Annotated in this window: 86 protein-coding genes and 2 tRNA genes; 49 read left to right on the forward strand and 39 right to left on the reverse strand. The window is 71.5% G+C overall.

Annotation, left to right across the window (positions count from 1 at the left end; all coding sequences use genetic code 11):
* Positions 1-186 precede the first annotated feature (186 nt).
* Positions 187-1,152 carry an alpha/beta fold hydrolase gene (locus tag LL648_RS35125; RefSeq protein WP_308190436.1) on the forward strand — a complete coding sequence of 322 codons (966 nt, stop codon included), beginning with the start codon at positions 187-189 and terminating at the stop codon, positions 1,150-1,152.
* Positions 1,153-1,400: 248 nt separating this feature from the next.
* Here the strand turns inward: LL648_RS35125 and LL648_RS35130 are convergent, their stop codons facing one another.
* Positions 1,401-1,841 carry a nitroreductase family deazaflavin-dependent oxidoreductase gene (locus tag LL648_RS35130; RefSeq protein WP_232667142.1) on the reverse strand — a complete coding sequence of 147 codons (441 nt, stop codon included), beginning with the start codon at positions 1,839-1,841 and terminating at the stop codon, positions 1,401-1,403.
* Between the two features lie 363 nt (positions 1,842-2,204).
* On the opposite strand from LL648_RS35130, the gene LL648_RS45540 reads away from it, so the two are divergent.
* The 8 genes from LL648_RS45540 to LL648_RS35170 all read left to right on the forward strand — a co-directional run bounded on the left by LL648_RS45540 (position 2,205) and on the right by LL648_RS35170 (position 10,028).
* Complete coding sequence (locus LL648_RS45540) at positions 2,205-3,356, forward strand: carboxylate--amine ligase (RefSeq protein ID WP_232667143.1); 1,152 nt, start codon at positions 2,205-2,207, stop codon at positions 3,354-3,356.
* A 140-nt stretch (positions 3,357-3,496) separates the two neighbouring features.
* Positions 3,497-4,036, forward strand: coding sequence for an EF-hand domain-containing protein (locus LL648_RS35140; RefSeq protein WP_232667144.1), 540 nt, complete (start codon positions 3,497-3,499; stop codon positions 4,034-4,036).
* 21 nt (positions 4,037-4,057) lie between these two features.
* Entirely contained in the window at positions 4,058-4,909 is an 852-nt protein-coding gene (locus LL648_RS35145) for a serine protease (protein WP_232667145.1), read from the forward strand.
* 100 nt (positions 4,910-5,009) lie between these two features.
* Positions 5,010-6,359 (forward strand): MFS transporter, encoded by a 1,350-nt coding sequence (locus LL648_RS35150; RefSeq protein WP_232667146.1) that lies wholly within the window; start codon positions 5,010-5,012, stop codon positions 6,357-6,359.
* A 300-nt stretch (positions 6,360-6,659) separates the two neighbouring features.
* Positions 6,660-7,808: an MFS transporter gene (locus LL648_RS35155; protein ID WP_232667147.1), complete on the forward strand. Its 1,149-nt coding sequence runs from the start codon at positions 6,660-6,662 to the stop codon at positions 7,806-7,808.
* Positions 7,805-8,578, forward strand: a complete 774-nt coding sequence (locus LL648_RS35160) for a phosphotransferase family protein (protein ID WP_232667148.1) — start codon at positions 7,805-7,807, stop codon at positions 8,576-8,578. The genes LL648_RS35155 and LL648_RS35160 overlap by 4 nt, the downstream gene beginning before the upstream one ends.
* A 7-nt stretch (positions 8,579-8,585) precedes the next feature.
* Entirely contained in the window at positions 8,586-9,038 is a 453-nt protein-coding gene (locus tag LL648_RS35165) for an anthrone oxygenase family protein (RefSeq protein WP_232667149.1), read from the forward strand.
* A 21-nt stretch (positions 9,039-9,059) separates the two neighbouring features.
* The gene (locus tag LL648_RS35170) at positions 9,060-10,028 is read left to right on the forward strand and encodes a ketopantoate reductase family protein (protein ID WP_232667150.1); all 969 of its coding nucleotides are present in this window, start codon (positions 9,060-9,062) and stop codon (positions 10,026-10,028) included.
* Between the two features lie 488 nt (positions 10,029-10,516).
* On the opposite strand, the gene LL648_RS35175 is transcribed toward LL648_RS35170, so the two are convergent.
* Positions 10,517-10,795, reverse strand: a complete 279-nt coding sequence (locus LL648_RS35175; protein ID WP_232667151.1) for a hypothetical protein — start codon at positions 10,793-10,795, stop codon at positions 10,517-10,519.
* A 279-nt stretch (positions 10,796-11,074) separates the two neighbouring features.
* Here LL648_RS35175 and LL648_RS35180 point away from each other — a divergent pair, with 279 nt between their 5' ends.
* Positions 11,075-11,923 carry a GntR family transcriptional regulator gene (locus LL648_RS35180; protein WP_232667152.1) on the forward strand — a complete coding sequence of 283 codons (849 nt, stop codon included), beginning with the start codon at positions 11,075-11,077 and terminating at the stop codon, positions 11,921-11,923.
* 46 nt (positions 11,924-11,969) lie between these two features.
* Here the strand turns inward: LL648_RS35180 and LL648_RS35185 are convergent, their stop codons facing one another.
* The 3 genes from LL648_RS35185 to LL648_RS35195 all read right to left on the reverse strand — a co-directional run bounded on the left by LL648_RS35185 (position 11,970) and on the right by LL648_RS35195 (position 14,843).
* Positions 11,970-12,299, reverse strand: coding sequence for a YciI family protein (locus LL648_RS35185; protein WP_232667153.1), 330 nt, complete (start codon positions 12,297-12,299; stop codon positions 11,970-11,972).
* 31 nt (positions 12,300-12,330) lie between these two features.
* Positions 12,331-13,863, reverse strand: a complete 1,533-nt coding sequence (locus LL648_RS35190; protein WP_232667154.1) for an MFS transporter — start codon at positions 13,861-13,863, stop codon at positions 12,331-12,333.
* Positions 13,864-13,955: 92 nt separating this feature from the next.
* Positions 13,956-14,843, reverse strand: coding sequence for an aminoglycoside phosphotransferase family protein (locus LL648_RS35195; protein ID WP_374112156.1), 888 nt, complete (start codon positions 14,841-14,843; stop codon positions 13,956-13,958).
* 147 nt (positions 14,844-14,990) lie between these two features.
* Here LL648_RS35195 and LL648_RS35200 point away from each other — a divergent pair, with 147 nt between their 5' ends.
* The 3 genes from LL648_RS35200 (at position 14,991) to LL648_RS35210 (ending at position 16,987) form a co-directional block, all read left to right on the forward strand.
* Positions 14,991-15,389: a pyridoxamine 5'-phosphate oxidase family protein gene (locus LL648_RS35200; protein WP_232667156.1), complete on the forward strand. Its 399-nt coding sequence runs from the start codon at positions 14,991-14,993 to the stop codon at positions 15,387-15,389.
* A gap of 285 nt (positions 15,390-15,674) precedes the next feature.
* A complete protein-coding gene (bla, locus tag LL648_RS35205) occupies positions 15,675-16,574 on the forward strand; it encodes a class A beta-lactamase (RefSeq protein ID WP_232667223.1) in 900 nt (299 codons plus the stop codon).
* Positions 16,574-16,987 carry a DUF4259 domain-containing protein gene (locus tag LL648_RS35210; RefSeq protein WP_232667157.1) on the forward strand — a complete coding sequence of 138 codons (414 nt, stop codon included), beginning with the start codon at positions 16,574-16,576 and terminating at the stop codon, positions 16,985-16,987. Before bla ends, LL648_RS35210 begins: the two co-directional genes overlap by 1 nt.
* Before the next feature lie 6 nt (positions 16,988-16,993).
* Here the strand turns inward: LL648_RS35210 and LL648_RS35215 are convergent, their stop codons facing one another.
* Positions 16,994-17,578, reverse strand: a complete 585-nt coding sequence (locus tag LL648_RS35215) for a DUF6058 family natural product biosynthesis protein (RefSeq protein WP_232667158.1) — start codon at positions 17,576-17,578, stop codon at positions 16,994-16,996.
* Positions 17,579-17,646: 68 nt separating this feature from the next.
* Positions 17,647-18,600 (reverse strand): squalene cyclase, encoded by a 954-nt coding sequence (locus LL648_RS35220; RefSeq protein ID WP_308190438.1) that lies wholly within the window; start codon positions 18,598-18,600, stop codon positions 17,647-17,649.
* A gap of 158 nt (positions 18,601-18,758) precedes the next feature.
* On the opposite strand from LL648_RS35220, the gene LL648_RS35225 reads away from it, so the two are divergent.
* The 5 genes from LL648_RS35225 (at position 18,759) to LL648_RS35245 (ending at position 22,346) form a co-directional block, all read left to right on the forward strand.
* Positions 18,759-18,914, forward strand: coding sequence for a lasso RiPP family leader peptide-containing protein (locus LL648_RS35225; protein ID WP_232667159.1), 156 nt, complete (start codon positions 18,759-18,761; stop codon positions 18,912-18,914).
* Between the two features lie 114 nt (positions 18,915-19,028).
* On the forward strand, positions 19,029-20,825 hold the full coding sequence (locus tag LL648_RS35230) for an asparagine synthase-related protein (RefSeq protein ID WP_232667160.1): 1,797 nt from the start codon (positions 19,029-19,031) through the stop codon (positions 20,823-20,825).
* Positions 20,809-21,051 (forward strand): lasso peptide biosynthesis PqqD family chaperone, encoded by a 243-nt coding sequence (locus LL648_RS35235; protein WP_232667161.1) that lies wholly within the window; start codon positions 20,809-20,811, stop codon positions 21,049-21,051. Before LL648_RS35230 ends, LL648_RS35235 begins: the two co-directional genes overlap by 17 nt.
* A 91-nt stretch (positions 21,052-21,142) precedes the next feature.
* Positions 21,143-21,556 (forward strand): lasso peptide biosynthesis B2 protein, encoded by a 414-nt coding sequence (locus tag LL648_RS35240; RefSeq protein ID WP_232667162.1) that lies wholly within the window; start codon positions 21,143-21,145, stop codon positions 21,554-21,556.
* 235 nt (positions 21,557-21,791) lie between these two features.
* A complete protein-coding gene (locus LL648_RS35245) occupies positions 21,792-22,346 on the forward strand; it encodes a CbrC family protein (protein WP_232667163.1) in 555 nt (184 codons plus the stop codon).
* 15 nt (positions 22,347-22,361) lie between these two features.
* Here the strand turns inward: LL648_RS35245 and LL648_RS35250 are convergent, their stop codons facing one another.
* Together LL648_RS35250 and LL648_RS35255 are read right to left on the reverse strand one after the other, a co-directional pair.
* Complete coding sequence (locus LL648_RS35250; protein ID WP_232667164.1) at positions 22,362-23,192, reverse strand: mycofactocin-coupled SDR family oxidoreductase; 831 nt, start codon at positions 23,190-23,192, stop codon at positions 22,362-22,364.
* Positions 23,193-23,214: 22 nt separating this feature from the next.
* Complete coding sequence (locus LL648_RS35255) at positions 23,215-24,198, reverse strand: MFS transporter (protein ID WP_232667165.1); 984 nt, start codon at positions 24,196-24,198, stop codon at positions 23,215-23,217.
* Between the two features lie 17 nt (positions 24,199-24,215).
* Here LL648_RS35255 and LL648_RS35260 point away from each other — a divergent pair, with 17 nt between their 5' ends.
* A complete protein-coding gene (locus LL648_RS35260) occupies positions 24,216-24,446 on the forward strand; it encodes a hypothetical protein (protein WP_232667166.1) in 231 nt (76 codons plus the stop codon).
* Positions 24,447-25,035: 589 nt separating this feature from the next.
* Here LL648_RS35260 and LL648_RS35265 read toward each other — a convergent pair.
* Complete coding sequence (locus LL648_RS35265; RefSeq protein WP_232667167.1) at positions 25,036-25,491, reverse strand: nuclear transport factor 2 family protein; 456 nt, start codon at positions 25,489-25,491, stop codon at positions 25,036-25,038.
* Between the two features lie 102 nt (positions 25,492-25,593).
* Between LL648_RS35265 and LL648_RS35270 the strand changes: the two genes are divergently transcribed.
* The 11 genes from LL648_RS35270 (at position 25,594) to LL648_RS35320 (ending at position 35,968) form a co-directional block, all read left to right on the forward strand.
* Complete coding sequence (locus LL648_RS35270) at positions 25,594-26,211, forward strand: TetR/AcrR family transcriptional regulator (RefSeq protein WP_232667168.1); 618 nt, start codon at positions 25,594-25,596, stop codon at positions 26,209-26,211.
* Positions 26,212-26,251: 40 nt separating this feature from the next.
* Positions 26,252-26,917 carry a phosphatase PAP2 family protein gene (locus tag LL648_RS35275; protein WP_232667169.1) on the forward strand — a complete coding sequence of 222 codons (666 nt, stop codon included), beginning with the start codon at positions 26,252-26,254 and terminating at the stop codon, positions 26,915-26,917.
* Between the two features lie 352 nt (positions 26,918-27,269).
* Positions 27,270-28,907 carry a nucleoside-diphosphate sugar epimerase/dehydratase gene (locus tag LL648_RS35280; RefSeq protein ID WP_232667170.1) on the forward strand — a complete coding sequence of 546 codons (1,638 nt, stop codon included), beginning with the start codon at positions 27,270-27,272 and terminating at the stop codon, positions 28,905-28,907.
* Positions 28,904-30,136 (forward strand): DegT/DnrJ/EryC1/StrS family aminotransferase, encoded by a 1,233-nt coding sequence (locus LL648_RS35285; RefSeq protein WP_232667171.1) that lies wholly within the window; start codon positions 28,904-28,906, stop codon positions 30,134-30,136. Before LL648_RS35280 ends, LL648_RS35285 begins: the two co-directional genes overlap by 4 nt.
* Entirely contained in the window at positions 30,133-30,795 is a 663-nt protein-coding gene (locus LL648_RS35290; protein WP_232667172.1) for a sugar transferase, read from the forward strand. Before LL648_RS35285 ends, LL648_RS35290 begins: the two co-directional genes overlap by 4 nt.
* A 43-nt stretch (positions 30,796-30,838) precedes the next feature.
* Positions 30,839-31,081 carry an acyl carrier protein gene (locus tag LL648_RS35295; RefSeq protein WP_232667173.1) on the forward strand — a complete coding sequence of 81 codons (243 nt, stop codon included), beginning with the start codon at positions 30,839-30,841 and terminating at the stop codon, positions 31,079-31,081.
* Complete coding sequence (locus tag LL648_RS35300; protein WP_232667174.1) at positions 31,074-31,835, forward strand: SDR family NAD(P)-dependent oxidoreductase; 762 nt, start codon at positions 31,074-31,076, stop codon at positions 31,833-31,835. Before LL648_RS35295 ends, LL648_RS35300 begins: the two co-directional genes overlap by 8 nt.
* A 9-nt stretch (positions 31,836-31,844) precedes the next feature.
* Positions 31,845-33,254 (forward strand): AMP-binding protein, encoded by a 1,410-nt coding sequence (locus tag LL648_RS35305; RefSeq protein ID WP_232667175.1) that lies wholly within the window; start codon positions 31,845-31,847, stop codon positions 33,252-33,254.
* The gene (locus LL648_RS35310; RefSeq protein WP_232667176.1) at positions 33,247-34,323 is read left to right on the forward strand and encodes a LuxE/PaaK family acyltransferase; all 1,077 of its coding nucleotides are present in this window, start codon (positions 33,247-33,249) and stop codon (positions 34,321-34,323) included. Before LL648_RS35305 ends, LL648_RS35310 begins: the two co-directional genes overlap by 8 nt.
* Positions 34,320-35,576 carry an acyl-CoA reductase gene (locus LL648_RS35315; protein ID WP_232667177.1) on the forward strand — a complete coding sequence of 419 codons (1,257 nt, stop codon included), beginning with the start codon at positions 34,320-34,322 and terminating at the stop codon, positions 35,574-35,576. The genes LL648_RS35310 and LL648_RS35315 overlap by 4 nt, the downstream gene beginning before the upstream one ends.
* Positions 35,573-35,968: a holo-ACP synthase gene (locus tag LL648_RS35320; RefSeq protein WP_232667178.1), complete on the forward strand. Its 396-nt coding sequence runs from the start codon at positions 35,573-35,575 to the stop codon at positions 35,966-35,968. The genes LL648_RS35315 and LL648_RS35320 overlap by 4 nt, the downstream gene beginning before the upstream one ends.
* Before the next feature lie 158 nt (positions 35,969-36,126).
* On the opposite strand, the gene LL648_RS35325 is transcribed toward LL648_RS35320, so the two are convergent.
* The 4 genes from LL648_RS35325 to LL648_RS35340 are packed head-to-tail and all read right to left on the reverse strand — an operon-like array spanning position 36,127 to position 40,042.
* Positions 36,127-37,113, reverse strand: coding sequence for a hypothetical protein (locus LL648_RS35325; RefSeq protein ID WP_232667179.1), 987 nt, complete (start codon positions 37,111-37,113; stop codon positions 36,127-36,129).
* 5 nt (positions 37,114-37,118) lie between these two features.
* Entirely contained in the window at positions 37,119-38,039 is a 921-nt protein-coding gene (locus LL648_RS35330) for a GNAT family N-acetyltransferase (RefSeq protein ID WP_232667180.1), read from the reverse strand.
* Position 38,040: 1 nt separating this feature from the next.
* A complete protein-coding gene (locus LL648_RS35335) occupies positions 38,041-39,063 on the reverse strand; it encodes an NAD-dependent epimerase/dehydratase family protein (protein WP_232667181.1) in 1,023 nt (340 codons plus the stop codon).
* A gap of 22 nt (positions 39,064-39,085) precedes the next feature.
* Entirely contained in the window at positions 39,086-40,042 is a 957-nt protein-coding gene (locus LL648_RS35340) for a hypothetical protein (RefSeq protein WP_232667182.1), read from the reverse strand.
* Between the two features lie 176 nt (positions 40,043-40,218).
* On the opposite strand from LL648_RS35340, the gene LL648_RS35345 reads away from it, so the two are divergent.
* Positions 40,219-41,127: a GNAT family N-acetyltransferase gene (locus tag LL648_RS35345; RefSeq protein ID WP_232667183.1), complete on the forward strand. Its 909-nt coding sequence runs from the start codon at positions 40,219-40,221 to the stop codon at positions 41,125-41,127.
* Here the strand turns inward: LL648_RS35345 and LL648_RS35350 are convergent.
* The 7 genes from LL648_RS35350 to LL648_RS35380 all read right to left on the reverse strand — a co-directional run bounded on the left by LL648_RS35350 (position 41,088) and on the right by LL648_RS35380 (position 50,364).
* The gene (locus LL648_RS35350) at positions 41,088-43,130 is read right to left on the reverse strand and encodes a hypothetical protein (RefSeq protein ID WP_232667184.1); all 2,043 of its coding nucleotides are present in this window, start codon (positions 43,128-43,130) and stop codon (positions 41,088-41,090) included. The genes LL648_RS35345 and LL648_RS35350 overlap by 40 nt on opposite strands.
* A gap of 115 nt (positions 43,131-43,245) precedes the next feature.
* Positions 43,246-44,145, reverse strand: coding sequence for a glycosyltransferase family 2 protein (locus LL648_RS35355; protein ID WP_232667185.1), 900 nt, complete (start codon positions 44,143-44,145; stop codon positions 43,246-43,248).
* The gene (locus LL648_RS35360; RefSeq protein ID WP_232667186.1) at positions 44,142-45,164 is read right to left on the reverse strand and encodes a glycosyltransferase family 4 protein; all 1,023 of its coding nucleotides are present in this window, start codon (positions 45,162-45,164) and stop codon (positions 44,142-44,144) included. Before LL648_RS35360 ends, LL648_RS35355 begins: the two co-directional genes overlap by 4 nt.
* A complete protein-coding gene (locus tag LL648_RS35365; RefSeq protein ID WP_232667187.1) occupies positions 45,161-46,642 on the reverse strand; it encodes a hypothetical protein in 1,482 nt (493 codons plus the stop codon). Before LL648_RS35365 ends, LL648_RS35360 begins: the two co-directional genes overlap by 4 nt.
* Positions 46,639-47,961 carry an oligosaccharide flippase family protein gene (locus tag LL648_RS35370; protein WP_232667188.1) on the reverse strand — a complete coding sequence of 441 codons (1,323 nt, stop codon included), beginning with the start codon at positions 47,959-47,961 and terminating at the stop codon, positions 46,639-46,641. The genes LL648_RS35365 and LL648_RS35370 overlap by 4 nt, the downstream gene beginning before the upstream one ends.
* Before the next feature lie 23 nt (positions 47,962-47,984).
* Positions 47,985-49,127: a glycosyltransferase family 4 protein gene (locus LL648_RS35375; RefSeq protein WP_232667189.1), complete on the reverse strand. Its 1,143-nt coding sequence runs from the start codon at positions 49,125-49,127 to the stop codon at positions 47,985-47,987.
* Between the two features lie 70 nt (positions 49,128-49,197).
* Positions 49,198-50,364, reverse strand: a complete 1,167-nt coding sequence (locus LL648_RS35380) for a glycosyltransferase family 4 protein (RefSeq protein WP_232667190.1) — start codon at positions 50,362-50,364, stop codon at positions 49,198-49,200.
* A 246-nt stretch (positions 50,365-50,610) separates the two neighbouring features.
* Here LL648_RS35380 and LL648_RS35385 point away from each other — a divergent pair, with 246 nt between their 5' ends.
* The 3 genes from LL648_RS35385 (at position 50,611) to LL648_RS35395 (ending at position 53,359) form a co-directional block, all read left to right on the forward strand.
* A complete protein-coding gene (locus tag LL648_RS35385; RefSeq protein ID WP_232667191.1) occupies positions 50,611-52,191 on the forward strand; it encodes a polysaccharide biosynthesis tyrosine autokinase in 1,581 nt (526 codons plus the stop codon).
* Between the two features lie 170 nt (positions 52,192-52,361).
* Positions 52,362-52,754 carry a pyridoxamine 5'-phosphate oxidase family protein gene (locus LL648_RS35390; RefSeq protein WP_232667192.1) on the forward strand — a complete coding sequence of 131 codons (393 nt, stop codon included), beginning with the start codon at positions 52,362-52,364 and terminating at the stop codon, positions 52,752-52,754.
* A gap of 8 nt (positions 52,755-52,762) precedes the next feature.
* Positions 52,763-53,359: a dihydrofolate reductase gene (locus tag LL648_RS35395; protein WP_232667193.1), complete on the forward strand. Its 597-nt coding sequence runs from the start codon at positions 52,763-52,765 to the stop codon at positions 53,357-53,359.
* Here the strand turns inward: LL648_RS35395 and LL648_RS35400 are convergent.
* Positions 53,343-54,290 (reverse strand): NAD(P)/FAD-dependent oxidoreductase, encoded by a 948-nt coding sequence (locus LL648_RS35400; RefSeq protein WP_232667194.1) that lies wholly within the window; start codon positions 54,288-54,290, stop codon positions 53,343-53,345. The two genes, LL648_RS35395 and LL648_RS35400, sit on opposite strands and share 17 nt — an antisense overlap.
* 79 nt (positions 54,291-54,369) lie before the next feature.
* On the opposite strand from LL648_RS35400, the gene LL648_RS35405 reads away from it, so the two are divergent.
* Positions 54,370-54,954, forward strand: coding sequence for a helix-turn-helix domain-containing protein (locus tag LL648_RS35405; protein WP_232667195.1), 585 nt, complete (start codon positions 54,370-54,372; stop codon positions 54,952-54,954).
* An 11-nt stretch (positions 54,955-54,965) separates the two neighbouring features.
* On the opposite strand, the gene LL648_RS35410 is transcribed toward LL648_RS35405, so the two are convergent.
* Together LL648_RS35410 and LL648_RS35415 are read right to left on the reverse strand one after the other, a co-directional pair.
* Entirely contained in the window at positions 54,966-55,133 is a 168-nt protein-coding gene (locus tag LL648_RS35410; protein WP_232667196.1) for a PASTA domain-containing protein, read from the reverse strand.
* A 182-nt stretch (positions 55,134-55,315) separates the two neighbouring features.
* Positions 55,316-56,506, reverse strand: coding sequence for a glycosyltransferase (locus LL648_RS35415; RefSeq protein ID WP_232667197.1), 1,191 nt, complete (start codon positions 56,504-56,506; stop codon positions 55,316-55,318).
* A gap of 128 nt (positions 56,507-56,634) precedes the next feature.
* On the opposite strand from LL648_RS35415, the gene LL648_RS35420 reads away from it, so the two are divergent.
* Together LL648_RS35420 and LL648_RS35425 are read left to right on the forward strand one after the other, a co-directional pair.
* Positions 56,635-56,856, forward strand: a complete 222-nt coding sequence (locus tag LL648_RS35420; RefSeq protein WP_232667198.1) for a hypothetical protein — start codon at positions 56,635-56,637, stop codon at positions 56,854-56,856.
* A 265-nt stretch (positions 56,857-57,121) separates the two neighbouring features.
* Positions 57,122-57,808, forward strand: a complete 687-nt coding sequence (locus tag LL648_RS35425; protein WP_232667199.1) for a hypothetical protein — start codon at positions 57,122-57,124, stop codon at positions 57,806-57,808.
* Positions 57,809-57,864: 56 nt separating this feature from the next.
* Here the strand turns inward: LL648_RS35425 and LL648_RS35430 are convergent, their stop codons facing one another.
* Positions 57,865-58,338, reverse strand: coding sequence for a nuclear transport factor 2 family protein (locus LL648_RS35430; protein WP_232667200.1), 474 nt, complete (start codon positions 58,336-58,338; stop codon positions 57,865-57,867).
* A gap of 34 nt (positions 58,339-58,372) precedes the next feature.
* On the reverse strand, positions 58,373-59,323 hold the full coding sequence (locus LL648_RS35435) for a VOC family protein (protein WP_232667201.1): 951 nt from the start codon (positions 59,321-59,323) through the stop codon (positions 58,373-58,375).
* A gap of 192 nt (positions 59,324-59,515) precedes the next feature.
* Between LL648_RS35435 and LL648_RS35440 the strand changes: the two genes are divergently transcribed.
* Positions 59,516-60,475: a helix-turn-helix domain-containing protein gene (locus tag LL648_RS35440; protein ID WP_232667202.1), complete on the forward strand. Its 960-nt coding sequence runs from the start codon at positions 59,516-59,518 to the stop codon at positions 60,473-60,475.
* Here LL648_RS35440 and LL648_RS35445 read toward each other — a convergent pair.
* Together LL648_RS35445 and LL648_RS35450 are read right to left on the reverse strand one after the other, a co-directional pair.
* Positions 60,459-61,082 (reverse strand): alpha/beta hydrolase, encoded by a 624-nt coding sequence (locus LL648_RS35445; protein WP_232667225.1) that lies wholly within the window; start codon positions 61,080-61,082, stop codon positions 60,459-60,461. The genes LL648_RS35440 and LL648_RS35445 overlap by 17 nt on opposite strands.
* A 99-nt stretch (positions 61,083-61,181) precedes the next feature.
* A tRNA-Gly gene (locus LL648_RS35450) sits at positions 61,182-61,255 on the reverse strand.
* 134 nt (positions 61,256-61,389) lie between these two features.
* Here LL648_RS35450 and LL648_RS35455 point away from each other — a divergent pair.
* On the forward strand, positions 61,390-62,076 hold the full coding sequence (locus LL648_RS35455) for a hypothetical protein (protein ID WP_232667203.1): 687 nt from the start codon (positions 61,390-61,392) through the stop codon (positions 62,074-62,076).
* Between the two features lie 44 nt (positions 62,077-62,120).
* Positions 62,121-62,197 (forward strand) — tRNA-Pro (locus LL648_RS35460).
* Here LL648_RS35460 and LL648_RS35465 read toward each other — a convergent pair.
* Entirely contained in the window at positions 62,176-62,895 is a 720-nt protein-coding gene (locus LL648_RS35465; protein ID WP_255687195.1) for a class I SAM-dependent methyltransferase, read from the reverse strand. The genes LL648_RS35460 and LL648_RS35465 overlap by 22 nt on opposite strands.
* Before the next feature lie 191 nt (positions 62,896-63,086).
* Between LL648_RS35465 and LL648_RS35470 the strand changes: the two genes are divergently transcribed.
* From LL648_RS35470 to LL648_RS35480, 3 genes are read left to right on the forward strand one after another with little or no spacing between them, the layout of a single operon-like run.
* Entirely contained in the window at positions 63,087-64,004 is a 918-nt protein-coding gene (locus tag LL648_RS35470; RefSeq protein ID WP_232667205.1) for a COX15/CtaA family protein, read from the forward strand.
* A gap of 1 nt (position 64,005) precedes the next feature.
* The gene (locus tag LL648_RS35475) at positions 64,006-64,659 is read left to right on the forward strand and encodes an RraA family protein (protein ID WP_232667206.1); all 654 of its coding nucleotides are present in this window, start codon (positions 64,006-64,008) and stop codon (positions 64,657-64,659) included.
* On the forward strand, positions 64,656-65,555 hold the full coding sequence (locus LL648_RS35480; RefSeq protein WP_232667207.1) for an alpha/beta fold hydrolase: 900 nt from the start codon (positions 64,656-64,658) through the stop codon (positions 65,553-65,555). The genes LL648_RS35475 and LL648_RS35480 overlap by 4 nt, the downstream gene beginning before the upstream one ends.
* Here the strand turns inward: LL648_RS35480 and LL648_RS35485 are convergent.
* The gene (locus LL648_RS35485; protein WP_232667208.1) at positions 65,552-66,337 is read right to left on the reverse strand and encodes a sulfite exporter TauE/SafE family protein; all 786 of its coding nucleotides are present in this window, start codon (positions 66,335-66,337) and stop codon (positions 65,552-65,554) included. The two genes, LL648_RS35480 and LL648_RS35485, sit on opposite strands and share 4 nt — an antisense overlap.
* Before the next feature lie 549 nt (positions 66,338-66,886).
* On the opposite strand from LL648_RS35485, the gene LL648_RS35490 reads away from it, so the two are divergent.
* Entirely contained in the window at positions 66,887-67,366 is a 480-nt protein-coding gene (locus LL648_RS35490) for a GNAT family N-acetyltransferase (RefSeq protein ID WP_232667209.1), read from the forward strand.
* A 4-nt stretch (positions 67,367-67,370) separates the two neighbouring features.
* Here LL648_RS35490 and LL648_RS35495 read toward each other — a convergent pair whose 3' ends face one another.
* On the reverse strand, positions 67,371-67,523 hold the full coding sequence (locus LL648_RS35495) for a hypothetical protein (RefSeq protein WP_232667210.1): 153 nt from the start codon (positions 67,521-67,523) through the stop codon (positions 67,371-67,373).
* Positions 67,524-67,571: 48 nt separating this feature from the next.
* Between LL648_RS35495 and LL648_RS35500 the strand changes: the two genes are divergently transcribed.
* Positions 67,572-68,348 (forward strand): neutral zinc metallopeptidase, encoded by a 777-nt coding sequence (locus LL648_RS35500; protein ID WP_232667211.1) that lies wholly within the window; start codon positions 67,572-67,574, stop codon positions 68,346-68,348.
* 86 nt (positions 68,349-68,434) lie between these two features.
* Here LL648_RS35500 and LL648_RS35505 read toward each other — a convergent pair whose 3' ends face one another.
* Complete coding sequence (locus LL648_RS35505) at positions 68,435-69,175, reverse strand: HAD-IIA family hydrolase (protein ID WP_232667226.1); 741 nt, start codon at positions 69,173-69,175, stop codon at positions 68,435-68,437.
* A 104-nt stretch (positions 69,176-69,279) separates the two neighbouring features.
* Here LL648_RS35505 and LL648_RS35510 point away from each other — a divergent pair, with 104 nt between their 5' ends.
* A complete protein-coding gene (locus tag LL648_RS35510) occupies positions 69,280-70,083 on the forward strand; it encodes a hypothetical protein (protein ID WP_232667212.1) in 804 nt (267 codons plus the stop codon).
* A gap of 146 nt (positions 70,084-70,229) precedes the next feature.
* Here the strand turns inward: LL648_RS35510 and LL648_RS35515 are convergent, their stop codons facing one another.
* Both LL648_RS35515 and LL648_RS35520 read right to left on the reverse strand, forming a co-directional pair.
* The gene (locus tag LL648_RS35515; protein ID WP_232667213.1) at positions 70,230-71,300 is read right to left on the reverse strand and encodes a winged helix DNA-binding domain-containing protein; all 1,071 of its coding nucleotides are present in this window, start codon (positions 71,298-71,300) and stop codon (positions 70,230-70,232) included.
* On the reverse strand, positions 71,297-72,466 hold the full coding sequence (locus tag LL648_RS35520; protein ID WP_232667214.1) for an epoxide hydrolase family protein: 1,170 nt from the start codon (positions 72,464-72,466) through the stop codon (positions 71,297-71,299). Before LL648_RS35520 ends, LL648_RS35515 begins: the two co-directional genes overlap by 4 nt.
* Positions 72,467-72,529: 63 nt before the next feature.
* Here LL648_RS35520 and LL648_RS35525 point away from each other — a divergent pair, with 63 nt between their 5' ends.
* A complete protein-coding gene (locus tag LL648_RS35525) occupies positions 72,530-73,486 on the forward strand; it encodes a helix-turn-helix transcriptional regulator (RefSeq protein ID WP_232667215.1) in 957 nt (318 codons plus the stop codon).
* A 75-nt stretch (positions 73,487-73,561) separates the two neighbouring features.
* On the opposite strand, the gene LL648_RS35530 is transcribed toward LL648_RS35525, so the two are convergent.
* On the reverse strand, positions 73,562-74,419 hold the full coding sequence (locus LL648_RS35530; RefSeq protein ID WP_232667216.1) for a thermonuclease family protein: 858 nt from the start codon (positions 74,417-74,419) through the stop codon (positions 73,562-73,564).
* A 139-nt stretch (positions 74,420-74,558) separates the two neighbouring features.
* On the opposite strand from LL648_RS35530, the gene LL648_RS35535 reads away from it, so the two are divergent.
* Positions 74,559-75,761, forward strand: coding sequence for a cytochrome P450 family protein (locus LL648_RS35535; protein ID WP_232667217.1), 1,203 nt, complete (start codon positions 74,559-74,561; stop codon positions 75,759-75,761).
* Here the strand turns inward: LL648_RS35535 and LL648_RS35540 are convergent.
* From LL648_RS35540 to LL648_RS35555, 4 genes are all read right to left on the reverse strand, one after another.
* The gene (locus LL648_RS35540; RefSeq protein WP_232667218.1) at positions 75,748-76,569 is read right to left on the reverse strand and encodes an Fpg/Nei family DNA glycosylase; all 822 of its coding nucleotides are present in this window, start codon (positions 76,567-76,569) and stop codon (positions 75,748-75,750) included. The two genes, LL648_RS35535 and LL648_RS35540, sit on opposite strands and share 14 nt — an antisense overlap.
* Before the next feature lie 13 nt (positions 76,570-76,582).
* A complete protein-coding gene (locus tag LL648_RS35545) occupies positions 76,583-77,074 on the reverse strand; it encodes a ribose-5-phosphate isomerase (protein ID WP_232667219.1) in 492 nt (163 codons plus the stop codon).
* Between the two features lie 35 nt (positions 77,075-77,109).
* Positions 77,110-77,688, reverse strand: a complete 579-nt coding sequence (locus tag LL648_RS35550) for a DUF937 domain-containing protein (protein WP_232667220.1) — start codon at positions 77,686-77,688, stop codon at positions 77,110-77,112.
* 268 nt (positions 77,689-77,956) lie between these two features.
* Positions 77,957-79,129 carry an AI-2E family transporter gene (locus tag LL648_RS35555; protein ID WP_232667221.1) on the reverse strand — a complete coding sequence of 391 codons (1,173 nt, stop codon included), beginning with the start codon at positions 79,127-79,129 and terminating at the stop codon, positions 77,957-77,959.
* A gap of 247 nt (positions 79,130-79,376) precedes the next feature.
* Here LL648_RS35555 and LL648_RS35560 point away from each other — a divergent pair, with 247 nt between their 5' ends.
* Positions 79,377-81,239: an ABC transporter ATP-binding protein gene (locus LL648_RS35560; RefSeq protein ID WP_232667227.1), complete on the forward strand. Its 1,863-nt coding sequence runs from the start codon at positions 79,377-79,379 to the stop codon at positions 81,237-81,239.
* The last annotated feature ends 182 nt before the right edge of the window (positions 81,240-81,421 follow it).

Below are 81,421 nucleotides of genomic sequence, written 5' to 3' on the forward strand. Positions count from 1 at the left end.
GTCGACGTTGCATACCGTGGGTGTGCGTTGCACATGGCCGGCCATGTGCAAGGTGTGTCGACGGTGTGCAACGTCGACCCAGGGCTTGCGGCGATTCACCTGACAGCCACTTTCATGCAACGTCGTTGCATGACAGTGGCTTTCCTGACCCACTCCACCCGACGGCCGGACCGTAGGCTCGACTTCGTGATCGATCATCGTTTTGTCGACGTCAACGGGCTCCGGCTGCACATCGCCGAGGCCGGGCCCGTTGACGGTCCGGTTGCGCTGCTGCTGCACGGCTTCCCGGAGTGCTGGTACTCCTGGCGCCACCAGCTGACCGCGCTGGCCGCGGCCGGCTTCCACGTCGTGGCACCCGACCAGCGCGGGTACGCGCGCAGCGACGCCCCGGCGAACGTTGCCGCGTACACGATGCTGCACCTCGTCGGCGACGCCATCGGGGTGCTCGACGCGGTGGGTGCGGAGCAGGCGCTCGTCGTCGGGCACGACTGGGGCGCTCCGGTGGCTTGGAACACGGCGATGCTGCGGCCCGACCGGGTCCGTGGTGTCGTGGGGCTGTCGGTGCCGTTGCTCCCGCGGTCGGCCGGGCGGCCCACCGAGGGGCTCGCGAGCCGGTTCGGCGCCGAGCACTACATGCTCTACTTCCAGGAACCGGGAGTCGCCGACGCCGAGCTGGGCGCCGATCCCGAGCGGACGTTCCGGGTGATGCTGGCGTCGGTCTCGGGCGGGCGGAAGCCGCAGCCGCTGACGGCCGCGCCCGGCAAGGGCTTCCTCGGCACCCGGCCGGTTCCGGAGGCGCTGCCCGGCTGGCTCACCGAGGCCGACATCAGCGCCTACGTCGCCGAGTACGCCGAAGACGCCGGGCGCGGCTTCACCGGTGGGCTCAACTGGTACCGCAACCTCGACCGGAACTGGGAGCTGACGGCCGCGTGGGCCGGTGCCACCACCGGCACCCCTGCGCTGTACATCGGCGGCGCGGACGACCCGGTGGTGCTCGGTCTCGACCGCGACTCCATCGAGGCCGTGCTGCGGCAGAGCCTCACCGACCTGCGGGGAACCACGCTGCTCGCCGGATGTGGGCACTGGATCCAGCAGGAACGCCCCGATGAGGTGAACACGGCCCTGCTGGAGTTCGCGGCGAGGCTCGGCTGAGCAGTTCAACGACGCGCCCGCTCGGCGCCGATCGGTAACCGCCGATCGCTCGGCGGCGACCGTTGAGCGTGCAAGCGCGGCCTGAACCGATTACCGACAGTGTCCGTCCGTTCACCGGCGAAGAGAGATCGGCCGCAACTCCGCCGCACCGCGGCCGTTGAGGGAGTGACCGGGGCCGGCGGAACAAGGGGAGCCTCCGCCGGCACCGGTTGATCCACCTCCCCGCCAGCAGGGTCTTCGCAGTCGCATCACACGACACGGAAGACCGGGAATCCCGACGCGATAGCGCGCAGCTCGTCGTCCGTGGCCGAGGCGGTCACGCCTTCGAAGAACCGGCCGACCTCCCAGCCCCACCGCTTCAGGTAGGCCCGCAGCACGGGCAGCTTGTCTGCGTCGTCCAGCTCGGCGACCGTGAACGGTTCCGCGCGCCGGCCCAGCCGCAGTTCCCCACCACCCGCGGCCCTCATGTTGCGCACCCACTGGGTGTGCCCCCGCGGCGCGACGAGGTAGCGCCGGCCGTCGAGCGTCAGCAGGTTGACCGGCACGGTGCGCCACTCTCCGCTCTTGCGTCCGCGGACGGCCAGGATGCGACTGCCTGCGACGCTCACGCCGAGCTTGGTGACGGCGGTGATCGCCCGGCTGAAGATCTCGTCGGCACGTGCGGGCTTGACGTAGCGCTGTGCGGTCATCGTGGCTCCCCATCTCCCTGAGAGCAGTGCTCTCGTTTGAGATCAGTGAACACCAGAACGCCACACCCGTCAAGAGCAGTGCTCTCGTTCGCCTGGGCAGGGCCGGCCGGAGCAGCGGGTTAGGCCATTGGCTCACTATGGGCGAGCCAGTGCGGCCGGCGGGCAACGCCTCGGCGGTTCACACGTCTTGCTCTTCGGTCGCGTAAGTGGCCGGGATACGGGTACGTCCTCCGGCAAGAACCGGGCGCGCACTCCACCCATCGTGTCCAGTTTGCACCCTGAGTCCACATTAGTCCTGAACACGTCGCTAAGAAGGGTCACGCGTTGGCCACGAATGGTCAGCTGCACCCTAGAGTGCAGCCCGTGAGTTCCCGCCCGTGCACACCGCGTGTTCTCGTCACCGGCAGCGAGTACCCCGGAGGGCTGGCTGCGATCCGAGCGCTCCGCCTGGCCGGATTCGAACCGTGGGCGGCCGATTCGGCGGCCGGTGGCTACGGAGCACGCTCGCGCGCCTCGGCCGGCACCGTGCGGGTGCCCGACCCGCGCACCGACGCCGAGGCGTTCGCCGGCGAGCTCGCACAGGCAGCGGACCGCATCGGCGCGGCGGTGGTGCTGCCCGGCACGGAGTCGGCGCTGCTGGCGCTGGGCACCTACCGCCACGTCTTCCCGGAGACCGTCGCCGTCGGTGCACCGCCGGAGGCCGCGACGCTCAAGGCGACGGACAAGCAGGCGCTCTCCGACCTCGCCACCGAGGCAGGGTTCACGATTCCCCCCACGTCGCTAGTCACCCTGGAAGACCTGCCGACGCACGTGCCGGAGCTGCGGTTCCCGGCGGTGGTGAAGCCGTTGCGCTCCGAGCTGGACACCGACGACGGGCAGCTGCAGCGCTTCGAGGTCGTCCAGGTCGACGACGTCCGCGAGCTGGAGGCGGCGTTGCGGACGCTGCCGGGGCAGGCCGGGCTGGTCCAGCCCTACCTGCGCGGACACATCCGCACGGTCAACGGGGTCGCCTGGAACGGCGAGGTCGTCGTCTCGGTGCACAAGCTCGCCGAACGCACCTGGCCGCTGGACTGCGGGATGGTCTCCTACGCCCGGACGGTGCCGGTGCACCAGGAGCTCGACACCGCCACCCGCACCCTGATCAAGAGCCTCGAGTGGAGCGGCATCTTCAACCTCCAGCTCATCGAGTCGGACGGCGCCAGCTACGTCATCGACCTCAACCCGCGGCTGTACCACTCCCTCGCCCTCGCGGTCAGGGCCGGCGCGAACCTTCCGGCGATCTGGACGTCGCTCCTGCTCGGCGAGACCCCCACCGGCCTCGGCTACCGAACCGGCGTGCACTTCCGCGCCGAGGAAGACCTGTACGCGCTCTGGCGCATGTTCATGGCGGGCGAGCGCGGCACCGCGCTGCGCGGGCTGCTCCCGCACACCCCGACGGTCCGGGCGGTCTTCCAGGTGAACGACCCAGGGCCGTCACTCTGCACCTTGCGCCGGGTGACCCGCAGCCTCAGGTAGTCGCGGAGCGTTTCACCGCGGGCCGCGTTTCACACCGATCACCCGTGTGAGTAGATGTGGGCTGCGCAACCACCGGACTACCGTCCATAAGGCCTCCTGAGCTCCGTCCGATGCATTCATTCATCATCTGAGGAGAACCGATGGCCACCGCAATCATGCAGAAGAAGGCGGACCGCCTCTTCGATACGTTCGACGCCGACCACAACGGCCGGTTGACCCGCGACGACTTCACCCGCATGGGCTCCGGCATGGCCGCGGCCGGCGGCGACCCGGAGGGCTCGCCCAGGTACGCCCAGGTCATGGCGGCCTACGACCGGCTGTGGGACGGCCTGCGCTCGAACCTGGACGCGAACGCCGACGGCGAGATCAGCCGCGAGGAGTTCGCGAGTTCCGCGCTCTGGGGATCCAGCGCCCAGTTCCGGGAGCTGATCGCCCCATTGGCGGACGCCATTTTCGCTGCGTACGACACCGACGGCGACGGCCGGCTGAGCCGAGCCGAGATGCTCGTCGCGGCTCGAGCGCACTCCGTTTCCGAGGCCGACATGATGTCCTTCTTCGACAAGGTCGACACCAACGGCGACGGCTATCTCGACCGGGCCGAGCACATGCGTTCGGTCGAGGAGTTCTACACGAGCGACGACCCGAAGGCGGCGGGGAACATCCTCTTCGGGCCCGTCTGATCCGGCCGCTACCCTCGGTGCGTGGGCCGACACAGCATCGTCGCGGCATCCGCCGCAGCGCTGGTCGTGCTCGGGCTCGCAGCACCGTCGGACACGATCGCCGAGCCGCCGGCGCCCCGGTTCGCATCGGCCGCGACGGCGACGATCACGCCGGGGGCGCTCCTGTACACGCCGTTCCGCGACGATGCCGCGTCGGCGTGCACAGCAGGTTTCGTCTTCACCGGCCGAAGTGGCGAGGTCTACCTCGGTTCCGCCGCGCACTGCGCCGCGGCGGAGCCGAACCCGCTCGACGACGGCTGCTCGGCCGCGGTCCTCCCGCTCGGCACACCCGTCGCGGTCCAGGCCAGCGACGGCGCGCAGGTGCGCGGCCGGCTGGCATACAGCTCGTGGCTCGCGATGCAGCGACGTGGTGAGGCGGCGGACGAGCTCTGCGCGCTCAACGACTTCGCGCTGGTCGAGATCGACCCCGAGGCCGTCGGGCTGGTCAACCCGACCGTCCCTGAGGTCGGCGGCCCGGACGGCATCGACACGGACGGTGCGGACCCGGGCGAGACGGTCTACAGCTACCAGCCGAACAACGGTGGGGCGCTCAGGGTCGGGGTCGCGCTCGGCAGTTCGACCGACGGGCTCGCCCACCGGGTGCGCTCGGCGGAGCCGGGCGGGCACGGCGACTCCGGCAGCGGCTACCTCGACGAGTACGGACGCGCGTCGGGCGTGCTGAGCACGCAGTTCGTCGACGCCGCTCGCACCAACGGGGTCACCGACCTCGCCCGGGCACTCGGCTACGCGAACCGCTACGGCGGCATCGGGCGGGTGGCACTGGTGAAAGGTACCGAGTACTTCAGCCCTGAACGGACAGCTTCATCGGAATGACGGAATGAGAGAACTGCCAGAAGACGCATAAGCAGGTTCGTCTCTGCGGACGTACCCTCGCCTCTCCGGGCCGCGACGCCGACCTCAACGGGGAGATCACATGTCGACCGCCAAGGACGAACCGCGCAGCAACATCATCAAGGTGGTCGCGGCCAGCATGGCCGGCACGACCGTCGAGTGGTACGACTTCTTCCTCTACGGCGTGGCCGCGGGCCTCGTCTTCGGCAAGGTCTTCTTCCCGCAGAGCGACCCGAGCGCGGCCACGCTGCTCGCGCTGGGGACCTTCGCCATCGGGTTCATCGCGCGACCCATCGGCGGGCTCGTGTTCGGGCACTACGGTGACCGGATCGGCCGCAAGACACTGCTGGTGATCAGCCTGCTGCTGATGGGGATCGCCACCTTCGCGATCGGCCTGCTGCCGGGGTACGCCACGATCGGAATTGCTGCGCCGCTGATCCTGGTGGCGCTGCGGCTGGTGCAGGGCTTCGCGCTCGGCGGCGAGTGGGGCGGCGCGGTCCTGATCGTCTCCGAGCACGGCGACGCGGCCCGACGCGGCTATTGGGCGAGCTGGCCGCAGGCCGGCGTCCCGATGGGGCAGCTGCTCGCCAACGGCCTGCTCGCCCTGCTCGCATTGGTACAGGATGAGCAGTCGTTCCTGGCCTGGGGCTGGCGGATCCCGTTCCTGCTCTCGGCGGTGCTCGTGCTCATCGGTTTGTGGGTGCGGCTGTCGGTCGAGGAGTCGCCGATCTTCAAGGAAGCGCAGGCGCAGGCGCAGCGGCGGGCGGCGGCCGGGGAACGGGAGGTCGTCCCGATCGTCGATGTGTTCCGCCGGTACCCGCGTGAGGTGCTCACGGCGATGGGCGCGCGCTTCGCGGAGAACGTCTCGTACTACATCTTCACGATCGTCATCATCACCTACCTCACGAACAAGCAGCTGCACTCGCTGTCGAACTCGTTCGTGCTGAACGCGGTGCTGATCGGCGCGGTGGTGCACCTGGTGACGATCCCGATGTGGGGCGCGCTCTCGGACCGGTTCGGCCGCAGGCCGATCTACCTGCTCGGCGCGGCCGGGGTGGGCGTCTGGAGCTTCGTGTTCATCGCACTGATCGACACCGAGAACTTCCTGCTGACGACGCTCGCCGTCATCGGCGGCCTGCTGTTCCACGGCGCGATGTACGGCCCGCAGGCGGCGTTCCTCTCCGAGCTGTTCGGCACGAAGGTGCGCTACTCGGGCGTGTCGATCGGCTACCAGCTCGCCTCGATCGTCGCCGGCGGGCTGGCGCCGACCATCGCCGTGCTGCTCTTCACCCAGTTCGGCAACGGCTACGTGGTCGCGGTGTACGTCGCGCTGTCGTCCGTGATCTCCGTCGTGGCCGTGGCCACCTACACCGAGACCCGCACCCGCGACCTCGCGGCCGACCACGCCGTCGCGGGGGGCACCGCACCCTGAAGCAGGCGCGTCGCCCAGGTGGAGGGCAGGAAAGCCACTTCCTGCCCTCACAGGGCCTGAAAGTGGCTTTCCTGCCCTCGCGTGCGCAACGCACACATCCCAGCCCCAGCACGGCCCCGCGGATGCGTGCGCAAGGCACTCCCGACCGCCCGGCGGGCCGGGCCGCGCCCAGCACGGATTCACCTCCCTCGTGGCGGCCCGGAGGGTCATGGCGGACTTTCCTGACCTCGCCCGGCGCGGGGGCGGCCGACCACGCCGTCGCGGGAAATGGGCGTGACACCGCCCCGTAGGGTCGGCTGCATGGACCCCGATCTCCGGAAGGCGCGGGTCGGCGTCTGCATCGTCTTCGCGATCTGCGGCGCGGCGTTCGCGACTTGGGCGGCACGCATTCCCGCAGTTCAGGAGCGTCTCGGCCTGTCCACCGGGGAGCTCGGGCTGGGTCTGTTCGCGCTCGCCGCCGGCTCGGTGATCGCGCTGCTCGCGGCCGGCCCGTTGATCGTCACGATCGGCAGCAGGGCCGGCGCGATGATCGGCGCGGTGGTGCTCTGCGCCGGGCTCCCGGTGATCGCGTTCGCGCCGGGCAAGGCCTGGTTCGTCGCGGCGCTGTTCGTGCTAGGTGTCGGCAACAGCGTCCTCGACGTCTCCATGAACGCCCACGCCGCGCGGGTCGAGCAGGAGTACGGACGGCCGATCTTCGCGGGCTTCCACGCGTTCTGGAACATCGGCGGGCTCGTTGGCTCCGGGGCCGGCGCCGCGCTCGAAGCCGTGCACGTCCCGATCACCGTGCACTTCCCCTGGGCCGCCGTGCTGCTGCTTGCGATCGGCGCGTTCGCGACGCTCCGGCTCTTCCGCACCGGCCCCGACCAGGGCCAGGGCGCATCGGCGTTCGCGCTGCCGAGCAAGGCGCTGATCCCGCTCGGCGTGATCGCCTTCTGCGGGTTCCTCGCGGAGGGCACGGTCAACGACTGGAGCGCGGTCTACCTCAGCGACGTCACCGCCGCGCCGGCCGCCGTCACGTCGCTGGGGTACTTCGCGTTCTCGTTCGCGATGATCGGCGTTCGGCTGGTGGCCGACCGCGCGACCGACCGGGTCGGGATCGTTGCGCTCGTCAGGGTCGTCACCGTGATCACGCTCGCCGGATTCGCGCTGGTCACGCTGGTGCCCGTGCCGGCGGTGGCGATCATCGGGTTCGCGGTGGTCGGGGTCGGCGTCTCCGCGGTGGTCCCGCTCGCGTGGAGCAGCGCCAGCAGGATGGAGCCGCACGCGCCCTCGCGCGCGGTCGCGGCCGTCGCCACGTGCGGCTACCTCGGCTTCCTCGCCGGCCCGGTGGTGATCAGCGTGCTCGAGGGCGCGGTGGGGCTGCGGCTCGCCGTCGCGTGCGCCGGCGCGCTGATGGTGCTGGTCTACGTGCTCGCGCCGACGATGCGGGTGCCGGTGGCCGCGCGATGACGGACGAGCAGATGATCATCGAGCAGGGTTGGGACAGCATCACCACGCTCGTCGACGGGCGCTGGATCGAGCGCAGGCCGCGCCGCCCGGAGATCGCCGCGAACCTCGTGATGGAGACGCGGGTGCTGCCGTGGCTCGCGCCAGGGTTGCCGCTCGCGGTCCCGGTGCCGGTGGTGGCGCAAGAAGAGCCGCTGGTGGTGCGGCACCCGCTGGTCGTCGGCCAGCATATCACGCGGCTCGACGCGGCGAACGGCACCGCGCTCGGCACGTTCCTGCGTGCGCTGCACGCGGCCGACGTCGAGCAGGCCGTCGTGCTCGGGCTGCGGCCCGGGCCGGCGGCCCGGGCCGAGACCGCGGCCACCACCGCCCGGTTCCGCGAGCGGGTGGTGCCGCTGCTGCCGGCCTACCGGCGCGCCGCCGGGCTGACGTTGCTGGAGCAGGTCGGGCGTCAGCCGGCCGACACGGTGGTGCACGGCGACCTCGGGCCCGAGCACGTCCTGTGCGCGGACGGAGTGTTGTCCGGCGTCATCGACTTCACCGACGCCCACGTCGGCGATGCCGCGCTCGACCTCGCCTGGCCGCTGCACGGCACACCTGCCGCGTTCGCCGACGCGGTGGCCACCGCGTACGGCGGGCCGCCCGACCTGCGCGGGCGCGCGTTGCTGTGGCATCGGCTGGGGCCGTGGTACGAGGTCGAGCACGGGCTGGAGACCGGCGACGACGAGGACGTCCGTTCCGGGCTGGCCGGGGTCCTCGACCGCCTGTCATGATCGGTTGATGGCCGATGCGGGCACGGTGCTGCTGACGATCGCGCGGGCTGCCAACGCGCACTGGTTCTTCGGGAACCTGTACGAGGAGCTCGTGCGGATGCCCGACCGGCTGGCCGACGAGCACGACTCCGGCCGCGCCCGCCTGCCCAGCCCGGTCCGCTACTACGTGCCCGCCCTCCCCGCGCTCGTCGGCGGCGCGGTCGCGGCAGCCGTCACCGGACGGCGCGGTCCGGCGCGGGGTGCGCTGGCGACGGCGGCGGTGAGCACGGTCGCCGGCGTGGGGCTCACGGGCTTTGTCGTGCGCACGGTCATCTTCCGGTTGATCGACGACGGCCCGCCGCTGGAGCAGGCCGAGCGGGAGCGGCTGATCACGCGCTGGCACCGGGTGAACCGCGTGCGGCTCGTGCTCGCCGCCGTCGCCGCCATCGCCTACGACCGGGCCGCCCGCGGGGGTTGTTGAGCACCGAATAGGTTGAGGATCATGCGATACGTCGTGGTCGGCGCCGGTGCCATCGGCGGGACGATCGGGGGCCGGCTGCACGAGGCGGGCCGCGAGGTTGTGCTGGTCGCGAGGGGTGCGCACCTCGATGCGCTGCGCCTGCACGGGCTGCGGCTCGACGAGCCGGGCCGGTCGCGGACGCTGCGCATCCCCGCTGTGGCCCACGTCACGGAGATCGACTGGCGCCCCGGTGACGTCGTGCTGCTCTGCACGAAGTCGCAGCACAGCGTCGCGGTGCTCGACGACCTCTCCGAAGCGGCACCGGACACCCCGGTCGTCTGCGTGCAGAACGGTGTCGCGAACGAGCGGTTCGCCGCGAACCGGTTCGCGGAGGTCCAGTCGATCTGCGTGATGCTGCCGGCGGAGCACCTCACCCCCGGCCGGGTCGTCGCGTACTCGGCACCCTGCCCCGGCGTGCTCGATATCGGGCGCTACCCGAGCGGCGCCGACGAGCTGACGATGCAGATCGCCGGCGACCTGACCGCGGCCGGGTTCAGCTCCGAGCCGACCCCGTCGATCATGCCGTGGAAGTACCGGAAGCTGCTGCTCAACCTCGGCAACGCCGCCGAAGCGGCCTGCGGCCCGGGCGACCCCGGGCTGCCCGACCTCGTCCGCGCGGCGGTCGCCGAGGGCGAGCAGTGCCTCACCACCGCGGGCATCGACGTCGTGTCGCAGGCGGACGACGTCGAACGGCGCGGCGACCTGATCAGCATGCACCCGGTCGACGGCGAGAAGCGCCAGGGCGGCTCGACGTGGCAGAGCCTGCAGCGCGCCACCGGCTCGACCGAGGCCGAGTTCCTGACCGGCGAGATCGTCGCCATCGGGCGCCGCGTCGGCGTCCCGACCCCGGTCAACACCCTCCTGCTCGGCACGGCCGTGGAGATGGCGGCGGACAACGAGCGCCCGGGATCGCGCGACGCCGCCCAACTGCTGGCCGCCGTACCGGTCTGACGCGCCGAGGGTGAGTCGCGCGTTCCGGAGCGGTGAGTCGCCACTTCGAGCACGGTGAGTCGACACTTTCGGCACGGCGAGTCGACACCTCCGACACGATGAAGGCCACTCGCGCGGCCTCACGAAGGTGGTAGTGCCGTCACAAAGGTGGTAGTGCCGTCACACAGGTCATGCTCTGTGTGACGGCGCCATCCGGTGTGTGAGGTGCGGATCGAGCCACCGTCGAACGCGCGTGGAGTGGGCGATGGCTCCATCGGGCGATCGCGCAGCACGGTGGCGAGCCGATCTCGTGGCGGGCCCATCCGCCCTGCCCGCAGTGCGGGCACTTCGTGCGGGCTATGCGAACGCGCGCGGGCACGCTTGCGCGTTTGCCGAACAGGCGTAGCTTCATCACTCCACTGCCTTCCCTGGTTGTGGAAGGCGCGGGGCGGGCAGGGGCCTGCACGCTCATCCACCCGCCCCGCGCCGGCTATCGGGTCGCTGCCGCGCTAGCGCAGCTCGACGCCTGACTTGCGGGCGCTCTCCAGTTGCGCCCGTCTCTCGAACTCGACGGCGGCAACCGCGCAGGCATGCCGCGCCCACAACGGCGCCGCGAGGTCGCCGGCGAGTACCCGCCACGCTTGAGCCACAGCTGCGTAGCTGAGTGCCAGCCGCCCCGCCGCCTCCGCGTCCCCGGTCTTCGAGGCCTGGTACAGCGCGCTCGTCTGCTCGGCGAACGCGGTGTTCCAGCGGGCGACCGCCTCCCCTGACGGCCGCACGATCGTCATGCCGCCTTCTTGACCTCGGCCGGCTGCACCGGCTGATCGGATACAGCCTCGTCGACGGGGATCCGCCGCTGGATACGTATGTGGTGGGGAACTGCCATGCCCATCTCCCTGCTCCGACAGCCGCTCTACCTGCTCTAACGCTGCAGAATACTAGATAAGTTGCCTAATCAAGTCAAGAGGGTTGTTGGGGACAGGCTTCTAGGCGAGCTAGGCGTAGCGGCCTATGCTTGCCCATCGATGCGCGATCGGGGCAAGGATGGATCGCTCGAGAGGAGAAGCATGGCTCTGGATCCTGACGACTCGAGGCCGCCCTACATCCAGATCGCGTCGGCCCTGCGGGCGGCGATACTGACGAAGGCCGTCAAGGGTGGTGAGAAGCTGCCGTCACGCAACGAGCTCGCGAAGCGCTACGACGTCGCTCCGATGACGGTGCAGAGCGCGCTGCGTCTGCTGCGCGAGGAAGGCCTGATCATCTCGCGTCAGGGCAGCGGCGTCTTCGTTCGCGAGCGCACCGACCGTCCCGTGGGCCTGGGGCCGCTCATGGAGCGGGCGTTCTCGGCCGACCACATCACGCTCGACTTCGCCGGCTTCTCCGGCGAGTCGCTGATGGCCGCGGTGCGGCCGCCGATCGACAAGATCCGCGTCGGGCGGTACACCCCCGAGTCGATCCACATCCGGATCCTGGTTCCCGACCCCGAGGTGCCGTGGGCACTGCCGTCGACGGTCGAGGACCACTCCGACAGCCCCGAGTTCCGCAAGCGTATGGAGGAGATCATGCGCAGGAACGTGATCGCGATCGTCGACGACGTGACGGAGCTCGGCGAGATCGGGCTGGTCAAAGAGGTGACGGCGCAGGTGCGGGTGCATCCGGTCGCGCCGATGTTCAAGCTCTACGTGCTCAACGGCAAGGACATGTTCCTGGGCTTCTACCCGGTCCGGGAGCAGGAGCACACGCTCGACGGCCAGCCGCAGGCGATCTACGACCTCGACGGATCGAGCCCGGTGCTGCTGCACCACTCCCGCACCGACGACGACGCCAGCGCCGGCACGCAGTACGTCGACCAGGGCATCGCCTGGTTCGACAGCGTGTGGAGCACGATCGCGCGCAAGTACAAGTACAAGAACTGAACGGACCGCAGCACCAACAGCGCTGCGGTCCGTCCGGGTTTGATTCCTAGAGCTGCATGAGCGGCCGGATCTCGACCCCGCCGTCCATGATCGGCAGCAGCTTGCCGATCTCGATCGCGTGCGCCAGGTCGCGGGCTTCCACCACGAAGATGCCGGCGAACGCCTCCTTCGTCTCGAGGAACGGCCCGTCGGTCACGACCCCTCCTTTGCGGATGGTCGTCGCGGTGCTCGCCGGCTGCATCGCCGTCTCGTCGACGATCCGGCCGCCTGTCGCGACGATCCGTTCCGACGCCGCCATGTTCGCCTCCATCACCTCCGGCGGGATGTCGGCCACCGGGATCTCCCGTTCGTAGATCAAGATCGCGTACTGGGGCATCGTTACCTCCGTTGTTTTCTTCGTGCCGGTCTCAGGCCTGTCGGCCGGTCGGTGGGACGTGCCGCAGCACGGTGATGATGGCGGCCGCGGCGACGACGAGCACGGCGACGCTGACGGCGGAGTAGACGGTGAACCCGTCTGTGAACGCGGCGCGGGCCGCAACCAGCAGCGGGTCGCCTACCGCCGGCGGCAGCTCGGACGCGACGGCGACCGCGCCCGCGACGCTCTCCCGTGCCGTGGCGGCGGCGTCGTCCGGCAGCCCGGCCGGCGCGCTCGACGCGAGGCGTCCCACGTAGACGGCCGCCCCGATGCTGCCCATGATCGCCACCCCGAGCGCGGCCCCCACCTCGTTGGCCATCTGCACGAGCGACGACGACGAGCCGGCCTTCTCCGGCGGTGTGGCGCTGACGACGAGATTCGTCCCCAGCGACAGCAACGGCCCTTCGAGCAGGCCGAGCAGCGCGAAGCCCACAGCGAGCACCATCGGGCTCGAGCCGGGGCCGAGCTGGGTGAACCACACGAAGACCGCCGCGACGCCCAGCAGGCTGCCCCCGATCAGGGGCGCGGGCCGGATCCGGCGGCCGAGCAGCGGCGACACCGTCGTGCTCAAGGTGCCCGCGAGCATCCCGGGCACCAGGTAGAGCGCGGCCTGGAAGGCGGTCAGGCCGGCGACGGACTGCAAGAACTGCGTGACGAACAGGACGCTCGACGCCCCGATGATCGCGTAGAGCAGCAGGCCGGCGACCATGGCGCTGAACGAGCGGATGCGGAACAGCGCGATCTCCAGCAGCGGCTCGGCGAGCTTGCCCTGCCTCATGACGAACGCCGCGCCGATCACGATTCCGGCCACGCCGACCGCGATCGGGCCGGGCTGCCACCCATGCCTGGTCATTTCCTTCAGTGCATAGACAAGCCCAAGCATGGCTGTCAGGGACATCAGGACGCTGGCCAGGTCGAGCCTGCCAGCACCTGCGTTGCGGTACTCGGGCACGAGGAACATGCAGAGCACGATCACCGCCGCCATGATCGGCACTCCGAGCAGGAACACCGAGCCCCACCAGAAGTACGAGAGCATGATCCCGCCGACGACGGGACCGAGCACCGCACCGATGGTGAACCCGCTCGCCCACACACCGATAGCGACCCCCATTTGCTTCGGATCGCGGAACATCGTGCTGATCAGCGCGAGCGTCGACGGCGCGAGCGTCGAGCCGGCGATGCCGAGCAGCGCGCGAGCGGCGATGAGCAGCTCGGGGCTCGTGGCGAACGCCGAGAGCAGCGACGCCGCCGCGAAGCACCCCGCGCCGATCATCAGGAGCTTGCGCCGGCCGATGCGGTCGCCGAGCGTGCCCATCGTGATGAGGAACCCGCCGACCATGAACCCGTAGATGTCGAGGATCCACAGCTGCTCCACGGCGCTGGGCTGCAGGTCGGCGGTGAGGCCCGGCAGTGCGAGCAGCAGCACGAACATGTCGAAGGAGATCATCATTACGGCCAGTGCCAGCACTGCTAGGCCGGCCCACTCCCGCCGACCTGCCTTCGGTGGTGTCGTGTCGATGGTCATGTCCGCCGGTCCTCTCGTCGTCCTCTTACCGGGACGACCCGCGAGGACCGGCGGAATCAACAGCGCCGTGCTCATGATCTACGTGATCCGGGTCACAGCATGCGGTGCTCCAGAAGGATCCGGGCGAGCGTGACCTGCGCCGGGTCGAGCGCCGCGCTCCCGTCCTCGACGTCCCACAGCCCGTTCTGCAGCACCCGCCCCAACGTCCAGCCGGCCGCGCGTCGACGGTCGAGCCCGAGCGTGGCGGTGAGCTGGTCGAAGCGGCGCAGCACGGTCCGCTCGACGTCGCCCGACGGCACGACGATCTCCTGCCACCCGCTGTTCAGCGCGGGCCAAAGATCGAAACCGGGATCCCCCGCGAGCGGCTCGGGGTCGATCGCGAGCCACGGCTCGCGCTCGCCGGCGAGCACGTTGTCGTAGTGCAGGTCCCAATGCAGCAGCCGGTCGCCCGCCTCGCCGATGAGATCCGCGACGACCGCGGCGCACGTACCGAGCAGCGTCCGCTCGGCGGGATCGGGCAGCGCACGTGCGGCGCCCGGCGTCTCGTCGACCATGGCGGCCGCGATGTCGGCCAGGCGACGCACACCCGCCGGGGCCTGCACGGCCACGAGCCTGGCCAGCAGCTCGGCGAGGATCTGCATCGCGGCGACGTCGGTGACGGTGTCGGTGCCGGCGAGGCTCGCGAGCGGGCGGGTGGCGTCGAGCCGTTCGAGCAGCATGCCGCCGCTGCTCGGGTCGTGTTCGAACAGCTCGACGGAGCCGTTGCCGGCCCAGAGCGTCAGCCCGAGCGCGGTCGCGGCGTTGTCGTCGGCCACCGGCTGCACCTTGAGCGCGGCAGGGGATCCGTCGGTGCGCAGCACAGGCAGCACGATGCCGGCCATGCCGTGGCGGAGCGGCCCGTCGGCGCGCAACGACCAGCGTTGCTGCAGGTCGGCGACGAGCGACGGAAGCGCCGCGAGCCATGCCGCGTCGTGGTTCATCGATGCGGCGAGGGCCGCTGGAACGCTGATGGTCAAGGATTCTCCTTCGTGTGCGGGGATGAGGACACGAAGGTGTGCGGGGGTGCCCGCGCGGCGGGCGTCGGTCAACGCATGAAACCGATCTTACGGGGGTGCGAAGCTTGATCCATGGGAGCCGAACCGCCACCGGACGTCGTGCACCGGATCGTGCACGAGCGCATCGCCTGGATCTGCACGCTCCGCCGCGACGGATCACCTCACGTCACACCGATCTGGTTCGTCTTCCGCGACCCGACGTGGTGGATCGGGAGCAGCGAGCGCAACGTCAAGGTGCGCAACGTCGAAGCGGACGCCAGGGTGTCGATCGCGTTGGAGGGCGGGCTGCACCCGGTGGTCGCTGAAGGCAAGGCCGCGGTCCGGCGCAGCGACTTCCCGGCCGACGTCGTCGCCGAGTTCGCGAGCAAGTACGACGGCTGGGACGTGCTCGAGGAGTGGGCGGGCTTCGGCGCGCGGGTGCTGCTGGAGGTGCCGACGTCGAGGTGGCTGCTGGCCGGCACGGCCCAGTAGCGGGATGCAGGCAGCGAAGACAGCACCCACCGCGACGAGCCCGCCCCGAAACGTGGGACTCGCCCGCTGAAACGTGGGACTCGCCCGCGGGAACGTGGGACTCGCCGTGCTGGAAGTGTCGACTCGCCGTGCTGGAGGTGTCGACTCGCCGTGCCGAAAGTGTCGACTCGCCGTGCTCGAAGTGGCGACTCACCGCTCTGGAGCGGGCGACTCGCCGCTGCCGGGCTACCCTGCCCCGAGTTGATCATCCGCGGGGGGATCTGGGCTGTGTCGTCACCACCGGCCATGGGCCGCCGGACGTTCTTGGGAGCGGCGGCCCTGCTGCCGCTGGCCGGTTGCGCAACCAGCGCGACCAGCGCACCACCGGCGGCACCGCCCACTCCCCCACCCCCGCCCGTCGAGGAACGGCACGACCACCTCGTCGGGCTGGAGCGGAAGTTCGACGCCCGTCTTGGCGTCTACGCGCTCTCGACCGGCAGCGGTGCGATCGTCGCGCACCGGGCGGACGAGCGGTTCGCGTTCTGCTCGACGTTCAAGGCACTGGCCGCGGCCGCCGTCCTGCAACGCAACCCGATCTCGCACCTCGAGACCGTCCTGACCTACACGGAGGCCGATCTGCTGAAGAGCGCCGTCGTGACCAGGGAGCACGTCGCGTCGGGGATGACGATCCGGCAGCTCTGCGACGCCGCGGTGCGCTTCAGCGACGGGACGGCCGGCAACCTGCTGCTGCGCGACCTCGGGGGGCCGGGCGAGCTGACGACGTACGCGCGGAGCATCGGCGACACCGTCACGCAGATGGACCGGATCGAGCCCGCGATCGTCGAGGCCACGCCGGGCGACCCGCGCGACACGTCGTCGCCGCGGGCGTTCGGCACGAACTTCGAGCGGATCGTCCTCGGCGAGGCGCTGCCCGTCGAGCAACGTGGGTTCCTCCGCGATCTGCTCGAACGCAACACCACCGGCGACCGCCGAATCCGCGCCGGCCTGCCGGCCGGCTGGCGCGTCGCCGACAAGACCGGGACGGGCGACTACGGCACGGCCAACGACATCGCCGTCGGATGGCCACCCGGCGGCGCACCGCCGATCGTCCTCGCGATCATGTCGAGCAAGGCCACCAAGGACGCCCAGTACGACCAGGCACTACTGGCCGAGGCCGCCGCATACGTGGCTGACAAGATCACCTGATGGGCACTTGGGGAACGGGCTCGTTCGACAACGACAACGCCGCCGATTTTGCGGGCGACCTCGACGATGCCACGGCAGCGGACCGCCCAGCGTTGCTCAGGGAGGCGCTCGACAACGCCGCCTCCGCCGACCACCTCGACTCGTACGAGGCGGACCTGGCGATTGCCGCAGCCGCGATCGTCGCCGCGCAGCTTCCCGACGGCCCCCGACCCAACCCGAACTACGGGCCGAACTTCGTAGCCGCCGGAGAACCGGTCGCGGTCGACCCGGACCTGTTCGCGCTGGCTCGCGCGGCGCTCACCCGGATCCTCGACGACGAGGAGAACGAGTGGCTCGAGCTCTGGCAGGAGAGCGGCGACGCCGACGCGGCGATCGCCGTCGTCGAGGCGCTCCGGAACGCGCTGCCCGCCTGAACGACGTCAGCTGCGCGGGAACCGCGCCCGCACGGCGTCGATGCAGCGGTCGCGCGAGGTCGGGCCGCCGAACCGCAGCCGGTCGTACGCCGTGAACTCGCGCTCGAGCCCGTCGAGCTCGTCGACCAGCCCGTGCAGACGTGCGTTCCAGCCGGGGGTGCCGGCGTCCGGCAGGTCCGGCGCGGCCGTGATCGCGGCCGTCAGCTCGTCCTTGCGCTGCAACGCGACCGGCGTGACGGCACGCATGCAGACGTACTGCCCGCTGAGGTAGGACCGCCATTCCTCGCCGGCCTGCTCCCGATCGGCCCACTGCGCGCGGAACCATTGTTCGAGCCGGTCGATCCCGCCGGCCTCGTCGGCGAGGTCGAACAGATCGGCCGGCACCATCATCGCGCCGTCGGACCGCACATAGCTCGGCATCGGGAGCCGGCCGGCGAGCATCAGCTCATGCGTCTCGTCGACGTCGCGTCCGCGCGCCCGGCACAGGTCGTCCAGCACGACGAACTCGGCCGTCACGTAAGCGTCGTCGACATCCGTCATCCGGTGGTCGCCGTTGATCTCGCGGAATCGCGCGAGGAGCGGATGCATCATCGCTCCAGCCTAGGAAGCGGTAAGCGCGCTGCCCAATGCGAAGAAGTGATGCGACGCATCAGCCGTCGCTATGGCGCGTCCCACCGGTCGAGGACGCGCGTCGCGAAGAACGTGAGCCATTTCGACGGCGCACCGGGCTCGACGTCGACCTCGAACCACACGCGGCCCGAATGCCGCCCACCCTGCAGCCATCGGCCGTCCGGCTGCCGACCGGCCCGGATCATCCCGATCGCCTCGGCCATCCGCGGGTCCGGCGCGCACCCGTCGAGCAGCGATGCCGCCCGGATGTGGTCGGCGGCGTGCAGCACGCTGTAGACCCAGCGGAACGGGTGCACCAGCTCCGACGCCCACGGTGCGACCTGCTCACCGGTCGAGAGGCGCCGGTACAGGTGCCGCCGGAGCAGGTACTCCTCGCCGCCGCGGCGCGCGGCGCGCAGCTCGTCCGTCCCGCCGGTGACCGCCTCGTGGTAGCGCAGGCCCTTCACCGTGTTCAGGGTCGAGTGGAACGACGAGACGGTCGCGCCCTCGACCCAGTTGCAGTTCCACCCGCCGTCCGCCATGCGGTGCTCGACGAGCCACCTGCCGATGCCGGAGACGTCCACGCCGAGCCACGCGCCGTTGGCGAGGGTCATCGCGTTGATGCAGGCGTCGACCTCGCCGTCCCAATAGGGCAGGTCGTCGTACTCCCAGCGGGAGCTCGCGGCGAGCCGCGCCGCGGTGTCGCCCAGCACCGCGGCGTCCAGCCCCCATTCGCGCAGCGTGGTGAGCGACCACGTCGTCGCCGTATACGGCTGCCCGGCTTCCTCGGGATCCGGCCGCTGCGCCGGGGCTGGGAAGTACGCCCCGCCGGCCCACTGCCCGTCGGGATCCTGCGCGGCGAGCAGCCGCGCCCCGAACCCCTCCGTCGCGACGCGGGTGCGCGTCGCCCGCCAGACGTCCTCCGGCAGGTGCGCGAGGTCGCGCTGCACCTGCCACCGCAGTGCGGGATCGGAGTCGAGCAGCCACTCCAGCACGTCGCTCACGACGATCACCCTCGCAGAACCGGGGGCTCGCGCAACCCCCTGGCTGCGCGCTGATCACTTGCCTGTTTGCGGCAACAACATAGGCAACACAACGGACAAATCTTGACATACTGTATGCAGTAGACATAGTCTGAAACCTCCATCGAAGAGGGGATTCCATGGAAACAACGGAAAGCTACGAGCAGTCGAGCCCTGTCCGCGAAACCTACGAACCGCCGGCACTCGTCGAGGTCGGCGGCTTCACGGAAATGACGATGGGTGCGTGCAGCCGGACGCCCGAAGGGCGCCCGCGCTTGTACTACTTCGACTGCTGAGTCGAGCACTCCTGATCGGTGCGGCGGGCGCCGGCTCCTGGTCTTCCCGACCTCGGAGCCAGCGCTCGCCGTCGTCGTCATGCAATTGCCGATCTCCGTCGGAGGAGGTTTCCCGTGGAAAGCGGGCGCTGGTTCGTGGTGCTGCCCGATTCGGATTCGGCGATCGCCATCACGCGCCGGGTGCAACCATTCGCGTGCGCTTCCGTGGCGCACGCGTCGGGCCGGCCGTGGCTGGTGGGCTGCTGGGCCGCCGACGGGATCGCCATCGGCGCCTCGGACGCCGGCCGGGTCGCCGTGATCGGGACGTCGTCGGCGACGGAGGTGGACCTCGAACGGTGGATGGAGCGGGGCGTCGAACCGGAGCCGGCGGGTGCCTTCCACCTGATCGCCTCCCATGACGGGAACGTGCGGGTGCGCGGGAGCGTCTCCGGCACACACCGCGTCTACCACGCGTTCGTCGACGGCGTGGCCGTCGCTGCCGACCGGGCCAGGACGCTGGCGTGGCTCGCGGACGCGCCGCTGGACGAGGAGCAGGTCGCGATGCGGATGGCCTACCCGCAGCCGCCGCACCCGATGGAGGACACCGCGATGTGGCGCGGCGTCGAGGCCCTGCCGGGCGGCTCGTTGCTGGCCGTCGACCGCGCCGGGCGCGTCGATGTGCGGCGTTGGTGGCGCTCGCCGGAACCGGAGCTGACGCTGGAAGACGGAGCGCCCCGGCTGCGTGATGCGCTGCTCGAAGCGGTGGCGGTGCGCGCCCGCGGGCGCGACGTGCTCGGCATGGACCTCTCGGGCGGGCTCGACTCCACCTCGCTCTGCTTCCTGGCCGCCCGCACCGGCGTCCGGCTGGTGACGGTGACGCTGAAGTGGGCGGCTGCCGGGAACGAGGACGCGATGTGGGCCGATCGCGCCGCCGCGCACCTGCCCGACTGCGAGCGGCTGGTCTACGGGCCGGGCGAGCTGCCGGCCTTCTTCACCGGGCTCGGCGAGCCCAGCACCGATTCCGAGGACGAACCGGTGGCGGACGTGCGCGAAGGCGTGCGGCAGGACACGATCGACCGGGAGATGGCGGCGCGCGGCGTCGACCTGCGGCTGTGCGGCCACGGCGGCGACCACGTGGTGCTCGCCCCGCCCGCGTACGTGCACGAGCTGTTCCGCCGCTCCCCGCTCGAGGCGCTGCGGCGCGCGTCGGGTTACCGGGCCCGGCACCGCTGGCCGCGCGCCGCGACCGTCCGGATGCTGCTGGACCGGACCCCGTACCGCCAGTGGCTGGCTGCGACCGCCGGCTCGCTGACGGCACCGCCGGCCGACTGGGTGGACCCGTGGGGGATGGCGCCGAGGATGCCTCCTTGGGCGAGCGACGCCGCCGTCGAGGTGGTTGCGGACATGCTGCGCCGGAACGACGCCGAGCCGCTGCACCCGGCCCGCGGACAGCATGCGCGGATCCACTACGCGCAGTTCGCCGGGCGGGCCGGTCGCCAGCTGACCATGCGGGGGATGGTCAGCGACTCGCCGTTCTGCGACGACAAGGTGATCGACGCCTGCCTCGCGGTCCGGCCCGAGGCGACCGCGTCGCCGTGGGAGTACAAGCCGCTGCTGGCGCACGCCATGCAGGGGCTCGTTCCCGCCGAGATCCTGGCCCGCACCAGCAAGGACGGGTCGGGGCACGAGTGGTTCGCCGGTTTGAAGGCGCAGCGCCCCGCGCTGGCCGCGCTGGCCGAGGACTCGCGGCTCGTCCGGTACGGCCTGGCCGACGCCGATCCGCTACGGCGGGCGCTGCTCAGCCCGCAGCTGGCCACCGTCCCGATGCAGCCGCTGGAGCAGACGATCAGCCACGAGGTGTGGCTGCGCGACCTCGATGCCAACCCGACACCCGCCTACCTGCGGAAGGACCATCATGCGGCTGCGCACTGACGTCGTTGCCGTCGACACGGAGGACGCGCGTGTGCTCCTCGACGAACGCACCGGCCGCTACTTCCAGCTGAACCGATCGGGGGCGCTCATCCTCGACGCCGTGCTCGCGGGCGAGGATGCCGCACAGCGGCTGACCGAGACCTACGCCGTAGGCCCCGAGGAGGCCGCCGCCGACGTCGACGACCTGCTGCGGCGGCTCACCGAGGCAGGACTCGTGGTCGCATGAGCAGGCGAGAACTTCCCCACCGTTTTGGGTGGATGCGCGCCAAAACGGCGCGCATGTGCACAAAACGGTGGGGAAGTTGTGGGGGGCGGCGGTGAGCAGCAGCCAGGCGTTGCAGCGGGGCGAGCGGCCGCCGCTGGGCCGGCGGCTCGTCATCCACGTCGCGGTCGGCATCGCCCGTGGGCTGGCCCGACTCGCGCCGGTGCGGATCCGCCGGACGTTCGAGCTGCTCCGGCGGGGCGCCGCTGCGGCCACCCACGAACAGGCGCTCGCCGCCCGCCAGGACGTCGTCGCGGTCAGCGTCTTCTGCTCCGGCCGGTACTGCCTGGAGCGTTCCATCGCGACGGCGATCGTCTGCCGGCTGCGTGGTGTCTGGCCGGTGTGGTGCACCGGCGTGCGCACCCCGCCGTTCGAGGCGCACGCGTGGGTGGAGGTTGACGGTGTGCCCGTGGGTGAGCCGACCGACACCGTCACCTACCGGCACCTCATCGTCGTCGCGCCGGTGTGACCTGCGTCTCACCACCTGCCTCGCCCCAACGGTTCCGCCGCTGGTGAGGTCGTCCCCCCATGTCGGGCCGATCCGCCGAAGGGTGCGTGATGAGTTCTCGTCGGGCGCGAAGCATCGCAGGCCAGGTGCTGTGCTGGGGCTTGGATCCCGGACCTGCGGACCCTGCTCGTGCTCTCCGACGCGATGCGGCGGCAGTCCCGGTGAGCGACGCCGCCCGAGGGGCATGATGGCGATCATGCCCGACCCGGTGTTCCGGTACCACCCGGATCCGATCGCCACCGAATCCGCGGTCCCCGACGACCACGTGTGCGCCGTCTGCGGTGTCCGCCGGCAGACCCGCTACGACGGGCCGATCTACGGCAGCCAGCCCGAGAGCGTCTGCCTGCACTGCATTCACTCCGGGGAAGCGGCACGCGCGCTGGCGACACCGGGTGCGCCGGAAGACATCGCAGCCTCCTTCAGCGACGCCCAGGACGTACCTGCGGAGGTGCCGATCGCAGTCGTCGACGAGATCACCCAGCGCACCCCGGGGTTCACCGCTTGGCAGCAGGGGTACTGGCTCTACCACTGCGCCGACGGCGCGGCCTTCCTCGGCCCGGCCGGCTACGCCGAGCTCGAACCGCATCCCGACGCACTCGATTCGATCCGGGCCGACTGCCGAATCTACGACTGGCCGGAAGACGACATCGAGGAAATGCTCCACCAGCTGGACCGCGACGGCTCCCCGACCGCCTACCTGTTCCGTTGCCTGCATTGCGGCACCCACCTCGCGTCGTGGGACTGCCACTGATCACCCGATCACCCGCTACGTCATGCCGGCGCTCATGCCGCCCGACATGGTGATCGCCTCGCCGCTCAGGTGCCGGCCGGCGTCCGACACCAGGAAGAGGATCGCGTTGGACACCTCCACCGGGTCGAGCAGCCCTTCGATCGCGGAGTTGTCGTCGAACATCTCCTTGACGTCGTCGCGGGTCGGGTTCTCCAGGTCGGGACGGAAAACCGCGTACATGGCCGGGTTGTCCAGCATCGGCGTGTTGACCCCGCTCGGCAGCACCGCGTTGACGGTGATACCGAACTGCTTGACCTCCAGCGCCAGCGACTTGACCAGCCCGAGCACACCCCACTTCGCCGCGGCGTAGTGCCCGGAGTTCGTCGCCCCCATGCGCGCGACGATCGAGGACGTCGCCACGATCCGCCCCGACCGCCGCTCGATCATGTGCGGGACGACCGCTCGGAAGGAGTTGAAGACGCCCGTGAGGTTGACGTCGATCATGTCCTGCCACTGCGCGCCGCTCATCTCCGCGATCGGGCCGTAGGAGGCGATCCCGGCGTTGGCGAGCAGGATGTCGACGTGGCCGAGCTCGGCGACCGCCCGCCCGACCACGGCGTCGAGCTCGGCCTGCACCCGCACGTCGGCCGGCACTGCCACGCAGCGCCGGCCGACCTTCTCCACTTGCGCGACCGTCTCGGCCAGATCCGCGGCCGAGCTGAGCGCGTAGGGCACGGAACCGATGGGCTCTGCGATGTCGCAGACCACGATGTCGGCGCCGGCCCCCGCCAGCGTCACGGCGTGCGAGCGGCCTTGGCCGCGCGCCCCGCCGGTGATCAGCGCGACCTTGCCGTCGAGATTCCCCATGCCGTCGACGGTAGTCCGGATCTCACGACACGCTCGTTGAACGGGCTTCCTCATCCGCGGCGGGGGCATTCGTCGGTTTGCGACCGGGCTGCCGGTAGAACAGCACGACCGCCGCCGCGACGAAGGACAGCACGCCACCCACGATGTAGGCGCCGGCGAACCCGAGCTTCTCGATGACGCTCGACCCGATTCCGATCCCGACGATCGCCGATGCGAGCTTCGCGCTGTAAACCAGCCCGTAGTTGGTCGCGTTGTTGTTCTCGCCGAAGTAGTCGGGGGTCAGCGCCGCGTACATCGGGAAGAACGCACCACCACCGACACCGGCAAGCACCGCGCAGAGCAGGAACGGGACCTCCGCGTGCGCCTGGCCGGAGAACAGCAGCCCGAACTGCGAGAGCCCTTCGAGCACCATCACCCAGAGCAGTGCCTGCTTGCGCCCGACGAGGTCGGAGAACCAGCCGACCGCGGCCCGGCCGGCGCCGTTGACGATGGAGAGCACACCCGCCGAGCCGGCGACGATCAGCGTGGTGAATCCTGCGGACTCGGCGAAGGGCACCTGGTAGGCGCTGCCGAACAGGGACACGCTGCCGATCAGGAAGAGCCCCAGCCACAGCAGCGGAAGCATGCCCGTCCTGATCGCAGCCAGCGGGCCCAGCTGCGCCGTGGCCGGCGGGTTCTTCGCGAGGCTGCGGATCTTGGCCGCCTTCGTCTCCTGCTGCCATGCGCGCGGGTCGACCTCGGCGGGCCACCAGTTCTTCGGCGGGTCCTTGAAGAAGATCGCGCAGGCGAACAGCACGACGAACATGTACAGCGCGATCAGGTCGAGCACCGTGGTGAAGCTCGACGGCGTGAAGAAGTAGCTGAAGACGTAGATGAAGGGCACGGCGCCGTAGGCGAACCCGCCGTTGACGAATCCGGTGCGCGTTCCGCGCTTCTCCGGATACCACTTGGCGACCATGTTGATGCACGTGGCATAGACGAGGCCGGCGCCGGTGCCACCGAGCACCGAGCACCGAGTAGCCGATGTACACGACGATCAGGTTGCTGAAATGGGAGATGGCCAGGAACCCGATGGCGGTGAACACCGCGCCGAGCAGCATGGCCGAGCGCGCCGAGAGGATGTCGCGCTCGCGCAGCCGCCCGGCCGGGAACGCGATGCCGGCCTGGAACACCGCCCAGATCGTGACGATCCAGAAGGCCTCACCGAGGGTCCAGCCGTGCACCGCCTGCAGCGTCTTCGCGGCGGCACCGTAGCCGTATTCGAACACGCTGATGCCCATCATGGCGATCCACGGCAGCCATACCATGATGGATCGGGGATGGCCCATCAGCGCTTTCGGCGACTCACCGATCCGGTACCGGCGACCGTTGTCGTCGGTGACGATCGTGTAGTCGCCGGTTGCGGCCGTCACTTTCGTCCCTTTCCGCCGCAGATGTCTTTCGTCGCTCCTCGATAGGACAGATCGCTGGGCACGGCGTCTCCTTTGACACTGTGAGCTGGGACATACTGTATACCGTATGGGATTGATACGCCCTCGGCTGTCCGTTGTCCAGAGCGGAGATCGACGGTCGTCCTATTTGCCCCACACTTGATTAGCAATGCGCATCATGTCCCTTTTCTCCGATCTGAGCGACAAGTCCGGGACAATTCGTGCAATCCAGCCGCGCAGGCGGGGCGTATCGGATCGGGCGGGCCGAACCACCCGAACCGGACCATCGCCCGATACCGGAGCGGTCAGCCGCATCGCGCACGCGAGGGCAGGAAAGCCACTTTCAGGCCCTGTGAGGGCAGGAAAGTGGCTTTCCTGCCCTCACCAGGCACCGCGAACCTCGCGGCAGCCCGTCATCCCGCGGGTTCGATACCACGTGACGCCGCCAGGTCGTGCCCGACGACGGCCGCGGCGGCCAGGACGTCGACGTAGTCGCGCAGGTGCGCGATCTGCCCGTCGCGAACCGTGAGAACGACGATGTTGGGCAGCACGAACCCACCGGTGATGGCACTCGTCCCGATCGCCTCCTGCTCGACGACGATCGTCGCCGGATCGTCGGTCGAGTAGGTGGCGAGAACGCGGTAGAGCTCGTACCGGAACGCATCTGCCTGCCAGCCCGCGGCGATCCAGCGCACGATCTCGTCGCGCCCCTCCAGCCGCGACGGGAGCCCAGGGGCGGTGAACGGGAACTCATGAACTGCGTCGTGCGCATACAGCCGGCGCATCTCCTCGACCGATCGGTCGACGGCCGCCTGCCGGTGGCGCTCCATCACGACTCGCGGTTCGACCACCGGCTCCGACAGCGACACGTCACGCCCCCTGCTTGGTTCGATCTCCGTGCCAGCTAAGGTGAGGCACAGTCCGTTTCGCTCGGAAACGTAACGGACCATGCGTCCGGTAAGCAAGGAGTGGTGGTCGCCCTGGCAGGTCAGGAGCCCAGGCCGCGCGTCGGGCCCCCGAAGCGGGCGGACGCGCGGCGCAACTACGAGCAGCTGGTCGAGCAGGCCAAGGCGGTGTTCGCGGAGTTCGGCGCCGACGCATCGCTGGACGAGATCTCCCGGCGCGCCGGCGTCGCCAGCGGCACGCTGTACCGCCATTTCCCGACGCGCCTGGACCTGATCGAGGTCGTGCTCGCCGAGCAGATCGCGGAATTGGTCGAGCTCGGCCGCAGCCTCTCGACCGCGGCTGCCGCATTCGACGCATTGGCCACGTGGTTGCGCGCCGCACTCGCGCACGGATTGTCCTACCGCGGCCTGGCGGCGGCCGCGCTGAATTCCGCCTCCGATCGGAACGACCTCGTATCGAACTGGCACGCGGAACTCTTCGAAATCGGCGAGATATTGCTTGCTCGAGCGCGACGTTCCGGGACGGTGGTCGCCGACGCGGACGTATCGGACGTGCTCAAGATGGTCGGCGCGATCGCGTCGGCGGTCCAGGACGCTCCCCGCACACCGGCCGGTTCGGCCCAGGCCGATCGCCTGCTCGCGCTGCTCCTCAACGGCCTGCGGTACGGGGATGCCCCGGGCTGATCCGGCCGCGTCCACCGCGCCCGCAGGTATCGTGCGAATCATGCTGGCGACCCCGCCGACCCCGGTCCTCCCCGAACCGGCGAGGCGTCCCACCGCGGTTGCGGTGTCGCTCGCCGGGGCGGCGCTGGGCGTGCTCGCGGTGCGTTACGCCGGCGTCGAGGGGCCGAGCTGGTTCGACGTTTCGGTCGAGGGGCCGATCCGCGACACCGCGGCACCCGTGCGGTCGCAGCTGCGCACGTTCGTCCGGCTGGGCAGCCCGCCGCAGGTCGTCCTCATGACGATCCTGCTCGGCGCGGTCGGTTTCGTGGCCCGCCGACCACGGCTCGCGCTGGTGGTGCTCGCCGGTCCGCCGGTGACCGGGCTGGTGACGACCACGCTGCAGCCGCTGATCGGGCGCACACTGGAAGGCGGCTTCGCACTGCCGAGCGGCCACGCCGGCGGCGCGACGTCGGTCGCGATCGCCGCCGCGCTCGTTGTGGTCAACCTCGTCCCGAAGCGGGCCCGCACGGTCGTCGCCGCGATCGCCGCCGTCGGTGTACTGGCGGTCTGGTCGGCGATCACGGTCGCGCTCGTGGCCAACGGACTGCACTACGCGAGCGACACCGTGGCGAGCCTGTGCGCCGCCGTCGTGGTCGTTCTAGGCATCCCGCTGGCTGTGGATCATCTTGCCGGCCGCTTCCGAACGGGGCCCAGCTCTCCCGTGTAACGGCGGTGCAACACGCGGCCGTAACGAACCGGCCCCCCAAGTCCGAGTGCATCAACGCGCACTCGTGGTCGGGGGGATACGGAAGGAGCCGCGGATGCCGGATGCACCACGTCGGGGGGCACGTTCACGCGCCGACAGCGCACTCGCGCTCGCAGTTGCCGACGCCATCGCGTGGATACCGGCATTGGCCGCCGCGACCTGGTTCCGCTTCGACGGCGACATGTCGGAACTGTCCCTGTCGGGGATTCTTCTGGCCATCACAATCGCGGTTCTCGCCCAAATCGGACTTGCACTGCTGAGCATTCAGTACCAGGGTCGCGCACTACTCGGAACGGTCGACGACGTACTCAATGTGGCACGGATCACCGCAGTGGTCGGGCTTGCCGTGTTCATCGGCAGTGCCGTCGGCCTGATCGCCGTTCCCCGTTCGGTGCCGATCACCGCAACGCTGGTCACCGCCGTGATCGCGTTGGCGATCCGGCTCACCCTGCGCACGTTGAAAGAACAACGGGCCCGCCCCGACGCCGAATCGGCCGCCCGCGTGATCGTCGTCGGAGCCGGGGTCGGCGGGCAGCAACTGATCCGTTCGATGCTGGCCGATGCGGAGAGCGGTTACCTCCCCGTCGCGCTGCTCGACGACGACCCGAGCGCGCGATCCCGCCGGATCTCCGGCGTGCCGGTGCTCGGTTCGCGCGCCGACATCGCCTCCGTCGCGAGCTCGACGGGGGCGTCGGTGCTGGTCGTCGCGATCCGCAACCTCGACACCGAGGTGATGCGCGAGATCAGCAGCACCTCGACGGGAGCCGGGCTGCGGGTGCAGGTGATCCCCGCGCTCATGGACCTCTTCCGGCCCTGGATCGGCTTCTCCGACCTGCGTGACCTCGACATCACCGACCTCATCGGGCGCAGGCCGATCGAGGTCGACGTCAACTCGATCGCCGGCTACCTCACCGGCAAGCGGGTGCTCGTCACCGGCGCCGGCGGGTCGATCGGCTCGGAGCTCTGCCGGCAGCTGCGCAACTACGGGCCTGCCGAGCTGCTCATGCTCGACCGCGACGAGTCGGCGCTGCACACCCTGCAGCTCTCGATCCACGGTCGGGCGCTGCTCGACTCCCCCGACGTGATCCTCGCCGACATCCGCGACGCGCCGACACTCACCCGGATCCTCGCCGAACGCCGCCCGCACGTCGTCTTCCACGCGGCGGCGCTCAAGCACCTGCCGATGCTGGAGCAGTACCCGCACGAGGCCTGGCAGAGCAACGTCGTCGGCACCGCCAACGTCCTCGACGCGGCGCTCGAAGCCGGCGTCGAGACCTTCGTCAACATCTCCACCGACAAGGCCGCCAACCCGATCAGCGTGCTCGGCTGCTCCAAGCGCATCGGTGAGCGACTGGTCGCGGAGGCGGCATCGCGCGCAGGTGACGGCCTTTACGTCTCGGTCCGGTTCGGCAACGTCCTCGGCAGCCGCGGCTCCGTGCTCACCACCTTCGCCGAGCAGATCGCCACGGGCATGCCGATCACCGTGACGCACCCCGACGTCACCCGGTTCTTCATGACGATCCCCGAGGCGGTCCGGCTGGTCATCCAGGCCGCCGCCATCGGCGCTCCCGGCGAGGCGTTGGTGCTGGACATGGGCGAGCCCGTGCGGATCGCCGACATCGCAACCCAGCTGGCGTCGCTCGCCGGCCGGCCGGTGCAGCTGCTCTTCACGGGCCTGCGCGAGGGCGAGAAGCTGCACGAGGAGCTGTTCGGCGACGGCGAGCACGACGTCCGCCCGGTGCACCCCGCGGTGTCGCACGTGCGGGTGCCCGCGCTCGACCCGAGCTGGGTGCTGCAACCGGTCGGGTCGGACACCGCCACAGCTTTCATGCACGGGCTCACGGTCCTCGATGACGACGAGCCCGTCGCCCGGCTGCGCCCCGCGCTCACCGTCAACCGCAGTGGCAACCGCAGAGGCAGTGCCGAGCACCTCGTCAAGGAGCTCCCGTGACGCTCTCCCCACCGGCCCCGCCGGGCCTCGCGCTGCTGGCCGTCGACGGTGGCGCCCCCGTCCGCACCGGGCCGTTCCCGAGATGGCCGCGGTTCGACGAAGCCGACGCCGACGCGGCGGCGCAGGTGCTGCTCTCGGGCAAGGTCAGCTACTGGACGGGCGAGCACGGCCGGGCGTTCGAGGCTGAGCTGGCCGGTTGGGCCGGCACGGATCACGCAGTGGCCGTCGCGAACGGGACGGTGGCGCTGGAGATCGTGCTGAGGGCGCTCGGCATCGGCCCTGGCGCCGAGGTCATCGTCCCCGCCGCGACGTTCATCGCGACCGCCAGCGCCGTCGCGGCCTGCGGGGCGCGGCCGGTTGTCGTCGACGTCGACCCCGATACGCAGGCGCTGACCGCCGACACCGTGCGCCCCGCCGTCACCGAGCGCACCGCCGCGGTGATCGTCGTCCACGTCGGCGGCCACCCCGCCGACACGGCCCCGCTCGTCGCGCTCACCGACGAGCTCGGGCTCGACCTGGTCGAGGACTGCGCGCAGGCGCACGGCGCGCGTCGCGACGGAAAGATGGTCGGGCTGGCGGGCCGCGTCGCCACCTGGTCGTTCTGCCAGGACAAGATCATGACCACCGCCGGCGAAGGCGGTGCGATCACCACGTCCGACACGGTGCTGGCGCGCCGCTGCTGGGAGCTCAAGGACCACGGCAAGAGCTATTACGCGGTGCACGAGCAGCAGCACCCGCCGGGCTTCCGCTGGCTGCACGACTCGTTCGGGACGAACGGCCGGATGACCGAGGTGCAGTCGAGCATCGGCCGGCTGCAGCTGCCGAAGATCGCTGGCTGGGTCACGCAGCGGCGCGCCAACGCCGACGTGCTCCGGCAGACCTTCGCCGACCTCGCGGCGCTGCGCCTCCCCGTGGTCGCGCCGGGCGTCGAGCACGCCTACTACCGGTTCTACGGGCACGTGCGGCCCGAGCTGCTGCGCCCCGGCTGGGACCGCGACCGCATCGTCGCGGCGATCGCCGCTGAGGGCGTCGACTGCTCGATGGGCGGGTGCACCGAGATCCACCGCGAGCGCGCGTTCGACGCGGTCGGCCGCCCGCAGACGCTCCCCGTCGCGCAGTGGTTGGGACGGCACTCGCTGGTCCTGCCCGTTCATCCGGCCATGGCAGAGGCCGACGTCCGCTCGGTGGCGGACGCGGTGGGGAAAGTGTTCTCGGAGGCAACCGAATGAGGCGTTTCGTCGACGTCGTCGTCGCTCTCGCGGTGGGGCTGGTCGCCCTGCCGATCGTCGCGGTCGTGGCGCTGCTGGTGGCGCTGGACATCGGCCGTCCGGTGCTGTTCCGCCAGCACCGCGCCGGCCTGGCGGGCCGCCCGTTCACGCTGGTCAAGTTCCGCACCATGCGCGACGCCGACTACCACGGCCAGGAGGACATCGAGCGCATCACGCGCATCGGGCACTTCCTGCGGGCGAGCGGGCTCGACGAGCTGCCCCAGCTGTGGAACATCCTGGTCGGTGAGATGAGCTTCATCGGCCCGCGACCGGCGTTGGCCGTGCAGGCCGAGCACTTCTCGCAACGGCAGCGCGGACGCCTCGGGATCCGCCCCGGCCTGACCGGGTGGGCGCAGGTCAACGGGCGCAACGCGATCAGCTGGGCGGAGCGGATCGAGCTGGATCTCTGGTACATCGCGAACCGGTCGCTGCGGCTGGACATGACGATCCTGCTGCGCACGGTCGCCCGCGTGGTGCGACCGACCGACGTGCGCGGCGACAACGGGGTCAACGAGGGGTTCCGCACGGAGTCCGGCGAGCTCATCGACATCTGGAGCAACGCCGAAGCGGCCAAGGGCACTGGCGTGGCCTCTCCCCCACCGCTGCGGGAAACCGGCTGAGCAGCATCGACACGAACGACACGAACATGGGGAGAACCAACCGATGACCGACGAGAGCACCCTCCGGAAGGCGTTCGTCGACTCGCTCGACATCGCGCCCGACACCGACTGGGAGAGCCTGAGCTACCGCGGGATCGAGGAGTGGGACTCGGTCGCGCACATGCGGCTGATCGCGGAGCTCGAGGACGTCTTCGACATCATGATCGAGACCGAGGACGTCATCGACATGAACAGCTACGTCGTGGCCCGGAAGCTGCTCGGGAAGTACGGGATCGACTTTGCGTGATCTCCTCGACCTCCGCGAGCGCGTCGCCTTCGTCACCGGATCGACGCGCGGCATCGGATGGGCCACCGCCCAGCTGCTCGCCGAGCACGGCGCGTCGGTCGTCGTAGCGGGCTCCTCCGACCTCGCGGCCGCCGAGGCGAGGGCGAAAGAACTGACGGCCGGGTGGGGCACGCCCGCACTCGGTGTCGTGTGCGACTCCAGGGAGCCGGCCCAGATCAAGGCCGCCTACCGGACCATCCACCAGACCTTCAAGCGACTCGACGTGCTGGTCAACAGCGCCGGCGTGCTCGACGACGCGCTGATCGGGATGATCTCCGACGACGCGCTGGAGAACACCTTCCGCGTCAACGCCATCGGCCCGATCCAGCACCTGCAGGCGGCGGCCAGGCTCATGCGCCGCAGCGGGGACGGCGGGTCGATCATCAACATCGCGTCGATCATCGGGGTCACCGGCAACGAGGGCCAGGCGGTCTACGGCGCATCGAAGGCCGCGGTCATCGGGCTCACCCGCTCCGCGGCGAAGGAGCTCGCGCCGATGGGGGTGCGGGTGAACGCGATCGCGCCGGGGTTCATCGACACCGACATGACCCGCGCGCTGCCGGAAGCCAAGTTCGCGCAGCGCGCGGCCGCCATCAAGATGGGCCGCGTCGGGACCGCGGACGACGTCGCCAGGGCCGTCCTCTTCCTCGCCTCCGACCTGTCCGGGTACGTCACCGGGACGGTGCTCGGGGTCGACGGCGGAATGCTGATCTAGGAGCGAGCCGTGTTCCTGCACCCCGACTCCGACGCGCCGGCCGTCATCGACGCCGACACCGGCCGGGTGCTGAGCCACCGACAGCTCGCCGCGGCGGCGGCGGACTTCGCAACGCAGTACGAGCAGCCCCACGAGCTGGTCTTCCTCTTCGCCGACACGTCGGTGCAGACGCTCGTCGCGTACGTGGCTGCGCTGCAGCACCGCTCGCCCGTCGCGCTGCTCGACGCGAGCATGCGGCCGGCGGGCGCGCAGGAGCTGGTGAGGCGCTACCGGCCGACCGTCGTCGTCGACGCGACCGCGGAGATCGGGCCGCAGCTGGCCGGCTACCACCTCGCGAGCCCGGGGGTGTGGCGCCACGAGCGCGCCGCCCATCCGACACATCCCGCGCTTGCGGTGCTGCTCACGACCTCGGGCAGCACCGGCAGCCCCAAGTTCGTCCGGCTCTCGCGGGCGAACCTCGAGGCCAACACGTCGGCGATCATCGAGTCGCTCGGCATCGACGCCGCGGACCGGGCGATCGCCACGCTGCCGCTGCACTACAGCTTCGGCATGTCGATCGTGAACACCCACCTCGCCGCGGGCGGCAGCGTCATCCGTACCGGCACGACGATGCTCGAACCGGACTTCTGGGACGTCGTGCGCCGCGACCGGCCGACGTCGCTCAGCGGGGTGCCCTACACGTTCCACATCCTGCGCAGGCTCGGGCTGGACAAGCTCGACGTGCCGTCGATCCGGACGATGACGCAGGCCGGCGGCCGGCTGGAGACCACGATCGTCAAGGAGTTCCACGCGGAGATGCAGCGCCGCGGCGGCGCCTTCCACGTGATGTACGGGCAGACCGAGGCGGGCCCGCGCATGACGTGCCTGCCGAGCAGCAGCCTGCCCGAGAAGCTCGGCTCGGCCGGGTTGCCGCTGCGCGGCGGCACGATCGAAATCTGCGACGAGCTCGGCGAGGCCGTCCCGGTGGGAGCGTCGGGTGACGTCGTCTACTCCGGACCGAATGTGATGATGGGGTACGCCGAGCAGCCCGCCGACCTCGCGCTCGGCGACGTGCACGGCAACCGGCTGCACACCGGCGACGTCGGCCACCTCGACGACGACGGGTTCCTCTTCGTCACCGGGCGCACGAAGCGGATCGGCAAGATCTTCGGGGTCCGGGTGAGCCTCGACGAGGTGGAGCAGATGCTCGACGCCGATGGCCCGGTCGCCGTCGTCGCCGGGGCGGACAAGCTGCTCGTCTATTGCGAGCAACCCGCTTCGGGGGATCAGCTCGACGGCAGGCGGCGCCGGCTCGCCCACGACCTGCGGCTCCCGCTGAGCTCGATCCGGTTCTCCTGCATGGACGCGCTGCCGAAGATGGCGAACGGCAAGACCGACTACCAGGCGTTGGAGCGGCGCAAGGCGGGCACCGGTGCTTGACGAGCTGCTGACCCGCCCGCAGTTCAGCATCCCGCAGGAGGAGAAGGAGGCACTGCTGCTCCCCCGGCTCGGTGAGCTGGTCGAGCACCACCGCGACGCCTGCGCGGGCTACCGGCGGATCCTCGACGCGCTGCCCGACGGGCCCGGGCGCGGTCTGTCCGACCTGCCGTACCTCCCGGTCTCGATGTTCAAGTCGCACCTGTTGCAGAGCATCCCCGACGACGAGGTGTTCAAGGTGATGACGTCGAGCGGGACGACCGGGCAGGCGGTGAGCCGCGTCGTGCTGGACCGGACCACCGCCGACCTGCAGGCCCGAGCGCTCGCGGCCGTCATGACCACGGTGCTCGGGCCGCGCAGGTTGCCCATGCTGATCGTCGACACGCCGAACGTCGTGCGCGACCGCCGGACGTTCAGCGCGCGCGGCGCCGGCGTGCTGGGCATGCTCAGCTTCGGACGGCACCACACGTACGTGCTCGACGACGACATGGCGATCGACGTCGGAGCGCTGGAGCGCTTCGCCGAGCGCTTCAGCGGGCAGCCGGTGCTGGTCTTCGGGTTCACCTTCATGGTCTGGAAGTACTTCCACCAGCAGATCCAGCGCCGCGGGCTCGACGTCGACCTCTCCGGCGCCGTCCTGATCCACAGCGGCGGCTGGAAGAAGCTGCAGGACGAGGCGGTCGGCAACGCCGAGTTCCGCGCGGGCCTCGAACGCTCGACCGGGCTGCGGCGGATCCACAACTTCTACGGGATGGTCGAGCAGGTGGGCGGGGTGTTCCTGGAAGGGCCCGACGGCTACCTGCACCCGCCGAACTTCTCGGATGTGATCATCCGCGACCCGGTGACCTGGGCGGAGGCGCCGGACGGCCAGGTCGGTGTGATCGAGGTGCTCAGCACGCTGCCGCGCAGCTACCCCGGGCACGTCCTGCTCACCGAGGACCTCGGCGTCGTGCACGGGGCCGGTTCTCCGGTGACCGGGTGGGCGGGCAAGAAGCTCGAGGTGATCGGGCGGATCCCGCGCGCCGAGCTGCGCGGGTGCAGCGACACGCATGCCTACGCGAGCGCGTCATGACGGCGACACCCATCGAGGTCGGGACTGCGGCGCGCGTCGAGGTTGTGCTGCCCGAGCCGGCGAACCGCGAGCTCACGCCGCTGCTGGCCGAGTTCGCGACGGCCCCGACGAGCCGCCCGTTCAGCCCGGAAGCGCTCGACTTCTGTGCCGACCTCGCCCGGACGCTCGCCCGTCGCGCCCGGCACCTGCCGGAGGTGCAGGCGCTGGCGTTCTGGATGCGCAGGGCGGAGGTGACCCGCCTGGCGGAGGCGTTCGCCGCCCGCGAGGACGACGCCACGCTGCTCGTCCCGCAAGGAACGGTCTTCCACGTGCCGCCCTCCAACGTCGACACGCTGTTCGTGTACTCGTGGCTGCTGGCCGTCCTGACCGGCAACCGCACCGTCGTGCGGCTGTCCCGGCGCAGCTCCGAGGCGTCCGAGCTGCTGCTGGACGTCCTGCGCGACCGGCTCGGCGAGCACCCGCGTGTGCGCGACTCGACGCTCATGCTCAGCTACGGCCACGAGCAGTCGATCACCGACGCGCTCTCCGCGGCGTGCGACCTGCGGGTGATCTGGGGTGGCGACGGCACGGTCGACGCCATCAGGCGCAGCCCGCTGCCGCCGCACGCCACCGACGTCACGTTCGCCGACCGGTCGAGCCTCGCGGTCATCAAGGCGGGTGCGTACGCGGCGCTGACCGAGGAGGCCCGCGACCGGCTCGTCGTCGACTTCTTCAACGACGCCTACTGGTTCGACCAGCTGGGCTGCTCGTCGCCGCGGGCGGTCGTGTGGGTGGGCGACGAGGTGCAGTGCGCGGCGGCGGGCGCCGACTTCTTCCCGCGGCTGCAGGCCCAGGCCGTCCGCAAGGGCTACGCCGTGGACGCTGCGTCGGCCGTGGCGAAGCTCGGCTTCGGGTACCGGGCGGCCGTCGACCAGCAGATCACCGGCTACGAGTTCCACGGCAGCGCGCTGACCGTGCTCTCGGTGGCGCAGTTCCCCGCCATCGGCGGCGAGTTCTGCGGGGCCGGCACGTTCTTCCAGTACCGGACCGCCGAGCTGCTCGACGTCGTCGCCGGGATCGGCCGTCGCGACCAGACCCTCACCCACCACGGTTTCGACCGCGCCGAGCTGCGCGAGCTCGCCGTCGCGCTCAACGGGCGGGGCATCGACCGCATGGTGCCCTTCGGGCAGGCGCTCTCTTTCAGCCACCTCTGGGACGGGCGCGACCTGCTGCAGACGTTCACGCGCAGGGTGACGATCGGGGCCGCGCGGTGACGAGCGCCGAGGTCCGCGACCTGCTCGTCGACGCCCTCGGGCTGGACGGGCTGCCGGGAGTCGGCGTCGACACCGAGGACGTCGCCCGCTGGGCGACCCCCGACCCGCGGCTGTTCACCGCAGAGGAGCACCGCCACTGCACGTCGCTCGGGCGGCCCGCGGAGGGCTACGCCGGGCGGTGGTGCGCTAAGGAGGCGGTGGTCAAGGCCGTCTCACCGTATGCGCCGGCGACGATGCGGGACGTCGAGATCGTCGCCGCCCCCGACGGGCGCCCGCTCGTGGTGCTGGCGCAGCGCCTGGCGGAGATGGGCATAGCGGCAACGGTCAGCATCGCGCACAGCAGCACCGTCGCCGTGGCGGTGGCCGTCGCCCGTGCCGGGACGACGCCGTAGAACTTCCCCACCGTTTTGCCAACCTGCACACCCCGCAGGGCGTGCAGGTTGGCAAAACGGTGGGCAACTTTCGGCGCGCGAGCGGAAGTTCCCCACCGTTTTGGGTGGATGCGCGCCGTTTTGGCGCGCATGTGCCCAAAACGGTGGGGAACTTCGGGTCAGAGCTCGCCTTCCAGCCTCGTCAGGAAGGAATTGCCGGCCGTTATTGCCAGCAGGACGTCTTTGTCGCGCGAGTGGGCGTACATCCAGGGCCCGAAGGAGAGGGTGCAGCGTTCGGCCGCCAGTGCCGCGGACATCGTGACGTCGACGCGGCCGCGGGTGACGGGTGCCCCGCCGACCGCCGCCGCGTGCCGTTGCAGATCCCGCAGCACGACGTGCGGGTCGCCGCCGAGCGTCCCGATCTGCTGCGCGCCGTTGAAGCCGTCGGGGTTGGCGTAGTAGAGGTACCAGCCGGCGGGGGCGCCCGCGTCGTCGAGCACGAGCCGGCGGTGGAACTCGCCGCGGTGCCGTGCGTCCTCCAGGTGCGCGACGAGCCACTTGAGGCTTTCCTCGTCGTAAGCCGGGCACAGGTCCCGCCCTCGTGACGCACGTGTGACGACCTCCAGCAGCTCGCCGACCTCGAGCCCGCGCCCGGTCGGCGGCGGGCGCCACACCTCGCCATCCGGTGGGCCGTCCAGCGGCCCGGGGCTCGTCCACCACAGGCTCCCGGCGGTGACGAGCGCGGCGCGGGACGCCTCCCACACCCGCCGCCCCGGCTCGTTCACGACGTCGGCGAAGGTCAGCTCCTGCGGCCCTCGCAGCGCCTTGCGGAACATCGCGGCGGCGACCAGCGACGCGTCGGGTTCGTCGGGGTCCACCGAGAACCGGGTGATCAGCGCGGCGCTCAGCGGGCGTTTCCGGAACGTCATGAGCCGCGGGATGATCCCGAGGAACCCGACGACCCGGCCTTGTGCGTCCTCGTAGACCAGCGACGGGAGCGCGGGATCCGCCCACGGGCTGTCGAACAGCACACGCTCGTAGAACGCCGTCATGAACGTGTCGGCGGCGGGGGCGAGCGGCTTGCCGCCGGTGAGGGTCTTGCGGTGCAGCGCGATCGCCTGCGGAGCGTCGGCGGGGATGTACGGGCGAATGCCAGCGCGGGCCATGGCCGCTACCTCGCCCGCGGTGCGCGGTAGGCGGGGAAGAACGCGGTGCCGTCGGCGTCCCCGGCCAGCGCCGCGTACGCCTCCTCGTCGCACACGATGCTGTGCGTGACGTACGGCGAGGCCGCGTTGGTGAAGCTCGCCTTGAACGTGTGCAGGCTGTCGCCGTGGCGCATCCCGCCACCGAGGTTGAGCGGGACGCCGAGCTCGTCGGCGAGGTCGATCATCCCGATCATCATGTTCTTGGCGGGCGAGCGCGACCGGTGCGCGTCGGCCGTGCCGCCGAGGTAGTAGTGCAGGTACCCGTCGCTGAGCACGGCGATCGCGCCTGCGGCGAGATCACCGTCCGGGCCCCACACCGCGGCCAGCCACGACGACTCGCCCAGCAGGCACGCGCGCAGGTAGTCGGCGCTGTAGTAGTAGCGGTCGCTCGCGGCCGCGGCGTCCATCGTCTCGGTGTAGGCGGCGGTGAAGGCGTCGACGAGGTCGTCGTCGACCGCCTTCGCAGGCAGCGGTTCGAACCGATATCCCGCGCGCTCGTTGCTGCGCGCCTTCGTCGCCACCCTGCGCTGCACCGACCGCGGGACGTCCGGGCGGTGCAGCAGCACCTCACCGCGCTCGTCGCCACCGGTGATCGCCGGCGCGCCCAGCCGGTCCCTGAGGAAGATGCTGACCAGGCCCGTGCCGGAGAAGTCGATCTCCGAGACGGGGACGGGCGCGTCGATGACGGTGCCGCCCGGATAGCCGTACGGCGAGATCGCGTCGAACAGGCCGTCCCGGATCTCCCGCCGGATCAGCGGCACGACCAGCCGCCCGTCACCGACGACGAGCGAGTGCGTCACGCCCTCCGCGGCGAGGAACGTCCCACTGCGGAAGAACTCCGGCTCGACGGCCGCTGCCCCGCTGTCGGCGACCAGTTCCGCCTGCACCTCAGCCGACCGCTGCGGCCGCGAGCCGGTTCCCGAGGTGCCGGATGTTGTGGTACTCGTCCGCATGCGAGTCGGACCACTCGCCGCGGGCGTACGCGTCGGCGATCGACTGCATCGACTCGCGGATCGTGCGCTTGGCCCGGAAGCCCAGCACACGTTCCAGCTTGTCCGAGTTCACGTGGTACGAGCGCTCGTCCGCCCGGCCCGGCTCGTAGGTCAGCTCGACGGGCTCGCCGCCGTCCTGCCCGACGATGTCGCGCGCGAGCTCGGCGAGCTGGCGGATCGTCACGTTCTCCCCGCCCGCGTTGAACACCTCGCCGCTGTACTTCTCCCGCGGGGCTTCGAGCAGCACCTCGAACAGGTCGCAGACGTCGCGGATGTCGATGTGCGGACGCTGCTGCTCACCCCCGTGGACGACGACCTTGCGCTCGACCTGCGCGATCCCGAGCAGCTGGTTCGCGATGACGTCGAAGCGCATCCGCGGCGACCAGCTGCACATCGTCGCGAGCCTGATGCTGACGGTGGCGAACGTGTCGGTGGTGAAGGACCGCACGACGGCCTCGCTCTCCGCCTTGCACCGCGAGTACTCCCGCCGGCAGTTGAGCGGGTCGGTCTCGGTGATGTTGGGGGTCACGTTCACGCCGTAGACGGAGAACGACGACGCGTTGACGAAGAGCCGCGCGCCGGCCGCTCGCGCTTCCTCCAGCAGCGGGGCGTAGGCGTCGAGGTTGATCGAGCGGGTGAGCGCGGTGTCGAGGTCGCCCGACGGGTCGTTGGCGATCGCCGCCAGGTGGAAGACGGCCTCGACGTCCTGCACCGCGGACCGGACGGCGGCGCGGTCGCGGACGTCGGCGCGGATCAGCTCCAGCCGCGGGTCGTCGAGCACGCCGTCGAGCCCGGCCGTGCCGTAGGTGAGGTCGTCGAGCACCACCACCTGCCGACCCCGGCCCAGCAGCATCTTCGTGACCGCCGACCCGAGGTAGCCCGCGCCACCCGTGACGAGAATCCGCTTCTCGGTTGTCATTGCTCTCCCTCGCTGGTTGCGGTCACGGCACCTGCCGTGCCCTGCGCTCGTCGCAGAGCGCCACGTGATCGGGCTGGGCGATCCGGCAGTACTGCTCCTGTGTCTGCACGTCGCAGCGGCCCTCGTCGCGCAGCCGGGCGACCTCGGCGAGGATCCCGCGCAGGACGTCGAGCGTGCCCGGCGCCGACGCGATGTTCTCGGGATGGGTCCAGTAGTGCACGACCTCGCCGGTGCCGGCCGCGCGGCGCAGCATGCGGGCGGCCCGCAGCGCGCTCACCGCGGGCGGCACGATCCGGCGGGCGCCGCTTCGCCAGTTGACGAAGTGGCCCGCGGGGATCACCAGCGGGCGGGCCGGCGCCGGATCGGGGTCCGGCGCCGTGTTCAGGTTGAACTCCGCGGCGAGCGACGCCAGTCGCGACGATCGCAGCCGGGCCGCGCGGGCGCCCGCCAGGCCGAACTCGTCGAGGACGTCGGTGTGCGCCACCGCGTTGCGCGGGTAGATGTACGTGCTGGCCCGGCTCACGAGCGGCACGTTCGCCGCATACAGCATGCCGAGCTCGCGGCGGGCCGCGTCGGCGGTGAGCCCCGGCCAGTCCCACGGGATGTGCGTCGCGCCGTGCAGCGCGATCTCGTGCTCCGTCCGCGCGGCGTCGACCATGGCCATCGCCCAGTCGCCGGTCCAGCCCTGTGCACCGGTCCGGACGCAGTCGTCCAGCGCGTCGCCGAGGTAGCCGGGCACCTCGCGGTTGATGTCGTGCAGCGCCGGCAGCAGGTCGCGCAGCCCGGCGGGGTCGAGCGAGAAGGTGCCGACGAACGCGAACGTCGCCGGGATCGCGAACTCGTCCAGCAGCGCGACCAGGTTCGTGTAGGCGGCACGCAGCCGCGCGTCGGACAGCGATGCGTGCACCCCCTCGGTGAGGTGGTCGGCGACGCCCCACTTGCCTTCGCAGTCGAAGGAAAGTACGAAACGCGCAGTCATGCGGCGGCCCCCCGTTAATCCGTGCCATCAGGTGACTCGCTCCTTGCGCGGGTCCCGTTACGGGCTGCGCGGCACCCTGCGGCGGTAACGGAAAGGCGTTTCCGAGCGAGTACCTCCGCGGTGGCCGGTACCAGACCGGACGCCGGCGCGCCCGCGGGACCGGCCAGGAGCACAGCGTGTTCGAGTACGTCAAGAACGAGTACAACCCCTTTCCGCGGCTGGTTCTCGAGCGCAGCCCGGCCGCCCCGGAAAAGCTGACGGCATACTTCCCCTATTCGACGTCGGTGACGTTTCCGATACCGGCGACGCACGACGAGTTCGTGGCGCTGCACGGGCGCAAGTACTGGCAGGGCGTGCGCCGCAAGGAACGCCGGCTGATCGAGGATCTGCCCGATCTGCGGTTCCGGGTGGTTCGCGACGAGGACGGGTTGCGCGAGGTGCTGCCGAGGGTGCAGGAGCTGTTCGCCGAGCGCTGGGCCAGCGAGTTCACGTCTTTTGCCTGGAAGACGCCAGCGGGCTTCGCGCCCTACGCCGACGCCATGGTGGAGCTGGCCCGGCAGGGCCGCGGTGAGGTCGCGGTGCTCGAGGGCGGCGGCCGGCTGCTCTCGTTCGCCTACTGCCTGATCGAGGACGGCACCTACTACTTCTACCAGCACGCCAGCACCCCCGACGAGGAGCTGCGCAAACGCAGTCTCGGGAAGCTTTTCGTGAGCAAGCTGATCGAGGATCTGGTGCTGAACCCGCGATGCACGGTGTTCGACTTCATGACCGGCACCTCGGAATACAAACGTGAGTGGGCCCGATCCGAGCAGCAGATCTTCTTCCGGATCGAGAAGGACCGGACAGCCGGCGGTCGAATCGTGTTCGCGGCGACCTGGTTGGCCTATCGCGCGAAGTTCTACGTGCAGTTCGGGAACCCGCGGCTGCGGGCCGCGGCAAAAGCGTTGCTGTTGTGGCGCGACCGGCTCATGCGACGCGGCGAGGACGCCCCGCCGGCCGGCACACCAGCCCAGTCCGCCCAGCCCGCTCAGTCCGCCCAGTCCGCTCAGCCGGCGTTGTCGACGGCGACCACCCGCACCCCGTAGGGCGGCACCGACACCGTCGCCTCGACGACGTCCGGTGCATCCGCGTCAGGGCCCGACCCCGCCACCGCGGTGTCGCTCGTCCATTCCCGCAGCGTCCCGGCCTGCGCGTCGCGGAACCGCAGCGTGCCGCTCCACTCCTTGCCCGTGACGTCGGTGTTGATCAGCGTGATGATCGTCTGCCGCGCGGTGCTCGTCACGAGGTACTGCAGCGGCGGCCCGGCGACCGTGACCTTCGCCGTGCCCTGCTGCAGCTCGTCGAACAGCCGCTGGTCGACCGCGTCGATGCGGCCGCCCGCGTCGACCATGTGGTCGACCGCCGTGACGTAGACCGCGCCGCTGCCGACGGCGTTGCGGGTGATCAGTGGGGCGCCGGCCGCGGTGGTGGCGACCACCTGCGCGCCCGCCGGCTGCAGCGCCGCGTGGCTGAACGGGCGCTCGCCGGTCAGCGCCGAGCCGTCGGCCGCCCAGATCCCGGCCGCCGACTCGGCCCGCTGCGCCGACGCGACCACACCGCTCCACGCCTGCGAGTCGGCGGGCAGCAGCGCGGCGCTGATCACGAGCGTGCCGCCCCGCCGCGTGTACTCCTGCAGCGCCGCGGTGAACTCGGGCGAGGCGGCGGTCGACGTCGCCAGCACGACGACCGGGTAGCGCAGCAAGGTGTCGAGGCCGACCCGGTCGGTGAGGACGTCGAGCGACTCCCCCCACCGCGTGCTGCCCATCGGCTCCCACTGCCGGGGGTCGGCGCCGGCGGCGAGCAGCTGCCGCTGGGCGGCCTGGCTCGGCCCGACGGCGGGGGTGGCACCGTTCGCCACCTCCCACGGCGCGCCGGGCGGGATCGTGCCCCAGGTCTCGTGGCCGGGGAACGCCAGCGCCAGCATCCCGTCGAGGGTGCGGTCGCCCGCGGTGAACGGGTTGTGGCGGTACCACTTGCGGGAAGCCTGCTCGAACTCACCGAAGCGCGGTTCGTAGCCGGACGCGTGGTCCTGCACCACCGCCATCGGGACGTGCGGCTCGCCGCGGTCGGTGTGGCGGTTCAGGCTGAAATCGGCGAACGCCTGCACCGTCCGGCCGAGCGGGTTCAGGCCGCCGGGCGGCCCGCCCGTCGTGTAGTCGGCGGCCTCGTTGAGGATGACGTCGGCGCCCGCCATGTACGCCGCGTACATGTTCCGCTCGAACGTGCTCGGCGACCAGCCGGTGAGCAGCGTGCCGTTCGCGTCGAACACGGTCGGCCCACCGGTCCAGTAGCGGTAGGTCGACATGTCGACGCCCCAGACCTTGTCGCCCGCTTGCCGCGCCGCGCCGCGCACGAAGGACAGGCCCGGGCTCATGGCGCTGATCTCGTCGTTGTTGCGTTCCAGCAGCACCGCGTCGGAGCCGAGCTCGAAGGCGTACTGAGGGCAGAACGCGTACGCGCACAGCGACATCCACTGGTAGCCGCGCTCGGCCGAGGGCTGCCCCATCACGGGATCCAGCCCGCGGGTCTCGCGGTAGTAGCGCAGCCACTGGGCGTGCACCTCGGCGTCCGAGAGCCCCTCCGGGCTCGGCCGGCCCTCCGCCCAGCAGCCGCCGCCCTGGTCGAACTCGGGCGAACCGAGCCGCCACGCCCAGCCGGACGTCCGGCCGAGGTCGGCGAGCGTCCGGGCGGTGTCCTGGTCGGTGGTCTCCGGGTAGCAGCTCCCGACGCCGGCCTCCGTGGGCACCGAGAAGTAGACGAAGGGCACGTCGTTCCCGGCGACAAGCGGGCGTTCGGCCCGGCTGATCGGCGGATGGATGCTGAGGCCGTTGGCGAGCCCGCCGTTCAGACGCGCGGTGGCGGCCGTGGCTCCGTCGCCGTAGACCTCGGTGATGAACGCCATCGACGACACGGGGCCCCCGATCGTCGGCGGGATCGGTTCGGTCGGCGGTGTGTTCGGGTCGCTGACGGGGAGCGGGACGAACGGCGCCGAGGTCGTCACGGCGAAGCCGACGACGAGGGCGAGGGCGAGCAGTCGCACGGTGTCCATTGCGCGGCCCTCCCCGCGCAACCGTTGCCGACGATGTCGACCTGGCGTCGACTGCGGCTCGCTCACCGGTTCCGCACGGCGGGACGATAAGTGAGCGTTGGTGCTGGCAGCGGCGTCATGGCCCTACTCGTTCGGGGGAGTCCCGCAGGTTCACCCGGTTCCACAGCTCGGCGAACACCGACCGCTCCGCCGCGGTCGGGGTGCGCACCCTGCGGGCCAGCACGCGCCGCTCCTGGTGGGTGGCGACGGCGAGCGCGTCGCGGGCGCCGCGGGCGAGGTGCTCGGCCGCGGCCAGCAGGCTCGCGGCGAACCGCCCGTTGCGAAGGCCCCACCGCACCAGCATCCCGCCTTGCACGAACCGCGTGCGCACGCTGCGGCGCAGCTTGATGCCGTCCTCCCGGTACGCCAGCAGCACGTCGGGCATGTTGGCGTACCGGCTGGTCCGATGCGCCCGCAGCAGCACGTCCTGGTCCTCGCACCCGTTGCGGCGCCCGTCGTAGGGGTGCTCGACGAACCACCGGCGGCGGCCCAGCCACGTCGGGTGGCTGAGCGGGATCCCGTGCAGGACGTCCGCCGTGACCAGCTCGTGCCCGCCCTCGACGGTGCGGGGGCCGCGCGGCGTGCCGTCGGAGGAGAACACCATCTCGCCCGCGCCCACCAGATCGACGTCGGGGTGCGCGCGCAGGTACGCGACCTGCTTCTCCAGCCGCTGCGGGTAGCAGATGTCGTCGCCGTCCATCCGCGCGACGAGCTCGGCGCGGCAGCGCGCAACACCCTGGTTGAGCCGCGCGGAGATGCCCTGGTTGCGCCCGTCGACGTGCACCACGATCCGCCGGTCGGCCGCTGCCCAGGCCCGCAGGCGGGCCACCGTGGCGTCGGTCGAGCCGTCGTCGACGACCACGAGCTCCCACTCCCGGAGGGTCTGCCCGACGAGCGAGCGCATCGTCGCGTCGATGCTGCGCTCGACGTTGCGCACCGGCATCACGACGCTGACGGCCGGGACCGGGAGGGTCATCGGGCCGCCCGCCGCATCACACGCCTCCCCGCCACCACCGACTCGTACACCTCGAGGTGCCGGTCGATCATGGTGACGACATCGTACTCGGGATGCAGCTCGTCGGACCGCTTGCGCGCGCCCTCGGCGTACATGTCGTAGTCGGCGACCAGCCGCTGGATCGCCGCCGCCATGTCGTCGACGTCGCCGGGGCGGGCGAGCACCCCGCCGTGCAGCACCTGCTCGGGCACGCCGGCGTCGTCGGTGGCCACAACCGGCCGGTTGGCCAGCAGCGACTCGGTGATGACGCTCGGCAGCGACTCCGCCTCCGCGCGGCTGGGCAGCACGAGCACGTTGGTGCGCTCGTACTCCGCCGCCATCCCCGCGACGTCCTTGCGCCCGACGAACTCGACGGCGTCGGCGAGCCCCAGCTGCCCCGCGAGCGCCTGCAGCTCCGCGAGCTGGCCGGGGTTGTGGAAGACCAGCCGCAGCGCGACCGGGGTGGTCGCCCGGATCGCGGCCATGGCGCGCAGCAGCACGTCGATCCCCTTGCGCGGGATGAGCTGGCCGGCGTAGAGGAAGCGCCACGGTTCACCGTCGGCGGGCCGGACCGGCGGGGTGACCCGCTCCGGCGCGTCGATGCCGTTGCGGATCACCGTCACCGGGCAGCGCACCTGCGTGCGCAGCCGGGCCGCCTCCTGGTGCGAGAGCGCGACCATCGCGTCGGCGGCCCGGTTCATCAGCCACAGCGACGCGGCCCGCGCGGCGGGCAGGGTCCGCTCCTCGTTGTGCCGCGTGAACACCAGCGGCACCCGGTGCAGCGGGCGCAGTCCGGCGAGCAGGGGCAGGCTCTTCGCCACGTGGTGGACGTGCACGACGTCGATGCCGTCGAGGCGATGCCGCCAGATGTGCCCCGCGGTGACGACGTCGACACCACGCTCGCGCAGGCCCTTCGAGAGAGTCATCTCCGGGGTCGGGTTGATGCTGCGCCGGTAGTCGTCATCGCGGCCGAACACGCCGCCGACGATCAGGACTCTCATGGTTGTGCCTCCGGCATCCGGTTCCTGTACAGGCGGGCCACCAGCACGATGAGGACGATCGGCGGCATGAAGTAGACGACGATCTGGGCCAGCACCGACAGCGAGTTGATCACCAGCGTGGCGGTCCACAGGCCGCAGTAGGTCCACGTATAGGCGGCGAGCGGGTCCTGCGCGCCCGCAACGAGGTCGTCGAGCCTGCGGACGGCGACGCCCAGCAGGACGTAGCCGGCGACAACCGCCAGCAACCCCCCGTTCCAGTAGAGCTCGGCGCCGAAGACGATGTTCTGGTCGGTGATGCCGGACCGCCCGTAGAGCATCTCGTTGTAGAGCACCGGGCCGCTGCCCGCGCGGTACGGCTTGCCGAGGATCGGCACCGGCAGCAACGCCGAGCCGACGAGCGTCGCACCGCCGTGGAAGCCCGCCGCCTCGGTGTCGGCGATGACGACCGCCCAGAACTGGGCGCCGCCGCCGTACAGCTGGACGGTGTCGGCGATGGTGTCGGACGGGCCGGTGAGCCCGGCGTCGGTCGCGCTGATCCGCCCGCCCTGCGTGCCGAGGTAGTTCTGGCGGTACTGGCCGAACTGGAACCCGATCGTCCCGAGCAGCACCAGCACGAACATCAGCCGCAGCATCCGCACGCGCTTGACGGTGAAGCTGTACGCCGTGAGCAGCCCGAGCAGCGGGATGAGGATCGCGGCCCGGTTGTACTCGTAGGTCGCCGAGACGGCCAGCAGCAACAACGCGACCGCGACCTGCGAGACCACCATCGGCCGGCCCGGTCGCCGCCGCATGATCAGCAGCGCCCAGACGATCACGAGCCCGATCGAGAGGAACGGCCGCAGGAACGACGCGGCGGCTTCGCCGAGCGTCGAGGTCGCGCCCGGGATCGAGAAGACGTCACCCTGCCCGGAGAAGTAGTCGATCAGCGCGCCGACCGACGGGAAGGCGAGGAACAGTCCGATCCCGCCGATCACGACGAAGGACGCCGCCAGCATCACCGGTGCGGAGTTCGCGCCGGCGTCGGGGAGCAGGCGGTTCGGGATGGGCCTGGCCCGCAGCAAGCAGAGCCCGACCGCGAACGCCGCGTAAGCCGCGGCCTGCATCAGCAACGCCTGGTTGATGAACCGGTCGTCGGGCAGCACGGGCAGCGAGCCGGGCGTCGGGCCGCTGAGCATCGTCAGCACCGGCAGCGCGACCAGCTGGAGCCCGAAGAGCAGCACGGCGACGTTGCCGGGCGCGAGCGCCCGGTCGGCTCGCCACCGGGCCCGCGGCACGAGCACCTGCACCGCCGCGAACGTCCCGATCGCGACCGGTACGGCGGGGAAGCGGCCGGTGTAGGGGCTGTACTGGTGCGCCCACGCCCAGACGAGCGCGGCCACGAGGGTGAGCACGAGCGTCACGCCGAGCGTCACGCCGGAGACGGGCTCCTGCCCGTCGGTGGCGGCGCGCGGGTCGTCGGAGACCGTCGGGGCAGTCATCGGCCGGCCACCGTCCGGCGGGCCGCGCGTGCGACCGGCAGCAGCACGGCGCAGGTCGCGATGTAGGCGAGCAGGTAGGCCACAGCCAGCCCGACCCCCTGGAACAGCGGCACCAGCACCAGCGCGCTGACGGCGAGCGTGCCCGCGAGCGCGGCGTCGCTCCACACCCACAGCGCCACCCGACCCTCGGCGAGCGCCCGCTGGCTGAGCACGTTGTTCAGCGCCGTCGGCACCACGGCCAGCGCGAGCGCGGCCAGCACGGCGGCACCGCCGGCGAACCCAGGCCCCTGCAGGGCCATCAGCGGACCGGAGAGCACGATCAGCACCAGTGCCGCGAGCACGGAGAACGCCAGCGTCATCGCGCCGTAGCGCACGAAGAGGTCCCGCGCGTCGGCCACGCGGTCCGTCGCGCGCAGCCGGCCCAGCATCGGCAGCAGCACCGAGCCCATCGTGGCCGGCACGAACAGCGCGATCGCGTGCCAGCGCAGCGCGACGGCGAACAACCCGACCAGCTCCAGCCCGCCGGGCTGCCGGCCGAGCACCACCTGCCCCAGCCACAGCGCCGGCTGCAGCGCGACCCCCGCCACCATCGCCGGGAGCGAGACCTTCAGCAGATCCCGCACCGCCGGGCGGGTGCCGGTGAACCAGACGCGGCGCAGCTCGGCCGGGCGGCCGCGGCGGACCAGCCACAGCCCGAGCAGGCACGTCGTCGCCTCGGCGGCGACCAGGGCCCACAGCGCGTTCGCCGGGCCGGGGGCGAGCAGGAGCGCACCGCCGAGCACGCCGCCGGCGAGCAGGCCCTGCACCGCACGGAACCGGCCGACGTCGGCGAACCGCTCGTGCGCCGAGAGCAGCCCGGCGAGCAGCTCCACGGTGGGCGTCAGCAGGACGAGTGCGCTGGCGATGGCGAGCAGGACGACCATGCCGTCCTGGTCGAGCACATGCGTCGCGACCCACGGCGCGGTGGTGGCCAGCAACACGACCGCCGCGATCCCGACGGTCGCCGCGACGGCCAGCGCCGCGTCGGTCAGCCGCTCGGCGCGCGGCGCGTCGACCGACCGCGCCTCCGCGACCAGCTTCTGCGTCGCGACGGGCAGGCCGAGCCCGCTGACCGCGCTCACCACGAGGGCCGTCGAGAGCGCGAGCGACACCCCACCGAAGTCGGCGCTGCCCAGCACCCGCGCCGCCACCAGCAGCGCGCCGACGTTGATCACCCTGCCGACGAACGTCCCCGCCAGCGCCCACGCACCGCCGTTCAACGCGGCCCGCAGCGTCGGCTCGCGCAGCAGCGCGACTCCCCGCGCCCACAGCCGGTTCACTGCCGCATCACCGCCGTGCCGCATCACCGCCGTGCCACCTCGCGGTAGATGCGGTCGGCCTGGTCGGCGACGGCGGGCCAGGTGAACTTCCGGGCGGCCTCCGGTGCGGCGGCGGCGAACCGCGCACGGCTCTCCGCGTCCTCGCACAGCGCCAGCAGCACCCGGGCCAGCTCTTCCGCGTCGCCCGGCGGCACCAGCACCCCCGCCGTCGACGGCACGACCTCCGGCAGCCCGCCCTGGTCGGAGCAAACGACCGGGGTGCCGGACGAGAGCGCCTCGGCCGCCGCCATGCCGAACATCTCGTCCTGCCGCGTGGGCATCGCGCAGACGTCGAGCGAGCGGAATACGTCGGCGAGCTCGTCCTCCGGCACGGGCCCGAGCCAGCGGCCGCCGACCCGGCCGATCTCGTCGGTCAGCGGGGTCGGGTCGGGGCCCGCGGTGCCGAACCAGTCGCTCGGCCCGGCCATCAGCAGCGTCGAGCGGGCGAACCGCCCCTTGACCGAACGGAACGCCTCGACGAGTGTGTCCGACCCCTTCTGCTCGCAGACCCGTCCTACGTAGCCGATGACGACGTCGTCGTCGATGTCGTACTTGCGCCGGACCGCGGCCCTGCGCTCCTCGTCGGGGCGGAACTGCTCGACGTTGACCCCGTTGGGCAGCACCGTGAACGCGTTGCGCGGCAGGTTCCACCAGGTCGCGGCCTCGCGCGCGCAGAACTCGGAGACCGGCAGCAGCAGGTCGAACTGCTGCAACGCGCGCCGGTAGGCGGCCTTGACCGCGGGCCGCGCGGTGCCGCGGTACTGGAAGTAGTCGAACGTGAGCACCTTCGCCGCCGGGATGCCGGCAAGCATCGCCGCGCCCGCGGCGCTGTTGTGGACGTGCACGACGTCCGGGGCGAACCGGCGCAGCGCACCGCGGGCCCGCGCCAGCAGCTCGAGGTCGCGGATCGGGCGCCGGGTGCGGCACGGGACGTCGTGGATCGACACGCCCTTCGCGGCCCCCGGTTCCCGCGGGCCGTCCGGGCTCATCGAGACGAGCAGCACCTCGTCGCCGCGGGCCACCTGCGCGGCGGCCAGCTCGATCATCCGCCGCTCGACGGCACCGCCGAACTTATAACCGACCGGCAGCGAGGCCGGCCCGATGTGGGCGATCCGCATCGCACTCATGCACAGCTCCTCGTGCGACTCGTCCGCGCCACAGGATGGGGGAAGGGCTCAGCAAGATCGTTCCGACTGCTCACTCGCCGGCTCGCCGCCGCTCGTTACGCAGCTCCCGGTAGAGGTCCACGATGCGCTCCCACACCACGTGCTCGGCGAAGTGCCGCTCGACGAAGGTCCGGCCGGCGGCACCGAGGCGCTGCCGCTGCGCGGGCTGCTCGGCGAGCCCCGCCAGCGTCGTCCCGAGCGCGCCGGCGTCGTCGACCCCGACCACGATCCCGGTCCGCCCGTCGTCGACGGCGTCGGGGCAGCCCGTCGCGGACGTCGTCACGGTCGGCAGCGCGCACGCCGCGGCCTCCAGCAGCACGTTCGGCAGGCCTTCGCGCCGGCTGGGCAGCACGAACACGTCCATCGCCGGGTACCAGCGCGCGGGATCGGCGACAACACCCGTCACGTGGATCCGCGGGTCGGTCCGGATCCGCTCGGCGAGCTCGGTGGGCAGCGGGTCGGCCGCGTCGAGGTCGCCGACGAGCAGCAGGCGCGCGTCGCGGCCGGCGGCGGCCCCCTTGCCCGCGACCGTCTCGAACGCCGCGAGCAGCGCCTCGATCCCCTTGTCCGCGACGAGCCGGCCCACGAACCCGACGACGAACGCGCCCTCCGCGAATCCCGCCGCCGCCTTCGCCGCCACGACCTCGTCCGGGGTGAACGGGTGGAAGCGCTCGAGGTCGATCCCGTTCGTCGAGCCGCGCCCGAGCAGCCGGGTCCGCTCCTCGCGGACCAACCGCAGCTCGACGGCGCGATCGCGCAACGACCCGCTCGCGCACAGCACCGTCGTCGCGAGCCCACATGTCGCCCGTTCCGCGGCGTGCAGCAGCCGGTACCGCAGCGAGCCCGGCCGTTCGCCTTCGAGGCGCAGCCCCCACAGCGAGTAGATCCGCACGGGCACGCCGGCGAGGCGGGCGGCGAGCCCGACCACGAGCGCGGCCTTCGGCGTGCTCGCGTTCACGATCGACGGCCGCAGCCGGCGCAGCACCCGCACAGCGGCGACGAGGGAGCGCACGTCGGCCGGCGAGGCCAGCCCGCGCGTCATCGTCAGCGGCACCACCTCGACACCTTCCGCCGCGGCGAACCCGGCGAGGTCGATCTCGTCCTCCGGCGAGCAGATCACGACGACCCGGTAGCCCTGCGCACGCATCGCGGCCAGCTGGCCGCGCAACAACACGACGGCCGAACGCGCGACCGTCACGGCGTATACGACAACAGGGGGCCCACTGGGCGCGACGGATGCCTTGCGCACACCCCCGGTCGATTGAACGGTCACTCGTTTCAGCTCGGGTGCGCCGGACGCACCGTTACAAGGATCGGCCGCATGGTCTGAACGGGTGAATGCGACCCGGATCCATGAACGATCACGCGGAGCCGTACGAGATAACCAGCGACGTCGTACCAGTCGGTGCGCTGCGACTCGTTTGTGTTGGTTTTTGGGGGGCAGTTGTCTTTCCGCGCATATCTCCGCCTGCTGCGCGATGGCCGGTGGTGGATCTCCGCCGGGTTGTTGATCGGACTGGCGGCCGGGTTCCTGTCCGCGCAGACGACCGACCCCGTCTACTCGGCGAGCACCACGCTGTACGTGGCCGCCATCGAGGGCGGCGGCGAGCCGGGGCAGGCCTACCAGGGCAGCCTCCTCGCCGAGCAGAAGTCGCGCGCCTACGCCGAGCTGATGAGCAGCGAGCGCATCCGGGCCGAGACCGCGAACGTGCTGGGCGAGCCGATCGATCCGGGCGTGATCTCCGGGCAGGCGTCGGCCGGTAGCCCGGTGGTGACGGTCACGGCCCGCACGTGGTCGCCGGAGCTGGCCGCCAGGATCGCCAACATCGCCGCGGGCAAGCTTGCCAACCTCGTCTCGGAGCTGGAGCGCCCGCAGGACCGGCTGCTCTCCACCGTCATCACGGTCCGGGTCGTCGCGGAGGCGGCGGAACCGACCGACCCCGTCGCTCCCGACCTGCGGCTCTCGACCGCGCTCGGCGGGCTGATCGGCCTGCTCGTCGGGGTCGGGATCACGCTGCTGCGGCGCAACCTGGACCGCTCCGTGCGCGAGCCGGCCGCGCTGGAAGGGCTCGCCGGGGCGCCGCTGCTCGCAAGCCTGCCGAAGCAGTCGCGCCGCCAGGCCGGCCTTTCACCGACCCCCGACGGCAGCACCGGCCGCAACGCCGAGGCCGTCCGGATGCTGCGCACGAACGTGCGGTTCGCGGCCGGTGGCCGCGAGATCACGACGTTGCTGATCGCGAGCGCCGTTCCCGGCGAGGGCCGTACGTCGCTGGCCTGCGAACTCGCGCTCGCCTACGGGCAGCAGCGCCAGCGCGTCCTGCTCGTCGACGCCGACCTGCGCACCCCGCGCGTCGCGCAACGCATGAACATCGACGGCAGCACCGGGCTCAGCTCCGTCCTCGCCGGCAGGTGCGAGGTCGACGACGCCATCTTCAGCTGGGCGGGGGTGGTCGACGTCCTGCCCGGCGGACCGGTCCCGGTCAACCCCAGCGAGCTGCTCGACTCCGAGCGGCTGGTCAACCTGCTCGACCACGTCAAGCGCAAGTACGACGTCGTGCTGATCGACTCGTCGCCGCTGCTGCCCAGCACCGACGCCGCGATCCTCGCCGCCCGCTGCGACGCCACGCTACTGCTGGTGCGGCACGGCCGGACCGCGGACGCCCGGGTCGAGGCGGCCGCGGAGGCGCTGCGCCGGGTGCGCGCCACGGTGATCGGCGCCGTCTTCACCATGGCCCCCGGTTCCATGGCGCCGCCGAAGGCGCACCGCGACACACCGGCCCAGGCCGAGCCGGTCGCGGCCGCCGCACTGTCGCGCCGCACCGAAGAGGTCACCCAGAGCATCACGGTGCCGAGCCCGGCGCCCGAGCGCGAGGTCACCGTGCCCACCGCGCTCGACCCGACCCCGCCCGCCGACCCGGTCGACACCACGGACCGAACCAGCACGACGGAGCTGCCTGCGTCGGAGAACGGCGCCGCGGCACCGCCGCGCCCGCAACCGACACCGCGGGCGAAGACCTCGGCCTAGCGCCCGGCCGGCCCAGCCCCGTCAGGCCGGGACGGCAACACATGCGTCCCGCATGCGTTGCCGCCCCATCCCTTGCGGCTCGCGTGCGCGCACGCGGGATGACGGATTCGTTCAAGAGCGATGTCCGGTTCCGGCCTAGCGTTTCGACGTAACCGCTGGGAGGACTCACCATGACCGAGCTCAACGACGAGGCCCGCGACCTGTTCGCCGGGTCCAACATCGCCCACATCGCCACCCTCATGCCGGACGGCGGGCCGCACTCGGTTCCGGTGATGGTCGACTTCGAAGGCGAGTACATCGCCTTCTTCACCTCGCCCGAATCGCGGAAGGGCCGCAACATCGACGCCGACTCGCGCGTCGCGATCTCCATCGCCGACCGGGACAACCTGGTCCGCAGCGCGATCGTCCGCGGCCGGGTCGTGAAGCGCGTCGGCGGCGACGCCGGCTGGGCTATCGTCGATCGAATCTTCGCGAAGTACACCGGCGGCCCGTACCCGCGGGGCGACGTCCGCGAGGCCTTCCTCGTGGAACCGACGCACGTCGTCGTCCCGACATTCGACTGAGGAGCGAAATGGGCAACGTAGCTATCCAGGCGGTTGTGTCCGTCGACGGCTTCATCGCTTATCCCGACGACTCGGTCGGGCCGCTGTTCGACTGGTACTTCAATGGCGACACCGAGCTGATCGCCAGGCCGAGCGACTGGAAGTTCTCCGTCTCGAAGGCGTCGGCCGAGTTCGCCCAGCCGTTCTGGGACGCGATCAAGGTGACGGTGATCGGCCGCCACCTGTTCGACACCACGAACGGCTGGGAGGGCAAGCCGGCCTCGGGCGACCAGCTCGTCGTCGTCACCCACCGACCGCTGCCGGACGAGTGGCTCGCCGAGCACCCGGACGCGCCGTTCCACACCGCCGACTCCGTCGAGTCCGGCATCGCGCTCGCGAAGGAGCTCGCCGGCGACGGTCTCGTCTGCGTGACCGCCGGGGATCTCGGCGGCCAGGCGTTCTCGGCCGGCCTGGTCGACGAGGTCGTGATGGACGTCGTACCGGTGGTGTTCGGCGAGGGGGTGCGCTTCTTCGGCAGCCACGCCGGCACGGTGCTGCTCGACGACCCCGACCAGGTGGTTCAGGGCGACCGCGTGCTGCACCTGCACTTCACCGTGCGGCGCTGACGGACCGGCTCGCGTCGACAGCGCGCCGGACGTCCTCGGCGACGAGGTCGGAGTTGATCGCGATGGCGGCACGCACGCCGTCCGCGGCGGCGTTGCCGACCTGGGCCATCAGGTTGTCGACGTTGCCGGCCGCCCACACCCCGGGCGCGACCTGCAGGGTCGCGGGGTCGGCGCCCACGCGCTGCCCGATCCCGGCCGGGTGCTCGGCGAGCTCGACGCCGAGCCCCGGAACGTCGCGAGCCAGGTAGCGGGGTGTGACCACCAGCGCTTCGCACGCCACCACCTCGCCGCTGCGCAGCCGCAGCCCGCGCAGCCGGTCGTCGGCCACCGCCAACGCCGTGACCTCGCCGTCGACCACCCGCACGCGACGGGCGCCCAGCTGCTCCCGCTCCTCGTCGGTGAGGGCGAACCCGGTGTGCCTGAACAGCGTCAGATCGCTGCTCCACTGGCCCATGAGCAACGCCATGTGCATGGTCATCGGCCCGGTCGCGAGCACCCCGATCGTGCGGTCGCGGACCTCCCACCCGTGGCAGTACGGGCAATGCAGCACGTCCCGGCCCCAGCGTTCCCGCAACCCCGGCACGGCAGGCAGCTCGTCGACCAGCCCGGTGGCCAGCAGGAGCCGGCGCGCCCGCACCGGAGCCGCACCCTCGATGTCGACGACGAACCCGTCGTCGGATCGGGACGCCGCCGTCACGCGGCCGAGCAGCACGCGGCCGCCGTACCCCTCGACCTCACGGCGACCGATGTCCAGCAGCTCCCCCGGCGGGACGCCGTCGCGCCCCAGGTAGCCGTGCACGGCGTCGGCGGGCGCGTTGCGCGGCTCACCCGCATCGACGACCAGCACCGACCTCCTCGCCCGCACCAACGTCAACGCTGCCGCCAACCCGGCCGCCCCGCCGCCGACCACCACCACGTCCTGCATGTCCATCACGCCACCTCCGAGGCACGACCATCGGCCCGGTCGGGCGCGCTTGACAAAGTTCTTTGCAGGACGTGCAAATGGCGGCGTGACCGACGACGTGGAGGAAGTGCTCGCCCAGGTGGGGTCGCGGCTGCGCGCGCTGCGCCGGAGCCGCGACACCACCCTGGCCGAGCTCGCCACGGAAACCGGCTTCTCGATCAGCACGCTCTCCCGGCTCGAATCCGGCAAACGACGCCCGACACTCGAAATCCTGATCCCGCTCGCTCGCTACTACCGCGTGCCGCTCGACGAGCTCGTCGGCGCGCCCGCGACGGGCGACCCGCGGCTGCACCTGAAGCCGCGGAACCACCACGGGCGCACCATCGTCCCGCTAACCCGGTACCCGGGTGGGCTGCAGGCCTACAAGCAGCTGTTCCCCGGGAGCAGCGCCGAGCCCCATCCCGAACCGCGCACCCACGAAGGCCACGAGTGGTTGTGCGTGCTCAGCGGCCGGCTCCGGCTCATCCTCGGTGAGCAGGACGTCGTGCTGGGCCCCGGCGAGATCGCCGAGTTCGACACCCGCGTGCCGCACTGGATCGGCAGCTCCGACGGCAAGCCGGTGGAGATCCTCAACCTGTTCGGACCGCAGGGCGAGCGGACCCGCACCACGGCCCGGACCGAACGCCCCTGAGCAGGGACGATTCAGGTCTGCAATTTCGTGCCCCGACCGGACCGGTCCAGCGGCAGGGGCCGGCGCGGCTCACGCACGCCGGCCGTCTCCTCCGGCCGTGCGACGACGAGCGTGACGACGTCCCAACGCTGCAGGACCGTGCCCGGTGGCGGCGACTGGTCGACGACCCGCCCGTGCATCAGAGGTTCCGGGCTGTCCGGGTTCGCGCCTTGGCAGGCCAATCCGAGATCGTGCCCCCCGCAACCATGCGTCGAGCGCTTGCCGCCCACGGAAATCCGGTACGGCTACCTCACCAGAAGTGGTTTCGGCCACATATCTTCACCCGCCGCGAATGCTACCGGCCGTGGCACCGGCGCGGAACTCATTCGACCATTTCGACGAGCATCCGCGCCGCCACCGCCGCGCCGTCGACGGGCATGGCGACGCTCACCTCCGCCGCCCGCGCAGCCGTGTCGTCGCGGAGCGCGGGCTCGAGCGCTGCGGAGAGGGATTCGACGGTCGGCGTCGGGCCGTCGTGCGCTGCGCCGATGCCCAGCGCAGCCACGCGCCGCGCCCAGTACGGCTGGTCCACGATCTGCGGCACGATCACCTGCGGCGCGCCTGCCAGCGCCGCCGTCGTGGTCGTGCCGGCACCGCCGTGGTGCACGACCGCCGCCACGCGCCGGAACAGCTCGTGGTGGTTCGTGTCGCCGACGGCGAAGCAGTCGTCCTTCTCGTCGACCAACGCCAGATCCGCCCAGCCGCGGGAGACCAGCACGCGGCGACCTCGCCCGCGGATCGCCTCGACGGCCACCGCGGCCGCGTCGGGCGCACCGGCCATCTGCATGCTCCCGAAACCCACGTACACCGGCGGGTCGCCGGCGTCGAGGAACTCGACGAGGTCCGCCGGCAGCGGCCGATCGTCGGGCATGATCCACGCGCCCGTCTGCACGACGTCGAACCCCAGCGCGCCCTCGAACGGCCAGAGCACCGGGTCGACCGCGAGCCACGGCCGCGACGTGAAGACGTGGTCGCGGACGTTCTCGACGGGCGGCAGGCCGAGCGCGGCCCGGTGGGTGTTGAGCGGCCCGCCGTACAGCGCGTCGACCCGCTCGGCGTCGATCTTCCACAGCACCCGCAGGTCGGTCTCGCCGGGAGGGAACGGCTTCCCCGGACGCGGGCCCGGCGGGTATACCAGCGACGGCATCCCGACCCGGTGGAACCCGGCGAGCACGTAGTGGATGCCGAGGTGCTCGGCCACCGACCGGACGCCTGCGGGCATCAGGCCGCTTGCGACGATCGCGTCGCAGTCCTGCGCCGCCTTCCCGATCACCTCGAAGTGCTCGGCGACCAGCGCGGCGGCCACGTCCGCCGGCGACGGTTTCGAGGCGACCAGCGCCCGCACCGCGAAGCCCATCGCCACGAACTCCACACCGACCTCGGCCACCCGCTCCGCGAAGTCCGGAGGCGCGCACATCCGCACGTCGACCCCCTGTGCCCGCAGCTCGAGCGCCAGCCCCAGCAACGGCTCGACGTCCCCGCGGGACCCCCATGTCGACAACAGAACTCGCACCACACACTCCCTGTCCCGCCTGGTCCCAGGCGTTCGGCCGCGAATTGTGCGGCAAGAATGGGGTCTTGCCGCAAGCCCGGGGGTGCGCTATACGTTGAAATGGGGAAGAAACGGGTAGCTTCGAACCGGTGCTGAACTACGGCCTCGACGTATCCGATATCGAGCACGACCGCGCGCTGCCCGACCTGGCGGCCGAAGGCGACGAACTCGACGTGCTGGTCGCCGCGGCGACATCATCGACGCTTGGGGAGACGACCTCCGCCTGTCGCGGGAATGATCGTCTCGGGCTCGGCCGGCCTGGGGCCGGACGGTCCCGGGGAGGCCAGGAAAGCCACTTTGCTGCCCTGTGAGGGCCGGAAAGTGGCTTTCCTGCCCTTGCGCGCGCAACGCACGCATCCGCCCCTGGCCACCGCGGGCCTGTGTGCGCGGCCGAGCGCGACTCCTCGTCAGAACGTCGCCACCCAGTACCGCCGCTTCATGCCAACGACGGACGCCCGCAGGTCGGGAGTGGGGTCGACGAAGATCGGCACCGCGTCGTTCTCGGCGAAACCACGTCGCCTCACGACCGACCGTCCGAGATCCTCATCCGGTGTGCGGAGATCGAGAAGGCATCTCGTGAGGGGAAGAGCCGCGACCTGGCCCGACCGGGCGTTGCCGCCAGGTCTGAGCCGGCGGGCGGAGCGCCTGCTCGCGACCTCCGCGGTGTGGATCGACCCCGCAGATCTCGTTGACATCGACGCATTTCGGGAGCAGTGGGAGAACGATCTCGGGGTTCCTTCCGAGGTGATCGACCGGATGAAGGCGTTCCAGGCGATGTGGGGCGGGCTGATCCTGCCGCCGATGCCCCTCGACGACAGCTACGACGGTGGCCCGCGCGTGCTGGAAGCCACCGACCCGCTGTGGATCGACGACCTTTCGAGGCCGGGCTGGTGGTTCGATGCAGGTCCCGCCCGAACCGCACTCGCCGCGACCTTCGTGATCGGCCCCGACGGGACCTTCGGACACGAAGACGACCGAGTCGTACCGCTGCACGCCTCGATAGCAGGCTGGGTCGAAGCAGTTGCGCTCGCCTACGCGGCGATGGAGCGCGCCGAAACGATCACCAGGTACTCCGGTGACGCGGTCGCCGACGTCGATCTCACCGGGATGGAACCCGTGCCCGAGACGGCCGGGCTCGCCGACACGTGGTGGTACCGGCCCGACACCCTCGTCTCGATCCACACCGGTTGTGCCGAGCTCTACACGATCCCCGGCAGCCGGACGGCTCACGTGTACACCGGCATCGGTCCGCGAGCACTCTGAGCCACCCGCCGAGAATGACGTCATTGCCGATTCCGGGCCCAGAAACGGCCATCACGTCAATCTCGGCGGGCGGCGTTGAGCCACGGATAGCGCGCGGTGTCGGAGCCGGCGTAGTCGGGGTCGAGGTAGATGAAGCAGCGCTGGATCAGGAAGTCGCGGATCTCGAACACGTCGCACCACCGGCCGGCGCCCCAGTCGGGCACACCTGCGCGCCACGGGCCGTCCTGGTGCTCACCGAAGCTGGTGCCCTCGGCGACGATCGTGTCGCCGCCGGAGAAGATCCAGTTGAAGCTCGCGTAGTCGTGCTTGATCGCGGTGATGGTGCCGCCGACGTCGCTGAACAGTCGGCCGATCTGCTCGCACCCCTCGGCGATGCCCCACTTGGGGAAGTACACCTGCGCGTCCCCGGCGAACAGGTCGAGGATGCTCCCCCCACTGCTCGTGGTGCCGCCGTGGTCGAACGCCTTGAGGTACTCCAGCGCGACCGACTTGCGCTGCTCATCGGTCATGGTCTGCGTGGTGATGGCCATCGTCGACTCCGGTGTCCGGGCGGGTGCAGGCGGTTCAGATGTCGATGGGCTCGAGCTGGTCGAGCAGTTCCGTGCGCCGGGACTCGAACTGCTCGGGCAGCTGGAAGGCGCTGCCGAGTTCCTTGGGGGACTCGTCGCAGGTCCAACCGCCTTCGGGGTGGGTCACCGCGAGCTCGAACAGCGCGCCGCCCGGGCTGCGCACGTAGACGGACTTGAAGTACTTGCGATCCTTGAGCTCGGAGATGTCGGTGTACCCGGCCCCCTCGATGGCGAACTTCAGCTCGTCCTGGTTCTGGAGCGTCTCGGCGTTCCACGCGAAGTGATGCACCGTGCCCTCGCCGTAGCGCCACGTCCCGGGGTCGTCGGTGCGGTTGACGACGAGTTCGACGGCGCCACCCCGATCGGCCGCCCCGACCTGCAGCGCGACGCGGTCACCCTCCTCGATGAGGTCCTTCGCGAACATGTGCGCCGACGTGAACTCGACCATGTTCTCGGGGTTCGCGACGTGCACCCCGATGCCGTGGACGCCGTGGATCGCGTGCTCCGACGGGACCCCGCCGCCCGTCCAGCCCGCGCGCGAGTCGCCGTCCACGCCGACGAGCGCGTATTCGATGCCGCACGGGTGCCGCAGCAGGAGCCGCCGCCTGCCGAGCACCTCGGCGTCGGTCACGTCGACGTGGCGCTCGGCCAGTCGCGCAGACCAGTAGTCGAGCGACCCGCTCGGCACTGCGAGCAGCACCTCGCGGGCCTGGTTGGTCCCGCGCCTGCCCATCAGCCCGGCCTGGCGGAACGGGAACGTCGTCACCACCGCGCTCGGGTCGCCGCCCGCATTGCTGTAGTAGAGGTGGTAGATCGGCGTCGAACCGTCGAACAGGACCGTGCGCTTGATGAAGCGCAGGCCGAGCGTGCCGACGTGGAAGTCGACGTCCTCCTGTGCGGATCCCACGGACAACGTCACGTGGTGGCTGCCGTCGAGATGGGCCATGGGAACCTCCGCTGGATCGCCGGACGGCCCCACGCTAGGACGAGCGCGCCGAGGTGTGGCATTGCCGGCGCTGCACGACAACGATCCGGTCCGGCGGTGCGCTCCCTGACAATCCCGGGGGCGACCATCGAGACCTGGTGCCCGTGAGGAACGGCCGCGATGATGTCGGCAACGTCGTCACCGGAGACCGACATGCCCCTGCTCGTCGACACCAGCACCGTGCCTGCGCCCGACCGGTTCGACTACTGGGCCGGTGCGCACGACCGGGTCCTGCACCCGCTGCGCCTCGATCGCCCTGGCCGCGATCCCTTCACCGGTCGCATCCAGGCCCACCGCGTCGGGGCCGTCACCGTGTTCCGCATCGAGGGTGACGCGTCGGCGATCGAGCGGACCGCACGGCTCGTGGCGCAGCAGGATCCGGAGGAGCTGCAGGTCACGCACCTGGTGCGGGGCCGGTTCCGGATCGAGCAGGGCGGCCGCACCGCGTTCGTCGGCGCCGGTGATCTCGCCGGCTACGAGACGTCGCACCCGTACCGGGTCGAGTCGGCAGGGCCGTTCGAGCTGCTGCTGTTCACGCTCCCGCGGACGCTGCTCGGCGCCCGCGCCGACGCGATCTGCGCGCGGACCGCCAGCACCCTCGACGGCCGGTCGGGGACGGTCGCGATCGCCGGGTCGTTCCTGCGCAACCTCGCCGACCGCATAGAGGACGGCAGCCTCGACGCGAACGCGGCCGGGCTGGGTGACTGCGTCGCGGACATGGTGCGGATGGTGTTCAGCGCCGACCGCTCGTCCACGGCGAACATCGACCGGCCGGTCGATGCGCTCTTCACGCAGGTCACGGCCTACGTCGACGTGCACATCGCCGATCCGGCGCTCACCCCGCGCAGCCTGGCGGCGGCGCACTTCGTCTCGCCGCGGCTGCTGCACCGCACGTTCGCGGAGCGGGGGCACACCGTCGCCGGCTGGATCCGCACCCGCCGGCTCGACACGGTCGCCCGCGACCTGTCCGACCCGGCGCTGGCAGCCCGCTCCATCCGGGCCGTCGCGGCGTCGCGCGGGTTCACCGACACGCCCCACTTCAACCGGTTGTTCCGGCAGGTCCACGGCTGCACGCCCGGCGAGTACCGGGCGGGGCTCAGCGCACCGAGGTGAGCAACTCCCGGGTAGCGGCGACCGCGTCGTCGTTGACGCGGTGCTCGCGATCGTCGTAAACCCGCCGATCGACCACCGCGCCACGATCGCGCAGGACGACCATCGTCTCGTCGACCCGATCGAGCGGGACCCATGCGTCGTGGCGGCTGCTCGCCAGTAGCACGGGGGTCCCCTCCAGCGAGCCGCCCGGCCCGGGCCGGTACCCGGGCGGCCCGAAGAATCCCCCGGTCAGCAGCGCGGCGCCGGCGAACCGGCGCGGCGCACGCAGGAGCAGCTCGGTCACCAGGCACGCCCCTTGGGAGAAGCCGACCAGCACTGTCCGGTCGAGGCCGAAACCCGTCGCTGCCACGGCCGCCTCGATGGCGGCCAACGCATGGTCGAGGGCGGGCTGGTTGCGCGCCTCCGGCTCGGTGAACCGGCCCGGGTACCAGGTACGGCCCGCCGCGCGGGGCAGCAGATAGGCCACGTCGTCGACCGCGACCCGGTCCAGCACCGCGAGCATGTACTCCGGGTCCTGGTCCCGACCGTGCACCACGACAGCGGCCGCGCGTGCACTGCCGGCCGGAGCACCGGCTGCCGCGACCGGTTCGAGCAGGTGCGGATTCATCACCGGCCCATCGTGTCCGACGGACATGACACCGCAAAGAGGCTGGTGCCGACCGACGACAACGGCGTTCACCGTCGGAGAGAAACTGCTGGTCAGAGCTGGAGCGGGCGACGGGAATCGAACCCGCGTAGCCAGTTTGGAAGACTGGGGCTCTACCATTGAGCTACGCCCGCGTGCCCGCGGGGCGGGCCCGCGAACCCCCTCAGCCTAGCGGATGCCGTCGTGACCGTTTCCGGCCACCACCGCCACCCCCGAAATCGGCGCGCCGCAGCGGCCGGACATACCGGACACTGGTCCGGGGGGATCGATGGACATCATCGTGGTCGACGACGTCAGCGTCCGGACCGTGGTGTTGACGCTGCGGCACCGCACGCTGCCGCTGACGTTCACCCTGTTCCCGATGATGCACGTCGGGGAGCCCGCGTTCTACGACGCGGTCGCGGAGCAGCTGCGCACCCACGACCTGATCGTCGCCGAGGGCGTCGGGTCGAGTGTGCCGACCGACCTCCTGACGTTGACCTACCGCTTCGCCGGCGACAACCCGCGGCTGGGCCTGGTGGTCCAGCCCGGCCGGATGATCGACGTCGGGGTGCCGCTCGTACGGCCTGACATGACCGGTCCGGAGTTCGAGAAGCGGTGGCGGACGATCCGGCGCTGGGAGCGGGCGATGGTGTGGGCGCTCGCGCCGGTCGTTGGGCTGCACATGCGGCTGTTCGCGTCGCGGAAGTACCTGGCGAGCATGGCCGAGCTCGACGACGACGTCATCATGCTCCGCGACGAGCCCGACCTCGAGCTGCGACGTGTGATCGGCGACGAGCGCGACGCGCTGCTCACGCAGGCTCTCGCGGAGATCGTCGACACCCGCGGCCACGAACCGATCAAGGTGGCCGTCGTCTACGGCGCCGAACACGTGCACCCCGTCGTGACGTTCCTGTCCGCCCGCTACCGCTACGTCCCCCGCGCCGCCGAGTGGCTCACGATCTTCCACATCTGACCGCGCCGGAACCCGGTCGCGCGGTGCGCATACACTGCCGTCAACGGGGTGTAGCGCAGCTTGGTAGCGCACTCGCTTTGGGAGCGAGGGGCCGTGGGTTCAAATCCCGCCACCCCGACCAGCACGTTGTGGCGGCCCGTCGCGCCCCGGCAGGCGCACGGTGAGGGCGAGGGCGTTCGGAAGCGGGCCGGCGCCGTGCTCGCCCACGCGCTCGATGACGAATCCCGCGGCCAGCACAGCCATGAACAGGTCCGCCAACGGGACGTGCCGCATACCGACACGTCGCCGGATACCGTCCGGACGCCACCACGGTGCTTCACGGTGCCAGTCGGCGATCCGGTAGCCCGGGTGCACCGTTTGACCACCGTCGTCGCGGCCTTCCACACATGGGCCGTTGAAGCAGGGGTGGACGCCGTAGATCAACAACGTCCCACCCGGACGTAAGACGCGGGCGGATTCAGCGACGACGGCCGCGAAGTCGTCCACGTCTGTCGAGATCCACATCGCGGTGACCAGGTCGAACGTTCCGTCGGCGAACGGGAGCTGCGCCGCGTCCCCTTGGATCAGCGGCCCGGCCCGCCGCTGCGCGATCCTGAGCTGGTCGATCGAGCGGTCGAGCCCGACGACCTGCCGGCCCGTGCCGTCCAGCATCGCGACGTACTGCCCCGTCCCGCAGCACAGGTCGAGGCACAGGCCGGACCCGGGTCCGAGCAGCCCGGCGACCTCCTGGCGATGCCACGCGGCTCGTTTCGTTGGTCTGGTCGTACCACGTGGCGTGACCGTCGTACCGGGCTTCGTTCCGCGTTTCCATAGCGACATCGTGTCGTCCCGACCCCGCCGCCACGTCACGCCAACGCTGGTGTGTGCGTCGTTTGCTTGCGACCTCGTCTTCGGTGGCTCGACGTGCTGCTGGTCAAGGTCGTCTCGATCAGCGGCAAGGACGTGAAGCTCGAGACGCGGCCGGCCTGACCCTGCGGCGTCGACGGCACGCCCGTTCCTACTATGGGTGCGTGAGCCTCAGAACCCGCGACGATGCCGCCGCGCCCATCCACGGGCACCGTCTGGCGGTGTGGACGGCCGTCGCCGGGCTGGTCGCGAACATCGTGATCGTCCTGACCGGGTCGTTGGTGCGCCTGACCGGTTCCGGCCTGGGCTGCCCGGAGTGGCCGCGGTGCACCACCGACTCGTTCGTCACGACCCCCGAGATGGGGATCCACGGCCTGATCGAGTTCAGCAACCGGGCCATGGGGATCATCGTCGGCTTCATCACCCTCGCGCTGCTCTACGCCGCCGTCCGGCACGGCCGGCGCACCCGCCTGACCGTCGGGCTGGCGGTCGGCGCGCTCGTCGGTGTGCTGGCGCAGGGGTTCATCGGCGGGCTGAGCGTCACGCAGGAGCTCGCCCCCGAGATCGTCGCGGTGCACTTCCTGGTCAGCATGGTGATCGTCGCCGCCGTCACGGTCCTGGTCGACGTGCTGCGCAGGCCGGACGCCCGCACCGGGCAACCGACGCACCGCGAGATCGGCTGGCTCGTCACGGCGCTGCCGGTGCTGCTGGTGATCGTGCTCGTGCTGGGCACCGTCGTCACCGGCAGCGGGCCGCACGCCGGCGACGAGAACGCCCGCCGGTTCGGCCTCGACCCGGCCACGATGAGCCAGGCGCACGCCGACTCCGTGCTGGTCTTCATGGGCGTCCAGCTCGCCGTGCTGGTGGCGCTGCGGATCACGCTGGCCCCGGCGCACCAGCGCCGCGCCGCCGGGCTCCTGCTCGTGGCGTCGCTGGTCCAGGGCCTGATCGGGTTCGCGCAGTATGCGGGCGGCCTACCCGTCCCGCTGGTCGCCACGCACGTCCTGGGGGCGGCCATCGTCACCGCCGCGACGACGAACCTCGTGCTCGCGATGCGGCGAACCGTCACCGTGGGGGTCTGAGATGGAGTTGGTCGCGCGGCTGCGCGCGCTGCAGGTGTCGTCGCTCAGCGACGCCGACAAGACGCTCCCCATATGCGACCCGGCCATCCGGGCGGTCCTGCCGGACGTGACGCTGGCCGGACCGGCCCGCACCGTCCGCGCCGACGGCGATCTGCTCGGCATGGTCGCGGCGCTGGGTGCGGCCGAGCCGGGCGAGGTGCTGGTCGTCGCGACGGGCGGGGTGAAGCTGGCCGCCTCCGGTGAGCTCTTCGCCGGCGAGGCCCGACGCAAGGGGCTCGCCGGCATCGTGATCGACGGCTACTGCCGCGACCTGCGCGGGTTGCGCAATGTGGGGCTGCCGGTGTTCGCGCGCGGCTCCGTGCCCGCGGCGGGGACGATGGCCGGGCCGGCCGTGCTCGACGAGCCCGTCGACATCGGCGGCGTGCCGGTCCGCAGCGGCGACATCGTCTTCGGCGACGACGACGGGCTGCTGATCGCCCCGGCCGAGCGGATCGAAGCGGCGCTCGACAGGGCCGAGGAGATCGAGCGCGTCGAGGCCAGGGTGGCAGCCGCGCTGGCCGCCGGCACGCCGCTCGCGGACCTCACCAACGCCGCGGATCACCTGCGGGCGCTCGCCGCCGGCGAGCCGTCCACGTTCCGGTTCCTGCCGGCATGACCGATCCCGACCTGCCCCCGGAGGCGGCGGAATGGGGTCACGGGCACGTGACCGACCACGCCGGACACCGCATGCACTACACGCGCGGCGGGCGCGGCCCGACAGTCGTCTGCCTGCACGGCTGGCCCGGCTTCTGGTACGACTACCGCAGGCTGCGGCCGCTGCTCGAACCGGACGCCGACGTGATCGCGCTCGACCTGCGCGGCTTCGGCGGATCCGATCGCCCCGACCTCCCGCTCGCCGAGTACACCCGCGCCGCGCAGGCCGCGGCGGTGAGCTCGGCGCTCGACGCGCTCGGCGTCGAGCGCGCCGTGCTGGTCGGTTACGACGTCGGCTCCGGTGTTGCCGTCCAGATCGCCCGCGACACCCCGGAGCGGGTCGCGGCGCTGGTGCTCGGCAACCCCATGCACCCCGGTGCCGGCACGCTCGCGCTCGAACCCGAGCGGCGCGGGGAGTTCTGGTACCAGGACTTCCACCTCCTCGACATGGCCGAGGAGCTGATCGACGGCGACCCGCGCGCGGTCCGCGCCTACCTGCGGCACTTCTACGGGCACTGGGGCGAGCGGCAGCCGGCGATCGGGCCCGCCCACCTCGACGCCGTCGTCCGCGCCTACCAGCCGCCGGGCGCCTTCCGCGCGAGCGTCAACTGGTACCGGGCCGGCGCGTCGACGATCCCGGCGGCGCTGGCCGCGCGCAACCAACCGCCGCTGCCACCCGTTACCGTTCCGGCGGAGGTGCTGTGGGGCGAGGCCGACCCGGTGTTCCCCCCGGCATTCGCCGCGGGCCTGGAGGCGACGCTGCCGGGGCACCGGCTCACGATGCTCCCCGGCGTCGGGCACTTCGGGCCGCTCGAAGCGGCCGACGACTTCGCGGCCGCTGTCCGGCGGGTGCTCTAAAGGAGAGCTTCGAGCCCGACGAACACGCCGGTCAGGCCGATCACGACGGCGAACGCGGTGGCGAGCGCGGGCCCCGACACCTTGTCGGTCAACCGCTTCCCGACGAGCGTGCCCACGACCGCCGCGGCGGCGAACGGCAGCACAACGGCCGGATCGACGTCGATCGAGCCCGCTCGCGTGGCCAGGCCCGCGACCGAGTTCAGCGTGATGACCAGCAACGACGTCCCGATCGCCGACGTCATCGGCAACCGCAGCCCGATGATGAGCGCGGGCACGGCGAGGAACCCGCCGCCGACGCCGAGCAGCCCGGTGAGGAACCCGACGAGCGCACCGGCGAGCACGATCCGCACGGCGAGGGCGGTCACCGGCGGCGCCATCACCGCAATGCCGCCACCAGCGGAAACGTCGTCGTGCCGGCGCTCTCCGCTCGCCTCGATGAGCAGCGCCACCGCCGCCAGCAGGGTGAGGCCGGCGAACCCGAGCAGCAGCACGTGCTCCGGCGCCCGCGCGCTGAGGACCGACCCGAGGGCCGCGGCGGGAACGCCCACCGCACCGAACGCGATCCCGGTCCCCCACCGGACGTGCCCGCAGCGCACGCGGGCCAGCGTGCCGGTGAGTGCTGTGGCAGCGACGATGATCAGGCTGCCGGTCGTGGCGTCGTGCGCGCTCTGCCCGAGCACGTAGACGAGAACGGGGACCGTCAGCACCCCGCCGCCACCGCCGAAGGCGCCGATGACGAGCCCGATCACGACGCCGAGCACCGCGGCGAGCAGCAGCGTCACAACGACGCTCCCACCCTGCGGATCACGACGGCTAATGTACGGTCATTTGAAGGGAGCGGCAACACCTGCGGTGCGCGAGGTCGCGCAGGATGTGTGCGTTCCGCACGCGAGGGCAGGAAAGCCACTTTCCGGCCCTCACAGGGCAGGAAAGTGGCTTTCCTGCCCTCCCCAGGACACCATCGGGACACCGCAATCGCCCTGGCGCACGTGGGGTAGGTACAGCCGCTCAGAACGGGACGGTGGCGGAGTGCGCCGCGGCGACGATCGCGCTCACGCGCCGCACGAAGCGGCGCCAGAGGCTCGTGCGGCGTGGGGTGGTGTCGGTCATGGCTGTCCTCGTGACGACGGGTCGGGGGCGCTCGTGCGCGACCCGGCCCCGAGAGGTCAGCGGGCGCGCGAACCCCGGCGACACCGCCGGTCGTCGACCGACAGCTGGTCCATCGCGAGGAGGCACACGCAGAACGTGTGTCGCGTCGGAGCAGCCATATGACCAGTGCACCATCTCCAACTTCATCGTGCAATCCCGCTGAACTCGGGCAAGCTGGAGGGGTGACCGGTATCCGGACGGCAGACCCGTCGGACGACGCCAAGCTCGTGGCGATCGACGCCGCCACATGGACGGAAACGGTGTCCCCCGCACCGGCACCGTCGGGCCCGTGGTCGTTCTTCGAACGCGCCGACCCGCAGGACGTCCTGGTCGCCGAGCTGGACGGCGCGGTGGCCGGGTACGCGGCGATCGGCAACACCAGCCCGATGCCGTCGCACCAGCACGTCCTTGAGCTGCGTGGGCTCGCGGTCGACCCGGCCGCGCAGGGCCGCGGGGTCGGGCACCTTCTGGTGGAAGCGGCCGTCGAGGAGGCCCGCCGCCGCGGCGCGCTCAAGATCACGCTGCGGGTGCTGGCGTCGAACCTCGTGGCCCGCCGGCTCTACGAGCGGTGCGGGTTCGAGGTCGAGGGCGTGCTGCGCGGTGAGTTCAAGCTCGGCGGCACGTTCGTCGACGACGTGCTGATGGCGCGGTCGCTGGCGTGACCGCTCAGGCCGCGGTCTCCCATTGCCGCCACTGCGTCATCGCCGCCCCGCAGTCGGGGCACGGCACCTCACACCCCACGTGCTCGGCGCCGGCCAGCTCGGCCTCGACGCCACAGCCCAGGCAGTTCCACCAGCCGGTTGTGTCGGTCGTCTCCATGCCGAGCACGGTAAATCACACCCCTGTCATTTTCGGGAGGCTCGACCCGTGACGTGGTCCTCGACCGGTTCAGCTGCAGCAACGCCCGCCCGTAGGCCGCGGTCGCGGTGGCGACGCACGGCCGCGTCCGCGTTGCTCGTGATGGTGCTGACCGGCTGCTCGGTAGCGGTCACGGGGATGGCGAGCCCCGCGGCCGCCCCCGCCGGCCAGCAACCCGGCACCACGCAGGCGCTGCCCGTCGGCGTCGACCCCGCCGAGATCGCCGACGACGTCCGCAACGCCGAGCAGATCGTCAACACGTACTGGCAGAACCACTGGGCCGAGTTCTTCCCCGGCAGCACCTACCAGCCGCCGCGCGTCGTCGGGCTCTACGACGGCTCGAAGCCCAGCCCCGACCTCCCGACCTGCGGCGGTGAGCCCCTGCCCCCCGACAACGCGCTGTACTGCCCGGAGGGCGACTTCGTCGCCTGGGACGTCTCGCTGATGGCGCGTGGGGTCGTGATCGGCGACGGCTGGGTCTACCTGATCATCGCCCACGAGTGGGGCCACGCCGTGCAGGCACGCATCGCCGAGGCGCAGAACTCGCAGCAGAGCGAGCTGCAGGCCGACTGCTTCGCGGGCGCCGTGCTGTACGGGGCGGCGAACGACGGGCTCCTGACGCTGGAGGAGGGCGACGTCCGCGAGATCGCGAACTCCCTCACCGAGGCCGCCGACGAGACGCCGTGGACGACCAGCCGCGACCACGGCGACCCGTTCCAACGGATCGGGGCGTTCGACATCGGCCGCCGCAGCGGGGTCCCGGGCTGCCTGCCGATGGCGGGTTAGCTGCGGCGATCGCTGGAGGGCAGGAAAGCCACTTTCCTGCCCTCACAGGGCCTGAAAGTGGCTTTCCTGCCCTACCCGTAGCCGGGCTAGATCTCGTCCACCAGGTCCGCGATCGACGACACCACCCGGTGCGGCCGGTACGGGAACCGGTCGATCTCCTCGGCGGCGACGATCCCGGTGAGCACGAGCACCGTGCGCATGCCGGCCTCCAGGCCGGCGACGATGTCGGTGTCCATCCGGTCGCCGATCATCACCGTCGTCTCGGAGTGCGCCTCCAGCCGGTTCAGCGCGGCGCGCATCATCAGCGGGTTCGGCTTGCCGACGTAGTACGGGTCGACCCCGGTGGCCCTCGTCATCAGCGCGGCGACGGAGCCCGTCGCGGGCAGCACGCCCTCGCTCGACGGCCCGGTCGCGTCGGGGTTGGTGGCAACGAACCGCGCACCCGCGTTGATCAGCCGGATCGCCGTGGTGACGGCCTCGAAGCTGTAGGTGCGGGTCTCGCCGAGCACGACGTAGTCGGGCCGGTTGTCGGTCAGGACGTACCCGATCTCGTGAAGGGCCGTCGTGAGCCCGGCCTCACCGACGACGTACGCACTGCCTTGCGGGCGCTGCCCGTCGAGGAACGCCGCGGTGGCGAGCGCGGAGGTCCAGATCGACTCGACGGGCAGGTCGATCCCGCTCGACCGCAACCGGAACTGCAGGTCGCGCGGGGTGAAGATGGAGTTGTTGGTCAGGACGAGGAACGGCTTGCCGGTCGCGCGCAGCCGTTCGATGAACGCATCGGCACCGGGGATCAGACGTCCTTCGTGCACGAGGACGCCGTCCATGTCGGTCATCCAGCACTCGATCGGCTTCTGGTCGCTCACGGGCGCCAGAGTAGGGAACGATGGGCCTCCGGATCCCGTTGGGCCTGGTGAGGGAGTTGATGGACATGACAGGCACGATCATCACCATCGTTGTCGTCGTCCTGATCGCTGCCGGCGTGTTCTGGCTCGTGCGGCAGCGTTCCGCCGCGCAGGCACGCGAGCTGGAGGACGCCCGCTCCGAGGCACGGCGCTGGGTGGAGCGGCTCGGCGGCCAGGTGCTGAACCTCGAAGGCACCGACGACGCGTCCCGGCAGGCGATGGCCGACGCAGCCGAGCGGTACAACGCCGCGGGCTCGCAGATGGACCAAGCGCGCAGCGTCACGCAGGCCCGGCAGGTCACCGAGACCGCGTACGAGGGCCTCTATTACGTCCGCGCCGCCCGCACCGCGATGGGCCTCGACCCCGGGCCGGAGCTGCCGCCGCTGCCCGGTCAGCAGCGCGCGGGCGCGGTCAGCGAGGAGCGCGACGTCGAGGTCGAGGGCCACGCGTACAGCGCGTCGCCCAACCCGTCCGACCGCAACCGGCACTACTACCCCGGCGGCACCGTCGCCGGCCGCCCGGTGCCGCAGGGCTGGTACTCCGAGCCGTGGTGGCGGCCCGCGCTGATCGCCGGGGCGTGGGGCGTCGGGTCGATGCTGCTGTTCAGCAGCATGTTCGCCGGGATGTCCGGCGTCGCCTACGCCGACGGCTTCGACGCCGGCATGGCCTACGACGACGCGCAGGGCGACGTCGGCGCCGACTGGGGCGGCGACCAGGGCGGCGGCATGGACGGCGGGATGGACGGCGGCGGGTTCGACGGGGGTGGCTTCGACGGGGGTGGCTTCGACGGCGGCGGGATGGACGGCGGCTTCGGGGGCGGCGACTTCTAGCGCGCCCGAGCGATGACGAGGGCAGGAAAGCCACTTTCCTGCCCTGTGAGGGCCGGAAAGTGGCTTTGCTGCCCTTGCGTGCGGAACGCACAGATGCGGCCGCCGAACGCGGTCAGCCATCCGCCGGTAGCGGCCGACGTGGGTGCCTATGGGTGGGGTTCTATCCGCACCCTCGCCGGGAGCTCGGGCCACAGCGCCGCGAGCATCCGTTCACCCTCCGAGACCACGGCGTCCGGGTCGGCGAACGGCTCGAAGGCGCGCACGAGCATCCCGTCGGGCCCCGTGCTCCACAGCCCCGCCGCCATGCCGTCCACCAGCAGCGGCCGCACGGGGAGCAGCAGCACCTTCGACCGGTGCTGCGTCGGCAGGATGCGGGTGCGGTCGTCGTGCCCGAGCAGCGCGTTGTCGAACTCGCCGAGGAACCGCGGCGGCGCGGGCGTCTCCGGGTCGGGCAGCGGGCCGTCGTGCACGTCGAGCAGCGTGCGGCCCTTCTCGTCGGCGAAACGGCGCAGGTCCAGCCGCTTCACGACGTCGCGGATCCCGCCGACGCCGGTGAACGTCCGCACGTCCGACGTCGTCGCGGGGCCGAACGCGCGCAGGTAGCGCAGCACCAGCTCGTCGGCGTCGAGCGACGTGCCGAGCGGGCGGCCGAGCGTCTCGGGCAGCAGCGCGAGCCGCGCCTTCCCGGTGCTGCCCCACACCCCGCGCGGCGGCACCTGCAGCAGCGGCGCGTGGTACTGCACGGCGAGGCCCAGCTGCGAGGGCTTGTTGTCCCACCGCTCGGCCAGGAGTGTGCCGAGCTCCGTCGTGGTCATCGGCTGGTCCTTCAGCAGCGCCAGGCCCGCCTCGACGACCTCGTCGACGTCGACCCCGACCAGCTCCTTGCCCACCGGCCCGAACACGCGGTGGTGCAGCGCCCTGACCAGCGGATACAGCATCAGGCTGTCGTCGGGGGTGGTCAGGTGGATCGTCGCGCGCAGCGTGACCGCGCGGATCAGCGAGTAGTCGGCGACGAGCTTGCCGAGCTCGGCGGGGTCGAACCCGGCGACCCGCGACCAGAGGCCGAGGTAGGGCGCGCCGGGCACCTGCGCCTGCACGGCGACGAGGTGCGCGACGGCATCGGCGACGCTCATCTCGGCGCGGCGCAGCAGGAGCTGGCGCTCGAGCAGCGCGCGGTTGAGCGCACGCTGCCCGAGCACCGGGAGCGCCTCGCTCACCGGAGCCCCGCGAAGAACGCCCGCACGTCGTCGACCAGCAGGTCCGGCACCTCCATGGCCGGGAAGTGCCCGCCGGTGCCGTACTCGGTCCAGCGCGTGATGTTGCCCTGGTCGATCATGGCGCGCACCGAGAAGTCGATGGCGAAGACGGCTACGGCGGTCGGCACGACCGGAGCGTCCCACACCTGCGGTGCGTCCTCGCCGAGCGACCACGCGTTCGGGCCGTTCATGCTCTCGTAGATGAACTGGGCCGACGCGGCGCCGGCGCCGTTGAACCAGGACGCGGTGATCGAGGTGAGCAGCTGGTCGCGGTCGACGGCCTCCTCCGGCAGCCCTTTCGCCGGGTCGGTCCACGCCTGGAACTTCTCGACGATCCACGCCAGCTGGGCGACCGGCGAGTCGTTGAGCGCGACGCCGATCGTCGAGGGCTGGTTGGACTGCAGCGTGAGGTAGCCGGAGCCGGAACGGTCGAACTCGGCTGCCCGCCGCAGCCGGTCGCGCTCGACGTCGGTGAGCACCGACTCGTCGGGCGCCGGGCCGAAGTTCGTCGGGCCGTTCATGTGGATGCCCGCCACCGCGCCGGGAGCGGCGCCGGCCAGCATGCCCGCGACGCCCGCGCCCACGTCCCCGCCCTGCGTGCCGTAGCGCTCGTAGCCCAGCCGGCGCATCAGCTCGGCGTAGGCGCCCACCGTGCGCGGCAGGCCCCAGCCGGTTGTCGTGACCGGCGGCGAGAACCCGAAGCCGGGCAGCGACGGGATGACCAGGTGGAACGCGTCGCGCGGGTCGCCGCCGTGCGCGCGCGGGTCGGTGAGCGGGCCGATGATCTTCTCGAACTCGACGACCGAGCTCGGCCAACCGTGGCTGACCAGCAGCGGCAGCGCGTCCGGCTCGGGCGAGCGCACGTGCAGGAAGTGGATGGGCTGACCGTCGATCTCGGTGACGAACTGCGGCAGCTCGTTGAGACGGGCCTCCTGCGCCCTCCAGTCGAAGCCGTCGCGCCAGTACTCGGCCAGCTCGCGCAGGTAGCCGATCGGGGTGCCGCGCTCCCAGCCGACGCCGGGCAGCTCGCGGGGCCAGCGGGTGCGGGAGAGCCGGTCGCGCAGGTCGTCGAGATCGGCCTGCGGGACGTCGATGCGGAAGGGCCTGACCTCGGTGCTGGTGTCCATGAGGAGAACGCTACGAGCAATTGCGGAAAGGAATGTTCCGCATCTTGGTGCGAGAATCGACGGATGTTGCCGACCTCGGCCCGTCTGCTCCGCCTGCTGTCGTTGCTGCAGGCCCACCGCGAGTGGAGCGGCCCGGCGCTCGCCGCCCGGCTCGGGGTGACCACCCGGACCGTCCGGAACGACGTCGAGCGGCTGCGCGAGCTGGGCTACCCGGTGGACGCGACCCCGGGGCCGAGCGGCGGCTACCGGCTCGGGCCCGGCGCGGAGGTGCCGCCCCTGCTGCTCGACGACGAGGAGGCCGTCGCGGTGGCCGTCGGGTTGCGGTCGGCGGCGCTGGGCTCGGTCGGCGGGATCGAGGAGACGTCGGTTCGTGCGCTCGCGAAGCTGGAGCAGGTGCTGCCGTCGCGGCTGCGCCACCGCGTGTCGACGCTGACCTCGGCGATGGTGCCGGCGCCGGGCGCCGGGCCGACCGTCGCGGCCGAGGTGCTCACAGCCATCGCCGCCGCGGTGCGAGACCACCAGCGTCTGCGCTTCGACTACGCCGACCACGCCGGCCGGACGACCCGCCGCGACACCGAGCCGCACCGGCTGGTGCACACCGGTCGTCGCTGGTACCTCGTGGCGTGGGACGTCGAGCGGGACGGCTGGCGCACGTTCCGCGCCGACCGGGTCGGGCCGCGCATCCCGACTGGCCCGCGGTTCGTCCCGCGCGAACCGCCCGCGCAGGACCTCGCCGAGTACGTGACGCGCGGCGCCGGCTCGGCGATGTGGCAGGCCCGCGCGAGGGTGCGACTGCACGTCCCGGCGGCCGCGATCGCGGGGCGGATCACACCCGCGATGGGCACGCTCGAACCGCTCGACGACGGACACTGCGTCTTCAGCACCGGCTCCGACTCGCTGCCGATGCTGGCGAACTACCTGGGCTTCCTCGGCGTCGACTTCGACGTGCTCGACCCGCCGGAGCTCGCGGAGCACATCGCCGCGCTGGGCGCCCGACTCCTACGAGCCGCAGCGCGCTGACCCCCGAACTTCCCCACCGTTTTGGGTGGATGCGCGCTCTGGGAGCGCGCAAGTGCACAAAACGGTGGGGAAGTTCTACAGGTCGAGCGCTTGGCGGGCCTCCTCGAGGTCGTCCTGCCAGATCCACATCCGGTACGGCGGCTCGATCTTGTGGAAGCCGTAGAGGCCCAGCTCCTCGCGCGTGCGGACGTCGACGCACACGCGACGGAACGCCGAGGCGATCCGCTCGGCAGGTGGCACGGGCGGCCGGTCGGTGCGGTCGCGCGCGCCGAGCTTGATGCAGGCGCGGTACTCGTACCCGAGCAGGAGGTCGGCGCCGAACTCCGCCCACGCGCCGAGCTTCTGCTGCCACGCCGTCTCGGCGGCCTTCAGCGCGGTGTTCAGGTCGTCGTCGCGCGGCAGCGACGGGTAGATCGGGAAGAGGACGGCCCAGCCCTCCTCGATCAGCTGCAGGTTGAACGTCCGGCGTCGGGGGTCGTCGCGCGGCGGGAGCGGCGGCTTGAGCCAGGGGGTGACGTAGGCGAGCAGGCGTCCGTTCTCCTCGATCACCTCACCGGTCACGATCACGCCGACATCGGCATGGCCTTCCGCGTCGAACACCAGCCGCTCGGTGCGCATGCGCGTGAACTCGTCGGCCGCCCGGTGGCCCGCGGTGAGGTGGCGCAGCGCCGCGTCGCGGGTGAGCCGGGCGACGAAGTGGTCGCGCAGCGGCGCAGGAATCGCGTCGTAGGCGCCGCTGAGCAGGCGCTCGCGGCAGCGGTCGAGCGTGGCCTGCGCGGTGGCCGGGGCGCCGCCGACCTTCGACTCAGGGGTGTCGATCGACACCATCCGGACCGACTGGGCGATGTTGACGGTGTCGCCGTCGATGCCGCGCAGCAGCGGAGCGTCGTACGGGCGGCGGGTGGTCGGTACGAACCCGAAGCTGACGGCCATCTGGAGTCTCCTCACAAGAGGTTTCGCTCCTGGTGAGGCGAAGATGCCACGATTTGATACCCAGCTCATGCCCTGTGGACGTTTGTGGCTTCATCGGAACGTCAGTCGAGTTATAGATGATCATCACTATCGTGGTGGTATGACCACAGAGACCGTGCCCTCTCCCTTCACCGAGACCAGTGGTGCGCTCCGGCACGCGGGGTTCGCCGAGCTGGCTGCCGCGGGCCCGGTGCAGAAGGTGATGCTCTTCACCGGGGTGCCGGCCTGGGTCGTCACCGGGTACGCGGAAGCCAGGGAGCTGCTGGCGCACCCGGATGTCGTCAAAGCGATCGGCGCGGGCCCGTTCCACGAGCAGCTGCCGTCGGACATCGGGAACGCGATGGAGCAGCACCTGCTCAGCGCCAACCCGCCCGACCACACGCGGCTGCGCAGGCTGGTCTCCGCGGCGTTCACCGTGCGCCGCACCGAGAAGCTGGCGCCGCGAATCGAGGAGGTGGCCGCCGAGCTGATCGACGAGATGGCTGCGCGGTCCCCGGGTCCGATCGACCTGGTCGCCTCCTACGGCTACCCGCTGCCGATGACGGTGATCACCGAGCTGCTCGGGGTGCCGGTGCAGGACCGGGAGAACTTCCGGAGGTGGTCGTCGGTCATCGTGAACGCCTCGGTGCAGACAGCGGAGACGTTCATCTCATCGGCGACCTCCATCGTGGGCCTGGTCAGGGAGCTGATCGCGCAGAAGCGCGAGGCGCCGGCCGACGACCTGCTCTCCGACCTCATCGCGGTCCGCGAAGGCGGCGACCGGCTCTCCGAGGACGAGCTGAGCTCGATGGTGTTCCTGCTGCTCGTCGCGGGGCACGAGACGACCGTCAACCTGATCTGCTCCGGCGTCGCCGCCCTGCTCGCCCGCCCCGAGCAGTGGGCGCTGCTGCGCGCGGAGCCGGAGCGGCTGCCGGCCGCCGTCGAGGAGCTGCTGCGCTTCGACGGACCGCTGATGGTCCCGGTCCCCTCGATCGCGCGGGCCCGGATCGAGATCGCCGGCGTGACGATCGAGCCGGGCGACGTCGTGCTGCCGGCGCTGCTCGCAGCGAACCGGGATCCGCGGCGGTTCGACCGCCCGGAGACGATGGACGTCACCAAGGAGCCGGCACAGCACCTGGCTTTCGGGCACGGCATCCACCACTGCCTCGGTGCCCCGCTGGCCCGCCTCGAAGGCCGCATCGCGATCGGCTCGCTGCTGCGGCGCTTCCCCGAGATGCGGCTCGCCGAGCCCGATGTGGAGCCCGCCCGCTACCCCGCGCTGCTGATGAACGGGCTGAGCGCGCTCCCCGTCAAGCTGGGATAGCCGCAGGCTGGCACGTCGGGCACCAGAACAGATTGCGCGCGGCGTGCTCGGCGCGCGCGATCGGTGTGCCGCAGACCAGGCACGGCATGCCGGCGCGGCGGTAGACGTAGACCTCGCCGCCGTGCCGGTCGCGGCGTGGGGCGCGCCCGGTGCGCCGCGGGTCGTGCTCGGGCGCGACGGTGTCGATGCGGCCCTTGCGCACCCCGGCCCGCATGAGCGTCACGAGGTCGGCCCAGAGCGCGTCCCACTGCTCGCGGGTCAGCGCGGCGCCGGGCAGCTGCGGGTCGATGCGGTGGCGGAAGAGCGCCTCCGCCCGGTAGACGTTGCCGACGCCCGCGATCACCGCCTGGTCCATCAGCAGCGTCGCGACCGGGGCGCGGGAGCGTCCGATGCGGGCCCAGGCGCGGTCGGGATCGGCGTCGCGGCGCAACGGGTCGGCGCCGAGCCGCGCCTTGATCGCACGGGCCTCCGCGGCGGTGAGCAGCTCGCACGCGGTGGGTCCGCGCAGGTCGACGACGTGCGTCTCGCCGATCATCCGCATCCTGACGAGCCCGCGCGGCTCACCGGCCGGCAGCGGCTCCTCGCTGAACTCCCCGTACAGGCCGAGGTGGACGTGCACGACGGCGTCGGGCCCGTAGTGGTGGAACAGGTGCTTGCCGTGCGCCTCGGTGCGCCGCAGCACCCGCCCGTCGACGAGCGCGGCCGATGCGCTGAACCGGCCCTGCGGGCTCGATACGCCGACGGCCCGCCCGGCGAACAGCGCGCGGTGCTGCCGGGCGAGCCGGTGCAGGGTGTGCCCTTCCGGCATGGTTCGCGCCGCCCTACCGGGCCGACGGGACCTGCTCGGGCGGCAGCGCCGGCGGCACCCCGGTGCGCTCGTACTCGGCGAGCAGGTCGATCCGGCGCTGGTGACGGGGGTCGCCGGAGAACGGCGTCGTCACGAAGGCGGCGACGATCCCCAGCGCGTCCTCCGTCGAGTGCATGCGCGCGCCGATCGAGACGACCTGCGCGTTGTTGTGCTGACGCGCCAACGTGGCCGTCTCGACGCTCCACGCCAGCGCCGCGCGCACGCCCGGCACCTTGTTGGCCGCGATCTGCTCGCCGTTGCCGGAGCCGCCGATAACGACGCCGAGGCTGCCCTCGTCGTCGAGGGTCCGCCGGGCGGCCTCGACGCAGAACGGCGGGTAGTCGTCGGCGGCGTCGTAGGAGATCGGGCCGACGTCGACGGCGTCGTGGCCGAGGGCGGACAGGTGCTCGACCAGCTTCGCCTTCAGCTCGAAGCCGGCATGGTCGGAACCGAGGTAGACACGCACGGCCGCGATTCTCCCCTACCGGGCGGACGGGCCGGTCAGCGGCGCCCGCCGCCGAGCAGGCCACCGAGCAGGTCACCGATGTTCGGGCCGCCGGCGGGCGCGCCGGAGCCGCTACCGCTGAGGACGCTGCCGAGCAGCCCGCCGAGCACGTCGCCGATGCCGCCACCCGCCGGTGCGGCCGGGGCCTGCGGCGCCGGCGCGGACGGCGCCATCGTCTCGCCGGTGAGCTTCTTCGCGAGCCACGCCATGACGATCGGCGCGAGGATGGGGAGCAGCTGCGCGATCAGCTCCTTGCCGCCGGGGCCGAGCCCGCCGAGCTGCTGGACGACCTGGTCCTCGTTCCGGCCGAACACGTGCCCGACGATCTTCTGGCCTTCCGCGGTGTCGACCTGGTCGAGGTCGACCCCGCCGTCCACCAGCCCGCCGTCGTGCTGCTGGACGGCCTGCGCGAACGACGATGCGCCGCCGGGGTCCTCCGTGTTGGCCTGGATGCCGCCCAGCAGCGCGGGCAGCGCCTGCCGAGTCGCCTGCTCCGCGGTCTGCTCGTCGACGCCGAGCTGACCGGCCAGCTGGCTGATCGGGATCTGGGACAGGATCTCCTCGACTGGACTCATCACAGCGCCTCTCTCGGGCTCCATCGCCGACGCGTGGTGTGCCGGCGGGCGGAGCGTAGCGACACCCGATCACATCGATCGAGTGCTCTTAGTGCGGCGGCCACGAACGTCCACCGGGCCGCTCGCGCGCCCAGACGACGCCTCGCGGCGCTGCCGCCCTTGCAATGACGCCCGGTCTGAGCTGCGGGCGGCGCCTTGCGACGCGCTGAAGATCACTTGGGCCTGGATCACGCGATCGACCCGGCAACGTTCGTGGCCACCACACCAGTCAGGAGGTGCGCGGCGGTTCGTCGGCCAGCGGTTCGGGCTCCGGTTCGGGCTCGGCCACCGGAGGCACGGGGGCGACGACCGGCGCGATCCCGGCCCGCATGTCGATCTGCTCGCCGAGGTAGCGCAGCACGACGGCCGCGGCCGCCGCGACGGGCACGGAGAGGAACGCGCCCGCGATGCCGTAGAGCGTGCTGCCGGCCGTCACGGCGAGCAGCACGACCGCTGCGTGCAGGCCGAGGCTGCGCGCCTGCAGGATCGGCTGCAGGACGTTGCCCTCGAGCTGCTGCACGACGAGGATGATCACCAGGACGATCACGGCCGCGGTGAACCCGTTGCTGACCAGCGCGACCAGCACCGCGAGGGCACCGGCGACGAGCGCGCCGACGATCGGCACGAACCCGCCGATGAACGTCAGCACGGCGAGCGGCAGCGCCAGCGGCACCCCGACGACGACCAGCCCGATGCCGATGAGCACGGCGTCGACGAGGCTCACGACGGCCTGCGTGCGGATGAACTCGCCGAGCGTCTTCCACACCCGGCGCAGCACCTCTGCGAGGTGCCCGCCGGCTCCGTCGCCGGCGACACCGTGCAGCCACGGGAGGAACCGCGGGCCGTCCTTCACGAAGAGGAAGGCGAGCACGATCGTCAGCAGCGCGGTCACGACGCCGGACGCGACACCGCCGATCCCGGTGAGCACGCTGGTCGCGATCGTCGAGACGCTCTGCTGCAGCTGGTTGGTGACCTGCATCAGGGCGGCGTCGAGCTGGCTCTGCGCGAGGTTGAGCGGCGGGCCGGAGAGCCATTGCTGGATGGCCTGGATGCCGCTCGACGCGCTCTGCGCGATCTGCCCGATGCTGCCCGAGACCGACGTCGTGACCAGCGCGATGATGCCGGCGAGCGCGATCATGCCGGCCAGCACGACGGTGCCGGCCGCCGCGGCGGGCGGGAAGCCGCGGCGGCGCAGCCAGTCGGTCGGCGGCCAGAGCAGCGTCGCGAGGATCAGCGCGAGCAGCACCGGCATCACGATCGACCACAGCCAGGCGATCACCCAGCCCACCAGCGCGACACCGGCCGCGACGAGCACGAGTCGAAGGCTCCAGCGCGCGGTCCAGCTCACGCCGGCGCCGATGGCCGATCCGCGGCCACGCAGCGGTGGCTCGGTGGTCGTCACGGCATCAGGCTGCCAGATCACGGTGAACATCCGGCGACCGGACACGCGGGCTTGACCTGTACCTGACTTCAGCTCCTAGCGTGGTCGCACACGAGCGGCACCGGAACTGTCGGTGCCACCCGCCATCATCGACACAGGCGCCCACCGATGAGTTCCGGCCACATCAGTGGTCAGAACGTGGGAGAGCCGGATGGCGCCTGTACCGAGGGAGCACGGGATGAGCATGGAGATGGTGGCGTGGACTTCGATGTACCACGCCGCGAACGCACAGGAGGACCGCCGGCCGTTCTCGATGGCGACGCTGCGCAGGATCGCGGGCTTCGCGGCGCCGCACCGCCGCCGCCTGGCCGCATTCCTGCTGGTCAGCGTCGTCGGTGCAGTGCTGGCGGTGGCCACCCCGGTGCTGGCGGGGCGGGTGGTCGACGCGATCGTCAACGGCGGCCCCATCGGCGTCGTCGTCGGGCTCGCGGTGCTGATCGCCGTGATCGCCGTCGTCGAGGCGGGCATCGGCATCTGGCAGCGCTTCCTGTCCGCGTCGCTGGGTGAGGGGCTGATCCTCGACCTGCGCGCGTCGGTGTTCGACCACGTGCAGCGCCAGCCGGTCGCGTTCTTCACCCGCACCCGCACGGGCGCGCTGGTCAGCAGGCTCAACAACGACGTCATCGGCGCGCAGCGTGCGTTCAGCGACACGCTCTCCGGTGTCGTGGGCAACCTCGTGACGCTGGCGCTGACGCTCGGGGTGATGCTGAGCCTGTCGTGGCAGGTCACCGTCCTCGCGCTGGTGCTGCTGCCGGTGTTCGTGCTCCCGGCCCGGCGGATGGGGCGCAAGCTGGCGAAGCTCGAGCGGGAGGCCGCGGCGCACAACTCCGCGATGAGCACGCAGATGACCGAGCGGTTCTCCGCGCCGGGCGCGACGCTCGTCAAGCTGTTCGGGCGGCCGGCCGAGGAGACCCGCGAGTTCGTCGCGCGGGCGGCGCGGGTGCGCGACATCGGGGTGCGCACCGCGATGGTGCAGTGGGTGTTCATCGCGTCGCTCACGCTGGTCTCCGCGCTCGCGTTGGCGCTGGTCTACGGCCTGGGTGGCTACTTCGCGCTCAGCGGTGGCATGGCCGCGGGCGACGTCGTCGCGCTCGCGCTGCTGCTGACCCGCCTCTACGCGCCGCTCACTGCGCTGGCGAGCGCGCGGGTCGAGGTGATGACCGCGCTGGTGAGCTTCGAGCGGGTCTTCGAGGTGCTCGACCTCCCGCCGCTGATCGCCGAGCCGGCAACGCCGATCGACCTGCCGGAGGGACCGCTCGCGGTCGAGTTCGACGAGGTCCGCTTCGGCTACCCGGCGGCCGACAAGGTGTCGCTCGCGTCGCTGGAGGAGGTCGCGCAGCTCGACGGTCGCGGCGGGGAGACCGTGCTGCACGACGTCTCCTTCCGCGCCGAGGCGGGGCAGATGATCGCGCTGGTGGGCTCGTCCGGTGCGGGCAAGTCGACGATCGCGCAGCTGCTGCCCCGGCTCTACGACGTCGATTCGGGTTCGGTGCGGATCGGCGGGGTCGATGTGCGTGGGCTGTCGTTCGACACGATCCGGGCGACGCTGGGCCTGGTCACGCAGGACGGGCACCTGTTCCACGAGTCGCTGCGCTCCAACCTGCTGCTCGCCCGGCCGGAGGCCACCGAGGACGAGCTGTGGGACGTCCTGCGCAGGGCGCGGCTCGCCGACCTGGTCGCCTCGCTGCCCGACGGGCTGGAGACGGTCGTCGGCGAACGCGGCTACCGGCTCTCCGGCGGCGAGCGCCAGCGCCTCACCATCGCCCGCCTGCTGCTCGCGAAGCCGCGGGTCGTCATCCTCGACGAGGCCACCGCCCACCTCGACTCCACCTCGGAGGCCGCGGTGCAGGAGGCGCTCGGCGAGGCACTGGAGGGGCGCACGGCCATCGTCATCGCCCACCGCCTCTCCACGATCCGCGCGGCCGACCAGATCCTCGTGCTGGAGGCGGGCCGGGTCATCGAGCGCGGCACGCACACCGAACTCATGGCCCGCGGCGGGCGCTACGCCGAGCTCCACCGCACCCAGTTCGACCAGCCGGGCGAGCCGACGCTCGCGGTCGCCGCGAGCTAGCCGGCGGGGGGTCAGGAAAGCCACTTTCATGCAACCACGTTGCATGAAAGTGGCTTTGCTGACGTTCCAGGGCGCGGGCGCGCTCGTGCCCCAACCCAGCGGAGGGGTCACGTCCCGCTGAGTGGTGGAGTTCGTGCTCGACACCGTGCGGGTCAGTGTGTGGTCATGATGCCGTGATGAGG

Origin of the sequence: Pseudonocardia sp. TRM90224 (assembly GCF_021245725.1) — a bacterium.
Taxonomy (GTDB): domain Bacteria; phylum Actinomycetota; class Actinomycetes; order Mycobacteriales; family Pseudonocardiaceae; genus Pseudonocardia.

Coding starts and splice junctions, on each gene's coding strand:
- LL648_RS35130 (WP_232667142.1), bottom strand. CDS start 1,841: ATGACCGCACAGCGCTACGTCAAGCCCGCACGTGCCGACGAGATCTTC.
- LL648_RS35140 (WP_232667144.1), top strand. CDS start 3,497: ATGGCCACCGCAATCATGCAGAAGAAGGCGGACCGCCTCTTCGATACG.
- LL648_RS35150 (WP_232667146.1), top strand. CDS start 5,010: ATGTCGACCGCCAAGGACGAACCGCGCAGCAACATCATCAAGGTGGTC.
- LL648_RS35155 (WP_232667147.1), top strand. CDS start 6,660: ATGGACCCCGATCTCCGGAAGGCGCGGGTCGGCGTCTGCATCGTCTTC.
- LL648_RS35160 (WP_232667148.1), top strand. CDS start 7,805: ATGACGGACGAGCAGATGATCATCGAGCAGGGTTGGGACAGCATCACC.
- LL648_RS35165 (WP_232667149.1), top strand. CDS start 8,586: ATGGCCGATGCGGGCACGGTGCTGCTGACGATCGCGCGGGCTGCCAAC.
- LL648_RS35170 (WP_232667150.1), top strand. CDS start 9,060: ATGCGATACGTCGTGGTCGGCGCCGGTGCCATCGGCGGGACGATCGGG.
- LL648_RS35175 (WP_232667151.1), bottom strand. CDS start 10,795: ATGACGATCGTGCGGCCGTCAGGGGAGGCGGTCGCCCGCTGGAACACC.
- LL648_RS35180 (WP_232667152.1), top strand. CDS start 11,075: ATGGCTCTGGATCCTGACGACTCGAGGCCGCCCTACATCCAGATCGCG.
- LL648_RS35185 (WP_232667153.1), bottom strand. CDS start 12,299: ATGCCCCAGTACGCGATCTTGATCTACGAACGGGAGATCCCGGTGGCC.
- LL648_RS35190 (WP_232667154.1), bottom strand. CDS start 13,863: ATGACCATCGACACGACACCACCGAAGGCAGGTCGGCGGGAGTGGGCC.
- LL648_RS35195 (WP_374112156.1), bottom strand. CDS start 14,843: ATGAACCACGACGCGGCATGGCTCGCGGCGCTTCCGTCGCTCGTCGCC.
- LL648_RS35200 (WP_232667156.1), top strand. CDS start 14,991: ATGGGAGCCGAACCGCCACCGGACGTCGTGCACCGGATCGTGCACGAG.
- bla (WP_232667223.1), top strand. CDS start 15,675: ATGGGCCGCCGGACGTTCTTGGGAGCGGCGGCCCTGCTGCCGCTGGCC.
- LL648_RS35210 (WP_232667157.1), top strand. CDS start 16,574: ATGGGCACTTGGGGAACGGGCTCGTTCGACAACGACAACGCCGCCGAT.
- LL648_RS35215 (WP_232667158.1), bottom strand. CDS start 17,578: ATGATGCATCCGCTCCTCGCGCGATTCCGCGAGATCAACGGCGACCAC.
- LL648_RS35225 (WP_232667159.1), top strand. CDS start 18,759: ATGGAAACAACGGAAAGCTACGAGCAGTCGAGCCCTGTCCGCGAAACC.
- LL648_RS35235 (WP_232667161.1), top strand. CDS start 20,809: ATGCGGCTGCGCACTGACGTCGTTGCCGTCGACACGGAGGACGCGCGT.
- LL648_RS35245 (WP_232667163.1), top strand. CDS start 21,792: ATGCCCGACCCGGTGTTCCGGTACCACCCGGATCCGATCGCCACCGAA.
- LL648_RS35250 (WP_232667164.1), bottom strand. CDS start 23,192: ATGGGGAATCTCGACGGCAAGGTCGCGCTGATCACCGGCGGGGCGCGC.
- LL648_RS35260 (WP_232667166.1), top strand. CDS start 24,216: ATGTACACGACGATCAGGTTGCTGAAATGGGAGATGGCCAGGAACCCG.
- LL648_RS35275 (WP_232667169.1), top strand. CDS start 26,252: ATGCTGGCGACCCCGCCGACCCCGGTCCTCCCCGAACCGGCGAGGCGT.
- LL648_RS35290 (WP_232667172.1), top strand. CDS start 30,133: ATGAGGCGTTTCGTCGACGTCGTCGTCGCTCTCGCGGTGGGGCTGGTC.
- LL648_RS35295 (WP_232667173.1), top strand. CDS start 30,839: ATGACCGACGAGAGCACCCTCCGGAAGGCGTTCGTCGACTCGCTCGAC.
- LL648_RS35315 (WP_232667177.1), top strand. CDS start 34,320: ATGACGGCGACACCCATCGAGGTCGGGACTGCGGCGCGCGTCGAGGTT.
- LL648_RS35325 (WP_232667179.1), bottom strand. CDS start 37,113: ATGGCCCGCGCTGGCATTCGCCCGTACATCCCCGCCGACGCTCCGCAG.
- LL648_RS35335 (WP_232667181.1), bottom strand. CDS start 39,063: ATGACAACCGAGAAGCGGATTCTCGTCACGGGTGGCGCGGGCTACCTC.
- LL648_RS35340 (WP_232667182.1), bottom strand. CDS start 40,042: ATGACTGCGCGTTTCGTACTTTCCTTCGACTGCGAAGGCAAGTGGGGC.
- LL648_RS35350 (WP_232667184.1), bottom strand. CDS start 43,130: ATGGACACCGTGCGACTGCTCGCCCTCGCCCTCGTCGTCGGCTTCGCC.
- LL648_RS35355 (WP_232667185.1), bottom strand. CDS start 44,145: ATGACCCTCCCGGTCCCGGCCGTCAGCGTCGTGATGCCGGTGCGCAAC.
- LL648_RS35360 (WP_232667186.1), bottom strand. CDS start 45,164: ATGAGAGTCCTGATCGTCGGCGGCGTGTTCGGCCGCGATGACGACTAC.
- LL648_RS35365 (WP_232667187.1), bottom strand. CDS start 46,642: ATGACTGCCCCGACGGTCTCCGACGACCCGCGCGCCGCCACCGACGGG.
- LL648_RS35375 (WP_232667189.1), bottom strand. CDS start 49,127: ATGAGTGCGATGCGGATCGCCCACATCGGGCCGGCCTCGCTGCCGGTC.
- LL648_RS35390 (WP_232667192.1), top strand. CDS start 52,362: ATGACCGAGCTCAACGACGAGGCCCGCGACCTGTTCGCCGGGTCCAAC.
- LL648_RS35395 (WP_232667193.1), top strand. CDS start 52,763: ATGGGCAACGTAGCTATCCAGGCGGTTGTGTCCGTCGACGGCTTCATC.
- LL648_RS35400 (WP_232667194.1), bottom strand. CDS start 54,290: ATGGACATGCAGGACGTGGTGGTGGTCGGCGGCGGGGCGGCCGGGTTG.
- LL648_RS35410 (WP_232667196.1), bottom strand. CDS start 55,133: ATGCACGGGCGGGTCGTCGACCAGTCGCCGCCACCGGGCACGGTCCTG.
- LL648_RS35430 (WP_232667200.1), bottom strand. CDS start 58,338: ATGGCCATCACCACGCAGACCATGACCGATGAGCAGCGCAAGTCGGTC.
- LL648_RS35435 (WP_232667201.1), bottom strand. CDS start 59,323: ATGGCCCATCTCGACGGCAGCCACCACGTGACGTTGTCCGTGGGATCC.
- LL648_RS35440 (WP_232667202.1), top strand. CDS start 59,516: ATGCCCCTGCTCGTCGACACCAGCACCGTGCCTGCGCCCGACCGGTTC.
- LL648_RS35445 (WP_232667225.1), bottom strand. CDS start 61,082: ATGAATCCGCACCTGCTCGAACCGGTCGCGGCAGCCGGTGCTCCGGCC.
- LL648_RS35455 (WP_232667203.1), top strand. CDS start 61,390: ATGGACATCATCGTGGTCGACGACGTCAGCGTCCGGACCGTGGTGTTG.
- LL648_RS35465 (WP_255687195.1), bottom strand. CDS start 62,895: ATGTCGCTATGGAAACGCGGAACGAAGCCCGGTACGACGGTCACGCCA.
- LL648_RS35475 (WP_232667206.1), top strand. CDS start 64,006: ATGGAGTTGGTCGCGCGGCTGCGCGCGCTGCAGGTGTCGTCGCTCAGC.
- LL648_RS35480 (WP_232667207.1), top strand. CDS start 64,656: ATGACCGATCCCGACCTGCCCCCGGAGGCGGCGGAATGGGGTCACGGG.
- LL648_RS35495 (WP_232667210.1), bottom strand. CDS start 67,523: ATGGAGACGACCGACACAACCGGCTGGTGGAACTGCCTGGGCTGTGGC.
- LL648_RS35505 (WP_232667226.1), bottom strand. CDS start 69,175: ATGGACGGCGTCCTCGTGCACGAAGGACGTCTGATCCCCGGTGCCGAT.
- LL648_RS35510 (WP_232667212.1), top strand. CDS start 69,280: ATGACAGGCACGATCATCACCATCGTTGTCGTCGTCCTGATCGCTGCC.
- LL648_RS35520 (WP_232667214.1), bottom strand. CDS start 72,466: ATGGACACCAGCACCGAGGTCAGGCCCTTCCGCATCGACGTCCCGCAG.
- LL648_RS35525 (WP_232667215.1), top strand. CDS start 72,530: ATGTTGCCGACCTCGGCCCGTCTGCTCCGCCTGCTGTCGTTGCTGCAG.
- LL648_RS35530 (WP_232667216.1), bottom strand. CDS start 74,419: ATGGCCGTCAGCTTCGGGTTCGTACCGACCACCCGCCGCCCGTACGAC.
- LL648_RS35535 (WP_232667217.1), top strand. CDS start 74,559: ATGACCACAGAGACCGTGCCCTCTCCCTTCACCGAGACCAGTGGTGCG.
- LL648_RS35540 (WP_232667218.1), bottom strand. CDS start 76,569: ATGCCGGAAGGGCACACCCTGCACCGGCTCGCCCGGCAGCACCGCGCG.
- LL648_RS35550 (WP_232667220.1), bottom strand. CDS start 77,688: ATGAGTCCAGTCGAGGAGATCCTGTCCCAGATCCCGATCAGCCAGCTG.
- LL648_RS35560 (WP_232667227.1), top strand. CDS start 79,377: ATGTACCACGCCGCGAACGCACAGGAGGACCGCCGGCCGTTCTCGATG.